Genomic DNA, 115,343 nt, shown 5'->3' on the forward strand with positions numbered 1-115,343 from the left:
AAAGGAAATTGGGTTTATTACGGACTAATGCACGGACCAATAAAAAATCGGAAATCCGTTCGACGGTTCGCTGCAATTTTTCGGGCAGATTTTCGACCCTGATCGGATTCAGGCCAACGGTTTTCCGAACCAGGGGCAAAATGATTGCTGCCAGATTTTCCCGAAAAATCTTATCGTAATCCTGTGGCATGAACGCACGGTTTCAAGACGATTTCTTCTTAGACGGGAAAGGATGCGGAAAGTAATGCGGGAATAGGCGATGATTGAAAACCTGGCCGGAGTAGAAGTAGGTGGTAAATCAACTTTTCAAACTAACTTTGCGTTCCCCTGATAGAGTTACGGTTAATTCTACTACTCATTAACATTCCGCAAATTATGGCATCACAATATGATGTAATTGTTCTTGGCAGCGGCCCCGGAGGCTACGTAGCTGCTATTCGTGCGTCACAATTAGGTATGAAAACCGCCATTGTCGAACGCGAAAGTCTGGGTGGAATCTGCCTGAACTGGGGCTGTATCCCAACCAAAGCCCTGCTGAAAAGCGCGCAGGTTTTTGAATACATCAAACATTCTGAAAATTACGGTATTACCATCAGTGGTGAAGCAAAACCGGACTTTGGCGCGGTGATCAAACGCAGCCGGGGTGTGGCCGACTCGATGAGCAAGGGCGTTACCTTCCTGATGAAGAAAAATAAAATCGATGTTCTGTTCGGAAACGGTAAAGTAAAACCGGGTAAGAAAATCGATGTAACCGATAAAGACGGTAAAACCGCTGAATACGAAGCCAAACACATTATCATTGCCACCGGTGGCCGCGCTCGCGCCCTGCCCGCCGTCCCGATCGATGGAGAAAAAGTGATCGAATACCGCAAGGCAATGTCGCTGACAAAACAACCCGAATCGATGCTGGTGATTGGTTCCGGGGCCATTGGCGTCGAATTTGCGTATGTGTATGCGTCAATGGGCACGAAAGTGACCATTGTCGAATTCCTGCCGCGCATTGTGCCGGTCGAAGACGAAGAAATCTCGAAAGAACTCGCCAAGCAGTACAAAAAGCTGGGCGTCGATATTTATACGAGTTCGGAAGTAACTAAAGTCGATACAAGCGGAAAACTTAGCAAAGTGTACGTCAAGACGCCGGATGGCGAAAAGACGTTCGATGTGGAAGTGGTGCTGTCGGCGGCTGGCGTAGTGGCCAACATCGAAAATATCGGTCTGGAAGAAACCGGGATCAAAACCGAACGGGGTAAAATTACCACGGACGACTTTTACCGCACCAATGTGGACGGATATTACGCTATCGGTGATTGTACCAAAGGCCAGGCGCTGGCCCACGTGGCCTCGGCCGAAGGCATTATCTGTGTGGAAAAAATCGCCGGTCTGGACCACGTCGAGCCGATGAACTACAACAACATTCCCGGCTGTACATACTGTACACCGGAAATTGCGTCGGTTGGCTACACGGAGGCTGCGGCCAAGGAAGCCGGTTATGACATTCTGGTGGGTAAATTCCCCTTGTCAGCATCAGGAAAAGCCAAAGCCGCTGGTGCACCGGAAGGCTTCGTGAAAGTGATTTTCGACAAAAAATACGGCGAGTGGTTAGGTGCTCACTTCATCGGGTACAATGTTACGGAAATCATTGCCGAGGTGGTGGCTGCCCGCCGGTTGGAAACCACGGGTCATGAAATCCTGAAAGCCGTTCACCCCCACCCGACCATCTCGGAATCCATCAAGGATGCGACGGAAGCCGCTTATGGCGAGGCAATTCACCTCTAAGTCAGGAGAATAGACTTTTCGTTTTTACAGAAATGCCGCCGGGAACGTTATCCCGGCGGCATTTCTGTTTTTACGATTCAGTTAGCAAAATGTGCAGTTGAACGGGCTGAACTTCCGTTTGCTGATTCGTTTGCTTTCGGCCTGTCCCCGCCTGCCTATCTTTGTCGAACGGTTTTAAAACCGGTATACCAACAACAAATACCGCTAAACACTCATGAAAAAACCAGTACTGTTCTGGTTGGCAGCCACCTTTTGCGTCGCGGCCAATGCCCAAGACCCCATGACCGGCCCGCTTTCCGGCGTATCCACCCAGTTGAAACCCGTCAAAACGGGAAATGCACAGTTCATTCAGAAAATCGAAGCGTCGCAACCCAACTACCGGGCGACTTTTTCCGTGACCAAAACCAGCGATAAAGGCAAAGGCGATGAAAATACGTATTTTCTAAATTTATCGGATCTGGATGTCTCAACGGTAACGTATAAGGTTGAACGAGACGTGATTGCGGTTTTGGCCGATACCAAACAACACCGCAAGTTCGTCCGCTACAGCGAGAACGGCGAGTTGAAGAGCCTGACCGACCGCGTTAAACTCTACGCCGATAATCCGGACATTGCCAAAGCACTCGTTGAGTCGTTGAAAAAAGTGATTCTGGCCGCCGAAAAAGCCTACAAACCCGCCCGTACGCCCGAGACGCTGGACGATTTGCGCCAGTGGCTGAAAGCCAACATTGGCAACGAAGCCATCGGGTCTGACAAATACGAACAGGCGCTCACCTTCGATTTTGATAACCCGTTGCGGGCGGTTTTCCGCCGGAGTGAAGTGGGCGCGAAAGGATCAGCCTCTTCTGAAACGTTCTCGTTTAACCTCGGTGATCTGGGTCTGGAAGGTTTACAGGTGGAAACCAAAGGCAAACGGTTTGAGTTGTCGCTGGTGGTTCAGCAAAAGCAGAAGCTGATGGGCTATGCGAAGGACGGAAAACTGGATAATGTCGTTCAGACGTTTGAAATCATCAGTGGTGATGCCGACAAAATCCGGGATGTGGCTGCCGCCTGGCGCAAGCTGATTCCGCTGGCGGTCAAGCAACTGGAGTCCAAAAAGCCGGTTTTTGCCGCGATGCCCGCTGCGCAGAAATACCTGGAATCGAGCATCCAACCGGCCAAAACCAACGACCGCACGATTGAGCAGAGCCTGAAACCGGATTGTATCTGTACGTACACCCGGCGTGAAACCTACAATAAAAACAATACCGAAGAAGTCTATGAGTTCAATCTGGCCGATCTGGCGGAGAAAGGGGCCAAACTGGGTGTCGATAAAGAACTCTACACCATCGATCTGAAAACGCGTGATAACCGCCGGTTTATCGGATATACGAAGAACGGAGTCCGTCAGAATTACGTATCCGAAATCGAACTGGCTTCCGACAATCTGGAGAACGTCCGATACATGTCACAGGCGTTTGAGAAAGCCGTTCAGGCGTGTGTGCAATCCCGGAAAAGCCCCGTGCCAACGACTGGTCAACAAGCCCGGCTGGACTGGATTTCGCAGCAGCTTCCCAAAGAATCCGGTGAAAAAGAGCCGGTTACTTATACGCTGGCGGCCGAAAATGGCACCTGTGATCTCAAGCTGACGGTAGCACAAGGTGGCCGGAAAGTATCGGAGCTCGTCTATGACCTGGCCTTGAAAGATATGAATGCGGATGCCACCAGCTTCGATGTCGACGGCAAAAATGTCTACGTCAGCCTGGTGACCAAAGGCAAAGAAAAACTGGTGAAAACCTTCAAAGACGGAAAACCTTCCGACTACGTCCACACGGTAAAGATTCAACTGGGCGATATTGAAAAAGGCCGCTACGTAGCTGAAGCCTTCAGGCAGTTGATTCGGAACTGCGTATCGAATTAACAAAATCCACACCGCCTGTTTAGGGTTTGGCATGAACGGTTTTCGGACGGTCGTTCATGCCAAACTTTTTTGTTTTTCAAGCTACAGGAAAGTGCGCCATCCTGCCCTAACCGTCAGGCCGGAATGATTTCAACCGGTAGTTCACCCGTCAGGTTTTTGACCAGGTCCGCTACGTGGATGACAACGGCTTTCATGTCCTCTGCTGAGGGCGCATCAACATGCGGTATGGTTTCGAAGGTTGCCGTAAGATGATCTTTTTCTGCCGCTAAAAGGAAGCGAAAATCCGGCAGTTCTACCTCGACTTTTTCGTCGGGAGTCATCTCTACCGACTGAATGATCCGGTGCCCGGGATTCAGTTCAAATTCATCATTCCAGAGCTGCCGGACGCGTTTATACACTTTTTCAATCGTTGTATCCATGATTGGGAATTGAAATTTACAGTGCAATATAAGCAGCAGCACCGTTTTTTTTCACGCAAAAGCGATGGATTGGTATGCAAAAACCAGATGATGAGCCGTTTATATGAAATACGACGGGCTCTATGAAAAGGTATCTACTTCTGATCTTCTGGGCATTGCTGAATCTGGCAGCGGTTTCGGATGCGCTGGCCACCCACGTTCGGGCGGGCGAAATTACGACCCGGCGGGTGTCGTCTACGTCGCTGACCTACGAAATTACCTTAACGGTTTATTATGACGTCACACGCGGCCCCGGCGGGGGCTATGATGCGGCCCTTGCTCAGCGGGATGTCAATTTCTGTTTCGGCGTCGGGCAGCAAATGCGCCGGGTGCCCCGGGTCGATGCTGAAACCCGAAACATCAATGCCAATACCACCATCAACATCTACCGGACCACCTATACCTATTCGGGGCCCGGTGTCTACGACATCAGTTGCACCATCGTCAACCGGAACGAAGGAACCCGTAATATTCCCGTTTCGATCAATACCAGCTTTAAACTGCGGACAACCATCGTGGTGAATGCCAATCTGGGGCTCAACAGCACCCCGGTTTTGTTAAACCCCCCGTTGGATTCGGCCCGCGTGGGCCAGAAATGGTGCCACAACCCGGCGGCTTTCGATGCTGATGGCGATAGTCTGGCCTACCGGCTTTACACGCCTTCCGGGAAAATAAACGAGACCGACGATGCTTCCTGCGACCTGGGTTTTGTGGCCGGTTATTCGGACCCCACGACGATTGGTCTCAATCGGGTCAATGAAGCCAATACCGGCCCGGCGACCCTGACGGTCAACGCCCTGACCGGTGATGTCTGCTGGGACGCCCCCGCCGAAGTAGGCCAATATAACATTGCGTTCATTGTGGAAGAATGGCGGGATGGTGTCAAAATCGGCGAAATTGTCCGCGATATTCAAATTATAGTGACGCCTTCCATCAACAAACGTCCGGAACTGAAGGTGCCGGAAGATCTCTGTGTGGAGGCCGGAACGCTCATCAACCAGACCATTACGGCCACCGATCCCGACGGAAACCGTCTCGAATTGACCGGCTACGGCGGCCCGTTCAACAAAGGTCCCAATAATGCTACCGTTCAACTGGTGGCTCCGCCTGCCGCTACGCTGACGCCAGCGGGCGTTCAGAACAGTCCCGCAACGTCGACTTTTCGCTGGCAAACCAACTGCGCCCACGTCCGGGCCGAACCGTACGATGTCATTTTCCGTGTTGTCGATTTCCCGCAAAGAGCGGGTCAGACTCAACTGGCAACACTTGAATCGTTCCGAATCAGGATTTATGCCCCCAAACCCCAGAATCTCACCGCCCGCCCGACCACGGACCCGGCCGGACGCGCCATCATTCTCAATTGGGCTGCCTATGCCTGCGGGGTTTCGACACTGCCGTCGGGCACGCAAATGGCTATTTATCGCAAGGAAGGCTGTGAGAACCTCACCCTCGACCCCTGCACCGAGGCCGGTTTATTGGCTTCGACCGGCTACGTGAAAGTTGGCGAGGTGCCGATTGACCAAACCACGTTTACGGATAACAATTCCAGTCAGGGACTACCGCGGGGTGTGCAGTACAGCTACCGGATTGTGGTCATTCTACCCCGTCCTAACAACGGCCAAAGTGCGGTTTCTGAGCAGGTTTGTGTGACGCTGCCCCAACAGGTACCGCTGATTACCCACGTCACCGTCGATAGTACCTACGATACCCGGGGCGTTGTCACGGTTCGCTGGACCCGCCCGCCCGGTGTCGACCCCAACGACGGTACCGGCCCGTTCCAATACCGCCTGTTCCGGGCTACCGGTCTCACGGGCACCAACTTTACCCAAATTGCGGCCATCAGCACCACGTTGCAGCCTGGTGTTGCAGATACGGTGTATACCGACCGTGGATTGAATACCGTGGCAAATGCCTATCGCTACCGCATTGAATTCTATTTCACCGACCCGGCTTCCGGCCAGTTGCAGCGGCTCGATGCGACCGAAAATGCCAGTTCGGTCCGGCTGACGGCAACTCCCGGAACGCGACGCGTTCAGCTTGCCTGGGAAGCCAGCGTGCCCTGGAGCAACGACAACCAGCAACATCGCGTATATCGCAGCAAAACCGGTCCCAACGGGCCGTTCAACCTGGTGGCGGTGGTTCCGGTCACTACGGCAAATAGCTACACGTATACCGATCAGGGAGCCGATACCTACGCGGCCGATGGCGTTCAGCCCGTGACCATGTCGGTCGATAGCAGTTATTGTTACCGGGTGGAAACCGTAGGGCGGTATTCGGCTCCGCTGACGACGATGTTGCTGAACAATTTCTCGCAGGGCGTGTGTGCAATGCCCATTGACACGACCAGACCGTGCCCCCCACAGTTGGCCATCGATACGCTCCATTGCGCCAGTCTGACACCCGAAGCGTTCTGCAATCAGACAACCTTCGCCAACACGTTAACGTGGCAAAGGCCGACAACGGGCGAGTGTGACCAAAACGTAGTCAAATACAATATTTATTATGCGCCCTGCGAAGGACAGGAGCTGGTTTTGCTGGCGTCGGTGAACGCGCCCACGATGACCTATCGGCACGAAAATCTGACTTCCTTCGCGGGGTGTTACGAAGTCCGGGCGGTGAATCGGAGTGGTCAGGAAAGTGTGGCTTCCAACCGGGTTTGTAAGGATAATTGCCCGTATCTGATGATGCCAAATGTATTTACGCCCAACGGCGATGGCAAAAATGACGAGTTTCAGCCCATGCAATGTCCCCGGTTTGTGGAGTCGGCCGAATTGATCATTGTCAACCGGTGGGGTGGGCAAGTCTATCAGAACAACAGTGTCGATGGCGCGCTGACCTGGAATGGTACCAACAGCCGCGGTCAGGAATTGCCGGGCGGTTTATATTACTACCAGATTCGGGTGAAATTCACGCGGCTGAATTGCGCTGCACCGGAGGAAATCTACAAGGGCTGGGTGGAGATTCTGAGAGAATCCGGCGGAACGAATTAATGAAGCGATTCCGATTTTTAATGAACCTGAATTTTAAATGTAAAATGATGAATATCGAATGTAAAAGTTTTTGAAGAGCGCCTGGCTACTTTTACATTCGATATTCATCATTTTACATTTAAAATTCCCTTTTATTTAATATGCGCCCGCAGCATCCAGGCAATTTTCTCGTGTTTTTCCATCAAACCGGTGATGTAATCACTCGTTCCGGCATCTTTGTGGGCGTCGGCAAATTCGTCAATATTGCCCCGGATAAACGCAATGATGCTTTCGTGGTCGGCCAGCAGTTTTTTGATCAGGCTGCGGCTGTCGTTTCCACCGGCATCGTGCTCGGTTAAGTGCGTCAGTTCCAGGAAGCTTTTCAGCGTAGCGGGCGCATAATGACCCAATTGGCGAATCCGTTCCGCGACCTCGTCCACAATCTCCGCCGATTGCGTGTATAACTCCTCAAAATACAGGTGTACAGAATGGAAATCCATACCTTCCAGATTCCAGTGGGCATTGAGGGTTTTTGTGTATAATACAAATTCATCGGCCAGCAATTTGGCCAGTTGGTGAGCGACAACCTCCCGGTTTTCGGCTGAAATACCAATACTTGTTTTCATCTGTTGTGTGTGTTAAAATGGGAACTGTGGGCTTGAAAGGCAATGTAGACAAAACGCTGTTAAATCCGTTCGGCCAGGTGGGCGGCCACTTCGGCCAGGCGGTTTGAGAAACCCCATTCGTTGTCGTACCAGGCGGCTACCGACAGCAGATTCCCTTCTTTCGCTGTCAGTGGCAGATCGATAATGGACGAATGCGGGTCGGCCACAATCCGCGACGAGGCCCACTCCTGCTCCAGCACATCCAACACCCCTTTCAAGGGACCTTCCGAGGCCGCTTTGCGGAACGCGTCATTAACTTCCTGTACGGTGCAGTCTTTTTCAGTAATCAGGTTTAACTCGGCGATGCTGCCGGTGCGCGTCGGAACACGGTAGGCTTTCCCGGTGATTTTGAGGTCTTTCCAGATAAATTGCAAGGCGCGGGCGGCTCCCGACGACGACGGAATGATGTTTTCGGCCGCAGCCCACGAATCCCGCCGGTCTTTCATCGGCTGATCCGTCAATGATTGAGTATTCGTATACGAGTGAACCGTCGAAAATAAACCGTATTGAATGCCGAAATTCTCCCGAATCACTTTCACCACGGCCGCCAGCGCATTGGTCGTGCAACTTCCCATGCTGATGATGTGGTGGTTTTCAGGATCGAACGTGTCGAGGTTGATGCCTTTCAGCAATACGGCATCGCAATCGGCCAGGGATTTGCTGGGCGCACTGATGAGCACGTATTTAGCGCCCCGGTCCAAATGGACTTGCGCTCCGGCGCGGGTGGTGGCCCGGCCCGTACAGTCGACCACCAGATCGACGCCCAGCGCCTTCCAGTCGGGGACTTCCTTGGCGGAGTTGATATACGGAATGGTTCGGTCGCCAATGGTCAACTGGCCTTCGCTGCCCGAAACGGGCTCCGGCCAGCGGCCGTAGTTGGTATCGACCGCAAACAGAGCCGCCAGGGTGGACTCATCACGGATGTCGGAAATCGAAACGGGAACAAAGAGGTTGTTGCTCAAGCCAACACGCAGAAACTGCCGCCCAATGCGACCGAATCCATACAATGCAATAGTTGCCATACGAAGGATGATTTGTTGAACAAACGGGGAATTTGGCGTCAATCCGCGCTAAAACGGCACGGCTGACTTTTCTATGCCCTTACAAAATGATAAGGGATAGGAGCCTTTAAAAAGTTCAGTGAACCTTAATAAATATACGAACCGGGAAATGATCCTGACAAGGCGGTTCAACCAGCGCGGAAGCCATTACACCGGGTTTAATTGGATTCCTGAAAAACCTGCTCATTGGCATCGATCACCCAATTCCGTAAAGATGACCGATCGAATGCCCTGAACGCGTATTTCCTGAAAATCAATAAACCGGCCTTTTTGAACTTCCAGCCCGGCTTTTCAACTATTTTTAGAAAAAAAAGGATTAAAATCGATATGACTCGGCATTAGTAATTAAACGGACATGGTTTTGGGCAGATAAATCCTACCATTGTTCAACTATTCCTAACCCGACCTTTTATCACTGTGCCGACTTATCATCCCCCTATGGATTTGTGGTATGCCTTCCGCCAGGGGGATGAAGCGGCTTTTCAACAGATTTACCGGTTGTATGCGCGCGACCTGCTCAATTATGGTTACAAAGTAACCAACGATGTGCCGCTCATCGAAGACAGCATTCACGACCTGTTCATCGAACTGTGGCAAAGCCGGGCCAACCTGAGCGACACGGATTCGATCCGGTTTTACCTGTTCCGGTCGTTGCGCAACAAGATCAACAAAACCCGCCACCGCGATCCGTTCTTTCAGGCTTCCGATATTGACACCGTCCATACGGCAGACGACTTTATCATTGAAAATACCCTCATCGAGCACGAACAACGGGAACAGGTACAGCGGCAACTTCGCAAAAGCTACGATCTGCTGACGCCCCGCCAGCAGGAAGCCCTGAATCTTCGCTTTTACCAGCACTTCAGCAACGAGGAAATTGCCCGGATTATGGGCGTCAACTACCAGTCGGCCTGCCGGTTTATTTACTCCGCGCTGAAAACACTCCGGGAAGCCGTCCGGATTTTTTCCTGGGGACTTTTGTGGATTGGGCTGGAAGGATTCTTAACGCATATACAACCATGAATTATTATCAATTCAGCACGGAGGATCTGGCGGCTGACGACTACTTCAAGGAGTGGGTCAGCTCGCCGAGTCCCGAAACGGAAGCCTTCTGGACGGAATTCCTGCGGGAGTATCCGGAAAGGTATTACCAGGTGGCCGAAGCCCGGCAACTGGTGGCTGGTTTGCGGGACATTCAGCACCAGCCCGCGTTAACGCAGAAAGTAGATATTATCTGGAACCGAATCGAAGATACGCTCGAAAGTGCCCGTCCGCTGCCGGTGGAACGTTGGCTTACCGGACTGCGGGTTTGGAAAGTAGCGGCAGCGGTTTTGCTGATGCTGGGCGTCGGCTGGTTCGGTTGGCAGCAACTGGACAAAGCCGGTTTTTCGCCGGCAGAACGATCTCTGACCGGGAATGAATGGGTGGAAACGCTCAATGAAGCCAGTCAGATCATGCACATTCAACTGGCGGATGGCAGCCGGGTCGACCTGCAAAAAGGTGGCCGACTGCGTTACCGGAACGAACTGGCAGGAACCCAACGGGAAGTTTTTCTGACCGGCGAAGCTTTTTTTGATGTAAAAAAGAATCCTAAAAAACCGTTTGTCGTGTATGCCAATGGGTTGGTAACGAAGGTGTTGGGGACCAGTTTTTGGATCAAAGCCCCGGCGGATGCACCGACGGTGACGGTGGATGTCAAAACCGGTCGGGTATCGGTTTATCCCAACCAGCCGAGCCGCGTTCACGACCCGGAGTCAAAAGGAATGGTGTTGACGCCCAACCAGAAAGTCGTTTTTCAGCGCGAGGCTGAGACCCTCAACAAACTGCTGGTGGAAAAACCGCTCCCGTTGATTCCCAAAAAAGAAATGCAGCGGTTTGTATTTGAAGATGCGTCGGTAGACCGGGTTTTTACGGCCATCGAGCGGGCTTACGGGATCGATATTATTTTCGATGAGGAAGTGATGCAGTATTGTACGCTGACGATGAGCATCGATAATGAAGATCTTTTTCAGAAGCTGGATGTCATTTGCAAAGTGCTCGACGCCCGGTACAAATTGCTCAATGCGCAGATCGTAATCTATAGCAAAGGCTGTCCTAAACCCTTGTAATAAACCCCTGCCGGTATGCCAATCCAATAAGCTTTTACCCAAAAAAACATCAGTGATGCTCGTAACACCACTGATGCCGATTCCCCCTCGATGCGCTGGTTTTGCCGTCGTCCTTTTCAGGATGAAGAGGGTTGTTTTGTCCAAAAATTTAACAAAACCTTTAAAGCTAATGAAAAAACCAATACCAATCCAAACCCTGCTGTTACTCATGAAACTCTCGCTGGCCCAGGTCATTCTGGCCATGATTTGTACGGGTGTTTCGCTGGCCTATGATGCCACCGCCCAGGAAGTATTGAATAAGCGGGTAAGCTTTCGGTTTGAAAATCAGGGCTTACGCAAGGTGCTGAAAGAAATCGAAAACCAGACCAACATTCGGTTTGCGTTTCGGCCCCGGGAGATTCCCTTCGATCGAAAAACGACCCTCATTGTGTCCAACGAATCGCTGGGGGCCGTTTTGGATAAAGTGGTAAAACCGCTTCGGCTCCGCTACGAAGTCGTTGGAAGGCAGATTGTTATCTCACCGATTTCGGAACCTTCCAAACCCGAGTCTTCCCTGCCGGTAGTTAATGAAAACACGGCTTTTATGGGATCGGTCGAGCAAACCGTCAGCGGAACCGTGCGGGATGAAGCCGGGCTGGCCCTTCCGGGGGTGAGTGTGGTGGTGAAAGGCACGACCAAGGGAACGTCCACCGATGCCGAAGGCGCTTTTCGCCTTTCGGTGCCGGATACCAAATCGGTGCTGGTGTTTTCCTACGTTGGTTTTGTGAATCAGGAAGTTCCGGTCAACAGCCAGACCACGTTTATGATCACGCTGAAATCCGACGACAAAACGCTGAGTGAAGTGGTCGTCGTGGGATACGGTACGCAGAAAAAAGCCGACCTGACGGGCGCCATTGCAACCATTTCGGCGGATAAGTTCAAGAACAAGGCAGCGGTTTCGTACGGCGAAGCGCTGGTGGGCCAGATGGCGGGGGTGCAGGTGCAGCAGATCAACGGCGCTCCCGGTGGCGAAGGGCTGTCGGTTCGGGTGCGGGGAACGGGATCGATTACGGCGGGGAATACGCCCCTCTACGTGATCGACGGGTACCCGATTGAAGGCAGTGCGTTTTCACTGGTGAACCCTTCCGATATTGAAAGCATTCAGGTGTTGAAAGATGCCTCTTCCACCGCCATTTACGGGTCGCGGGGTTCCAACGGCGTTATTATTGTTACCACGAAAAAAGGGAGCATCGGCGCTCCAACCATCTCTTACAACGCATTTTACGGGATTCAGCAGGTTGCCAGAAAAATGGACGTGATGAACACCCGCGAATACATTGAGTTTTTTAAAGACGGCCACAACCAGGCCTGGCTGGATCGGGCACCGATGCCCGGCAATGCCCCGCATACCATCAATGATCCCAATTCCGTCCGCGAAAAATATACCAACTCCAGCTTTTACGTCATTCCCGAACGTTTCAATGATCCGAGCCAGTTTGCGGACATCAACTGGCAGGACCAAATCTTCCGGATTGCCCCAACGCAGCGGCACGAGCTTTCCGTAACCGGGGGCGTCGAAAAAACCCGGTATGCGATTTCCGCAGGGTATACGAATCAGGAAGGTATTCAGATTAAAACCGACTTCAAACGGTACAATTTGCGGGCGAACATTACGTCGAACATCAGCAAAAAGCTGGAAATCGGTACCACGATCAGCGCGTATTATTCGGAGAACAACAACGTCGATGATGGCAAAGACAGCCCGCTGGCCTATGCCGTTTACCTGCCCCCGATTTATCCGCTCAGAAATGCCGATGGTACCTACGGTTCGCAGGTTCGGAACCCCGAAATCTGGGCGGGTGACGTTGCCAACCCGGTCGGGATTGCCGAAAACATAACCAATTTTACGACCAGAAACGGACTCATTGCCTCGGTCTACGGCCAGTATGAAATCATCGAAGGCCTGAAATACCGGATCAGCCTGAACGGTTCGCTGGAAAATAAACGGTTGAAATACTACCGCCCTTCGTTTGTCGATACCGACGGTTCGCGCGCGCCCAAAACCGCCGATGCCCGGAATGAAACCTGGCTGGACCGCAACTGGCTGATCGAACATACGTTGAATTACAATAAAACGCTGTTCAACAAGCACGCCATTGGCCTGTTAGCCGGGTATACGGCCCAAAAAACCTTCGGTGAGTACACGCAGGTGATGGCCCAGAATTTCCCCAACGACGTGATCCGGACCCTGAATGCCGGGCAGATTGTGGGCGGAACCAACACGGAATTCCGCAATTCGCTGATTTCGTATTTAGGCCGGTTTACGTACGCATACGATGAAAAATACCTACTGACGGCCAGCATCCGGACCGACGGTTCATCCAAGTTCGGGGCCAACAACAAATGGGGGACGTTTCCTTCGCTTTCCGTCGGCTGGCGGGTGAGCAGCGAACCGTTCATGCAGGACATCCGGCAAATTACGGACCTGAAACTGCGGGCGAGCTGGGGTCTGGTCGGCAATAACCGCATCGGAAATTACGACGCCATTGCCCGCACCAGTTCCAATTATTACATCCTGAACAACAGCCTGGTCAATTCCGTCAATCCGATCAACTACCCGAACCCCGATCTGGGCTGGGAGAAAACCCGCCAATGGAACCTTGGTTTTGACCTGGGCTTACTGAACGGGCGGATTCAGGTGGAAGCGGATTTCTACAACAGCCGGTCGGTCGATCTGCTGCTGAACGTGCCGGTTCCGACGCTGACCGGTTATGCCACGCAGCTTCAGAACATCGGGCAGGTGGAAAACAAAGGCATGGAATACCTGGTGCGAACCCGCAACCTGATCGGTAAATTGAAATGGTCGACGGATTTCAACATTTCCTTCAACAGAAACAAAGTGCTGGCGCTGGGGCCGGATCGACTGCCGATTTATGCGGGCGCGCCCAATGCCAACAATACGTTTATCACGACGATTGGCCAGCCCATTGCCACGTTCTACGGCTACCAGTATGACGGTGTCTTCAAAAATCAGTCGGAACTGGATGCTGCGCCCCATTTGGCAAACGACCACCCCGGCGATCCGCGCTACATCGATATCAACAAAGACGGCGTGATCAGTGCGGCTGACAAAACCTATCTGGGCAACAACCAACCCAAATTTATGTACGGTTTCAGCAACGATTTTTCGTATAACCGCTTCGATCTGAATGTGCAGTTGACCGGTTCGCAGGGGGCTAAACTGTTTAGTTTTTTCAACCGGATGGTCGGTATTTACCACGGTGACCGGAACGGACGGACCAAGCTGATCAATCGCTGGCGGTCGGAAAGTGACCCGGGATCGGGCGACATTCTGCGGGCCAACCGCGATCCGAAAGGCTTACAAAAAGAGCCTTCCAGCTATTGGGTGGAAGACGGCTCTTTCCTGCGCATCCGGAATGTTTCGCTGGGCTACAATTTTGCACCGGCCCTCACCCAGCGCCTGCACGTCAAGGGCTTACGGGTTTACGTGACGGGGCAAAACCTATACACCTTCACAAAATATCCGGGCTTCGATCCGGAAACGAGCAGCCAGGGCGACGGGTTATCGCGGGGCGGTGATTACTTGGGCTACCCGGCCGCCCGCACCATCATCGCTGGGCTTAATGTAAGTTTTTAATTACCTGATCGTCAAACTTCTGGAACATGAAACGAATTCTTATACTCGTCTTGCTCATTGCGGTTTCTTTCTCCTGCAAGGAGGAATTTATCGACCTCCAGCCCATTTCGGACATGAATGCGGGCGTATTTTACAAAACCGAACAGGATATGAATCAGGCGGTTATGTCGCCTTATGCGTCGCTGCGGAATGTCTACAACCAGCTTTTTATCTACATGGGCGAGGTTCGTTCCGACAACACGACCTTTTCCTGGGTGCCGGGTGACTCTAAAAACATGACGTCCATCGACAATTTCGGGGATGTGATGCTGTCTGACAATACGTTTGTTCTGAACTTCTGGAACAACGTTTACAACACCATTCTGCGGTGCAACATCGTGCTGGATAAAATTGACGCCGTGCCGTTCAAAGATCCAAAACTGAAAGAGCAGTATAAGGCGGAGGCCAAATTCGTTCGGGCGCTGATGTATTTCTGGCTGGTTCGCGTCTACGGCGATGTGCCGAAAGTCGACAAGCAGTTGTCCGTCTCGGAAGCCTACGCCGTCGGGCGCACATCGACCCAGGAAATCTATGACTTTATCGTCGAGGATCTGAAATTCGCCGAAGCCAATCTGCCGGTTTCGTACGCTACGGTCGACAAAGGACGTGTTACGGTGGGCGGTGCCAAAGGGCTGCTGGCGAAAGTGTACATGACCATGGCCGGTTTTCCCCTGAAAAAAGGCGCAACGCACTACGCCCTGGCGGAAGCCAAAGCCCTGGAAGTGATCAGCATTCCGACCTATTCGCTGGTGCCGGATTACAAGGCGCTGTTCGATGTGAAAAACGAAAACACGGCCGAATCCTTGTTTGAAATTCAATACAAAAAAGGCGGAACCACGACGGGCAGCCCCTGGAACAATGATTTTGCGCCCCGGTTTTCGAACCGGGAAGTGGTTCTGATCGGTGACAAAAGCGGTTTTAATGCGCCAACGCCGTCGATGTCGGCTGCCTACGAAACCGGTGATCCGCGGAAAACCATATCCATGAGCGATAACTACGTGGCGGTGCCGGGTGGCAACACGGTGAACGAGAAATACGTCCGGAAATACTACGACGTCTCGTTTGCGGGCTCCGATAACGATAACAACTGGATTGAACTCCGGCTGGCGGATGTCTATTTGCTTTACGCCGAAGCGCTGGTGCGTCAGGGAAAGCAGCCCGAAACGGCCCTCGTTTATCTCAATAAAATTCGCCAGCGCGCCCGGAACAGCACCGGCGGTTCGGCAAGTATACTGGCTGATTATCCGCCTTTTACTTCCAGTGAAGCGTTTTTACTGGCGATCGAAAAAGAGCGTCGGGTCGAGCTGGCTTTTGAAAATCACCGGTGGTTCGACCTGGTCAGAACGGAGCGGGCCAAAACCGTGATGTCGCAGGAGCAGAAAGAACAGAATGGATTCAACCCGGCTTCGTGGAGCGACAACATGCTGCTGTTTCCGATTCCGTTGTCGGTTATTCAATCGAATCCGGATAAAATCAAGCAAAACCCCGGCTATTGAGACGCATGAAAACACGGACGATACTAGGACTTTTAGGCATTTTGACGCTCGGAATGCTACTGCCAACGACGGTTTTTTCCCAGAAGGCTAATACCTTGACTGCAAAAGAGAAAAAGGACGGCTGGGTTTTGCTGTTCGATGGCACCAGTTCGGCGGGTTGGAAAACGCCTTCGGGAAAGCCGGTTCCGGCGGGGTGGGAAATCAAAGATGGAACGCTGACGGCTAAAAAAGGAGGCAAAGGCGGGGATATTATCAGCGAAAACCAGTATTCGAATTTTGATCTAACGTTTGACTATACCATCGAACCGACGGGCAACAGTGGCGTCAAGTATTTTTACACGAAGTACGAAAAAGGCGGCAATCTGGGCATGGAATACCAGCTTCTGGATGATAAACGGGCGGAAGACAACAAGAAAGAAAACCACCTGACGGGCTCGTTTTATGATGTGATACCGCCCAATGCGGCCCTGAAAAAGGCCCATGAACCGGGTCAGTGGAATACCGTGCGAATCGTTTCCAAAGACAAAAAAGTGGAACATTGGCTGAACGGCGTGAAGATTCTGGAATTTACACGCGGCAGTCAGGCCTTCACGGATGCGGTTGCGCTGAGTAAGTTCAACAAAGCGGAACCTGCTTTTGGGACGGTTGAAAAAGGCCATATTCTGTTGCAGGAGCATGGCGGTGAGGTTTCGTTTAAAAACATCAAAATCAAAGAGTTATAAGACCTGCGCATGGAAAAAAGACGTGAGTTTATCAAGAAAATAGCCGCCGGTTCGGCCAGCCTGGCTGTCGGTGGAACAGCCTTCGGATTCAGTGCCAAGAGTTATAACCGCATCATCGGTGCCAATGAACTGGTTCGGGTGGCTACGATTGGCGTCAACAGCCGGGGAAACAGCATGGGCGGCACCATTGCCGGCCAGAAAAATGCCGAGGTAGCTACGGTTTGCGACGTAGACGAGCGCACCATTCCGAAGGCCATCGCCACCATCAAAAAGGTCAAATCGACGGCCAGCCCGAAATCCGAAAAAGACTGCCGGAAAGTGATGGAAGACAAGTCGATTGACGCAATCTACATCGCGACGCCCGATCACTGGCACGCTCCGCTAACGATCATGGGTTGTCAGGCCGGAAAACACGTGTACGTTGAAAAACCGCTCAGCCACAATCCGCACGAGGGCGAGTTGGCGATTGCAGCCGCCCGGAAATACAATAAGGTGGTTCAGATGGGCGCCCAACGGCGGTCGGCACCGGTTTTGACAGAAGGCATTCAACAGTTGCACAAGGGCATTATCGGACGCGTGTATCTGGCGAAAGCCTGGTACACAAACAAACGCAAAGCTACGGTTTTGAAACCGGGTACGGTTCCGTCCTGGCTGGATTATGAACTGTGGCAGGGTCCGGCTCCGCGCATGCCGTACAAAGAAGGCTTGATTCATTACGACTGGCACTGGTTCTGGCACTGGGGAACCGGCGAAGCACTGAACAACGGCACCCACGAAGTGGATGTAGCCCGCTGGGGATTGAACGTCGATTTTCCGACGCGCGTCACCTCCGTAGGTGGTCGCTACGAGTTCAAAGACGATTGGGAAACGCCCGATACGCAGGTTATTACGATGGATTATCCCGGTCGCGTGTCGCTGATGTGGGAGTCCCGAAGCTCGAACGGCCGGAAAATCGAAGGACTGGATCGGGGTATTATTTTCTACGGCGAAAACGGCAGTCTGGATACCGGTGGCGATAGTTACAAGGTCTACGATCTGGATGGCAAGCTGGTGAAGGAAATAAAATCCGTCGGTGATGGCGAAGGCGATGTGCAGGGACGGAACACGGCCAGCCCGAGTTTGGGCATGGACAATCTCCACGTTGCCGACTTTCTGGACGCAATCAAGAACAACCACCGTCCGAACTGCGATGTGGAACTGGGGTATAAAAGTGTGGTGGCGATGCAGTTGGGCAACATCGCCTGGCGCGTGGGCCGGGATTTGAAAATCGACCCCAAAAACGGCCATATCATTGGTGACAAAGAAGCGCAAAAGCTCTGGAGCCGCGATTACGAAAAGGGCTGGGAGCCGAAAGTGTAAAACAACATCGCAGGTAGTCATCCGGGAAATGAAAGAACGCCCCGATCAGAAAACTACCTGATCGGGGCGTTCTTCTGAGTTTACTATAATTGTGTGTGCATCTAACAGTGTTAGGTTAATTGAATTTTCTGTATTTCATTAGAGCCCAGTGCCGCTCCTTGTATTTAAAACAAAGGCTAATCGCGGGATTGGTAAAAGCTTACTATCTAACAGTGTTAGCTGATAATGAGATAGTTACTATTTTTTCGGATTGGTATACTTAAAACGAAACGGATTGGATGAAACTCTCCTTTATTGGTGCCGGAAATTTGGCCTGGCATTTGGCAATGGCATTCGAAAATGCCGGTAATGTTATTGGTGAGGTGTATAGCCGCGATGAAAAAAATGCCCGGCGACTCATTTCGATGCTGTATGACGCCCGGTTAAATCCTGATCTGAACTTTGCCGAAAGTGAGTCCGAACTATTTGTTCTGGCCATACCGGACGATGCTTTGGAAGAAGTGACCCCCCAGTTGGTGTTGCCCGAAAATGCGCTGGTGGTTCATACATCCGGCAGCAAATCCCTGGAAAGTCTGCGTCAACTGATGGACATTTACAGCGACGTACCGGTTCGGACGGGCGTTTTCTACCCGCTTCAAACGTTTAGCAAAGGCATTAACCCCCTCCCTTTTGAAACCATTCCGCTCTGCATCGAAGCCAGTGACAAGAGCACCGAAAAACAACTCATTGCGCTGGGGCAGGAACTGAGCCAGATTGTGTATCTGGTCAATTCACACGAGCGAAAGGTGCTGCACATAGCCGCAGTATTTGCCTGCAATTTCACCAATTACCTCTTCGGCATTGCCAAAGACCTGACCGATTCCGAAAACCTGGAGTTTGATTTATTGAAACCGCTGATTGAGGAAACCGTTCAAAAAGCACTCGATGCCCGTCATCCGGCCGAGGTGCAAACCGGCCCCGCCCGGCGCGGTGATGTGAATACGCTGAGCCTGCATCGGGCTTATTTGTCGGACAGGCCGGAGCTGTTGCAACTCTACCGGGTGCTGTCGGATGGGATTCAAGCCCGGCGTTGAAACCAACTTAGCGCAACGGGCGACCCAGCCGGGTTTCCATGCGGGGTTTGTCCGTAAGCGCGGCACTTTGTTCTAGCGCCCGCCAGGTTTCGTACAAGCCTTTGACGAGGTGATAACACCCTTTTTCGGGGGTGGCTTTCACCGTCGACACCGGCTCCCCTTTCCGGTCAAGGACGCCGAACCATTCCTTGTTTGCTTTGTCCGGGAAATGTAACCAGGTGTAATCGTGTATCTTCCGAAACCACTTCAGGCAATCGTTTTGCCGCGTGCGGACGTAACCTCTCGAAAAAACCGCCAGCGCTTCGGAGTGAATCCACCATAGCTTCCGGTCCCATTCACTGTATACGCTGGATCGTTCTTTCAAGTCGGCATACTGGAAAAAACCGCCAGCCGGTTCATCCCAGCAAATATCCGCCAGATGAAGCGCCATCTGCATGGCTTGCTGCGCCAATCGCCGGTTGCCGGTCAGATCGGCGGCATCCAGCAGGTAATTCGCAGTTTCAAACCCGTAGCCGCCGTGGAGCCGTCGACCGGTTACACTGTCACAAAAGGAACCGCCCGGCAACACATGTTCCCGCAAAATCGTGATGCGTTTGTCAAAAAACTCGTTCTGAATTTCGCTCAAAACGGTTTCGTACGCCTGTTTATACAAATCCGGGTCCAGTAAAGCACGGGTTTCCAGCAAGGCTTTCAGGAGTAACATCGGTTCGCCGAGGTGTTTAAATTCCCGAAAACCGCCCAGTTGACTTTCCCATTGTTCACGTTGCTTCAGACGGTAATTGACCACAGAGAGCATGGTTTGCCGGGCGAGGCTCGCAAATTTCGGTTCATTCGTAGCCGTATACAGTTGGGCAAAAGCCATCGCGGCCGAGCAATCCGATTCGATGGTCGCGGCTGGTGATACGGCTCTCCCCCGCCGATCGACCACGCCCAGCCAGCGGTTTTCGTGCTGTCCGTAATTCAGCAAAAAATCGGCCCCATGGCGCGCCAGATCGAGCCACAGCGGAATGGCATCGACTTCGTTGTATAAAAAGGCAAAGGCCCAGATTTGCTGCGCCTGAAGTTTAATGACTTTGTCGGTATCGAAGGCTTCTCCCTGATCGGTAAGCGCATTAAAATACCCACCGCAGAGGGTGTCGCGGCTGTGTTTCGTCCAAAATGGAATGATCGTTCGGAAAAGGCTTTCCTGGTACTGAGCAGCCAGTTTACTGAAATCCATTCAATTATCTGCATTCATTGGCATTCCCGAAACTATAAGAAAATCGGAGTAAATGGAAATTAAACCGATTGAACGCGTACTTTCGTCCGTTTTGATGGGAATACGGATTCAACGGATGGAACAGATTTGCGCGGATTAAAATACGTTCGATCCGCCTGATCCGTGTTCCTGTCAAAATTCATTAATTCAAACCGGTATGGATGCTTTACAAGAACGATTTAAACAAATAACTACCTTTATTTTCGACGTCGACGGTGTCATGACGGATGGCAGTGTGAACGCCCTGGAGTCGGGCGAACAATTCCGGACGTTCAATGTCCGCGATGGGTACGCCATCGAGCGGGCGGTTCATTCGGGCTACCGGTTGGCTGTCCTTTCTGCCGGAAGCCAGTTGGGTGTTCGCAAGCGGCTGGAATTCCTGAAAATCAAGGACATCTTCATGGGCGGTCCCACGGAGCAGAAAATTTATGCCTATCTGGGGTATTTAAATCGCGACCAGATCAACGAAGCCGAAGTGTTGTATATGGGCGACGACATTCCGGATTTTCAGGTGCTTTCACGTCCTACGCTGCTGAGCACCTGCCCGGCCGATGCCGCCGATGAAATCAAAGCGGTCTGTGACTACATCTCGCCCGTGGCGGGTGGCCGTGGAGCGGTTCGCGATGTGATCGAACAGGTGATGAAAGCGCAGGGTAAATGGCTGTCGTGGCTGACGGATGTGGAACCGTTCAAACTGCACAACGAGCGGTAATCAGGACGACAGTACGACGGCACCTGACCGGTGTCGTCGTACTGTCACCAATTCCCGATCAGTTCGTTAAATTCCTCCAGCAAAAACAACGTCCGTTTGCCCGGTTTTCCGTCGGCAATTGTCAACTCGCCAATCTGAACGATGGGCAATACTCTCTTGGTCGAACTGGTTGTAAAGGCTTCGTCAGCGTCGTAGAGATCGGAGAGTAAAACCGGGCGCTCTTCCACCTGAAAATCGTTCTGCGCCAGGTTCATGACGGTTCGGCGGGTGATTCCGTGCAGAATATGCCGGTTGGGCGTAATGAGTCGATCGCCTTTGAAAATGAAGAAGTTGCTGCGGCTCAGTTCGCTAATTTCGCCGTTTTTGTGGTACAACACATCCGACGCCCGCGCCGACCGGATGGCCTGGGCGAGCAGAATGACGCGCTTGTAATCCGTACTTTTGACCTCGGCCATCTCGCGGACGTAGTCGTCCAGAATCACCTTGATGCCCTCTTCAAACTGGCTGAGTGGAGTCGGATGGATTTCCTCCGTGATCATCACCAAGTTGGGATTGACCACGCTGATGCTGTCGGGGCTGTAACCGCCCGTCATTACGAAGCGTATAGCAACATCCGGCAGACTACTTTTATCGACCAACTCCATCACAACCCGGTAGGCTTCCTCTTTTTGAATCGGAACCGGCAAGTGCATTTTGGTGGCCGAGTTCGCAAACCGTTCCCAATACCAGTCCCACTGAAACGGCCGACCGTTGTAGGTTCGGAAATAATCGAACAGCCCGAAGCCGCGCAGCAGTCCGAGGTCGGTGATGCCGAAAGCGATTTGCTCGACGGGGAGAATCGTGCCGTTGAAATAGCCGTAGAGGGCCATAATGATCTAAAAAAGTGATTAGGTGATAAAGCTTTGATAGGAACACGGATTGAAGGGATGTAACCGGTTTTACTCTGTGCTAATCCATTATATCCGTGTTCCTATCAAAATTTTCAAACCAGTTTTTTATACTTAATCCGCTTCGGTGTGGCATCACCGCCCAGCCGCTTTTTGCGGTTTTCTTCGTATTCGGAGAAATTGCCTTCAAACCAGTAGACCTGCGAATCGCCCTCAAACGCGAGGATGTGCGTGGCCACACGGTCGAGGAACCAGCGGTCGTGGGAAATAACGACGGCGCAACCGGCGAAGTTTTCCAGCCCTTCTTCCAGCGCCCGCAGTGTGTTGATGTCCAGGTCGTTGGTCGGCTCATCGAGCAGCAGCAGATTGGCGCCTTCTTTCAGCATCATGGCCAGGTGAACGCGGTTGCGCTCCCCGCCCGACAGGTTGGCAATTTTCTTTTCCTGATCGGAACCCGTAAAGTTGAACCGGCTGACGTAGGCGCGGGCATTCACTTGCTTGCCGCCCAGAATCACCCATTCATTGCCGCCGGCGATGGTCTGAAAAACCGTCTTGTCGCCTTCCAGCCCGTCGTGTTCCTGGTCGACATACGCCCACTTCACGGTTTCACCTACTTCGAACGTGCCGTTTTGAGGTTGTTCTTTTCCGGTGATGAGTTTAAACAGGGTCGTTTTACCGGCACCGTTCGGGCCAATAATACCGACAATACCGCCTTGTGGCAACTGAAAATCAAGGTGTTCGAACAGGAGCCGGTCGCCGAATGCCTTGGCAACGTCGTGCGCTTCAATGACCTTGGACCCCAGTCGTGGTCCCGCCGGAATAAAGATTTCCAATTTGTCTTCTTTCTGGCGGTTGTCTTCACTCAGCAGCTTTTCGTAGGCACCCAATCGCGCTTTCGACTTGGCCTGACGGGCTTTGGGTGCCATCCGGACCCATTCCAGTTCGCGCTGCAACGTCTTTTGCCGCTTTGATTCCTGCTTTTCTTCTTTGGCTAAGCGGGTTTGCTTCTGATCGAGCCAGGATGAGTAATTTCCTTTCCAGGGAATGCCTTCGCCCCGGTCCAGCTCCAGAATCCAGCCCGCGACGTTATCCAGAAAATACCGGTCGTGCGTTACGGCGATGACGGTTCCGGCATACTGGCGTAAGTGTTCTTCGAGCCATAGCACGGATTCGGCGTCGAGGTGGTTGGTCGGCTCATCCAGCAGCAAGACATCGGGTTGTTGGAGCAACAGGCGGCAGAGGGCCACCCGGCGTTTTTCCCCGCCCGATAAATTCGCCACTTTCGCATCCGAAGGCGGGCAACGAAGGGCGTCCATGGCTTTTTCGAGCCGGTTATCCAGTTCCCAGGCATTCAGGTGGTCGAGTTTCTCCTGTACCTCGCCCTGTCTGGCAATTAGTTTATCAAAATCAGCGTCGGGATCGCCGAACGCTTCATTAATCTGATCGAATTCTTTCAGCAGATCCACCGTTTCCTGCACGCCTTCTTCGACGATTTCCTTCACGGTTTTGGTTGGATCGAGCTTCGGTTCCTGCTCCAGCATGCCCACCGAATAACCCGGCGAAAACACAACGTCGCCCTGAAAGTTCTTGTCAATACCGGCAATGATGCGCAATAGCGTCGATTTACCGGAACCGTTCAAGCCTAAAACACCAATTTTTGCACCGTAAAAAAAGGAAAGGTAGATATTCTTTAGGATTTGTCGGTTTGGCGGAATAATTTTACTGACACCCGCCATGGAAAAAATGATCGTTTCCTGACTCATTGGTTTGATTACTTTTTTAGGTGGCAAATATCAACAATTAAACCCATAGCTTAGTCTTAAAGAGTAAAATAATGGAACAAGCTCAATTGGTAGACGAATACGGTTACGTCAAAGACGGAAAGGTATTCTTATCGAGCTACCTCAGCTATCCGGACCGACAAATCGGTGAAGTGAAACGCACAGAACAGGAAGCGCTCGATTATTTCAAAAATAGGTTTACAATTGCCGAAAACAAAGTAAACCAGTTAGAGCAGGAAGTTGAGGAGGCCCAGAACAAAGGGTCGTACCTGACGAAACTCGTTCAACTGCGGAAAAAATTACTGAGTTTCGACGCGATTGGAAATTTCATTCCGCTGCTGAACCGGCTCGACGAACAGGAACAGGTTCTGGTCGAACTGATTCGGACGAACCAGCTCAAAAATCTCGAAATCAAGCACGCTTTGCTGGCAGAAGCCGAACAGGTTGCCGACAGCACTGAATGGCGTGAAACGGCCGAGAAGTTACAGGAGATCAAGCTAAAATGGATAAAAACCGGGCCGGTTGATAAAGAACTGGACGAAACCATCGAGACGCGTTTTAGCGATACCCTCGATGGCTTTTTTCAGCGTCGGCGCGAATTCTTCAATGAGCAAAACAAGGTGATTCAGGAGCGCATGGATCGCTATGATAACCTGATCTGGCAGGCCGAACGGGCCGTTCGGAGCATTTACGAAGCCGACCGCAGTCGCCCCTTCAAGCGCGACGGCCTGGAAGGCGAAGCGCTCGAACGGGCTAATGTCGCCGAAGAACGGTACATGAAAGTGCTGACAGAAGCCTATCACCTCGTTCGGAATCTGAACAACGACTGGAAAGAGGTGGGCGAAGTGCCGATCAAAAAATCCGGAAAAATTCTCAAAAAATACCGCCGGGCCACCAAAACCATCTTCGACCGCTACAACCTGGCGCGCGGAATCCAGCCGAAAGTTCGCATCGACCCACGCGTGGAGCAGCAAATGAAAATGGCCGACGAAGCCGAAAAACTGGCGAAACAGTCGAACATTCCGGCGGCTGCCGACCGGGCCAAAGAATTGCTGAACCAGTGGAAGGAAATCAAGATTCCGTTCAAACTGGTCGATAAAGCGGTTTCGGAGCGTTTCCGGTCGTCGTGTGACAAGATTTTCGAATTGAATTATCTGGAACGCGTCATTAGCCGCAAGTACCCGGCCTTCGAATTAAAAAGCCGCTCCGAGCAGATACGTACGAAAGTTCGGGAACTGGAGTATCTGGTTCGTCGCGAAAAAAGCGATCTGGCCATGTCGATGAGCAGCATGGATACCATGGGACGTCCCGGCAACGAAGATGCGGACAAAATGATGATGAGCAAAATGAATACGCAAAAACGGAAAATTGCGATGAAGGAACAGATACTGAGTGAGTTCAACAAAGAACTGAGTCAATACTAAGATAGAATAAAGAGAAAAGACAAGAGAGTAAAGAATTCCATTCCGGGTTTCTTTACTCTCTTGTCTTTTAAGTATAGATCAGTCTTTACTCTCTTGTCTTTCTCTAACTTCTCAATCACGGTTTTCGGCGTTTTAGCGCCAGATCATGAGCGGTGTCGTAATAGGAACGCAGGTTGGTCCAGTCGAAGACTTCGGCGATGTTTTCAACGCGGTTGCGCTGGGTAATCCGGTCGCGTTGTGAAAGACGGACGAAGCGGAACATGATGTTGGCGAGTTGATCGGCGGCTTCGTTGAAGGTTTGCGTTTTCCGGTTCACGACGTAAATGCCCCGGTTTTCGTAATCCCGCATGATTTGCATGATGAAATCGCCAAAACCGGACAGGTCGCTGGTGACAGTCGGAATGCCCCGAACAACGCATTCCAGGGGCGTGTAGCCCCACGGTTCGTAGTAGCTCGGGAAAACGCCGAGGTGACAACCCCGCACAAACTGGCCGTAATCGAGCCCGAACAACGGATTGGTCGAGGAAATGAAATCGGGATGGTAAACGACTTTCACCCGGTCGTGGGCATTGTTGATCAGTTGAACCTGCCGGATGAACCGCACCATGTCGTCTTCTTCAACCAGATCGTGGGTCACAAACGGCGGCAGTTGCTTGGTCTTGAAGCTCTGAATGGTTCGCCGGAGCCGGAGCCGCCAGTATTCATCCACAAACTGATTCAAGTCGGGCAAATTGATGTCTTCGCCGGAAGCCGCATTCAAAAATAACTTATCACCGAGTTGATTTTCAATGGCTTTACAAGTTTCCTGAATCTCGTCCAACAGCGCGCGGCTGTGCAACACGTCGGGGTTGATAGACTTGAAGGGCTGCTTGGTAATCATGAACATAACGACGGTCATGTCCATATTGGCCTCGCGCATTTTCCAGTTCAGCCGGGCGAGTGCTTCGAGCGTTATGTCATAGCCTTTGTTGCTGAACTCAAACCGGCCTGAGGTGAAAAAATACAGGGTCTTTTCCAGATCGAATGAATAACTCTGGAAGAAGTGACCCATGATAAACTCATGAATCCGCTCCTTGAACTTGACGTGCAGATTCTGGAATTCGTGAACTGCCGTAAACCGAACGATATTTAACCCGTTGGGCAGAATCAGGTCGGGAACGCGGCCCAGAAACACTTCACATTCGCGGGCCGTAACATCGCTGACGGTTGTGAAAACGTGGGAAAGCTGGGCCGAAAGCCGCTCGATGGTTGCCTGAGCCTCGATGTTATAGTGTTTGGCTTCGCGCTGCCAGTCGAAAAACGGCAGTTTGCCGTAAAAACCGGATTCATTCTGCGCCAGATAACGGCCGAGCATGGTAGCATGGGTGGTGAAAACCGTTGCGACCTTCACATTGTCTTTCCGCAAATCGGGCAAACCACTGCTGGCCATCCACTCGTGAAAGTGAACCACAATATCGACGTGCTTAGCACTTTCGGCGGCCAGTTCGGTCAGGAAAATGCGGACCAGCTCGCCAAAGCCAACCACCTGATTGACCAGCTCTTCCACGCCCAGCGTCGAAATCTGGTGGCGCTCCCAAAGCTGGAATTTCACTTGGTCGATGGCCGTTCCAAGGCTTGCAATACCGAAAAGAACCACGCGCGGTTTGCCCGTAATAAGCCAGTGACCATATTGAACATCCAGCCCCCGCGAGCGCATGTTCAGTACAACGCGGCCAATTTCGGTGCCGTCGTCGTGCATAATCGGTTCAAATTCAACGGCGGCCCGTTGTGGAAAATACGGGCCCAGCAGGATGTAGTCATTATCCCATTTCTCGACCATCGAAGGCACCTTCGACCGGATGACGGTATAAATACCGCCGACCTGGTTACAAACTTCCCAGGCCACTTCAATCAGTAATTTTCGCTTAGATGCAGAGAACATCGATTCCAATGCCATACAATTTGTTAGGGTGGCTAGCCTGCCTTATTCAGTCGGGAAAGGCGATTCGCGAGGTGATTTTACTACTTTTACACTAACTTTCAAATTATCAATTCGTTCATGTCAATCGAAACACGTCACATTCTGTTAATGGACGGCCCCGATAGCACGGGACTCATTCACCGCGTCACCGGCGTACTGGCGCATTACAATCTGAATATCATCCGAAACGATGAATATGTAAGCCCTGACCGGCAGTTTTTCATGCGTACCGAGTTCGAAGGTAATTATGATTCATCTGCTTTGTCTGATAACTTACAACAAACGTTACCACCGGGCATCAATCTCCGTATTAATCCCAAAAAAAAGAAAAATATTATTGTTTTTGTTACAAAAGAGCACCATTGTTTGGCAGAACTGCTGATTCGGTATGCTTTTAATGAACTTGATGCCGATATTCTGGCGGTGGTCAGCAACTACAATACCCTCCAGCCGCTGGTGAGTAAGTTCGGTATTCCGTTTCATTATGTTACGCACGAGCACAAAACCCGGGAAGAACACGAAGAGGCCATTACCCGGACCTTGTCGATTTATGAACCGGAATACATCGTGCTGGCCAAATACATGCGGGTGTTGACACCAACATTTGTGAAAAAGTTTCCGAACCGCATTGTCAACATTCACCACTCGTTTTTGCCGGCCTTCATGGGCGCTAACCCGTATCGGCAGGCCTATGAACGGGGCGTCAAAATTATCGGAGCCACCGCTCACTTTGTAAATAATGATCTGGACGAAGGCCCGATTATTGCCCAAAACATCAAGGAGGTCGATCACCGGCACACGGCGGCCGATATGTCTACGGAAGGAAAGGACGTGGAAAAAATCGTGTTGTCGCAGGCGCTGAAACTGGTTTTCAACGACCGCGTTTTCATTCACCAGAATCGGACGATCATTCTGTAGGGTCGAACAGTGTGCCGCCGATGGGTGTTTAGTTAAAACCGGCCATTTTGCCGGATTCGATTGCTCAACGATCTGTCTGTAAAAGCATGGCGAGGTTTTCTCACTGGATAAAAATAGGTGCCGCTCTGGCTGGCGTTCTGCTGGTGGTGGGCTTGCTGATTCCGCTTTTGCTGACAACCGTTTACAAAGAAAAAGTCATTCTGTCCGTTCGCAATGAATTTGCCAGCCATTCCGAACAGCGTCTGGCCGATTTCGGCGTAAATTTTTCGTTGCTCAGCCATTTCCCGAATCTGGCCATTCAGCTTAACGATGTGTCGATCCACGATAACCAGGGGCCCAAACCGATGGAAATTGTGGGCGTCGATCAGGCCAATCTGGTGATCCGGCTCACCGATATTTTCCGGGAAAGCCGAACCGTACAGAAGATCCTGCTGAAAGGCGTTCGGTATCACCAGCGGGTTGACTCGACCGGACAAAAAACCGGGCTGGTCTGGAAAGCCGAAACCCGGTCGGACACCAGCCATACGCATTCGATTGCTATTCCCGAAATTCGGATCGAAGACGCCACGGTGATCGTTGAAAATGAATACAAAAAGAATGCGTTTTCGATGACCATCCGAAATGCCGATCTACGTGGCCACCTCAACCATCCGACGCTGCAACTACAGGGGACCGTCGAGGGAGCCATCGACTTCATTAAAAACCGGAACCTGCTGCTGTTTCGGGCGCAGGCTTTCACGGCCAATGTCCGGTATGAATACAACCCGACGACCAAAACCGGCATGTTCAGCCAAAGCCAGCTTGTGGTCAACGGGTCGCCCATTCATCTGACGGGCAGCCACCGGAAACTCCCCGAAAACCAGGGCATGGAGCTGAACATCGGTCTGAATGGCCTGCAACCGGCTCACGAGTTTCTGGCGGCTTTGTTGCCTGACTCGCTCAAACGGTATGCCGGAGATGCCGACATGAAGGGAAAAGTCGCTTTCCGGTTTCGAATGAGCGGACAGAGCAGCGCAACGGTGCGGCCCCACAACGACATCAGCTTTCAGCTTCAGGCCCAAAATTACCACTGGCCCAGAACGCCGGTGGTTTTTCAAACCGTGCAGGTACGGGGAAACTGGAACAACGGCGCCCGAAACGCCCGTGAAACCACCAAACTGACGCTTCAGCAGTTTCGGGTTCAGTCGGGCGATGATACGCTGGTGGTGCGCGGTACACTGGCCAATCTGGTGTCGCCGGTTGCCGATGCCACCATTCAGGGGAACCTGTCGCTGCAACAACTGGCCCAACTGATGAACTGGCCCGGCGACTCGCTCTATTCCGGAACAGCCGCCATCGATCTGGCCGTTCGCAGCCCGCTGCTGTATTCGAATGTACTCAAACCCTCTCCCAATGAACCGTTCTGGAAAGGAACGCTTCGCGTGAAAGAGGGTTGCCTTCATTTTCCAAAACCGTCGGGTCGGTGTACGGCGCTCAATGCGGATATTCATTTTATCCCGGAAAACAACATGCTTCGGATTCGGGAAGTGGTGGGGAAACTGGATGGGCGGTTTTTCAAAATCAACGGCGAAGTGACCAATCTGCTTCGGTATGCCCTGGGCGGCAATCGGGCTACTTACCCGGTTCGGACCAAACTGGCTGCGCATTGGCAGGAACTGGATTTCTCAAAACCGCTCCCCCCGTCGACCCGGCGGTCGGCTCCTCCCAAAATACCGACTTCAACCGATAGTTTGCTGGCCGGGCTGCTGTTTGGCACCGAGTATTCCGCCGTCATTCGGATTGACCGCATTCGGCTGCCGTCCCGGGAAGATTTGAGCGATATGTCGTTTGTGGTTCACAAAAAAGGAGAACGGGTTCGGGTTCCGCAGCTTCGTTGCCGGACTACTTTAGGCGGCTCAATCGCCGGGTTAGGCCATTTTCAGTTGACCCCGGATGGCATTCAGGCACCCTATGCGGCCTTGAGCCTGTCGTATGAACGGCTGGATCTGCAACGGCTGGTGGGTTTATTGTCCGGATTGAACAGCATGCAGGCTACTTACAAAAGACCGGTTTCGCAGCAAAAAAAATCCGCGTTGAATGATTACCAGTTCGATGTGGAAGTGAAAGCCCGCAAGCTGGACTACCAAACGCTGAAAGGTGATGACTTTGGTCTGAAAACCGTCATCAAAGACGAAACCGCGCAACTGGAACGGCTCACGATGAATGTTTTTGGCGGGCGGCTGGGTTCCCACGGCTTGATGAAACTGGGTCGTCCGGAAGGATTTCCGGTAACGCTCAATGTAACGCTCCAGAAAATGGATCTGCACCAGCTTTTTCGGGCGGCTGAGGAGATGAGAATCGATGTGTTGAAGAGCGAAAACATCCGGGGTAATGTGGATTGCGCCATGTCGCTGCGGACGGAATTAAACAACGATTTTTTGCCGGACATCAGGAAAATAACGGCTTATACCAGGGCTTCGATCCGGCAAATGGAACTCATCGAAGTTCAACCCATTCAGCAAGCCCTGCGATTTTTACCGAAAGCCAAGACGAGTCACATCTATTTTGAAGATGTAGACGCTCAGTTTTTACTCCACGACAACCGGATTCTGATGCCGGATCTGAATCTGTCCAGCAACCTGTCGTATCTGCATTTGAACGGCGATTACACGCTCAACAAGAAAGCGGCTTTTCTGGTGGAAATCAGTCTGACGGATTTAATTTTTGGCAATAATAAACGACGCATTCGGCAAATTCAGGAACCGGATTCGACCCGAACCTCCCGGGGCCTGAAAAACCACTTGCTGTTGCAGCGCGATCTTGGAAAATATCGGATGAAAATGTTTGGCCGAAGAGATTTTGAAGCCCAAAAGCAAACCCTCCGTTCGGAATGGCAAGAAGAATTGAGCCGCCACAAAATTGACACTACCTTTTCCCGATGAAGCGAACTCTGGAGGGTAATCGTGGGTTTGTCTGCGCTATAAACCGGGCGTTTTCTTTCGCTTTTCCGGTTGTCTGTCTGGTATGCGGGACGGTTTTGCCAGGACTGGCCCAAAGCCTCCTGGGCCGTGGGCTGGACTCAACGTATGTAAAGACGTTCCCCGGAAAACTGACGGGGCGGCTGTACCTTTCCCAAAAATACACCTCGTTTGTTCTGTCAACGCCGGTTATTCCGAGTCCGGCGCTGCGTTTCAAGCCCAATTCGTCGCTGGATCTGGGCATCGGTGCCACCTTCAACGCCCTGACGCTGAACCTGGCCTACGGGCTTTCGTTTCTGAACAACAACGGGAAAGGCAAAACCCGCGACATTGACCTCCAAACGCACCTTTACATGCGGAAATGGGTCGTCGACGGATTTGGGCAATTTTATGAAGGGTACTACCTCGCTCCCCGGGGCAACGCGTCGCCCAATCCCGATCAATACTATCAGCGCCCCGATTTGGGCATTTACCTGCTGGGCGCATCGATTCGGCGGGTATTTAACTTTCGGCGGTTTTCGTTTCGGGCGGCTTTGGTGCAAAATGAGTGGCAGAAAAAATCAGCAGGCACGTTTCTGGCGGGCTTTCAATTCTATTACGGCATTGTACGGGGCGATAGTGCGCTGTTTCCTTCCGTTCTGCGGCCGGTTTTTCCGGAAACCGACGTGCGCCGGATGCGGTTTGTGAAATTTGGCCCCGGTGGGGGGTATGCCTACACGTACGTCTACCGGCAACACTGGTTTGTCACGGGTTCGCTGACGACCAATTTGAACGCCACCTTCAGCAAAGAGATCGTTGGGGCCGGCAAACTAACCTACAGCACGCTGCGTCCGGATCTCCTTTTCAGGATCGTTGCGGGCTACAATAGCAATCTGTGGTGTGTAACGCTGGGCTGGGTCAACGGCTCGGTGTCGGTCATAACACCCGTTTATGACTACACCATCCATACCGGGAATTACCGGTTAACCGTTGCCCATCGCTTCAAAGCAAATCCCCGGTTGCGGAAAATCGTGCCGGAGACCATCAAAATCTGATTATTCTGGCGAATATCGCTTTACAACAATAATCTACGCGGGAGACGAAGATTGGCAAGAATATGTTCTGTAAATTATTATCTTTCGAGTCATAATAATCCTAAGCTTATTTCTTCCCCGCTTATAGTTGCCGTCATGCAAAAATTACAGACTCTCGATTACGTTGTTTTCTTCATTTATTTCATCATTGTAGCGTCGTACGGCTACTGGATTTACCAACGAAAAAAGACCAAAGAAACCTCCTCTACCGATTTTTTCCTGGCCGAAGGATCACTCACCTGGTGGGCCATCGGGTCGTCACTGATTGCCTCCAACATTTCGGCGGAGCAGTTTATCGGCGCGTCCGGTGACGGTTTTGCGATGGGGCTGGCCATTGCCACCTACGAATGGATGGCTGCCGCTACGCTGATTGTGGTCGCCGTCTTTTTTATGCCGATCTACCTCAAGAACCGGATCTTTACGATGCCGCAGTTCCTGACCAAACGGTATAACAACACCGTTGCGATGATCATGGCCATTTTCTGGCTGTTTCTTTACATCCTGGTCAACCTGACGTCAATTCTGTTTTTGGGCGCATTGGCGGTTTCCACCATTTCGGGACTCAATTTTACATTCTGTATGTTCGCGCTGGCCGTTTTTGCGGTCATCATTACCCTGGGCGGCATGAAAGTGATTGGTTATACGGACGTGATTCAGGTGTTTTTTCTCATTCTGGGCGGGCTGGCCACCACCTATCTGGCGGTCAATCTGGTCTCGTCGGAAAACGGTACCACCGGCATCCTCAACGGCTTCAACCACATGCTGGCGAAATCCGAAGACCATTTTCACATGATCTTTCCGAAGGGGCACCCGCATTACGCGTCGCTACCCGGTCTGACGGTACTGATCGGCGGGATGTGGATTGTGAACCTGAACTACTGGGGCTGTAACCAGTACATCACGCAACGGGCGCTGGGTGCCGATTTGAAAACCGCCCGGGAAGGCATTCTGTTCGCGGCATTTCTGAAACTCCTGATGCCGATCATCGTGGTTTTGCCGGGGATTGCTGCCTACACGTTGTATCAGCAGGGCTTGTTTCAACAGGAAATGCTCGATGCAACGGGAGAAGTGAATAAAGATCATGCCTATCCGGTTTTGCTCAATTTGCTGCCCGCCGGTCTGAAAGGTCTTTCGTTTGCCGCCCTGACGGCTGCGGTCGTGGCATCGCTGGCCGGTAAAGCCAACTCGATTTCGACCATTTTTACGCTCGATATTTTCAAGAAATACATTGCACCGGATGCCAGTGAGAAGAAACTGGTGCGGGTGGGTCGAATTGCCATCTGGGTGTCGATGCTGATGGCCATTTTCATCTCACCATTTATGGGAATCGACAAAAAAGGCGGTTTTCAGTTTATCCAGGAAATGACGGGACTGGTGTCGCCGGGCGTTTTTGCCGCCTTTATCATGGGTTTCTTCTGGAAAAAAACCAACTCGTCCGGGGCCTTGTTCGCCATTGTTGGCGGGTTCCTGTTGTCGCTGTTTTTCAAATACATGCTGCCCGGTCTGGTGGATCTGCAATTTCTGGCCCCAACCGGTTTTGCCGTCCCGAACCCGGATGGCATCTACACCATTCCGTTTCTCGACACGATGGGCTTTGTCTTCCTGATCTGTGTTGCGGTGATGGTGGTGCTGGGACTTCAGAAACCCAGCGACAAAGGGCTGGAGATTGACAGCAGCATGTTCAAAACGTCCTCCAGCTTTGCCATCGGAGCCGCCGTTGTGCTGGCGATTATTGTGCTTTTGTACGGGTATTTCTGGTAAAAAAGAGAAGTTATTACACAGAGTTGATCAGAGATTATCAGAGTTAAACAGAGTATTTCTCTGATAATCTCTGATCAACTCTGTGTAATAACTCAAACCGCGTCGACCACCGCCCTGACTACTTCACTGCTCGTACTGAGCCATTCGTATTCGCTCATTGCTACCGAAGCCATAGGCACCTTGAGGTTGCGGTATTCCATGCCGCTGTTCATTACCTTTTTTCCAGTCAGGTGGAGCGCGTGAACGCCCGTGGCAGCCAGGCGCGCGGCATTGGCGGCCGTTACGCCCGCACCGGCCATAATCTCAATCCGATCATTCGCCTGTTTAACCAGCTTCGTCAGGAGTGGAATGCCGGCTTCCGCGCTGGCTTGCTGCCCCGAAGTCAGAATGCGTTTGGCCCCCGTTCGGATCACGGCTTCCAGGGCTTCTTCCGGATCGCGCGTCAGGTCAAACGCCCGGTGAAACGTAACCGCCAACGGGTGGGCTAACTGAATGAGTTCGGCGGTTTTTTCTTCATCGACGGTTCCATCGGCTTTTAACAGGCCCAGCACCACGCCGTTGGCACCGGCTTGCTTCGCGGCTTCAATGTCCCGGCGCATCACCGCCAGTTCAGTGTCGTTGTATAAGAAATCGCCCCCACGGGGACGTATCATAACGTAAAGGTCAATCGTTACCTGCTGGCGGGCCAGTTCGATCAGGCCGTAGCTCGGCGTGGTGCCGCCCTCCCCTGCTCCCCCGCACAACTCGATCCGGGTGGCACCGTTGGCCTGTGCAATCAGGCAGGACTCCAGGGAAAACGCGCAAATTTCAATGTTCATTGATTAATAGACGGTTAGAAAAAGAAGAAGTTTGACGAAAGAATACAAACATTTTCAACCGGGATTCGGTTAAATGGCCTGAACGGCATCCGTACCGTTTCTGAAAGAATTTTCAGCGACATGTATAGGATATTCATATTTTTTTACTTTTGCACAATTTTACGACAATCAGTCGTCATATTTTAGCAGCAACGCGTATGTATTGGACACTCGAATTGGCATCCTATCTGGAAGATGCCCCCTGGCCGGCTACCAAAGATGAGTTGATCGATTACTCGATCCGCTCTGGCGCTCCCTTAGAAGTAGTTGAAAACCTGCAGGAGTTGGAGGACGACGGTCAGCCCTACGAGAGTATCGAGGAAATATGGCCTGATTACCCAACCAAGGACGATTTCTTCTTCAACGAAGACGAGTATTAGCCGGTTGTTTCCCTGAATTTGGCCCATAAAGGTACAGCGCGAACGTTGTGACTTTATGGGTTTTGCCATTTGCGGGAAATCAGCGATTCCGGTATTTCTTCGGTGCATACAAAAAACCGAATGCCTCGGCTCCCTGGCGCTTGTGAACCTTGTGGTGAATGTAATGCGCCCGAATGATTCGTTTCAGGTATGAATTTCGGGTGTTGAACCGGATTTTGATCCGCCGGTGGACAATGACATCGTGGAAAATAAAATAAAAAATACCGTATAAGGTCACGCCGATGCCGATCGGTGCTAGAAACCAGAGTGAGTCGACTTCAAAACCCACCACCACCGTTCCGACAGCGGCCAGACTGAAAATGACGCTGAACAGATCATTTCGCTCCAGAAAACCGGCATGGTGGTTATGGTGCGAATGATGCCAGCGCCACATGAAACCGTGCATGATGTATTTGTGTGTCCACCAGGCCACCCCTTCCATTCCCACAAACGTAACCAGGACGATAACAACGTTTACCAGCATTTTTTCGTTACTAGATCAGATCCTACCCAAAGGTAAAACCGCTAACTAGTTTAAATGGTTAATACTGAGAACAACGGACAAAATTACGGCAATTTCCGGTAAAATAGTTGTTCAACCTTTTGGTTCGTATGGGTTAAAACGGTTATATTTAAAAGCAAGGGAGGGGCTGACATCCTTCCTGATACCTACACAGCCGACTGACGGATGGACTACAGGGCGCTCAAGGAACTGGTTAGACAGGGTGAGGGAACGCATCTCGAATTCAAATTAAAGTCCAATCACCCCGAACGGATTATTCGCGAAATTGTGGCGTTTGCCAACACTGAGGGCGGGAAACTGCTCATTGGCATCGGCGACGACAAAAGTATCCAGGGCCTTAAACACGTCGACGAAGACGAATACCTGCTGGAACGCGCCATCGAACGGTATTGTACGCCCACCATCACCTATTCCATGGAACGCGTACTACTCGCCAACGAGCGGGAAGTGCTGGTGATTACGGTTCCGGAGAGTGAGCGAAAACCGCATTACGTCGACGATCCGATCAACGATTTCCGGCGGGCCTACATTCGGGTTGACGACAAGGCCGTTCAGGCCAGCAAGGAGGTTCGCGAGATTATGAAGGGCGAAACCGCCGAACGCGCGGTGCGGTTTACGTATGGCGACAAGGAGCAGACGCTGATGCAGCATCTGGATCGCAACCAGAGCATTACGGTCGATCTCTTCGCCAACATCGCCAACATTCCCCGAAAAATGGCCTCCCGAACCCTGGTCTTGCTGGTGCTGGCCAATGTGCTGGAAATACATCCCAATGAAACCGTGGATCGTTTTACGACGCGGATGGGGTGAAAAGGTTCTAATAACGAATGTTGAACAACGAATAGCGAATAATGAAGTAAAGGCTAGGGTTTCGGTTTTTAACTTCGTTATTTGTTATTCAACATTCAGTATTCGATATTCCTGCCTGCCACTTGAGATCAACCCGCCTTTGTCGGATGACTATCCGATGTTTTCCACTACCTTTGCATATTGTGACCAATGGTTGCAGCCGGTTGCAATAGAGACTGTGCCTGACACGTTTGAACAGGAGAGCCCGGTGGGCATTCAGAGTCGTTCAATTCATTTAAGTAACTCATACAGATGCACTATCTGGTAAAACCCAATTGGCGGAAATGGCTGGTTGCCGGTATCGGTTGCCTGATGGTGTGGAGCATCACACCCGCTGAGGCACAACGCAAATCCAGGGAAAAAGACCAGCAGAAGCCGAAAGAGGGCGTTCGGGGCGTGGAAGAATCCCTGTTTACGGAAGGAATGAAGTTCATGATGATGGACGAACCGGCCAAAGCGGTACCGCAATTCCAGAAAGTCATCCAGCTTGATCCCGAAAACCCGGCGGCCAACTACGCAGCCGCAACGGCCCTGATGAAACTGAGCAAACCGGAAGAGGCCCTTCCGTTCGCCCAGAAGGCCGTTCAGTTGGATAAAGGCACCAATAAATATTATGTGCTGCAACTGGCCGAACTGCTGGTGAAGCAGAAACGCTATACCGACGCCGAAAATCTGTATGAAGAGCTGATCAAGAAAAGCCCCGAAAACATCGAATACGGCGTTGAACTGGCGGCCATTTACCTGTTCGACGAAAAGCCGGACAAGGCCCTCGACATGTACGACAAGGTGGAGAAGGCCACCGGCATGAACGAAGAAATCATTCGGCAGAAACAGCGGATTTACCTGAAGCAGAATAAGGTGGAAAAAGCCATTCAGGAAGCTGAAAAGCTGGTGGCTTCCGAACCCGGCGAAACCGATTACCTGCTCGAAGGGGCAGAATTGCTGATTGCCAACGACCGGAACGATCAGGCAGTGGACTGGCTCCAGCGGGCGTTGAAAGTCAACACGGATTTACCCCAGGCCCACGTCATGCTGGCCGATCTGTACCGCAAGCAGGGTGATTTGGAAAAATGCAGCCAGGAGCTTGACAAAGTCTTTTCAAATCCGAACCTGGAAGCCGACATTAAAGCCCGGATTTTATCAAGTTACATCGGCGTGGTTGGTAAAGACGAAAAAGCCAGGCAGAGTGCCGTGAAACTGGCCAAAGAGCTGGCAACGGCTCATCCCAAAGACGCCCGTTCGCAGGCGATTTATGCCGACTTGCTGGTGCAGCAGGGTAAAAAAGCCGAGGCCCGGGATTACTATGTCAAAGCCGCCCGTCTGGACAAAGCCACCTACGAAGTCTGGGGGGCCATTCTACAACTCGACGGCGAACTGAATCAGATGGACAGCATGCTGGTTCACTCCGAGCAGGCACTGGAATTGTTCCCGAACCAGGGCGTCATCTGGGCGTTCAACGGATCGGCCAATTATTTCAAGAAGCGGTATAAGGAAGCCATTGAAGCCTACGAGGAAACCCGGCGGCTGTCGGCCACCAACGCCGAGCTGATGAAGAGCGTGAACGCACAGTTGGGCGACGTCTACAACGGCATGGGCGACCACCAGAAGTCGGACGAAGCCTACGAACTGGTGCTGAAAGAAGACCCGGACAACGATCACGTTTTGAATAACTACAGCTATTTTTTGTCCCTGCGGAAAGAAAAATTGCCGTTGGCGCTGCAAATGTCGGAGCGACTGGTTGAAAAAAACCAGAACAACGCAACCTATCTGGACACCTACGCCTGGGTTTTGTACGTCATGAAGGACTATGCCAAAGCCCGGATTTTCCTCGAAAAAGCCATTCAAGCCGATCAGAACGTGAGTGGGACAATCATCGAACACTATGGTGATGTGTTGTACCAGCTTGGCGAGCACGACAAGGCAATTGAACAGTGGAAACGGGCCAAACTAAAAGGCGAAACGACCGAGCGGTTGGACAAGAAAATTGCAACCGGAAAAATCTATGAGTAAATACCTTATTGGACTTTTGTGCGTCATCATGCTGTGTACATCGGAAGGATGTCGTCGGCGGAGACTGTTCCGCAACGCCCCTCCTTCGCCCACAGCCGATACGGTTTCCGTACAAGCCCAAACCCCAATCCGGACCGATACGATTGCCACCGCCCCGGTCGTATCTTCCGTCGACCCCAAGGCCACCGTCGACCAAGTTGACTTTGCTTACCTGACGGCCAAATCGAAGGTTTCGTTCAAAAGCAAAGACCAGGATATCAACAACGCAAACGTAAACCTTCGGATCGATAAAGACAGCCTGATCTGGTTGTCGGTATCGGGCGTCGGGGTTGAAGTGGCACGGGCGCTAATTACGAAAGATTCCGTGGTGATTATGGATCGCATTCACCGCGAATATTCCGTGTATGATTACGCGTCATTGAGTCAGCGGTTTAATTTCAACCTGACTTTCGGGCTGATCCAGTCGCTGCTGATCGGGAATCTGCCGCTGCCCCAGGAACCGGCTCAACGGGTTAAAAACGAGAAGGATTATCTCCTGTTGCGGCAGCGCGAAGGCAAGGTGATGGTCGACAACTACATTGGAGAAGAAAACCGGAAACTGAAAAAACTGCTGGTGGTGGAGCAACCTACTCGCAATTCGCTGACGCTGGATTATGAAGACTTTACGGTATTGAATAATTTCCTGTTTCCGTATACCAGTCTGGTAACCGTCGATTACAAATCCAAAAACGACGGTCAACCTTACCAGACCGTCTTACGAATAAGACATAATAAAGTAGAGCTTACCGATAAAAATCCGGGCTTTCCGTTCAGCATTCCGCCAAAATACCAGCGGAGACCGTAACTGCCCCGGTATTGCAAGATGCTTATGAAGTACAGAGTGGTTCGGGCTACCGATTGGAGGGAATTGATCCTTATGCTTACCCTATGCTGGCTGGCGGGCGGGAGCGTAATGGCCCAGCAGCGGAGTCGTCAGCAGTTAGAAAAAGAGAAAAAGCAGAACATCGAAAAGGTCTCGCAGATCCGGACGATTCTGAAAAAAACTTCTTCGCAGAAACAGGCGACCCTCGGCCAACTGAAAGCGCTGAATCAGGAAATTGCGGCCCAATCCAAACAGATCAACCTGCTGACGGAAGATGTCAAGCTGATGACGTCCGAAATTCAGGAACTGCGCCGGACTTCCAACCAGTTGCAGAACAACCTGGAAAAACTCAAAAAGGAATACGGTGAAATGATTTATGCCGCCGACAAACGCCGGCAGCAGGTCAATCCCCTGGGCTTCCTGTTTTCGGCCGAGAATTTCAACCAGTTGGTCGCGCGGTACAAATACCTCCAGCAATATTCTGAAGCCCGGCAGGGACAGGTACGGCAGATGGAGAAAGTGCGGCAGGAGATGCTCACAAAGCAGCAGGACGTCGAGCGTAAAAAGAAACAGCAGCAGGGAACACTGGCCGTGCAGGTCAACGAATCGAAACGCCTGGAAGGGCTGAAGGATGAGAAAAACCGGGTTGCCGAGGAACTGAGCGAGAAAGAACAGGACTTGCGGACTGAACTGGCTGAAAGTCGCAAGGCCGTCAATCGGCTGGAATCGGCCATTACGGAAATGATTCGCCGGGAAATTCGAGAACGGGAAGAGCGGGAACGTCTGGCCAGGCTGGCCCGATTGAAAGCCGAACGTGAGCGGATCGCCCGTGAAAAAGCCGCTGCAGCTGCCGCTGCTAAAGCCAAAGCTGAACGGGCCGCTGCCGCAGCAGAATCGGACGAACCGGAGACGGCAGAACCGAAAGCTGTTGAACCCAAGGCCACCGAATCGGCCGCAGAAGCGTCGGAACGAACCACACGCCAGCCCGATGAGCGCCGAAATAATTTGCTGAATGACGAAGAAGCGGCTCTGGCGTCTTCTTTTGCTTCTTCCAAAAACCGTCTGCCCTGGCCCGTCACGCGGGGCTTCATTTCGGATCATTACGGCGTAAAACCGCACCCGGTTTTGAAAGGCGTCATGCAGGATAACCCCGGCATCGATATTCAGACCACGCCCGGCGAGGTGGTGAGGGCGGTTTATGACGGAGTTGTTCAGTATACGACCTACGTAACCGGGATGCATAACATCGTGGCTGTTCAGCACGGGGATTATTACACGGTTTACGCCAAACTAAAAAGCGTATCGGTGCAGGTGGGGCAGCGCGTCAAAGCCCGCGAAGTGATTGGCGTGGTGGCCACCGATAAGGATGGCGTGGCGGAAGTGCAGTTCCAGGTCTGGAAAAGTACCAGCCGGATGAACCCCGAATCCTGGCTGATCGACCGTTGATTTTAACACAAACCGCAAACCGTTCACCTTCAACAGAATCATTTTGCCACCATCGTGGTTTTATTAGCTACGAATACCCGTAGATTGCCTGCTAAAACCTGCTCACTGACTATTTAAAACGGTTTACCTAAGGAATGTCTGTTCATAACCCCGACATCAAACGGATCACTACCCATGTTATTCAGGAATTGAAAAGCAAGGGAGAGAAAATTTCGGCATTGACTGCCTATGACTATTCACTGGCGCGGTTGGTCGATGCCGCCGGTGTCGAAATCATCCTGGTGGGCGATTCGGCCTCCAACGTGATGGCTGGCCACGAAACCACCCTGCCGATCACCCTGGACCAGATGATTTACCACGCTACCTCGGTTGTTCGGGCTGTGAAGCGGGCGCTGGTTGTGGTCGATTTGCCGTTTGGTTCCTACCAGGGAAATTCGTCCGAAGCCCTGCGGTCGGCCATCCGGATCATGAAAGAATCTGGTGCGCATTCGGTGAAAATGGAAGGCGGTCTGGAGGTCCGGGAGTCGATTATCCGGGTTCTGAGCGCGGGCGTTCCCGTGATGGGCCACCTGGGTTTGACTCCCCAGTCGATCTATAAATTCGGGACGTATGCCGTTCGGGCGAAGGAAGAAACCGAAGCCCAAAAGCTGTTGGAAGACGCGAAAATGCTGGAAGACATTGGCTGCTTTGCCGTTGTTCTGGAAAAAATTCCGGCCGCATTAACCAAACAAGTCTCTGAAAGTCTGACGATTCCGACGATCGGTATTGGAGCCGGACCGGATGCGGATGGCCAGATTCTGGTGTTGCACGACCTGCTGGGTATTAATAAAGAGTTCAAACCGCGTTTCCTGCGTCGGTATGCCGATTTGCACGGTGTGATTACACAGGCCATCGGGCATTATGTTGACGATGTGAAAGACCGCGAGTTTCCGAGTAAAGAAGAAGCATATTAGCCGAACGAACGGTCGGTGCATGGAGCCCGGCTTATCAGGAAGGCACAAAAGACGGTTTGAAAAACCGTTCCAAACGAATGAAACAGAAATACGTCGTTGTCTACGAAGACAACCACCTGATTGTTGTCAATAAAGAGCCGGGGGTGTTGGTGCAGGCGGATAAAACCCGTGATGTGCCACTGCTTGATATGATAAAAAGTTACATCAAGAAAAAATACGATAAACCCGGCGATGTGTTTTTGGGAACCGTTCACCGGCTTGACCGACCCGTGAGCGGGCTGGTGGTGTTTGCCCGGACGTCGAAGGCGCTGGAACGAATGAACGAAATCTTCCGGAAACGGCAGGTTCAGAAAACCTATTGGGCTGTGGTGGGGCGAAAACCCCGGGAGGAGAAAGGCCGGCTGACCCATTTTCTGCTCAAAGATGAAGCGACGAATACCGTCAAAGCCTACGATGACGAAGTGCCGGGTTCGCAAAAGGCCGAATTGACGTACCGTTTACTCGGAAAAATCAACGATCATTATTTATTGGAAGTCAATCCGATTACGGGTCGGCCGCACCAGATTCGGGTGCAATTGGCGAGTATGGGCTGTCCGATTCGGGGAGATATCAAGTACGGCTTCCCGCGACCGAATCAAGACAGCAGTATCAATTTACATGCCAGACGGCTTTATTTTATTCATCCCATAAAAAAAGAACCCCTGATCTGTAAAGCCGGGGTTCCAAACAGTCCATTTTGGGAAGAGTTTTTAGCGCTTGATCCGGAAGATTACAAGGATAAAAACCTGGATTTCATTTATTGATCACTTCCGTCAGCGAAAGGCCAACGTAGAATCATCCTACAATTCGTTAAAATGGCGTAGCTATTGGGGCGAAGAGAAACCGGTCTTCGAACCGGAAAATGAGGGATACAAACCGCTTACTTTACGGTGGGTGCTACATCAGACCAAAACTGGTTGAGCACTTTGTCTGCCATCTGAATCGCTCCCTGAAAAGCGCCAAAAATCATACATAAAGGCAGAATAATGGGGAAGAAAACGACCCAGTGCAAAATCATGTTCAATTTGACCTTCTTCATCTCGGTATTTGGGTAAAAGGGTGCCACTTTTAACGGAACGCAAGGTATTAAAACCCCTGTGGGTATTGTACTGGATTCAAAGAAAGAAACGTTTGGTTTCTGCTTATATTCAAAATTACTCTTGAATTATTTCTATAACAAACATTCAAAAAAAAAGATTTACTAAATTACAAAAGCTGGTCTGATTGCTTTTCGCTATGTCGTGGAAAAATAGTAATTTGTTCTTCCATTAAGGATTTGAAATAGTAGATAAATACAAAATGTTGAATATTATTCAACTGTTACCGGATTCAATTGCCAATCAGATTGCGGCAGGGGAAGTGGTGCAACGCCCGGCATCAGTGGTCAAAGAATTACTGGAAAACTCAGTAGATGCCCAAGCAAAAACCGTACAAATTATTATTCGGGATGCCGGGAAAACACTGATTCAGATTATAGATGATGGCATTGGCATGTCGGAAACCGATGCCCGGATGAGTTTTGAACGACACGCGACCTCAAAAATCCGTTCGTCCGACGATCTGTTTCGCATCCGAACGATGGGTTTTCGGGGCGAAGCCCTGGCATCCATTGCCGCCATTGCCCAGGTTGAACTGCGCACCCGCCGGTCCGACGCATCCCGCACCAACGACGAGTTGGGAACGCTCATCCGGATGGAAGGCTCCGAACTGAAAACCCAGGAGACGGTTTCGTGTTTGCCGGGAACGAATATTCTGGTAAAAAACTTATTCTTTAATGTGCCGGCCCGGCGCAATTTCCTGAAAACAAACTCGGTAGAAATGCGCCATATACTGGATGAGTTTCAGCGTGTCGCGCTGGCACATCCGGAAGTGGCTTTTTCGCTCTACCACAACGATTCGGAAGTCTACAACCTGCAGGCCGGAAAGCTGAGCCGCCGGATTGTCGATTTGTTTGGAAAGCAATACCGCGAACAACTGGCTTTCTGCGAAGAAGAAACGCCGTATGTGAACGTCCGGGGGTATATCGGCAAGCCCGAATTTGCCCGTAAAACGCGCGGAGAACAGTTTTTCTTTGTCAATTCGCGCTTCGTCAAGCACAATTATTTGCATCATGCCGTCGTAGGTGCCTATGAAGGAACGATTCAGGACGGTTTTCATCCTTTCTACGTCCTGTTTATCGAAATTGACCCGTCGCACATCGACATCAACATCCATCCTACCAAAACCGAAATCAAGTTCGACGATGAACGCTCTGTGTATGCCATCGTCATGGCGGCTGTTCGGAAGGCCGTTGGCGTCTATAATTTGACCCCTTCGCTCGATTTTGATTCCAATGTGAACTTCCTGCCTGTGACCCCGCCCCCCCGTCGTACGTCTGAAGTACAAGTGGGAAACGGAAGTGGTCAATCGGATGCAACAAGCCGGTCGCCCCTGCGACCGATGTCACCCGCCTGGTCGGCCGAACCAGCGGAACACAAAGCGGCCACTAGTTTTGACTTTCCGCGCAAGTCGGCGGCTAATTGGCAGGCGTTGTTTGAAGGGCTGGAAACCCATGAAACCCCGGCGACGGAAGCACAGAATCTATTTGAAAGCAGCGTTTCCGCCGATTCACAGGCCGAAATCGAGTCGGTGACACTGGGAAGCCGGGTGAACAAACTCATCACGTCAGCGGTTGCTCTGGAAGGGGCTGGTCCCATTCTTCAGGTGCATAACCGCTACCTGGTAACGTCCGTTCAGGCCGGTATGCTGGTGATCGACCAGCGAAGGGCCTACGAACGGGTGTTGTATGATCAATACCAGGCCGCACTGACCAAGCGCAATGGCGTGTCACAGCAACTGCTGTTTCCGAAAACGGTGACGGTGATGCCGGTCGATTACAACCTGGCCCTCGAACTGCGCGACGATTTGACCAGTCTGGGATTTCTGTTCGATGAAATTGGGCAGAATGCCTTTATGATCCGGGGCGTTCCGGCGCTTTCGGTAGGCGAGAATGAAGAAGAACTGTTTGCCAACCTGCTGGCGCAACTCCGCGAAGATACGGGGCGGCTGAAACTGGAGCGGGCCGAAGTGCTCGCCCGTTCGCTGGCCCGGCGGTCGGCTGCGCGGCACCAGAAGCAACTGGCCGAACCGGAGCAACGGGCTTTGGTCGACCAATTAATTGCGTCATCAAACCCATCCTATACGCCCGGTGGTGAACCGATTACAACCCTATTGGCGTTGGATAAATTAGCGGGATTATTTCGGTCCTGATATGGTTATTATGCAAGAAAACGTTACAACTTTATGAATCTTACGCCGGTCGTCAGGACGCTGTTGCTTATTAATGTTGGTTTATTTATTGTAAAAGCGTTGGGAATCGATCTGATCAGTACGTTTGGACTCTATTCGTTTCTCTCACCGGCCTTTGCACCCCACCAATTTGTAACCTACATGTTTCTGCATGCTGATTTTGGTCACATTTTCAGTAATATGCTGGGTTTATTTTTCTTTGGCCCGATGCTTGAGCAGGTTTGGGGGAGCAAACGGTTTACGATTTTTTACTTTATTACCGGCGTTGGAGCCGGATTATTATTTCTGGGCATAAACTATTTTGAAGCCAGTCAGTTACGAGATGCAGTGGCTGTTTTTCAAAGCAACCCAACGCCCGAGTCGCTGGAGTTATTTTTGTCGGATCGGGGCCTGTTGAGTCAGGGGGATAATTTTTTACGCGTGTTTGAAGACAACCCAACGGACCCGGCGTATCGAAGAGGGGCTGTGCAACTGATTCAAACGTATTATGAGCAGCAATTGGCGGTACCGATGGTTGGGGCGTCGGGAGCGATTTTTGGAATCTTGATGGCATTTGGATTATTATTCCCAAATACCGAACTTTTCCTTTTATTTCCACCGATCCCCATCAAGGCGAAATACCTGGTGGCGTTTTACGGTGCGTATGAATTGTACTCGGGCATTTATCGGGCACAGTCCGACAATGTGGCGCATTTTGCTCATATTGGCGGTATGCTGTTTGCTTTTATATTGGTGAAATATTGGGGGAAGCAACGAAATAATTTTTATTGAGTAATGAGTGGACTGTTAGATGACTTCCGGAGCGAATTCAACAAGCCCAACAATACGTTGGTGCAGTTGATTCTTGTTAATACCATTGTCTTTCTGCTGCTGTTGATTCTGAAAGTCATTCTGACGCTGGCAGAAATGTCGGGAGTCTACAATCTGATTGTCGATCAACTGCGGTTACCGGCTGCCCTGGGAACCTTCATCACGAAGCCGTGGACGATGATCACGTACTTCTTTACCCACGAAGACGTCTTTCACATTCTGTTCAACATGCTCTTCCTGTACTGGTTTGGCCGGTTGATCGACGAATACCTGGGAAATCGCCGACTGGTGGCACTCTATATGCTGGGCGGTTTGGCGGGTGGTCTGGCCTACATGGCCATCTACAATCTCCTCCCCTATTTTCAGGAACAGGTGGGTGATTCCCGGATGCTGGGCGCGTCGGCTGCGGCTTTTTCCGTGGCAGTCGGAGCGTCGACGCTGCTACCCAACTACACGTTTCATCTGCTGTTTTTTGGTCCGGTTCGGATCAAATACATTGCCTTTTTCTACATTGTTCTGTCACTGGCCCGGTCCATTGGTCCGAATGCCGGGGGCGATCTTTCCCATTTGGGGGGCGCTTTGGTCGGGTTTCTGTTCATCAAAATGCTTCAGAATGGAACGGATTTGGGGCAGCCCATTTATTGGGTGATGGACGGCTGGCAAAGCCTGTTTCGGAAAAAACCGCCGGTCAAAGTGTCTTACCGTCAGCGCAGTAGTGCCAGCCTGAGCACCGGAGCCTACGCGGCTCCGTCGTCTCCTTCGGCGGTTGCGATGCCGGATCAGGACGAAATTGACGCGATTCTGGATAAAATATCCCGTTCCGGTTATGAAAGCCTGACCCGTGAAGAGAAACAGAAACTTTTCCGGGCGAGCCAGCGTGGATAGAATCTAAATTGTATTTTTCTCGCGAAATTTCGGTGACGGTTTTTAGAGGGAAAGAATGCATACTGTTCGATAAACTTTAGTTGAAAGCACGCTGGAACCCGATTTTAGCGTGCTTTTTGACCCTGTATCAATTCTGTAAGCCAATTGTCCGGAATCTGGGCAATAACTGTGCAGTTTGTATTTTTTTTGTACTTTTGCCTGATACTCATTTCATGAATGAACGCTGTGAAACAGTTTGTTACCACACGTAGTTTATGAAAAACATTCTATAGCATCCAACCTACTATGTTGATCACACCCGGCAGGCTACTCGCCAAGATTGACAGTCCGGACGACCTCCGTAATCTGAATCAAACCGATCTTCCACAAGTCTGTGCCGAACTACGGCAGTTCATTGTCGATAACGTATCGGTTTATGGGGGGCATTTCGGGGCCAGCCTGGGCGTTGTCGAATTGACAGTGGCCCTGCATTACGTTTTCAACACACCGGATGATCAATTGGTCTGGGACGTCGGGCATCAGGCGTATGGCCATAAAATTCTAACCGGACGACGGGATACTTTTCATACCAATCGGTTTTATAAAGGACTTTCCGGTTTTCCGAAACGGAAGGAAAGTCCATATGATTCTTTTGGCGTTGGTCACTCTTCAACCTCGATTTCGGCGGCCCTGGGTATGGCGGTTGCCTCCCAGCTACAAAACCATCCCAAACGGCATCACATCGCCGTCATTGGTGACGGTGCGATGACGGCCGGGCTGGCCTTTGAAGGCATGAACCACGCCGGTGCAACCGAAGCTGACCTGCTTATTGTGCTGAATGACAACTGCATGTCCATCGACCCCAACGTGGGCGCCTTGCGCGAATACCTAACGGACATTACCACTTCGCCGACCTACAACAAAATGAAAGACGAAGTCTGGAATTTGTTGGGCAAGATGAGCAATTTCGGAAAAAGCGCGCAGGACATTGTTTCTAAAATTGAAACCGGACTGAAAGCGTCGCTGCTTCACCAGAGCAACCTGTTCGAATCGCTGAACCTGCGGTATTTTGGCCCCATCGACGGCCACGACATTGATCATCTGGTGAGCGTAATGAACGACCTGAAAGACATTCCCGGCCCCAAACTGCTGCACTGTCTGACGGTAAAAGGCAAAGGGTACGGCCCCGCCGAAAAAGACCAGACCAAATGGCACGCGCCGGGTTTGTTCGACAAGGTGACGGGCGAAATCAAAAAGAAAGTCTACGATAAGCCGCAACCGCCTAAATACCAGGATGTTTTCGGAAATACGTTGGTCGAACTGGCTGAAGCAAACGAGAAAATCGTGGGTGTAACGCCCGCCATGCCGTCGGGATCGTCGATGAACATCATGATGAAAGCCATACCGGACCGGGCTTTCGATGTCGGCATTGCCGAACAACATGCCGTTACGTTTTCGGCGGGAATGGCCACACAGGGGCAGGTTGTTTTCTGTAACATCTACTCTACGTTCATGCAACGGGCCTACGATCAGGTGATCCATGACGTCTGTATTCAGGAACTGCCGGTTATTTTCTGCCTCGACCGGGCCGGTTTTGCCGGTGCCGATGGTCCAACGCACCACGGAGCCTACGATTTGTCTTTCATGCGCTGCATTCCGAACATGATCGTGGCCAGCCCGATGAACGAGCAGGAACTCCGCAACCTGATGTTTACGGCTCAGTCGGACACCATTCAGCAGGGGAAACAGGCTTTTACCATCCGCTACCCCCGGGGCGAAGGCGTAATGCCCAACTGGCGGACTCCCCTCGAGCAGATCGAAGTGGGGAAAGGCCGCAAGATCCGGGACGGAAAAGGCGTCGCCATTTTGACGATTGGACCCATCGGTAACTACGTCACAACCGCCTGTGACCTCCTCGAAACCGAGATGATTCACCCGGCACACTACGACATGCGGTTTGTAAAACCGCTCGACGAAGCGATGCTGCACGAAATATTTCAGCGGTATGATAAAGTAGTGACCGTTGAAGATGGCTGCGTGATGGGCGGTTTTGGCAGTGCGGTGATCGAATTCATGACCGACCACGGCTACGTGGCCCGCGTGAAGCGGCTGGGCATCCCGGACGCGGTGATCGAACACGGCGAGCAGATCGACCTTCACCGCGAATGTGGTTTCGATCCGAAAGGAATTGCTGATGCCGTCCGGGAACTAACCTATGCCGAGCGCATCATTACTGCTTAAACGATAACCCTTACTCAGCAACGTGGCCGGGTTACCAGTGTGATTGAACCGATGGATGGGTGCGGAAACGACCGACTTCCTCTCTTCAATCGCAGCGGTAATCCGGCCACGTTCGTATTCATTTCTACTTTCTGACAATGCAGGTATTTAAATTCGGCGGGGCATCGGTGAAAGATGCGCAGGGAATTCGCAACGTGGCCGGAATCATTCAACAGCAGCCACCGAAGCAACTGGTGGTGGTGGTGTCGGCAATGGGTGAAACCACGAATGAGCTGGAAAAGTTGACCTGGGCCTATCTCGGTCGGGAAGCGGCCAAAGACACGATCTGGCAGCACATCCGGGCGCGTCACGAACAAGTGATCGATAATTTGGCTGGTGATAACCGGGAACCATTTGAGGGTGTCTACGAGCTGTTTTCCGACCTAGAAACCCTGCTTGCCGAGGAGCCGGAACCCAATGCGGATAAAGTATACGACCAACTGGTTTCATTTGGTGAACTGCTGTCGACGCGCATTCTCAATGCCCACCTGAACCAATCCGGTTTGGACTCCTACTGGGTGGATGCCCGGCGGTTAATTCGAACGGACGATACCTACCGCGAAGGCAAGGTAGACTGGGATCGAACCGGTGAACACATTACGGACACCCTCGCCGATCTGATCGAAACCAGCGTCGTGATCACGCAGGGGTTTATTGGCAACACAGGCGAAGGCTACACCACGACTTTGGGCCGGGACGGTTCGGATTATACGGCAGCAATTTTTGCCTATTGCCTGAATGCTGAGCGCGTTACGATCTGGAAAGATGTGCCGGGCGTTTTAAACGCCGATCCGAAATGGTTCGATGAAACCGTTAAAATCGACCAGTTGACTTATCAGGACGCTATCGAACTGGCCTATTACGGCGCTACGGTTATTCATCCGAAAACCATCAAACCGTTACAGAATAAGAATATTCCATTGTACGTCCGGTCGTTTCTGCAACCGCAGGAGCCCGGAACGGTGATCGGGCATTTTGAGAAACACCTCCCCGTTCCGTCGTTCATTTTCAAGATGAACCAGACGCTGATTTCATTGCATCCGAAAGACTTCTCGTTTATTGCGGAAGAAAATCTGAGCAAGATTTTCGGACATTTTGCGGAATATGGCGTGAAAATCAACCTGATGCAAAATACCGCCATCAGCTTTTCCGTCGTGGTCGATCACCGGCCGGAGCGGTTGGCTCGTTTGATGCCCCATTTGCAGGAAAACTTTCGGATTACTTACAACGAGGGTCTGGAACTCATCACCATTCGCCACTACGACGAAAAAACCATCGACCGGGTTTTGGTCCATAAAAAGCTGCTGCTGGAGCAGAAAAGCCGGTATACCGTGCAACTGGTGGTGAAAGACGAAGCCAGTAGCCAAGGGCCGGAACTTACGCCAGAATAGGTTTCACCACCTTTCCGGCCACATCGGTCAGTCGGAACGGGCGGCCCTGGAACTGGTACGTGAGTTTTTCGTGATTGAACCCCAGCAAATGCAGAATCGTCGCCTGTAAATCGTGGACGTGTACCTGATCCTTCACGCCGTAATAGCCGATGTCATCGGTTTCGCCGAATGAAAAACCGCGTTTGACGCCACCACCCGCCATCCAGACCGTGAATGCATCCAAATGGTGATCGCGGCCCATGAACGGCAGCGTCTGACCATCGCGGTTTTCCTGCATGGGCGTCCGGCCAAATTCGCCCCCCCAGACTACGAGCGTATCGTCCAGCAAACCGCGTTGCTTCAGATCCTGGAGCAAAGCCGCCACGGCCTGATCCGATTGCCGGCATTTTTCGTGCAGTCCCAGATCAATAGCCGTGCTCGTGTCCGTACCGTGAGAATCCCAGCCCCAGTCAAACAACTGCACAAAACGCACCCCGCGCTCCACCAGCCGCCGGGCCAGTAAGCAATTCCGGGCAAATGAACCTTTGTTGGGGTCAACGCCGTACAGATCAAGCATATACTGCGGTTCGCCTTTGATATCCATCGCATCCGGCACCGACATCTGCATCCGGAACGCCAGCTCATACTGGGCAATTCGCGTCAGAATTTCCGGATCTTTGACGTCGTTGTACTGTTGTTGATTGATTTCCGAAATGGCATCGATGGTGTTTTTACGCATGTCCCGTGACATCCCATCCGGATTGGAAACGTACAAAACCGGGTCGCCTTCCGTCCGGCACTGAACGCCCTGATACACCGACGGCAGAAAACCGCTCCCCCAGACCGACTTGCCGGCATCTGGCTGTTTGCCGCCCGACGCCAGCACGATGTAACCGGGCAGATTATCATTTTCCGTTCCCAGACCGTAGGTCACCCACGAACCCATACTGGGCCGTCCCAGCCGGGCGGCTCCCGTATGCATCAGCAGCTGCGCCGGAGCGTGGTTGAACTGGTCGGTGTGCATGGCTTTCAGAAACGTGATTTCGTCCACCACACCCTGCAAATGCGGCAGATAATCCGAAACCCAGGCTCCCGACTGACCGTGTTGCGCAAACTTTCCCTGCGGACCCAGCATTTTGGGAACGCCCCGAATGAAGGCAAATTTCTTCCCCGTCAGCAATTCCTGCGGACAGTCTTTGCCGTTGTATTTCGCCAGTTCGGGCTTGTAATCAAACAATTCCAGTTGCGACGGCGACCCGGCCATGTGGATGTAAATCACCCGCTTGGCTTTGCCCGCAAACTGCGCCGGACGCACCGCCGTCGGGGATCGGTCGTCATTGCCCAGCGGCTGTGCGCTCGTGACGGAGGAGTTTTTATCGTCGGATTTCCCCAAAAAATCACAGCTAGCCAGAACGGAACCCAGTGCCATGGCACCCAACCCGGTGGAACACGTATGCAAAAAATGCCGTCGGGTTTCGCGCTGGGCAGCCGCCTGTTGTAATTCGTTGATGAGCTTTTTCATGTTATTCTTTGGTAATCACTTCATCCAGATTGAGCATCGTATTGGCGGTAATCGTCAAAGCCGCCAACTGCGGAGTGGCATCTTGCCGGGCCAGTAACTTCTGCGCATCGGTCGGATGCTGTTGGTAATACATCTCCGCTTTTTGATACAGCTTCACCAGCACGGCCAGTTTCTGAGGGGCCGGATTTCGCTGCATGACCTGCCGAAAACCAGCCTGAATTTGTTGGTCGGCGGTTTTTCCGTGTTTCTGCATGATAGCCGCCAGCGTTTGTGCCGATTCGACAAAAACCGGATCATTTAGGGTAACGAGAGCCTGCAAAGGCGTGTTCGTCCGAATGCGCCGAACCTGGCAAAACTCCCGGCTTGGGCTGTCGAAGGTGATCATGGACGGATACGGTGACGTGCGTTTCCAGTAGGTATACAACGCCCGGCGATATTTGTCTTCGCCCTCGCTCAGTTTCCAGCTCTCGCCGTTGTAGGGCGATTGCCAGATGCCATCGGGCTGCGACGGTTTCACACTCGGACCAAATCGTTTCGAACTCAATAAACCGCTGGTTGCCAGCGCCTGGTCGCGAACCTGCTCGGCCGTCAGCCGCACGCGGGGACCGCGCGCCAGCCAGCGGTTAAACGGATCTTTCGCGACCAAGTCTGCCGAAGCTTCCGAACGCTGGCGGTAAGTGGCTGACAGAACCATCCGTTTCAGCAGGCGTTTCACCGACCACTGATCGGTTTCCATGAATTCGGTGGCCAGATAATCCAGCAATTCCCGGTGGGTGGGCGGAATGCCCTGCGTTCCCAGATCTTCCACCGTTTCGGCCAGACCGGTTCCGAAAAGTTGCTCCCAGAAGCGGTTGACGGCTACCCGGGCGGTCAGCGGATGATCGCGGTTGACCATCCACAATGCGAGTCCCAGTCGGTTTCGGGGAACCGGTTTTCCGGTTGAATCAGTAGGCAAGGGTGGCAGCGATTTGGGAACATCGGCTTGCACCGGTTTTCCTTTCACGAGCCAGTTGCCCCGGTCGAACACATGCGTTTTCCGGGCAAAATCGCCCTTTCCTTCATACAGAACCGGCGTCGATTCCGGTTTGGCGTTCAACACAGCCTGGAGTTTAAAATCCATTTCGCCCAAAACTGCAGTGGAGGTCCCCGGTAAGGCGGGGCGAAACGACACCCATTTAATCATCGTCCAATCCTTCGGTTGCTTCGGGCTGTCCATCGTCAGGTACAGATGATGACGCCCCGAAACCGTCGGTAGTGCATAAATCATCACGGTATCCCGCCACTGGCTCCCGGTTTTGGGTACAGGAATGGTCAACAGCGTCGGGCCGGTCGGGCTGTCCTGGTGGAGTGTCAAAACCGCTTTTTCGGCATTCGTTCCGATCGCCATAATCAGGCGATTCGTTCCGTTCAGGTTGACGCTTTTGATTCGCGCCGATCCGCCGTGCTGCGCCCCGAAAAACTTGGCATCCAGCAGCGACGCGTTGACGTACTGATCAAAATCGTGCGAGTTGATTTTAGGCTCCGTCAGCCGGATAAAATTCACCAGTTCCTGCAACGGCTGGGGTTGCTTGGTATGCGATGCCACCCAGTTTTTCAACTCGGCCACCTTCACCGAGTCCTGATCTTTGAAGAACCGCAAGGTCGGCGTATCGGTCTGGACGTCCTCGTCACGGGTGTTGTTAAAAAAGGCTAGATACTTGTAATATTCATCGTGAACAAACGGGTCGTAGGGGTGGCTGTGACACTGCACACAGGCAAACGTCGTTCCCTGAAACACGTCCCAGGTCGTGTTGACTCGATCCAGCACCGCGGCAACCCGGAATTCCTCATCCTGCGTACCGCCCTCATCGTTGGTCATCGTGTTGCGGTGAAAACCGGTCGCAATGAACTGGTCGTCCGTTGGCGGTCCGCCGTCGCGGTTGGTCAACAAATCGCCCGCCAGTTGTTCGATGGTGAACTGGTTGTAGGGCATATCCTGATTGAAAGCCTTGATGACCCAGTCGCGGTACCGCCAGATTTTTCGTTCGGTATCTTTTTCGTAGCCTTTCGAATCGGCATACCGGGCCAGATCAAGCCAGAGCGCCGTCCAGCGTTCGCCGTACGCCGGTGAGGCCAGAAGCCGATCCACTACCTTTTCGTAGGCATTCGGCGATTGATCCTTCACAAAATCAGCCACTTCCTGCTGCGTGGGTGGCAAACCGGTCAGGTCGAGGGTAACGCGCCGGATGAGTGTGGCGCGGTCGGTTTCCGGCGAGGGTTTCAGCGATTGGCCCCGGAGTTTTTCGAGCACAAACGGATCGATCTCGTTTTTAACCCAGTCGGTTTCGTCATTTTTAGCCATTCCCGGAATGGATATTCCCAACCGGCTCCAGAACGTACCCACTTTCGGAATTTCCGGTTTTTCGATGCGGGTATACGCCCAGTGATCACCCCATTCAGCGCCCTGATCAATCCAGTTGCGGAGGGTTTCAATTTCTTCCGGTTTCAGGGGGGGCGCATCCAGCGGCATCCGGTCGTCATGATCGGTCAGCGTCAACCGGCGGATCATCTCGCTGGCGTCGGCATCACCGGGTATGATGGCGGGTTTGCCCGATTTGGTGGGTGCGACGGCTTCGTGCCGGAACAACACGGAAAATCCCCCGGCCTTTTTGACGCCCCCGTGGCAGGCAATGCAGTTTTTATTCAGCAGCGGTTTGACCTGGGTATTGAAGTCGACGCGCTCCTCGAACCAGCCCAGGAAGGAAGAGAGCAGCAAGCCCACACCTACCACGGCTCCACTGACTCCGATTACTTTTGTGTTCATACGCGGCCCAAATGGGCGGTATTGGTTCTACACAAATTTAGTCAGTCATAATCCTAATCGGAATGGAGCAAATTTTGCTTTTCATGGATAATTTTACGGTATTGGTAACCTGTTACAGCGTTTTCACACCACCATCCATGACGAGTTCGGAACCGACCATATATTTCGAAGCGTCGGAGGCTAAATAGAGAAATCCTTCCGCAACTTTCTCAACCGTGCCCAACCGTTTCGCGGGGATAATGCTGGCCATATATTCTTTTGTGCCATCGACTTCCGCTTGCGAAGCACCACCCCTACCGAAAAATGGGGTATCAATTGCACCGGGCGACAAAACATTGACCCTGATATTTCGGTCCATCAATTCGGTCGAAAAGCTTCGGGCCAACGAACGGACGGCGGCTTTTGTTGCCGAATAAGCCGCCCCATTGCTGAACCCTTTTTCGTTTACGGCGCTGGAAGTCAGGATAATGGAAGCGCCATCATTTAAATACGGCAACGTGCGCTGCACCGAAAAAAAGGCCCCTTTGAAATTGATGCGGTAAAATGGAAAGTATTGATCATCGTATCGCTAAGCAGCGGCCACAAGCGCTACCGGGAAATTGCCAAAAGCATCCCGAATATTACGTTCAGGATGCTTTCAAAAGAGTTGAAGGAATTGGAAATGAATAAGTTGGTAACCAGAACGGCACATGATGAAACGCCCGTCCTCATCGAATATGAAATCACGGACTATTGCAAAACGCTCTGGCCAATGCTGGGCGAAGCACCATAGAACCGTGATCTAGTTCTTCCGGGGACGAAAAACCTGCAACGCGCCTTTGTTGGCAGAAACCATAATCAGCCGTTGGGCCGGACTGTTGAGTCCAACGATGAATTTGCAATCGCCATCCGCCAGAAAACCGCTTTGCGGAAACAGGATCGGCTGAAAACCGCCTTTCCCGTCGCCTTTCAGCACCAGCCCCGTCATGGCATCATATTGCCCCGCCACCGATTCGGCATCGTACGCATTTCCGACCGCCAGCACGTCCAGATGACCGTCCTGGTCGATATCTTCCACCAGCAAACTCTGAATGGGGGCCCACTGGGCCAGCGCGGGTAGCGGTTTGATGCGGAAACTGCCGCCGGTATTTTCGAGAACTACACTTTGTTGCCAGCAAGCCAGCAAAACCGTGCTGATTTTCTGTCGTTCAGGCGTCAGCAGGTCGGTGACTTTGGCTTTGGCGTAGAGGGCGTAATTCGTAAACTGCTTTTTGATGAGGGGCAACTGCCTGCCCAGCTCGTCGCGGGACGCAATCGGGTATTCAATCCCGTCCAGATAATACGTAGCAATGGCGTCGAGCCGACCGTTATTGTCGTAATCACCCGCGTAAACGCGCATCGGCTGGCTGGGCGACACCCGGTAGCGGCTGTTCAGCCCCAGGTTTCCGATTACAAAATCAACATCGCCGTCGTGGTCGAAATCACCCGAACGAATGCAGTTCCAGAACCCTTCCGAACCCTTTAGCGCGTCGAAAGACACCTGGGCAAACTTCCCCCGGTTATTTTTGAAAACCGTAATCGGCATCATTTCGCCCACCACCACCAGATCCGGCCACGAATCGCGGTCGATGTCGGCCCAAACCGCATCGGTTACCATGCCGACGTTCCGCAGGTTGGGTGCCAGCTCATCCGTCGCATCCCGAAAGCGTCCGCCGTCATTAATCAATAAATAGCTTTCGCCGGGTAATGGATATTGCAACGCCTTCAGTCGCCCACCCCGGAACAGGTCCAGGTCGCCGTCTTTGTCCACATCAACCGCCAGCACACACGAACCGCTGTGCCGGATGGCCGGTAATCGGTCGGTTGCTGCCGTAAATTTGCCTTTTCCGTCGTTCAAATACAGCCGGTCCTGATAATACTCGGAACCATCGTAATACTCGTTGGAGCCACTGACAATGTACAAGTCCTTGTCGCCATCGCCATCCGCATCGAACAGCAGCGCCCCGACATCTTCTTCATCTTTGGACTGGGATTCATCGGTATACGGTTTTTCGATGAACCGCCCCGCCGACGTCTGGATCAGCAATTTTCCGTAATGCCGGAACGAACCGCCCACGAACAGATCTTCCAGACCGTCGCCGTTGACATCGCCTGCCGCCAGTTTCGGGCCTTGTTGCGAGAGCTTGTGCGGCAAAAGCGGTTCCTGGTTGTAATCCAGATAGGATTCTTCCTGATGGGTAAACTGAATCCCGGATGTTTGGGTGATATCGGTTAGAAGCGTAGCCGGGCGGTTTTTAGATTGCTGAACGGTTTTGGTAGCGTGCTGGTAATCCAATGACAACAGCCGGTCGATACCCGGTTTTTTCAGCGTTTGTGATTTGCCATCCGGCCAGACAAGCCGCAGGGAATCAACGGTTTTATTGGCACCCAATCCAAAGTGAATGATGTAATCGACCGACGATTGATAGCCCCGCGTAACGGTCTGGTGATGCGCTTGCGGCAACCCGTTGCTGTAGAGTGTCACCTCAGCACCCAGACCGAACGGATTCTGTTTCGGGCCTTGTAGCTTCACTTGCAGGTAATGGGTGTTGGCAGTATTGTTTTGCAGGATGTAGGCGTCCTGATTGATGTTGTTGACAATCAAATCCAGATCACCGTCGCGGTCCAGATCGGCATAGGCTGAACCATTCGACAGGGAGGTTTCCGCGCCGAACCAGGTGGCGGTCATATCATCAAAGGTCAGATCATGACGGTTTCGGAAAAACCGGTTGGCCTTTTTGATGCTCGGCATTTTGGGTGCGCCCTGCCGCAGATACGCATTGATTTCTTCGGGCGTGCGGTTTCCCTGCGCAAACGAATCGTTGAACGACACAAAATCCAGGTCGGTAATGTCACGGAGGTAGCCGTTGGTGATGACCAGATCCCGCCAGCCGTCGTTGTCCAGATCGGCCAGCAAAGGCGACCAGCTCCAGTCGGTGGCCGACACACCGGCAAACTGCCCGATTTCGGAGAAAACCATCCGGCCGTCGGCGGCTTTTCCTCCGTTCACCTGCAACATATTCCGCATAAACTGCGGGTGATAGCCCTGCCGGGTGATGCTTTCAAACTGCTGATAGTTAGCCGGTCCTGCCATTTTTTTGCGCTGCTCGTTGTCGGCGGGCAGCATGTCGGCTACGACCAGATCCGGTAAGCCGTCGTTGTTGATGTCGGCGGCATCGCAGCCCATCGAAAACTGGCTGTGGTGCTTGAAATACGATTTACTGACTTCGCTGAATGTCCCGTTCTGGTTGTTGACGTACAGAAAATCATTGGCCAGAAAATCGTTGGCGACGTAAATATCTTCCCAACCATCCTGATTGAAATCCGACACCGTCAGACCCAGTCCAAAACCGTCGTGCAGGATACCGGCCGCTTTGGTCACGTCCGTAAACCGGGGTCCCGACGCATCCGAATCGTTGCGAAACAGTTTGTCGTTGGCCAGCCCGGAACCGTCGGCAATGACCGGCGTTACCTGATTTGGATTGCGAACCAGATTCGTACTGGTTAGCAAAAAAACGTCCAGATCACCGTCCTTGTCATAGTCAAAAAACGTAGCCTGGTTGGTGTAGCTGGTATCGGCCAGACCGTAGCGTTCGGCGCTTTCTTCAAACTGAAAATTGCCTTTGTTGATGTACAACTGGTTTTTCCGGCGGCTTCCTTCGTAATTTCCGGATTTGCAGACGTAAATATCCAGGCGTCCGTCGGCATTCACATCGGCCATCGTGACCCCCGTCGACCAGCCGCCTTTCTGAATACCGGCTTTGTCCGTCACGTCCTCAAAGGTGGGCGAATCCGAACCGGGTTTGGTGGTATTCAGATACATCCGGTCACCCACCTGATTGCCGGTGAAATACAGATCGGGCAGGTTATCATTGTTCAAATCACCAACCGCGACGCCCCCGCCGTTGTAGACGTAATAATAATCGACCAGGTTAAAGGAGTCGTTTTCGGTAACGGTATTCTGAAAATGGACGCCGGTTTGCGAAGCGGGCAAGGTGGTAAACAGCGTCTTCGGCTTTTGTTCGCAAGCCAGGATACACAGGAAAACCGGCAGCAGGAATAGGTACTTCATACAGGCAAGGTCGCTAAAAAACAGAAATCAAAAAAGGGCTCGTGAAAGCCCTTTTTTGATTGATCTTTATTACTGCCACACCGGGTTTTGCGTTACGTTGGGATTGCCCTGCATCTCTTTCAGTGGGAGTGGAAGCACATAATCGCGCGGTTTGAGGGTTCGGCCCACTTTGTATTTCGTGATGTAGTGGTTGATTCGCGCACCCAGGTAATCCGGCTGTCCGCCCGGTTTGCTTTTGCGACGCAGTTCCGGATACATCACCTGTTCGAACACAAACTCCTGCTCGCGCTCTTTGATGATCGCATCCCGCAACGCCGACTGGCTCAAACCGCTCAGGGCCGTCAGACCGGCACGGGCACGTACCTTGTTGATTCCCATAAACTTGTCGCCCGTATTGCTTTCGTTGCAGGCTTCGGAATGACCCAGCAGGATGTCGGCCAGACGAATGTAGATGGTGTTCTTTTCGGTATTGTTATAGTTGATCCCCAGTTCCACGAGCTTGCCCGCCCAGGCTTTGCCGAAAACCAGTTGATTGGGATCGGCCGGATTCGCATCCGCTTTAACGATCCCGCCGAACCGGGAGAGGTTGAAATCCGCCGTCGGGCTCCATTTCACAATGGGATACTGCCCATTGACTTTGCCCAGGCGGCCCGTTGGATATGATTCGATGAACGTGGCATCGATGCGTTTGTCCTTGCTGTCGTACGAAGCCCGGAATTCCTGCGTGGCACTCAACCAGCTCCAGCCCGCACCACCCAGTTCGCTCGGATAATCTTCGGGGTTAAAGTGGGCCGAGTGTACATTCCACTCGCTGGCGTTGGCGGCTGCCGAAACCTGGCCTTCAAAAATCCGTTCGCCCTGGTTTTCGTGCGCCAGATCGAAGTTGTACCCGAAGTTTTCGTACAACTGTAAACCGCTGTTGTTGATAATGTCTTCGGCGGTGGTTTTGGCATCGGCCCATTTTTCATCCCAAAGCTGGGCTTTCATCAGGATCGATTTGGCGGCCCATTTCGTCGCCCGTCCGGCATTGGCACCGGTATAGGCTGCGGGCAATGCCTCGGCAGCGGCTTTGGCATCGGCGTAAATCTGGTCGATCACGGCGCGTTTTCCGCCCGCGTTCGACGGCAGTTCGCTGATTCCCTTGGTCGATTTGGTCGTCAGCGGAGGATTGTCGAAATAACTCAGCAAACCGTAGTAATAGAACGCCCGCAGAAACTGGGCTTCACCCTTCAGGCGTTTCACCAGGGCGTCGTTGGCCGGGTCGTTCATGGCATCGGCAATTTCAATCACGGCATTCGCGCGGTTGATGGAGCGATAACTGATTGACCAGTAAGCCTCAATGTACTCATCGGCCGAGCTGACGTTACCCAGGTTGTATTGCAGCGGGCCTTTTTCCCAGCCGATCTGGTCGCCTGTCAAACACTCAAATACGTAGCGGTCGTAGAAATAGCCGGAATAGCCGGAGTTCAGATCGTCGTAAATACCGTTGACGCCCAGTTCCAGTTCCGTAGCCGATTTATAAAAGGTATCGGGATTGATAAAGTCGGGGTTTTCCTTAAGATCCGAGCAACCGAGGCCCGTGGCCAGGACCGATAGCATCAGCAGGGATTTGACTTTGGAAGAAATAATCAGGTTCATGTCTCTTTAAAGATTGTAGGGTTAGCGAATTACAGACCAAGATTGACTCCCACCGTAAACATCCGGGCGCGGGGATAGGCGTCGTAGTCATCACCCCGGTTCAGGTTGTTCTGGCCCTGGTTGTTCACTTCCGGATCGAATCCTTTGTATTTCGTGATCAGGAACAGGTTCTGTCCGCTGGCGTAGATCCGGGCCGACCGGATGTATTTGGTATGCAACGGCAGGTTATACCCCAGCGCCAGGTTTTGCAACCGGACAAAAGAACCGTCCTGAATGAAGAACGAAGACCGGCGGAAGGAGATGAAATCCCGGCGACCATCGATCACGGGGCGGCTGGCACCGGTATTGGTCGGCGTCCACGAATCCGTCAGGATGTCGCCAATCTGGTTGATTTTCTGAACACCGTCACCCATTTCCGATTGCTGCAGGTTCCGCACATCGTTGCCGTGAACACCCCGGAAGAAAATCGAAAGATCGAAGTTTTTAAACTTGACACTGGAATTCAGTCCCCAGGTGAATTTCGGGTTCGGATTGCCCATCACCACGTAATCGTCGGCGGTGTATTTTCCATCGCCGTTCACGTCTTCGTATTTCGGATAGCCCGCGCGGGCGGCAAAGGTCTGGGCTTCGTCGTCGGTCTGGAACAGGCCAACGTATTTGTACCCTTTCCAGACGCCGATCGGATTCCCGGCTTCCACCCAGCTACCAAAAACCCCAAGGTGGCCGCTGGTGCTGTTGGCGAAGAACGGCGTGCTCTGGCCCAAATCGGTGATCTCGTTCCGCAACACCGAAATATTACCGCTCACATCCCATTTGAAGGCGGCATTGTTGAAGATTTTGTAGTTGGTGGAAAACTCAATACCCTTGTTGGTCAGCGCTCCGGAGTTCAGCATGATGGTGCTGAAACCCGTGCTTTGCGGGATGGACACATCCAGCAGCAGGTCCGTGGTTTTGTTGCTGAACACGTCGAAGGTCATCGACAGGCGGTTGTTGAGCAGGGCCAGATCCAGACCGAGGTTCAGCATCGCCGTACTTTCCCATTTCAGGTTGGGGTTCGCAATCCGGTTAGGACCATAACCCGCAGCCAGGCCGCCACCAAACACATAATTGTAGGTCGACAAACCGCCCAGCGACCGGTAAACCGGGATTTGTGAATTACCCGTCAAACCGTAGCTGGCCCGGATTTTAACGTCGTCAAACACATTTTTCAGGGCCGAATTCTGGAAGAAATCTTCGTTTACCAGACGCCAGCCGACGGCTGCAGAAGGGAACGTAGCCCATTTATTGCTCGGGCCAAACCGCGACGAACCATCACGCCGGAACGTGACCGTAAACAGGTAGCGGTCTTTCAGGTTGTAATTCACCCGGCCCAGCAACGATTGCAACGTCCAGTCCTGACGCCCGGAATTGGGAATCTGCGGTTTGCTACCGTTCTGCATGTTAACCGACTCCGGATCATCCGAAGGCAGTCCGCGCGTCGACGCCGAGTTGAACAGGTTGCTTTCCTGCTGGTAGGTATATCCCAGCGTTACGTCCAGGTTGTGGCCCGGCCGGATTTGTTTGTTGTAGCTCAGGATGTTTTCGTTCAGGATGCTGCTGACGTTGCGGTTGGCCCGTTCCAGTTGCCGGCCATATTGCCGCCCGGTGAAGGTGTAGTTGTTGTAAAACGTGTTGCGGGTGGCATTCACGACATCGGCGCCCAGACTGGTTCGGAATTTCAGTCCTTCGATGATGTTGACCGTCAGGGCCGTCGTCCCGAATAACCGGTTGATGTTATCCCGGTCGTAGCCTTCTACTGCTTCTGCCAGCGGGTTGATGTTGAAGCGCTGATCGTAGCTCGGGTAATTGTAGTTGCCATTCTGGTCATACACCGCAACGGTCGGGTCCAGGCCCAGGGCTGTAATGATGATCCCGCCCGGACCGCCCCGATCCGTGGCCACGTTGCTGCTCCCCGTCCGGTTATACGACCAGCTATTGCTGAGCGTGGCCCGGCCATTGAGGAAATCGTTGTCGAGGTTCAGCCGAAAACCGTACCGTTTGAAAAATGTATTCTTGACAATTCCCTTGTTATCCAAGTAGTTGGCGACAAAGGCATACCGCATCGCCTTGTTTCCTCCGGTAAACGAAAGCTGGTGGTTCGACAGCGCGCCGGTTTGCGTGATTGCATTCAGCCAGTTGGTGCCCTCGCCGATCTGGCTGATTTGAGCATCGGTAAACCGCGGACTGCCGCCCTGACTGCGTTCCAGAATGTTCAGATACCGGGCGTAGTCACTGCCGTTCAACACTTCAATGGGCCTTGCAATTTGCTGGAACGAGTACGATCCTTCATAATCGACCCGGCTCTGGCCTTCTTTCCCGCGTTTGGTCGTAATCAGAACCACCCCGTTCGAACCCCGCGACCCGTAAATCGAGGTGGCGGAGGCATCTTTCAGGATTTCAATGGATTCAATTTCGTTGGGGTTGATGGTGGCCATCGCGTTGCTCGATTGCCGGTTCCCTGCGGTTCCCATGGCACCATTGTCGGGATACATCGGAAAACCGTCGATGACGTACAGCGGCTCACTTCCGCTGTTGATGGAGTTGGCACCCCGCACACGGATGGAAATTCCACCGCCCGGAGCCGCCGAACTCTGGGTCACCTGAACGCCCGGTGCCCGCGACTGAATGGCCTGATCGACCGAAACCACCGGCATTTCTTTGATGGCGTCGGCTTTGATGGTCGAAACCGAACCGGTGAGGTCACTCTTTTTCACCGTACCGTAGCCCACCACCACCACTTCTTCCAGGCTGCGGGTGTCGGTCAGCATTTTGATGGTCAGGCTGGTGCGGTTGCCAACGACGGCTTCCTGGGTCACGTAGCCCACGTAGCTGAATACGAGCGTTTCGTTCGGGCTGGCATTCAGTTGAAACCCACCGGAAGCATCGGTTGTGGTGCCCCGGGTCGTGCCCTTTATGGTAATCGTAGCACCCGGTATGCCATCGTTTTGCTCGCCAACCACCTTGCCCGTAATCAGACTCTGGGCAAAAGTGGTCAGTGTAAGGCAAACCAATACCAGGGTTGTTTGCAGACACCGTATAGAATGATTCATACGTAAGAAAGGATTAAGGGTTTAGTTGATTAGTCAGAATCAGCCGATTGAATTGATGGTAGGCACAATAAAATCCAAATGATTATTTGCTAAATTCCATAACTACAAAGATTAGAGCCTTCAGCTCCTAAATCAATAGAGAGAATTTCGATTAAGATGGATAATCTTATGAAATCAATGTGCGATGAAGGTATCTTCCAGTTCTTCCAGCGTTTTTCCTTTCGTTTCGCGCACATTCCGGCGGACAAACCAGAATCCGACGAGGCAGATTACCGCGTAAAGCCCGAAAGGTCCGTACGTACCCAGTTGTTCGGCGAGGATCGGAAACGTGAAAACCAGAATGAAATAAGCCCCCCACAACGCCAGAATCGCGACCGACGACGCCAGCCCACGGACCCGGTTTGGAAAAATCTCCGAGATCAAAACCCAGGTGATGGGTGCCAGCGAAGTTGCGTAAACGCTGATCGCCAGCAGCACGAAGACCGACAGCAAACCCGACGACGCACCGGTTTTCAGCAACACCGCAATCACCACATACAGCACCGCCAGCCCCAGCGTTCCGATGAGCATCAGCGGCTTTCGGCCCAGTTTGTCCACCTGCCACATGGCCACCAGTGTGAACACCAGATTGACAATTCCGATGGCTACGGTTTCGAACAACTGCCGGTCGAGATTGGCGCCCACGGTCTCAAAAATTGTGGAGGTATAATTGAAAACCACATTGATTCCGCACAACTGTTGCAGCACCGCCAGGCCAATGCCGACAATCACCGCCGGGCGAACGCCCTTCTCCAGCAGCATGGACAACGACGGTTTTTCGGCGCCTTCCATCGAGCGGTTGATGGCAGTAACCGTCTGTTTTACAAAAGCTTCGCCACCAATCCGGCGCAAAATCGTTTCGCCTTCCTGCACCCTGCCTTTCTGCACCAGCCACCGCGGACTCTCGGGTAACCAGAACACGCCCAGCAGAAAACCGGCGGAAGGCACGGCCCCCAGCCCGAACATCCAGCGCCAGGCATCGGGGCCGTTATCGGCCAATGCATAGTTCACCAGATTGGTGATCAGAATCCCGATTACAATGGTCAACTGGTTGATGGACACATTCCGGCCCCGGACTTCGGCGGGCGAAATTTCGGCAATGTAGAGGGGGCTCAGCGTCGACGCCATCCCAACGCCGATCCCGGCCACAAAGCGCATGGTGATGAAAACCGGTAAGGTGGAGGAGAAGGCCATGCCCAGTGAAGAGAGTGCAAAAATGAGGGCCGCCACCATCAGGCCGGGCTTGCGTCCGTAGCGGTCGGCGAGGTTGCCGGCCAGCACGCAGCCCAGCATACAGCCTAGTGCCAGCGAACCGGTCAGAAATCCCTCCCACCAGGCCGTGAGCCCAAAATAGCCCCGCAGAAATGGCAGCGCTCCCGAAATCACGGCAAAATCAAAGCCAAACAGATACCCGCCCAGGGCCGAAATGAAGGCGATTCCAAAAATATAGTTGGCGTTAAGCCCGGTTTTTGCCATGGTGGTTTTGTTAAAGTATTCGGGTAATTTTTAGAAAAAAAGCGGTATGGATGCGTACTTTTACAAACCGTTCCGAACCCATACCTAGATAATATTGCGACATGATCAAAAAGAAAGAAGGCTTTGCCGGACAGCGCAGTTATGTGTTGCCGGGCGAGTTAAAGAAACTGATCGCCGTTCATCCGCTTTGTGAGTCGTTGTACATCACCGATATTGGGTATTATCCGAAAGCCGCTTTTCATGACCGCGAACGCCGGAAAGGAAGCCCGCAACACATTCTGATCTATTGCGTTCAGGGGGAAGGTTGGTACGTTCTCAACGACCGTAAATACCTTGTCAAACCCAACCAGGCCTTTATTCTGCCCGCTGACCTCGCCCATCGCTACGGAACCGACGCCCAAAATCCCTGGACCATCTACTGGCTGCATTTTACCGGTTCCAACGCGCATCATTTTTTGCAGTTTTTAAAGCAGGATACCGATCCGTCCCCGGTAACCGTGTCGCCCCAGCCCGAACGGTTTCAACTCTTCGACGACATTCTGTCGCACGTTGAAATGTCGTATAACATGGACAATATTGTGTATGCCAACAGCAGTCTGTCGCGGTTTCTGGCCACGTTCAACAATGCGGTTTATAACCCCAACCAGTTTGCCCAACCCGAAAATGACCCGATCAGCCGAACCATCGCGTTCATGAAAGAGAACCTGAGCAAGAACCTGACGCTGGAAGATCTGGCTCAGATTGCGGGCATGTCGGCGTCGCATTATTCGGCGGTTTTCCGGACCAAGGTCCAAAGTGCGCCCATCAATTTCTTTACCTTTTTAAAGATTCAGGAATCCTGTCGTTTGCTCGAAAACACGCAATTGCGCATCAAGGAAGTCGCCTATCAGATCGGGTACAGCGACCCGTACCACTTCAGCCGGGTTTTTGCCCACGTCATGGGCGTGTCTCCGCGCGACTTCCGCAAACTCCGGAAATCTTAACCCGACACTTCCTGCGCCGTTAGAAAATCGACCATTTTCCGGTGCAAAGCTGCGCCCTGGTGGTTGCGGTCGCTAGCCAGTACGCCATCAAAACAGGCTAGCGCTTGTTCAACATGACCGTTTCCTAGGCCCAGATGACCTAAGCCCATCAGATAGAGACAACTGATGCGGTTTCGCTCGTTCAGATCGGCGTCAAACACCAGCAGATCGGGAAGCGATACCGCGAAATAGTCGATCTTGATGGCGTCGTTCAGGTGCGTTTCTCCGTACTGAATCAGCGTCTTGAAGAGCTTTTCGGCCCTTTCATGCTGCCCCAGTTTTTTCCGGGCCAGTCCCTGATAAAACAGTTTATCCGGTTGCTGATCGTTGTAGAAAACCGCCTGCACCGGTGCATCCAGACCGACTGATGCCCGCTCAAAATACGACCGGGCGGTTTGCGTTTCGCCCAGCGCTTCGCAGGCCAAGCCTTTCAAATAGAAAATATCAGGCTCCTGCACGCCATACAGTTTGCCTTCGCCCAGATTGACCGGATAGGTTTCAGCGGCCGTCAGTAAAGTCAGGGCCTCCGAATAATCCGCATTTTGCAACGCCTGTTTCGCCAGTTCGATGTGGCAAATCAGGTACTGACTCACCACTTTGCCTTCGCCCCCCTCCCACGGATGGAATTGCCGGGCGGCCAGCAGGTCGCGGGCCTTTTCATACGCGCCGAGTTGGTTATACAGCGTGATTCTCTCTAAAGACAAATCATCGCGCTCTTCGGTTGTATCAAGATGTTTTTCCAGTAGTGCCAGCCGCTCTTCGTGCGGCTCATTCAGCTTTTTATACAACTGATCCAACTCCATCAGTACCCGCGCGTCGGCAGTATCCAGTGCAAAGGCGGTTTCCAGTGCCACCCGTGCTTTGTCGGCCTGTTGCTGTTTGTTGTAATACGCCAAAGAGAGATTCCGGTGAACGGTGGGAAAGGTATCATCGAGACTCACGGACCGCTCCCAGGCGTCGATGGCTTCGTCATATTGCCGGTTGCCATACCAGAAATTACCCAGAAAATACCAGGCATGGGCGTGATTAATCGGCTGATCATCCGGTTTTTGCAAAACCGCCCATTGCAAAACCGTCAATTCTTCCAGCCGGTTGGGGAAGACAAAATCCGGGCTGGCTTCCGTAGCTTTTTTGAGATGATCGTGAGCGGTTTCGGGCTGTCCCAACTGCGCATGAAAATAAGCTAGAAAGTAATACACCATCGGATAAACCGCTTTTCCGGTTTTCAACAATTCCGAGAGCAATTGAATCGCTTCGTCGTACAAACCGGCCCGGCTGTAATCCAGCGCGTAGTCCAGGTAGGTATGGACGTTGTACCGCATCAGGTCGTTAAGCTGGCTCCGCGTCTGGGCCGCAGCCGTTGCGTCGCTGGTTTGCTCGATAAGCGATTTTTCAAATAGACAGCCGAAGTGAAACCGGTCGATCGCCAGGGTGTCGCCGATGAGCTGCAAAGCCTCGCGGGTTCGCCTGGTTTTCCGCAGCAAAGCGACTTTCAAATGCCGCGCCGAATGGCCGTGCCAGTTTCGCGCCAGCGACCGCTCGACCAGTTCGAGGGCCTGGGTGTAGGTTTTTCGCCGGGTGGCAATGCGAGCCAGTTCCAGAAAGCTGGTGTCCTGCCAGGCGGCATTCCAGGTGGCTTTGAAAAACGCGTCGAAAGCTTCGTCATACCGCCCCAACCCCTGCAAACACAGGCCGAGATTGTAATACGGTTCGCCGTCGTACGGATTCGGATTTCGCTGGATCAGCGTCTGAATGGCTTGCCTGAAATACGGTTCCGCTTTGGCGAACTGACCGCGTTTCATATGCCAAAGCCCCAGGGCGTTGTTGCAGCGCACATCCTTCGGATCACGGCGCAGCGCTTCTTCGTAATAATTGGTGGCGATATAGGTTGCGTGGCGGTATTGCTCGATGTGCAAACCCGTCAGATACAACTGTTCATTGTTTTCCACCTCGGCGGGGTCCAGGGCGGCTTGGGCCGGTTCCGGAATGGTAGTCTCCGTAGGCTCGTCGGGCTGGTAAGCGACCAATTCCAGGCCGTCAGTGGTTTCGACGCTCAGGCGGAGTTGCGTGGGGTTTTGAATTTCCAGCGGTATTTCATGCAGAAACGGTTGTTCCGGCGAAAGCTCAATCCGTTGTTCAAAAACCACGTCTCCATTTTTTGTCAATCGAATGACGGCTCCGGCGTACACGGCGGTGGCATACGCACTGATCTGAACGGTTTTGTCGGTAAGTTCCAGATTGACAGCGGCTTCCTTCGTGGCGTTTTTAACGATGCCGATTTCGCTGTAGGGCATGAAATACTGCACAAACGTCCGCTCCTCGTTGGGCATGATCCACGAAAAATCGGGTTGGTTGTCCGTGAAAACGCCGGTCATCAGTTCGATGTACGGCCCGTCTTCGTCAGTCAGGTTGCGATCCCAGGCGTAGCCGAACTCGCCGTTGCCCCAGGTCCACTGCTTTTTGCCCGGCGACAGGTGGTGGCTGGCCACGTGCAGCAAACCGCCCCGGCTGTCGTGTTCATAACCGCCCATGAAATCATACTTCGATGCCACGGCCATGTAGGACGTCGGCACCGGAATGTTCTTATACCGGGAAATGTCCGTCCCCGGCGAATAATCCACTTTGTAATACGTCCCGGTGGCAATCGGAAACGACGAAACATCTCGTTTTCCGTGATCGAAAACCGCATACACATCCGGCGGAAAAACCGACTGGTAGTAATCGTTTACTTTGACGGCCGGATTCGTCCACCACAAAAAAGTCTGGGGAACGGGCGTACGGTTGTACAGCACGCCCTGAATTTCGAGGTAGGCTTTGTCGGGATACAGCCGAAAACCGGCCATGCCTTTGGTGTGAAACATCCGTTCCACCTCGCTGACCCACACGGTTTTGGAACCGTCGGGATGCGCTTCGGTCGTATAATCCACCGGCTCAAAGGTGCTGGGGCGGTGGTGTTGTGGCCAGTTAAACTCAATTCCGCCCGAAATCCACGGCCCCGTCAGCCCGACCAGTGCCGGTTTGATGACCTGGTTATAATAGACGAAATGACGGTTTTTAATTTTATCGTAGGCCATCTGAATCCGCCCGCCCAACTGGGGCAACACCATGATTTTCAGGTAGCGGTTTTCCAGAAAAACCGCCTGATACGTCCGGTCCTCCTTGTGATCGTCGATCTTTTCGATCACGGCGTGCGGATACACCACCCCGCTACTGCCCTGATACACCCGTTTTTCCAGAAACATCGGATTTTTTTCGGGTGCGCCGACACCATAGGTGGGAATCACAACCGATTCTTCCCACACAGTTACTTCCTGCAAAGCCATAAATAGAGGTCTTTCAAAATAGTTTTAGTCGTTTTTAGCGGGCGTAAGCAGAGACGTTTCGGCCTGAAACAACTGGTTTACCTGATCGAGTGCCAGCTCGTTCGCGGGTTTAAACTGGCCGCTGTTCATGTAGTTCAGCAGGCTGTATTTCAACTGCCGGGCGGCCGGGCGTTTGGCCAGATCACTTTCCAGATCGATGCTGCATATCAGCAATTTTCCCTTGCCAACCCGGCCTTCAAACGCCAGCGACAACCGGCGGTTTTCAAACCAGGTATCAATCGGCTGAATCAGCGGACGGAGGTTTTTCGGAAAATCGTTCAGAATGACGGTTTGGGAATGGCTGACCAGATCCTGCCACTGGTAGTTGCTGCTGGCTTCGGTCGGGAAGCTGGCAAACAGCGGGTGAGCCGGATTGCAAACCAGACCAAGCGTGTGTGGAGCCTGCCCCTTGGTCCAGGATGTGTTCCAGAAAACACTCGAAAATCCAATCTCCACTTCGGCCCCTTTGCCTTTTTTGACGTGTCCGTAGGGCAGCAACAGAACGTTCGCACCGTTCTGCAATTGATTGACGACATCGGGCGTCAAGGTGTGGGCAACGATGACTTTCCCCGTAGCCGCATCGGCGTTAACACCCGCCGGATAGACCCAGAAATTCCAGGAATTCGTACTCTCAGCCCCTTTCAACGCGACTTTCAGCGTAAGCATCTCCGGTTTTTTGAATCCCGCGAGCGGCAATTGAATGGTCCCGACCGACTGGAGGTTGTCAATCGCTATTTTATCTTTGGTTAACGAACCACTCCGTTTCACTTTTCCGGCTGCATCCAGCACCTGCCAGAGCACGGTTTGGTTGGTCAATTCGCCCGCGCCAAAGTGAGCGATTTCCACAGCCGCCTGAAGTGTTTCATTGTTTTCATACACGAGCTTTTCCATGCGTGCCAGCAAAACCGTCGGGCTGCAAAACGTGCGGTATTCCTCGGGAGTCGTGTAGCCTTTGGATTCCCAGAAAACATCCAGCGCGCCCACCAGCGCGGTGCCCTGTCCCGGAAAATCGTGCAAGCCCAGCAACTGAAAACCGGCAAAACCGGGCGTTCGCAGAGCCGCTTCGATGTCGGCTTTGTAGCAGAGCGTCTGCAAGCGACCCGACGAGTGCAGAAACGCTTCGGCCTGATCGCCCATGCCGTTGGCTTCGAGCGTTTCTCTGAAGATTTCAAAATTTTTCGCCCGCACCACGCCGGTGTATTTGGCAATCTCCTTGAAATTCGGATAAACGCACCATTGCCCGATTTCGTGGCTGACGTAGGGAGCCGTAGCGGTTTTGGTAATCTCGCGCCAGTCGTAGCTGGTTTTGGGCGTTCCCGCGTTGATGATGCTTTTCACACCCTCGCCCCACCGCTGAATCCGGGCGTCGGAATGGATATGAAACTGGCTTTCAGGAATCATCGGCCAGCCCGCGCCACTGGTGTAGAGTCGGCGGTTGTCTTTCTGTTTGAAGTGATCGACCCAGCGACCCAGAAACTCGTTCTGCTCGGGTCCGGCCGGTTCATTGCCGTACGACATCATGCAGAACGACGGGTGATTGCCGTACGCTTTCAGCATGCGTTCCGATTCCTGGTAAATGAAATCGTCGATCACGCCACCGGTTCCGACGGCGCTGCTCTGGTTGGCCCAAAGCGGACTTTCTACGTACAGATACACGCCAAGCCGGTCGGCCACGTCGAAAGCCGCTTCGGGCGGGCACCACGAGTGGAAGCGCAGGTGATTCAGGCCGTAACTTTTGGCGGTTTTCATGATTTTTTCCCAATACGGTTCCGTGGTTGGCGGATAGCCCGTCAGCGGAAACGTAGCGCATTCGACGTCGCCCCGCAGAAAAATCGGACGACCGTTGATGGCCAGCCGCGTTCCGCTCGTACCCATTTCGCGCATTCCGAACGTCACCTCCCGTTCCGATAGCAACTCGCCCTGATCGCTGACCAGCCGAACCTGCAGTTTGTACAGGTTGGGGTTGAACTCGTCCCAAAGCTGTGGATTGGGTATGGCATACGACGGAGTCAACGTGGTTTCTTCGCTGTTGAACCGAACGGGCTGCGTGAATTCCGGCAAAGCCGCGCCATTTTTTTGCAAATTCCGGGCCTGTAGAATCAGCTTCCCCTGAAATTCCTGGTGCCGGGGCTGGCGAAGCGCCAGCGACACGTTGATCGATTGAGTCGCCAGATTTGGAAAGGCCTGAACGTTTTCAATATACGTTGGGGCTTCAGTGGTTAACGACAAATCACCGACCAGCCCATTCCAGTTGGTTTGCGTATGATCAGCAACGCTGTGAGAATTGGGGCCAATGTGCAGTTTATACCGGTTATCGACCCGAATGGCGATGGTATTGTTGCCCGGTCGCAGGTGTTTGGTCAGGTCGAACTGGTGGGGAGCCACGAGGGAGTTGCGTGTGCCGCAGAACTGGCCATTAACGTATACCATCGTTTCCCAATGGCAGCGTTCCAGATTCAGCGTGATGCGTTTTTTGGCCCAGTTGGCGGGAATTTCGATTTGGCGTCGATACCAGGCCGGGCCGGCGTAATACTTGACGGACTGGAGCCAGAACGGTATTTTGATGGGGTTTTCCCGGTATTTTTTGTAGCTGTCCGCGAAAAAATACGTGCTATCGATGACATCGCCCACCCAGGGTGTTTGCAGGGTAATGTCATTTCCTTTTCCGTTTTCCGTTAAAGAACCCGGCAGTTTCACCCGATCGGGGTAGGTTCCTTGCCACCAGTGTTCCCGCAAACCCAGATCGGCGGGGTCTAAACGAAGTTGCCACTCTCCGGCGAGCGAAAGTTTGGGTTGACTGACGGCTTGTGTAGAATTGGCAAGCCAGCTTCCGATTGAAAGGATAAAAATGAATAGTCCCCTTTTTTGCATTGTGAACCCGATCTGGCGGTTTATGATCACCCGTGATCTACCTAATCGTCATGCAAAAAAGACAAATTCATATAAAATAAACCATAGAGTTTATTTGGGAAAAGATGGATAATTTAACGGAAATGCCGGCCACCCTCAACCAGAGGGTGGCCGGCATTTCACGAAACAAAGCGATTAGAATTTCGGGCAGGAAAGCTGCTTGCGAGCTTTGCGGTTTTTCGGTTTGCCCGAAGGAAAATTCTCGAAGGTATACGACAGCGAAATTTCATGAGCACCCCCGCTGCCTGGTCCGAGCGAGGAGATGGTGGCATCGTAGCTATAGCCAATCGAAAAATTGTCCTGACGAAAACCGGCCAACACAATCAGTGATTCGCGGTTGGTGACGCTCGGAGCATATTTTTTCAATGGCAAACCACGGTACCACAGCCCGACCACCATCGGCGAATAGGTCATGTAAACGCCCAGATCCAGTTGGTCGTACTTGCCCTGATACCGGTAGTTGATCGCGGGGGATATCGTTTTTTCACGATCCCATTCGTCGCCCAGGCCGGTGAAACCCGCGAAGGGAATCCGCAGCCCGGCGTGGACGCTCCCTTTCATCGGAAGACGGCTTTCGTCGCTCAGGACAAAAACGCCCTGATTGGGTCGCCCGAGGTGGTGAGCCGCCACACCGATCCAATACCAGTCGGAATACAGCAAACCGCCGGTTGAAAAATCCAGATAAGAAAGCGTTGGTGAGCCGTTGGAAACCACGGGGTCGGTGGTGGGATTGCCGGTAAAGCCGCCGTTGTTATACTGGTCGCCAAAGGTGAGGCCAAACCAGTTGATCGAGCGGTTTACGTAGGAGCCCTGAACGCCCAGCCGCACGAACGTCTGTTCGGCCAATTGAATCTGGTAGGAATATTGTAATCCAATGTCGGTGGAACGGATGCGCCCCTGACCCTGGTTATCGCTTTGCAGCATCAGGCCGACCCCGCTGTTGTAGCGGTCGAAATAGTGATCGACACTCACCATGGAGGTCACGTAATTGGTCACGGCGGGCCATTGGTTCCGGTAGTTGACCGTTACCCGTGGCGCCAGGGCCGAACCGGCAAAAGCCGGGTTTAAGTACATGGGAGCCGCATAGAACTGCGAAAACTGCGGATCCTGCGCCCAAACCGTTCCGGCGATCAGCAAGCCAAAGAGGAGAAGAAGGTAACGTTTTAACATAACTGTATCTTTAGTGCAAACAACTTGCCAAACTGGTTCCGGGAAAACACTAAAACATAAACGTTTTTTTACCGTAAAATTGCACTTGACCGCCTAGATAAAGGTAGTAGTAACGGATGAAACGGATGAATGGAGTCCTATAAAATTTTTATAGCTGCCGTTTCGTTTACAATAACGTACTGCCGACCTTCACTGTTATGTTCACAGCCACTGGGAAAACCGGCAACCTACTTGATTTTATTAGCAGCGAATGACAACCTATACAGGAATGGTACGGCGGTTGGGATGGATGCTTCTGTGTTGGGGGCTGTTTGCCGGTATGGCCCGGGCGCAGTCGGGCATTAAGGTGAGCGGCAAGCTTTGCATTCCGGATCCATCTTGCGAGAATGGCCCCGCCGTGATGTTTGAAGATACCGTGCCGAATGTACGCTCCCGAACGTGGGATTTTGGTGACCCTTCTACTGCTGCGGATACGTCCACGGCGGCAAAACCGAGTTATGCCTATAAAAACCCCGGAGACTATACGGTTTCGGTGACCCGAACACTGCAGAATGGGTCAACACTGCGCACGGATACGACGATCACAATCGGCGTCCCGCCTACCCAGTTTCAGAACTGGCGGACGGACACCATGCTTTGTAACGGTCAGAAAATCACGCTCGATCCATATCCCAACGGCGCTCCGGCGGGTGCCAGTTTTCTCTGGTATCCCAAAGGCGACACGACGCAGACCATTCAGGTCGACAGCGCGGGCTGTTATTCGGTGGAAGTCTGGATTGGTACACAGGCGGATAAACAGAAAGTCTGCTCGGTGGAAGACCGGATCAATGTGCAGGTCTGCGGACAGCGGCCGGAACAGCAAGGGGCCAAGTGGTATTTCGGAAACAATGCCGGGATCGACTTCTCCGGCGGCAGTCCCACACCGCTCGACGACGGAAAACTCAACACCATCGAAGGTTCGTCGTCAATCTCCAACACCAAAGGACAACTTCTGTTTTATACCGGCGGGGTGCTCATTTACGACAAAAACGGCAATCTGATGAAACCGCTCAACCCGGCAGATACCGCCCAGTTGCAGGGGAGTCAGACCTCGACGCAGTCGGCCCTGATTGTGCCGCAACCCACCTGTAAAGGCTGTGAATACCTCTACCGGGTGTATACAACCTCCGAAATCAACGGCAAAAAAATCCTGAGTGTCAGCGTGGTCGACATGCGGTATAACCAGGGAACGGGTGCCATTATTGAAAAAAATACGCTGGTCGATTCGCTGACGACGGAACGACTGGCTTCGGTGCGGAACGACCGCGATACAACCTACTGGGTCATTTCCCACGATTATGGCAATAACAAATTTCAGGTCTACCATGTGACGAAAGCCGGAGTTGAAGGACCGGAAGAATATGCCCTCGGAATGCCCCACGACACCACGACGAAGGGCGAAGGTTACATGAAAATTGGTCCGGCAGATACGACCGGCAACGGAAACCGCCCCATCGCGGTGGTGGTGCCCGGCCCACCCACCAACTACGTCGAAGTGTTTACCTTTAACGATTCGACCGGAGTCATGACGGCTGGGCCAGCCATCAACATTGGTCCCGCCCCGCCCAAAGCCTACGGGGTCGAGTTTTCGCCGGATGGGTCGAAACTCTACGTTTCGTTACAGGGCGATACGGCCAATGCGTCCCAGATTCTGATTTATGACCTCACGAATCCGGACCCTGCCGCCATTGAAGCGTCCAAAACCGTGCTCGACAGTACCCGAAGCCGACAATACGGGGCCTTACAAATTGGCTCCGACGGAAAAATTTACGTGGCCATCAAGGATGGAACCAGTCTGGGCGTGATCGACAACCCGAACGATGAACTGCTGGCCCCCGCCACCTTCGACCCGAATGGACTCAATCTGAACGGCCCCACCAGCCAGTTGGGTTTGCCCAACATGGTCGCCAACTTCAACGAACCGTCCAGTTCTCCCGGTTTTTCGTACGCCGACACCTGCGCCGGTTCGCCCACGCAGTTTACGGTGACGCCCATGTGTCCGCCGTTGAAGGACAATTATACCTGGAATTGGGGCGACAACAGTGCACCCTTTAGTTCGACGGCCACGCAGGCTACGCACACCTACAACGAACCGGGGGTGTATTCGGTCAGTCTGCGTATCGTGACCATGCGGTCGGATGGGGGAATCTGTAAGGACACGGTTATCACACAGGATGTTACCATTGTTCGGACGCCTGACCCGATTAATCTGGGGCCAGACATTGACAGTTGCAAGAATATGGTGACGCTGGATGCCAAAGTGGAGGCCAGTGTCTACATCTGGATCCGAAACGGGCGATTGATACGAGGGTATAATGAACGAACGTTGCCCGTGACCGTGCCCGGATCGCCGGGTTATAACGGCATAACATCCGGAACTTTCGTTGTCATTGCGGCCAATGGCGGTTGTTTTTCAAGTGATACGATTCGAGTTTCATTGCGCCGTCCGCCCAATTTCACGCTGGGTCCCGACACCACGCTCTGTCTGAACAGTTCCCTGACGCTGACCGCCCGGGGCAGTGGCTGGAACAGCTTCCAGTGGAGCAACGGTTCGACCGAGCGGGAAACCACGATTACCCAAGCCGGAACGTATTCGGTCATTGTTCGGGATGTGAACGGCTGCGAGAATACCGACACCGTGGCGGTGGTTGCTTTACCCAAACCGGTCGTTACGGCTTTCATGACTCCTCCCACGGGTTGTACGACGACGGACGGAAGCATCCGGCTCAGCGTTGGATCGGCCACGGTTCGGCGGTTTGAGTGGAGTTCTGGCGGGCAACCGCTCAGTGATACGACCGCGCTGTTGCAGGGTATCCGCGATGGTGAGTATACCGTTCGGATCATCAGCGACAACGCCTGTACGGTCGACACGACCTTGACGCTGCGATCCAACAACAGCATTGAGGTTCAGGCCGATCCGCAGACGGCATTGTGTACGGTTCCGCAGAGCGGCTCGATTCAACTCACGATTGTGCGGGGACGACCGACGGAGTTTATCTGGCGGGACGCCAATGGTGTTGTGGTGGGCAACGGTTCCGGTCTGACGGGCATCAACGGTGGCGTTTATAGCCTTGAAGCCCGCGATACGGGGGGCTGTCTGGATACGCTGAACAACATCCGGGTTCCGGTCGATACCACCGGTTTTGTTTCCCTGGGGCCTGATCGGGGCAAATGCATTGGCGATACGGTCCAATTGTCGACGCTGGTGCAAACGCCAGGCGATGTTTACCTCTGGAACAGCGGTCAGACTACCCCTTCGATCAATGTAACGACGGCTGGCCCTTACCGCCTGACGGTTCGCAACTCGATTACGGGTTGCCAGGGGTCTGACGAAGTAGTGGTTACTTTCAACGCCAAACCGGTTGTGGAAGCCGGGCTTCCGCAGGAAATATGCGCCAATTCGCCCAGTTTTACACTCAGTGGTGCGACACCCCTGGGGGGATTCTGGACGGGCCGGGGCGTCGACAGTACGGGGCGTTTCACTCCCGCCGATAGTCTGGCCGGGCCGAACCCCATTGTGCTAACCTATTCAGCTTCTCAGGGCGGTTGTGTCGCTTTCGACCGTAAGATTGTCTTTGTTCAGGTTCCGCCGACGGTGAGCCTGGGTCCCGATACGACGCTTTGCCCATCGCCAACGCTCCGACTGGAAGTAACGGCATCACCGGGGGCAACGTATCGGTGGTCGACGGGAGCCACCACGTCGTCGATTCAACCCACCACATCCGGTAGTTATTCCGTGGTAGCCACATCCGGGGCCTGTACGGCGACCGATGAAGTGAATCTGACCTTTCTGCCGCTCCCGTCTTTCGATCTGACGCGTGAGGTTCCGTTGTGTGTCGGCGATCAGGGCCGGGCGGTTTTGCAGGTATCGGGAAACAGTACGCAGACGTATTTCTGGCCCCATTCCGGTGACACAACGCCCCGAATAACCGTTCTTGAGGTAGGCCGTTATGCCGTTCGGGTGACAGGTGCTAATGGCTGTGCGGCTCTGGATACGGCGGTGGTGGTAGACAAGTGCGAGCCCCGGGTCGTGATCCCCGATGCCTTTACGCCGAACGGCGACGGCAACAATGATTTACTGGATGTTTTTACGTCTTACGTAACGGATTTTGAGCTTCGGGTCTTTAATCGCTGGGGTGAAGTGATTTTCGTTTCCAATGATCCGGAACAAAAATGGGATGGCAATTACCGGGGACAGGCCTATCCGTCGATGGTGTATGCCTATACGGTAAACTTCAAAAGTCTCTATTATCCGGAGCGGCCAAAAGTGCTGAAACGCGGTTCGATTCTGCTGGTTCGATAGTGCAAATATGCCCGAAATTCTGTATATTTGAATGAAAACAACGCTTGGATAAGTACTTGAAAAACAGGCTTATTTTAAGTATAAACAACAAATACGTCCATTCAAATACCGATGCGGAAAGACATTTTGAAAGGTACCAACGAAGGGATGACGGCGACCGAAAAGGAGATTGAACGCGCTTTGCGGCCGCTGTCATTCGAAGACTTTACGGGTCAGGCCAAAATACTCGAAAACCTGCGGATTTTTGTACAGGCCGCTCTCCAGCGTGGCGAAGCGCTCGACCACGTGCTGCTCCACGGCCCTCCGGGTTTGGGCAAAACCACCCTCTCGCACATCGTTGCCAATGAACTGAATGCCAGCATCAAGATGACCTCCGGCCCGGTGCTCGACAAGCCGAGCGACCTCGCCGGTTTGCTGACCAATTTGCAGGAAAACGATGTGCTGTTTATCGACGAGATTCACCGGCTCAACCCCGTGGTGGAAGAATACCTGTACTCGGCGATGGAAGATTACAAAATCGACATCATGCTCGATTCCGGCCCGAACGCGCGAACCGTTCAGATCAAACTGAACCCGTTTACGCTGATCGGAGCCACCACCCGCGCCGGGTTGCTGACGTCGCCGTTGCGGGCGCGGTTTGGGATCAATGCCCGGCTGGAATATTACGATGCGGCTTTGCTGACCACGATTGTAAACCGGTCGGCGGCTATTCTGGGAACGCCTATTGAGGCCGATGGGGCTTACGAAATTGCCCGCCGGAGTCGCGGAACGCCCCGGATTGCCAACAACCTGCTTCGCCGGACGCGCGATTTTGCGCAGGTGAAAGGCAAAGGCATCATTACGGTTGCGATTGCCGAAATGGCTCTGCGGGCGCTCGATGTGGACCAGAATGGTCTGGATGAGATGGACAACCGGATTCTGACGACGATCATTGATAAATTCAAAGGTGGGCCGGTCGGGCTGTCGACCATTGCGACGGCCTGTGGCGATGAGGCCGAAACGATCGAGGAAGTATACGAACCGTTTTTAATTCAGGAAGGCTATCTGAAACGAACGTCGCGGGGGAGGGAAGCGACTGAAAAGGCGTATAAACACCTGGGCATTGTGCCCGCATATCGGGACGGGGAGTTGTTCTCCTGAAAAACAAAAAAGGGAAGCGATACTGCTTCCCTTTTTTGTTACGCCAGAATTTTACTGCGGTAAATGCAATCGATAATTTCGGCTATCGAATTGTCTACCAGAAAGTAGTAAATGTTTTTGCCACTTCGCCGGATTTCAAGAATTCCTTTGTCGCGCATATTAATGAGATGGTGTGAGATCAACGACTGTTCTGCGTTCAGGTTCTTATAGATCGTTGATACGTTTAATTCCTTGTGCTCATTCAACATCTGGATGATCTTGATGCGCAGCGGATGAGCGACGGCCTTCAATACATAAGCGGCCCGCTCAATCTTTTTTTCGTCGTTAACTACGGTTTCCTTTGTCATGATTCTGTGTGCAATTTAGGTGCGTAAAGTAACTGAAATTTAGTTATTTATACACGATAAGCAAAAAAATATGCCGGTAACATTGATATGTTAATCTATTTAAAAAGGGTCTAAAACTAGTTAAGCAGGGCAACGTAATTAGCAGACAAATTCGGTTGGGTGTCCGGTTATTTGCGGCCTTTCCAGCCAATCAGAAAGACGCCGAGCAATACCAGTAATGTACCGAAAAGCTGGGAAATCGAGATGGTTTCGTCTAAAAGCGTAGTGGCCAGAACGATGGTGAAAATAGGGCCGATGCTGGCGACAATGGAGGCATTGCCGGAACCGATGCGTTTGATGCCCTCGGCGATCATAAACGTCGGAATCACGGTGACCAAAACCGCCATCAGCAGGGCCAGCCCGTACACCGGAGCGGCAAACCGGAACAAATCCAGGCCGTTGGCGATCAGACAATGGAGAACGATGGCCAGGGTGGCTGCAATCATGGCGTAGCAGGTATACCGCTGGGCGCCCACGCGGGCAATCATGGTATCGCTGCCCACCAGATAAACGGCGTAGACCAGTCCACTTAGAATGACCCAGAACGCTCCCAGAAATACGTCTTTCTGCTGCCCGGAGTTGATGTTAGGGGCAAACGCTACCATGATCCCGGCATATGTCAGCAGCACCGCCAGAATCTGCAACCGGTTGACTTTACGGCCATACACCACGCTGCCGAGCAGCAGGACGAATGTGGGATAGACAAACAGCAGAATCCGCTCCAGACTGGCTGTAATATAGACCAGACCCAGGAAATTCAGGAAACTAGCGATGTAGTAGCCCGTCAGGCCGAGCATACCCAGTTTTAACCAGCTCTGGGCGGATAAATGAACCGGCGGTAGCCGCCGGGAAAGATTCAGGGCAATGGCCACGTAGAACGGCAACGCAAAAACCATCCGCAGCGTCAGCAGCGAAATCGCGTCGATCGGATACTGGTAGGCTATTTTGATTAAAATGCCCTTTAAGGCAAAACAAAACGCTGCCAGAAAAACCAGCAGCGCTCCAATCCAATACCGTGTCCGAGTTGATGCCGTTGTCTGCGGACCCCTCATTTTTGCCGGAAAAATATTGTTATCGGTGCTCCGTCGAACCCGAAGTGATCGCGGAGTTTGTTTTCCAGATACCGGGTATACGGTTCCTTGATGTACTGCGGCAGGTTACAGAAAAACACAAACGTGGGCGACGGCGTCGGTAACTGAATCATATATTTGATTTTGATCAGCTTTCCTTTCGTTGCCGGGGGCGGGTAGTTCATGATTTCCTGTTGCATGGCCTCGTTGAGTTTCGAGGTCGAAATTTTCTTGTGCTTGTTTTCGTAGACCTCCATCGCCTTTTCCATGACCTGGAAAATCCGCTGTTTTTCTACGACCGAAGCGAAAATAACGGGCAGGTAATCGATCGGTGCCATGCGCTGCACGATTTCCTTTTTCCACGTATCGGCGGTTTTGGTATCTTTTTCGATGGCGTCCCATTTGTTCACCATCAGCAGAACCCCCTTTTTGGCCCGAACGGCCTGTCCGATAATGTTCATATCCTGCGCTTCCAGACCGCGTGTGGCGTCCAGCATCACAATCACCACATCCGACTCTTCCAGGGCCTTTAGCGAGCGCATAACCGAGTAAAACTCGATGTTGTCCTTCACTTTGGCTTTGCGCCGGATCCCGGCGGTATCGGTCAGGATAAAATCCTTGCCAAAAGCTTTGTAACGGGTATCGATGGCGTCGCGGGTGGTGCCGGCAATGTCGGTCACAATACTGCGTTCTTCGCCGATCAGGACGTTCAGAAACGACGACTTTCCAACATTCGGACGGCCCAGGATGGCGATACGGGGGATGCCCGCATTCGGATCTTCGACACCATCGGAGGGAAAATGCTTCACGACTTCGTCCAGCAAATCGCCCGTACCGGTCCCGGTCAGGGACGAAATCGGGAATGGATCTCCCAGACCCAGCGCGTAAAATTCGCCGACGGAGTTCTGGCGCAGCACGGTTTCGGATTTGTTGGCAACCACGATGACCGGTTTTTTCGACCGGCGCAGCACGTCGGCAAAATCCTTGTCCATGTCGGTCAATCCGGCCATGGTATCGACCATGAATAAAATAACGGATGCTTCGTCGATGGCGATCTGAACCTGTTCCCGAATGGACTCTTCAAAAACGTCATCCGATCCGACCACATAACCGCCGGTATCGATGACGGTAAAATACTTCTCGGTCCAGTCGGCATACCCGTAATGACGGTCGCGGGTTACGCCCGGCTGGTTATCCATGATGGCCTGGCGCTGTTCTACCAATTTATTAAACAGCGTCGATTTACCGACATTCGGTCGGCCCACAATTGCTACAATATTTGCCATGATTCACTTTAGAGGAAAGAAGGAGCGCGTTGGCTGGCCTTCGGTTATTCTTCGTACCCAAACCTCTTCAGCGACCGTTCTTTGGTACGCCAATCGGGTTCAACTTTTACGTATTGTTCAAGGAACACCTTCTTGCCGAAGAAGCGTTCCAGTTCCTCACGGGCCATAATACCCGTTTTTTTAATCATTTTACCCCCTTCGCCCAGCAAAATCGCCCGCTGAGTAGCCCGCTCAACCAGGATTTCCGACTGGACAACGATGATGTCGTCTTTTTCTTTAAAGCCCGTGATGATCACTTCACAACTGTAGGGAACCTCTTTTTTGTAGTTCAGGAAAATCTTCTCGCGAATGATTTCTGAGGCAAAAAAGCGCTCGGGCCGGTCGGTCAATTCGTCTTTCGGGAAATAAGGCGGATGAACCGGCAGGCGGCTTACAATGGCTTTAAAGACATGCTTGATGTTGATGTCGGTGAGGGCGGAAATCGGAATGATGGCTTCGGATTTGAAGTTCTCCTTCCAGTACTGAATTTTCTCCTCCACCTGTTCGGGGGTCGCCAGATCGATTTTGTTGATGAGCAACAAAACCGGGGTCTGCGTTTTCTGCAACCGTTCGATCACGTCATTTTCGTCGTATTTCTCGAAAATGTCGGTCACGAACAAAATCACATCCGCGTCTTCCAGCGAACCGCGCACAAAACTCATCATCGATTCATGCAACCGGTATTGCGGCTTGATAATACCGGGCGTATCCGAATAGACCAACTGAAACTCCTGCCCGTCGTGCACCCCGTTGAGGATGCCCATGATGCGGTGGCGGGTGGTTTGCGCTTTTGACGTGATGATCGAAAGCCGCTCGCCCACCAATTGATTCATCAGCGTCGATTTGCCGACATTGGGCTTACCGATGATGCTGACATAGCCGGCTTTATGATCCGGGCCGTACGTTTCATTTGAAATATCCATGTAATTGACAACCAATGACTACAGAAAAAAACTCCCCTCCAACTAAAAAAAATAGCGGGAGGGGGCAGATTTTTTCACAAAGGTAATTGTTTTTTATGAAAAACGCCTTACCTTTGCAGTCCCAACATCGCGGGATGGAGCAGTTGGTAGCTCGTTGGGCTCATAACCCAAAGGTCGCTGGTTCGAGTCCAGCTCCCGCTACAAAGAAAAGGTCACACAATCGTGTGGCCTTTTTCTGTTTTCAAGCAGGCTATTTTAAAAAAATACCGGATCAAGTCCCTTAGAACTACCATGAGCCGGCGGTGATTTTCAACAGCGATACGCTTAAACCGTTATTTAATATCCTCCATAAAAATCGGCCGATTGGGCCGAAAGCCAACGGACTGAATACCGGGCCAATATTGTGTACCTTTGCGTTTTGAGATAAAAACGTACCACTATTCATTCATCATTCCACTTGCATGAAGTCACTTAAGTTTCTCACAACGGTTCTTGCCATTTCTCTGACGGTGAGCGCAACCGCTCAGGCCCAGCTGAAAATACCAGCCGCCAGCCCCGCTCAACTCACTAAACAAAGTTTTGCCCTGGGCGACATTACCCTGGAATACTCCCGACCAGCCGTGAAAGGACGGACAATCTTTGGGGATCTGGTTCCCTATGACAAGGTGTGGCGGACCGGTGCCAATGCTACTTCTAAAATCACCTTTTCGTCGGATGTCAAACTCGAAGGCAAAGACGTGAAAGCAGGTACGTATGGATTATTCACCATTCCCGGTAAAACCACCTGGCAAGTCATGCTTTCCAAAGACCTCAACCTGGGGGCTAACGTGGGCGATTACAAACAGGAAAACGAAGTACTCCGGGTGTCGGTAAAACCGACTACATTGCCTAACAAAGTAGAAAACTTTACCATCAATATCGCCGATATATTACCCAGTTCGGCGGTTTTGGAAATCATTTGGGATAAAACCCGTGTTCCCGTAGCCATTACAGCCGATGTTGACCAGATCATTGTCAAGAACATCGAGACTTCGTTGGCTTCTGATAAGCCGGCCTATTTTGAGGCTGCCAGCTATTATTATGATACCAATCGGGATTTGAAACAGGCGCTTACCTGGGTAACCAAGGCTACTGAACAAAACCCCAAGGCGTTTTGGGTGATGTTACTCAAGGCTCGCATTCAACTGAAATTAAACGAAAAAGCCAATGCCATTGCCAGCGCTGAGAAAACCGTTGCCCTGGCAAGCGAAGCTAAAAACGCGGATTACGTAAAAATGGCCAACGATCTGATTGCTTCCGCTAAGAAGTAAGTAGATGCAGGCAAAGTGAATCAGAAACATAAAAAAGTTGGCTACCGGCAGAGATCATCCTGCGATAGCCAACTTTTTTATGTTATCCCCGACGGAAAAATTTCAGACCAAAACCGTTACGGTTTGTTGCTGTCCACCACCAGTTTATTCTCGCGGTTCACAATTTCCCAGGCAGTATAAAACACCAGCCGGGCGGATTTTTCGGCCAGCGTGAAGTTGATCTTCTCGACGTCGTCGCCGGGGCGGTGGTAGTCGGCGTGGAGGCCGTTGAAGTAAAAAATAATGGGGATTTTGTGCTTGGCAAAATTGTAGTGGTCGGAGCGGTAGTAAATCCGTTGCGGATCGCTGGGCTCGTTGTACTTGTAATCCAGCTCCATCATGGTGTATTTCCGGTTCGCATCTTCGCTGATCTGGTGCAATTCAGACGATAATTTGTCGGAACCGATGACATAAATATAGTTGTCGGATTTGCCTTCGTGCAGATCGTCGACGCGGCCCACCATGTCGATGTTCAGATCACAGACGGTTTTTTCCAGCGGCAAAACCGGACTCATGTCCGTGTAATATTCTGATCCGAGCAATCCTTTTTCTTCGCCCGAAACCGTCAGGAACAGCATGCTCCGGCGCGGGCCGTGCCCTTCGGCTTTGGCTTTGGCGAAGGCCTGCGCAATTTCAATCACCGAAACCGTTCCCGAACCGTCGTCGTTGGCGCCGTTGTTCACTTGCCCGTCCGGATTGACGCCAATGTGGTCGTAATGCGACGAAATCACCACAATTTCGTCCTTTTTGTCGGAGCCTTCCAGAAATCCGAGCACGTTGCTGCTTTCCAACTGCACATCTTTCCGCTCCGCTTTCAGGCTGATTTTACCTTTCAACGCGCCGGAATTGGTCTTGCCGGTTTTGTTGATTTTGGCCACCGCGCTCTGCAATTTGGCCGTTGTCGTATTAAGAACAGCTGCGGCCATGTCCTGCGTGATCAGGAACGTTCCGACGGCTCCGATCTTTTCCATGGCCGGTCGGAGGCTCAGGCGATTGAACCGGCCCATGAGCGCACTCCGTTCGGCCACCAACCGGCGGTAGGCTTCCGGCGATTCGGCCGAAACGATGAAGATTTGCTCGGCACCCTTGTCCTTGGCAATCGTAACTTTTTTCCGCAGACTCTCGTCATTGCTCCAGTCCGAGGCTTTGTCCGAATTGGAAATCACATAATTCCCGTTCGCCTTTTTGGGTTCACCTTCCAGAATGACGACGGCTTTTCCCTGAATATTGATTTTCGCGTAGTCGTTGTATTTGTCGGTCAGGATGCCGTAGCCCGCAAACACGGTTTCTACCGACGCTTCCTGCATCACGCCAAACAAGCCGTTGACAATGAAATCTTTGGGGTAGGTATACGTTTTTCTGTCGGCCTTGACGTAAAAATCGCCCCAGGTTTTCTGGTACAGCTTGAATGGCTGAAAATAGCCGGTTTTCCCGTCGTCGGTTTTGACGATCGCTTGCAGATTTTCAGCCGCAAACTGTTTGGCAATGTAATCGGCGGCTTTCCGCTGTCCTTCGGTACCGGTTTCGCGGCCCTGCATATCGTCGGCAGCCAGCACGCGCAGGTGTTTTTCGAGATCAGCCGCCGAAATGGTGTTGGCATAATCGGTGGCGGTTTGGGCCGTCGCTAAGTGCGTAATCAGCAGCAAACCGGCACTATACTTCAAATATTTCATCGGGTTGTTGTGAAGAAAATGACAAATCAAAAAAGCAGGAACAGACAATCGCCATCCCTGCTTGTGCAAAGATAAAACGAAATTACGGGTTAATTATGTTAACGTCGGTTCGCTGTTCATATCCGATTCGTCAGGCTGCCTTCCCTCGGTTTTTGGCCAGAATAAACGGAACGATCAGGAAACTCAGGCTGCTCAAAACGAGATTGATTCCGAAGCCCACGGCGTGCAGAAACGTGGCGACAACGGCTCCCTCGGCGGACGAAAAACCGTAGAGCACCAGCACCCGGCTGACCAGAAAATGGTAGGTTCCGATGCCGCCCTGGGTAGGCACCGCCAGTCCGCCGAGCGAGCTAACCACCAGGATCGTCAGGGCTGCGGTGGGCGGTAGAGACCGGGTGCTGTCCAGCGCCATCAGGAGCCAATAGGTGCTCAGCCAGGAAAAAAACTGACTTAACACTGTTAGAAGTACAAACAAATAAACATTTGGGAGCTGCCGAATGGCGATAAAACCCTTCCAGAGTCCCTTAACACTGTTAGCTATTTTGAGGGCAACCGGATGTTGTTTTATGTTGAAAATCAGTAACATACGCCAGAGGACGACGCCTGCCAAAACCAGAAAGGCCAACAGGACGCCCGCCAGAAACCAGGCGGATTTGTCCGGTATGCGGAACGACAGGCCGGACACATAGCTCCTGGCGCGGTTTATTTCGAGCAGAAAGGTCAGCACCAGCACCAGCCCCAGCATCATTAAGTCGATGATTCGCTCGGCCACGACCGAGCCAACGCCCTGCGAAAACGGCACATTGTCGGTTCGTTGGAGTGTGACGCAGCGGGTTAGTTCGCCGGAGCCCGGCACGATCATGCTGGCAATGACACCCGCCAGTGTGGCGACCGTGGCCCGGAATGCCGTCGGAAAATACCCGAGCGCCAGCAACGGCTGCTGCCAGCGTTTTCCCCGCACCAGGTAGATCAAAACCGTGAGCAGCGCCACCAGCGCAATCCAGCCATAGTGAGCCTGCCGGAACTGCCGCCCGATGTCGGCGAATGAAATGTCCTTCAGCGCATACGCCAGCAGGGAAATGGCCAGAACAAAGGGCAGGGTGGTTTTGAGAAGTGGCTTCATTCAGTTTGACTAATCGGCTGTAAGATAGGGAAACATCGGATAATTTATGGCACATAATTTGACCCAAATCGTGCGTCCTGCTACCTTTGAAAATCGCGTAGCGGATTCCGGCTATAACTCGTCCAACGTTCTGCCTAAGAAAGAAAATGAAGTCACTTCGGGTGCTGGTGGTGGTTCCGTGCTACAACGAGCAGCGTTCGGTCGCTGCGGTTGTGAATGATATTCACTGGGTGAAAACCCGGTTTGGCTTGTCGCTGGATACGCTGGTGGTCAATGATTGTTCAACCGATAACACGATGGCCGTTGTCCGCACGCTGGACTGTCTGCACCTCGACCTGCCCGTGAACCTCGGCATTGGTGGCTGCATGCAGGCCGGTTACAAGTATGCGTACCGAAAGGGGTATGACATCGCGGTTCAGATCGATGGCGACGGGCAGCATCCCGCCGAAGGGCTGATAAAGCTGCTGCGACCGCTGTTCGACGATCAGGCTGATGTGGTCATTGGTTCCCGGTTTTTAGAACGCCAGGGGTTTCAGTCGTCGTTTGTCCGGCGCATCGGGATTCGGTATTTTCGCTGGCTCAACCAATTGCTGATTCGTAAAACCGTCCACGACAGTACATCGGGTTTCCGGGCGTTCAACCGCAAAACGATTGAAATTGTCAACCGCTATTATCCCGACGAATACCCGGAACCGGAAGCCATTGTGCAGTTTGGATTGCATAAACTACGGCTGCTGGAAGTGCCGGTTTTGATGGAAGAACGGCAGGGGGGAACCTCGTCCATTGGATGGATTCAATCGGTCTATTATCTGTTTAAAGTGACGTTGGGTACCCTGTTTGTTTACATTCGTTTACGAAAAATTTAGCTCATGCAATCGCTGCCCATCACCATCCAGCTTTTTAGTATAGTTGGCACCCTGATTTTCATGGCCTTCATTGCCCGGCTTATTGTTAGAGGAAAACTCCGGGAAGAATATTCCTTTGTGTGGATTGTTTGCGCAATCATTTTGCTCGTTTTTTCGGTCTGGCGTGATGGATTGACGCAGATCTCCCGGCTGTTGGGTGTTTTTTATCCCCCATCGCTCATTTTTTTAATGGCTATTTTTGCTATTATCTGTTTCCTGGTGCATTTGTCGGTAGTCAATTCTAAATTACAGCATTCGATCAAGGAATTGACCCACGAAATAGCGATTTTGAAGAAGGAAGTAACGGATATGCAGGCCCCTGATAATTTTGTGGTAGAGAATAAAAAAAAAACCAGTGCAACGTGAGCTTTGGTCCGTTTAACCCCATCAATCGAAGAGAACCAGCAGCTTTATAAAACCATACCTTGCGGATATGTCTAAAAAGAAGAAAATACCGGCCACCTCACAACCCAACCTGACCCGAAGCGTTCCCAATCATCAACCGATCGATTCCTCAGCAAGCCGATCGGTGGTTTCACCTGAAACAACAACCGTCGGTATTACCAGTCGCAAAAGCTTTGAACTGATTGCCTTCGATAAGCGTCTAAAACGGTTTATTGGCATTTGTGTCGGTTTTTTTCTACTGCTAACGCTGGCAAAAATCCATTATTCATCCATTCCATACTGGAATCAGGTCATTCCGGACGGGTCAGATCCCCGGCGGGGGCTGATTTCCGGCAAACCCCTCCCCATCCGCATTGATGAGTGGGGCGTCTCAACCCCGTTCATCCTATCCCAGATTCAGAATGGTTTTCCGTTGGAGAATCCGGCCATCGGCGGGGAGCGACCTGCATTGGTAGGCTATTACCCGGTGAAACATTTCGTGACTATCTTCCGCCCGGATTACTGGGGATTTTTTCTGCTGAGTCCCGAACAGGGCTTTGCCTGGTGGTGGCAGTTCAAAGTGATCGGCTCGCTGGTGGCTTTGACATTACTGCTGCTGCTGCTGACCCGCAACAACTTCTGGCTTTCGGTTTTTGGCGCGTTCTGGCTGGTTTTTTCCAGCGGAATTGCCCGGTGGTCGTTCTATCTGCTGCCCAACCTGTTGCCGGGTGCATTGCTGGTGGTTGCTTCGATTTATCTGTTTTATGGTCGGTCGGTCAAAACCCTGCTGGTGAGTGGATTCCTATTCGTCTGGGCTTTTGCGGCCTTTGCCTTGGCGTTGTATCCGCCTTACCAGGTTCCGCTGGGGTATTTGCTGGTATTTCTGCTGGTGGGGTACGTCTGGCGCGAATTTCATAAAGAATGGCTATTTGATAAGTTACCAGCCAAACTCCTTACGTTTGGGACCGCTTTTGCGCTTTTGGGCGTCATTTTGTACACGTATTACGGAGACGCCAAATCATCCATCGATGCGATGAGCCATACCGTGTATCCCGGCCAACGAAGCGAAACGGGAGGGACAGGTTTCATTGCCAACTGGTTTTCAGAATATTATAGCTGGTTGGTCGACGATGCCCGTTTCCCAAAAGAATGGTTGAATATCTGCGAACTATCTCATTTTATCACCTTTGCACCGGTTATTTTTCTTTCTCTCCTGCTGCTGTTCGTTTACTCACGCAAAGTCGATCCGCTGCTGATGGCGGTCTCGTTGTTCGTTCTCATTTTCTGGGCCTGGATCGAAGTGGGCTTTCCGGATTGGCTGGCCAAAATTACCCTGCTCAACACGAGCCCTACCCGCCGGGCTCAGGTACCTTTCGGGGTGGGCAATGTCTTTCTGACGCTCTTGTATCTTGATTACGTCCGTAAACACCCGATCAAGGTTAGTGGCCTGGTATCGGCACTGTCCATCGGGGGCGTTGTTGCGCTGATGGTTTATGCCGCAGTGTTGAATCTCAACGATTCAAACGGTTTCTTTAAAGCGCATCAGATCTTTCTTCCGACGCTCTTTTTTGCCGCACTTTCGGTGCTGTTGCTGCCTTTCTGGCGATTTTCTTACCAAACCGTCATTTTCTGTAGTGCCATTTTTCTTTTCGTGTTACCGGGTCTCAAAGCCAATCCTGTTTCCAAAGGACTCGCCCCCCTGACTGATCATTTGCTGTATAAAAACATTCGTGAGCTGCATGAACAGGATACCAAAGCCCGCTGGGTGGTCATTGGAAGCCAGTACATTACCTACCTGGTGTCGGCAACCGGCGTCAATCAGTTGAGTGGCGTAAAGAATCTGCCGGATTTTAAAACGATGCGGGTGCTGGACCCCACGGCCAAACGGGATTCGGCGTATAACCGGTATGCCCATACAGTGTATTACACCTACATCGACGGCCGGGATTCGACGGTGATCAATAACACATTTGAGGACAGTTATGCAGTAGGTGTTGACCCCTGCTCACCCAAGCTCAAAAAGTTGAACGTCAAGTATTTTGTCTTTGACCGCGCACCTCAGCCCGCCGAAATCCGTTGTCTGCGTCAGGTTCGGAAGTTGGGCAGTATCGAGATTTACCGAATCAATGACTGAGCAAATCGTTGGGCTGAATACCTGGATTATCATCGTCACCTACAATCACCGGGCGTATCTGCCAGCGTTGTTTGAGTCGCTGGCCCAACTGACGCATCCGCGTTTTCATATTCTGGTTATCGACAACGGTTCCAGCGACGAGACCCCGGCTTTTCTGCGGGGTCTTTCCCGATCCGTAGAGGTCATTTACCAGGAAAATAATACCGGTTTTTGTGATGCCAATAACCGGGGAATAGCCCAGGCCTTTGCCGACGGAGCCGACGTGTGTCTGCTGCTCAATCCGGATACGGAAGTGACGCCGGATTTTCTGAGTCTGCTTGAGACAAGTTATCAGGAACAGCTCCAAAAAGGCGTACAGGTGGGTTTGCTACAACCCGTTATTCTGCATCGTCGGCAGCCTGATTTGCTGAATACGGCGGGGAATGCCATGCATTACCTCGGTTTTGGCTGGTGCAAAGACAACCTGATTCCAAAACCGGTGTATGACCACGACCCGGAAATCGGCAGCGTGAGTGGTGCCTGCCTGTATATGCCCAAGCCGTATTACCAGCAGGTCGGCGGTTTCAATTCGATTTTTTTTGCTTATTCAGAAGACCAGGATGTAAGCTGGCGGGGGCTTCTTCAAAACTACCGGCATTTTTGCGCTTCAAAAGCAGTTATTTACCATGATTACCATTTCTCCAAAAGCACCGCCAAATGGTACCACGCGGAGAAAAACCGGCTGATGGTTGTCCTGCAAAATTATGAATTCAGAACCCTCCTGGTGTTAGGACCGGCACTGGTTGGTATTGAACTACTCATCCTCCTGTATTCAATAGCCGGGGGCTTTTTCACCAAAAAACTAAAGGGCTATCGTTTTTTAGTCCAACACCGAAAGCACATCCAGCGAGTCCGAAACCAGGTTCAAGCCAAACGAACGGTTTCCGATGCTGCCATCTGGAACCGGTTTAGCGATGAACTGGTTTTTTCCGAGATCCAGAATCCCCTCCTTACCTGGATCGTAAACCCGGTTTTAAAGGGCTACTTCGCCCTGATCCGCCGGTTGCTTTAAGCGTTATTTTTTGCGAAAAATACACTCATAATTCATCGTAAACTCGCGTTTCCGGTCGAGCGGATCGAGCAGGAAAAAGAGCAAAGCGATGAGAAAATTGAGGGGGAAAAAGGCAACTACGGCAAACAGAAAACCGGGTTGCCCGAATGTGTTTTTAAACAAAGTCGGCAGGCTCCACGCCAGAAAAAAGCCGATCACCAGAAACCGCCCGCCCTGGGGCCGGATTTCCACTACGTCAAAACCGTGGTCATCGGCGTAGGCCCGTAGCGCAAATTGCGTAAACCGGTGGAAATCGTACGGTTGCTCGTGTTCTTCCCAGCTTTGGGGCACCGTCAAAAACAACAAACCGCCCGGTTTTAAAACCCGCCCCAGTTCCTGAATGACTTTCTCCGGATAGCGAACGTGTTCCAGAACCTGCGTACAGAGCACAAAATCAACCTGTTCATTAGCAAGCGGTAATTCATCGGCAGGGCAGATGTAGTCGATACCGGCCGAATACCGATGGTGGTCGGTCGTTCCGCACCAGTCGGTACTGAGGTAGCGGGCGTGTGAAAAAAACGGCTTATACTGGCATTCGCCCGCGCCGACATCCAGCAGCGTCGTACCGGCGGGCACCAGTTGGGCCACGCGCCGGATGTAGCGACGAATCGACCAGACGGCGTAATTCATGACAGGGTTAAAAAAGACCAGCCGGACCAGTGGATTCATGATTTGGATAAAAGTTTCTTGATGGTGGGATTGATCGTATGGTAAAACGAATGAAAGTGATTGTAAATAAACTGTTCGATGGTGAAGAACAGGCGGTAAGGCAAACTGGCATACGTTTTATAAACCAGTTCGTGCATCACGTAAAAATCAGGCGAAAAACGCGGAAAAAAGCTGAATCTCTGATCGTAAAGCTCTTTTTTGATGACTAAAAACAGGTTTTGGCGATACCACCACGCCACTTCCTGATGAGGCATCAACTGCCACCGGATGCCGTCCGTAAAAACATACCCCTCAGTCTCGAATTTTTCGGCCCAGTAAGCGGGCCACTGCTCATTGATGTGTTTAAAACCACCCTGTTGGGGAACGGCGGCACTAAAAACAATCACATCGGACAGGCCGGTAAGCGATTGGACAATCGTGGTCGCCGAAGCCGGTTTCAGGTGTTCGACTACTTCCATACAGGTAACCAGGTCGTATCGCCGGGCGGAATTGAAAGGGGTATTCAGGTCATATTCAAGAAAATTCCGGGAAGGAATCAATAGGCGGGAAACATCCTGCCCCCCGCCGTCGACGCCTAAAATCTGGCTTATGCCCTGTCGTTGCCATTCGGCCAGCCACGTACCCCGGCCGCATCCAATGTCGGCAACCGACTGGGGTTGAAATAGCTTGATTAACAGCTGAATAATCGTTTCGGCTGACCGGCGGGCGTTCGTTTCAATTTCGGTATGATAGGCTTGGTTGTAGTCAGACATAAGAAGACGGGATGAGCCGTAAGATCAAATCGTTTTTTTGAAAACAGGATGAAAACGCAGCAGCCATTTCTCGGGCAAAAAAGAGACGGCCAGATACTGCGCCAAGACGATCAGGCGGGCTGATAAGGACGGTTTTGTAACGGGGTATTGAGCGATTTCCCGCCGAATCTGGAAGTATTCCAACACTTTCTTTTTAATGCCGGATTGGGTGGAACTCTGACCGGAAACGCGGTACGAAAGTAAAATTTCCGGAACATTGGCCAGCTTTTTACCCTGTTTAATGAGCTTTAATTGGGTGTAATAATCGTTGTACCAGGTATATTTTGTTTCGTAAAACGGCCCCGAAGACGGCTCGTTTCGGAAGAAAAAGGTTGGGTGCATGATGGCGTTTTTCCAGTACAGGTTTCGGCAAATCTGCGCATGATCCAGGTCCGGCTTCCACGTCCGGAAAACCGTTCCGGTTGCGTCGATATAATTGGCCCAGGTACCACACAGAAATACGTCCTGATGCGCTTCCAGAAAGGCAAGCTGTCGCTCCAGCCGGTTGGGCCGGGCCACATCATCGGCATCCATAATGGCAATGTAGGCACCTTTTGCCCGTTGTATTCCCATTTCTTTGGCTAAATCGCCCGCTTTCCCAAGCGGTTTTTTATTGGTGATGGCTTGAATGCGGGGGTCCTGCTCCTGATATCGGGCGATGATCTGTCCTGTTCCGTCGGTAGAGCCATCATTGATCAGGATCATTTCAAAATCCGTTGTGGTTTGGTTCAGGATGCTTTCAATAGCCTCTGCCAGAAATCGTTCGCCATTATAGACCGGCATGACGACCGATATTTTTGGATGTACAGACATGATAAAAATTTCTTTTTACTCCCGAAAATTTAATAATTACAGGATAAAATCAAATCGTGGCCGGATTCGTCGGTGGGAACCAATCGGGTTCATTTATTCTTTGTATTTTTGTATTTATGTCATTGCTTTCGGCAACCGCAATTTAACCCGGTTATCTCAATCGCTTTCAATCACACTTCACTGGTAATGAAGCTCGACCTACACTATCAGGAACGTTTCGAAGACCGTCACAACGGCTCGGATGTTTCACAAACGAATGCCATTTTGAAAACCATCGGAGTCGATTCGGTGGACGAACTCATCGACCAAACGGTTCCGGCCCTGATCCGGCTCGAAAAACCGCTCGATCTGCCCGAAGCCAAATCCGAATACCAGTTTCTGGCCGATTTTAAAAAGCTCGCTCAGCTTAACAAACTGAATAAATCCTACATCGGCACGGGCTACTACGATACCATTACGCCGAACGTCATTCTGCGCAATATACTGGAAAATCCGGCCTGGTATACTGCCTACACACCGTATCAGGCCGAAATTGCCCAGGGTCGGCTGGAAGCCCTGCTGAATTTCCAAACCGTCGTCATCGATTTGACCGGGATGGAAATCGCCAATGCATCCCTTCTTGATGAGGCCACGGCTGCGGCCGAAGCCATGCACGTGCTGTATGCCCAGCGTCCGGGGGCCAAAAAGAATGCCACGACGTTTTTCGTGTCGGAAAACTGCCATCCGCAGACCATTGACGTCATCAAAACCCGTGCCACGCCCCTGAACATCGCCGTTCAGGTGGGCGACCACCGGCAGGTTAACATCACGGCCGACGATCTATTCGGAATGTTGCTGCAATATCCGGCGTCCGACGGCGAGGTGTTTGATTATACCGATCTCATTACAGCGGCTCATGAGCAGAATATTTTTGTGGCTGTTGCCGCTGATTTGCTAAGCCTTACCCTATTGACTCCTCCGGGTGAAATGGGGGCGGATATTGTGGTGGGTTCTTCACAACGGTTTGGCGTTCCGATGGGCTACGGTGGCCCGCACGCGGCCTTTTTCGCGACCAAAGAAGCGTTCAAACGCCAGATTCCGGGCCGGATTATCGGCGTTTCCATCGATGCCGAAGGAAATCCAGCCCTGCGGATGGCGCTGCAAACCCGCGAACAACACATTCGCCGGGAAAAAGCGACGTCCAATATCTGTACGGCACAAGTGCTGCTGGCGGTTATGGCGGGCAGTTACGCGGTTTACCACGGTCCGCAACGGCTTCGGGCCATTGCCGAACGCATCCACGGCATGACCAAGCTGTTTGTGACGGTTTTACGCTGGAACGGCTATAAGATTCAGACGCAGAATTACTTCGATACCGTTACGGTCGAGGTGGACGATGTGGAATCGTTGCGGAAGTCGGCCCGGACGGCTGGAATCAACCTGCGGTATCTGGACGACGAACGGGTTTGCGTTTCGTTCGATGAAGTAAAAACCGTCGAGGATGTGGTTCAGTTGCTGGATGTTTTCGGGATCTGTGCCGACATGGATGCCGCCATCGAAACCCTGGCGATCAACTGGCCGGAGCGACTGATCCGTCAATCGGCGTATCTGACGCATCCGGTGTTCAATACACACCATACCGAGCACCAAATGCTGCGGTATTTGAAATCACTGGAAGAAAAAGACCTTTCGCTGGTGCATTCGATGATTTCGCTCGGCAGTTGCACGATGAAACTGAATGCAACCGCTGAAATGATTCCGGTAACTTGGCCCGAATTTGGTGGCTTACACCCGTTTGCGCCGAAAGATCAGGTGATGGGCTACCAAAAACTGGTCGATGATCTGAGTAAATGGCTGAGCGAAATTACCGGTTTTGCCGGCATGTCGCTGCAACCGAACTCCGGGGCGCAGGGCGAATACGCGGGTCTGATGGTGATTCGTGCCTACCACGAAAGCCGCAACGACGGCCACCGGAATGTGTCGCTGATTCCATCGTCGGCCCACGGCACGAACCCCGCCAGCGCGGTGATGGCCGGGATGAAAGTCGTAATTGTGAAGTGTGATGAACGCGGCAACATCGACGTGGCCGATCTGCGGGCAAAAGCCGAGCAGTACAGCAACGACCTGTCATGTCTGATGGTGACCTATCCATCCACACACGGTGTTTTTGAAGAAACGATCAAGGAAATCTGTGATATTATCCACGAGCACGGCGGTCAGGTATACATGGACGGTGCGAACATGAACGCGCAGGTGGGTCTGACGAGTCCGGCGACCATCGGGGCCGATGTTTGTCACCTGAACCTGCACAAGACGTTCTGCATTCCGCACGGCGGTGGTGGACCGGGCATGGGGCCGATTGGGGTGGTTGAACATTTGATGCCTTTCCTGCCGGGTCATGCCGTGGTGGAAACGGGCGGCAAGCAGGCGATTCACGCGGTTTCGGCGGCTCCGTACGGTTCGGCCAGCATCCTGACGATTTCCTACGCGTACATTGCCATGATGGGCGGAGAAGGGTTGACGAATGCGACCAAAACCGCCATTCTGAACGCCAATTACCTGAAAGCGAAGCTGGAAGAACATTATCCGATTCTGTATACCGGTAAAAACGGTCGTTGCGCGCACGAAATGATCGTCGACTGCCGGCCGTTCAAAGCTGCGGGGGTCGAGGTGGAAGATATTGCGAAGCGACTGATGGACTACGGTTTTCACGCGCCAACGGTTTCGTTTCCGGTGCCGGGCACGATGATGATTGAGCCGACGGAATCCGAATCGAAAGACGAACTCGACCGGTTTTGTGAAGCCCTGATCAGCATCCGGGCCGAAATCCGGGAGGTGGAAGAAGGCAAAGCCGACAAAGCCAACAACGTTCTCAAAAACGCCCCGCATACCGTCAACGTGTTCATCGCCGATGATTGGAACCGCCCGTACAGCCGCGAAAAAGCTGCCTTCCCGTTGCCGTACGTGAAAGCCCGCAAATTCTGGCCGAGTGTCAGCCGGATCGACAACGCGTATGGTGACCGGAATCTGGTCTGTGCGTGTTTGCCGGTGGAAGAATATGCACAGGAAGCGGTGGAAACAGAAACGGCGTCGTAAGTTTTTAAATTAAAGAAATGGAAAAGCCCTCGTCTGGTGTCAGGCGGGGGCTTTTTTTGTTGGTTTAGATTTTGATCGTACCTGTAATGGAGTTGCAAAGCCGGTGTCGTGCGGTCATAAGAAATGTTAAAAAGGAAATTCCTTACAACCTTTCAGGAGGGGGCTTCCTCTTTCGTAAATAAATCATATTAATCTATTTACGAACATCTATGAAAGCGCTACTCTATGTCTCCCTTTTGGCCGTTGCCACGCCAACGCTCGTGTTTGGCCAGGGCCGGTTTTCTGTATCGGCGATAATCTCACCCACGCAACGAAAGCTGGATGTAATCTCTAAATTTTACGATAGTACACCCGATGTCAGCAGTGCCAGGGTAATCGCCAACGACAAAGGCGGAACCGTGGGGCTGACGGCGAACTACCAGTTTCATCGCAACTGGTCGGTTTCGTCGGGATTATGGTATAACCGCTCGACTGGACACATGGATTTTCAGGCCTTTAAAAACGAAATTGCTTATGACCCAGAACCGACCCGCCGAACGATATACAACAATTTGCAACTACCGGTTTTAATTAATTTTTCGCCTTCCAAACCCCGCTTATCACCCTATTTATCAACGGGTTTGGTCTTCAATATGAATTATCGGAGTGCCATTGGCCCTTACCCAAATGCGAATGACCTCACCGTAGCGCGTTCAAACGAAGTAACCACGAATGTTCTGGTAGGATTGGGAGCGCAGTATCGAATCAATTCGAGATGGTCTGTGATTGTTCAGCCAACGGCTTTGTACCGGTTGCAAAAGCTCAAATCAAAATCCAATGGCTACCTAATGCGGCATGAGTATGGCCATTACCGGGACTGGCAGGTAGGCGTGCAGGCTCAGGTGAAGTACACGTTCTAAAACTTGAGTTTCAAAAAAACCGCCCGGTTCCATGAGAGCCGGGCGGTTTTTGAATTCATTTCGAAAATAGGATTTTCTAGGCTTCAGCCATATGCAAAGGAAAGACTACAAATCCGCCACCACCGTCACCCCGCCTTTCGTCTTCTCGCCAATCTTTACTTTGACCTCCGCATCCAGCGGCAGGAACAAATCGACGCGGGAACCGAACTTGATGAACCCGAGCTCGTGGCCCTGCTCAACCTGCTGCCCTTCTTTGGCGTACCAGACAATCCGCCGGGCCAAGGCCCCGGCAATCTGGCGGAGGAGAATTTCGGCTCCGTTTTTCGCCTTGATGACGACCGAGGTCCGCTCATTTTCGGTGCTCGATTTCGGATGCCAGGCAACTAAATATTTCCCGGGGTAATATTTGACGTATTTGACGGTGCCGGTGACGGGGTGAAAATTGATGTGTACATTCAACGGCGACATGAAAATGGAGACCTGCCGACGCTGTCCTTTAAAGTATTCCGGCTCGTTCACCTCCTCGATCACCACCACCGTGCCGTCGCAGGGCGAAATGACGTGCTTGTCGTTCAGGGGTGTGGTTCGGCGTGGTTTCCGGAAAAACTGCAATACCAGGAAAAACAACACCAGACTGACAATGAGAATGAGTGTGCTGGCGGTTTGGTTGCCGGTAAACAAGTAGAAGATGGATAAAATGTTGACTCCTAACAGAATCAGGGCTGTCCAGAACAAAATTTGATATCCTTCCTTGTGGATGGTCATACGATTGGAAAATCAGTTGCGTCTAAAAAGATGGGCTAGAGCGGTGAAGGTACGAAACAAACCGCATTGGCTCCAATTTGTTGGCCACATTCAATCCATATACCAATACGGTTTTCAGACTACATTTGAAGGGATTGGAGGCCGCCACCAAACGTAATCCGAAAACCGTATCTGCCTGCCAATCAATAGCCGCCCCGGAATTTGTAGGTGCTGGCTACCTTGTCGATAGCGACAATGTAAGCCGCCAGCCGCATCGACACCTTGTACTTCTGCGACGTTTCAAACACGCGGTCGAAGGCGTCTTTCATGTTGCGGTCGGCCCGGCGGTTGATCCGGTCGAGCGTCCATTTGTAGCCGATGCGGTTTTGCACCCACTCAAAATACGAAACCGTTACTCCCCCGGCGTTGGCCAGAATGTCGGGCACCACCATGATGCCTTTTTCGTTGATGATGTCGTCGGCACTCGCTGAGGTCGGTCCGTTGGCGCCTTCCACAATCATTTTTGCCTGGATGGAATCCGCGTTTTCGGCCGTAATGACGTCTTCCTTGGCCGCCGGTACCAGCACATCGACCGGCAACGCCAGCAGTTCTTCGTTCGTGATGCGTTCGGCACCGTTGAACCCTTCAAGCGTGCCCTTGTTGGCGTTGCGGTAGGCGAGGGCCGCGCTGATGTCGATGCCCCGGTTGTTATAGTAACCACCCGTCACATCGCTGATTGCCATCACCGTCACACCCCGTTCGTGCAGCAACTCAGCCGCAAACGAGCCGACGTTGCCAAAACCCTGAATGGCCGCCGAAGACCGGTAGGGGTTCATCCGGAGTTTGTCCATCGCTGACAGGGCGGCTACGGTCACCCCGCGTCCGGTAGCTTCCGTTCGGCCCAGCGACCCGCCCAGCACGAGCGGTTTTCCGGTAACGACGGCGTTGACAGTCATGCCGCGTGATTTCGAATATTCGTCCATGAGCCACGCCATTTCGCGCGGACCGGTGCCCATGTCGGGGGCCGGAATGTCGCGGTCGGGTCCGAAAACATCGAGCATGGCGACGGTATAGGCCCGGATCAATCGCTCGATTTCACCCGCCGACATTTCGCGCGGGTTGCAGGCAATACCGCCTTTGGCGCCACCGTAGGGAATGTCGACCACGGCGCATTTCCAGGTCATCCAGGCTGCCAGGGCACGCACTTCATCGAGCGTGACGCCCGGATCGAGCCGAATACCGCCTTTCGACGGGCCGAGGATGGTGGAGTGAATGACGCGGTGACCTTCAAAAACCTTGATCGATCCGTTGTCCATCGTAATGGGTAAACCCACCATGACCTGACGCGCCGGAACCTTCAGGATGTAGTACATTTCTTCCGTAATACCCAGCATTTGCGCTGCGGCATCGAACCGCGACATCATGGATTCGAGCGGGTTTTCTTTATCTTTTATGGGGGCTGGTTCTATGTAAGCCATATTCCTATTTTTTTAGTTGGCAATTCTGATGTGGTGCCACAGCAAACTTACCAAAAAAGATAACGATGCATCTTAAGAACTATTTTTTCGTGATTTAATCTAATTTTCCGTTTCAAAATCATGTATTACGCCACCTGTTTTATACCAAACATCGTCATAAACAAGCCGTTCGATAACCAAATATTACTTGGTGTTTCCGGGTATTTGCCGATGACTATTTTTTGAACTTTTTTTTAAACGGTAGGCTCTAGTGATTGAAAAGAATCAATAGAGTTGTAATTTTGTTATTTCATCGACGGAGAAATTTTCACCCACTTAACTAGCTGATCAGTACTATGGTTCAGGAAGACAAGAAAAGGTACTCGGAGGAGGAGCTAAAAGAGTTTGAGGTGCTGATTAGCCAGAAGTTAGAAGCATCCCGAAACGAGCTGAATTACATTAAGGAAACGCTTAGTAAACGCAACGACAGTGGTACGGATAATACATCGGGTACATCCAAATTACTGGAAGACGGTGCGGATACCAGTGAGCGCGAAAACCTGAGCCAACTGGCGGCCCGTCAGCAGAAATTTATTCAGCAACTGGAATCGGCTTTGGTGCGGATCAAAAACGGAACCTATGGCATTTGCATCGATACCGGCCGGCTAATTCCGAAAGAACGGCTGCGCGCCGTTCCACACACCCAGCAGACGATTGAAGCCAAACTGAAACGGACGTAGTTCTGCTCAACATACGTCAGGACAGAACTCCTCATACATCACCCGCTTCACGAATGAAGCGGGATTTTTTTTGGTAGCGCATGATGACCATTTCGTATTTTTTCGTCCAACAAACAGACACTACCTAAAAAACCGGTTCTGCCAGAAAAAAATCCAAACAAAATAGGCTATAATTGGTAACTACTAGAGCAGTCATTACTACCAAACCGCCATGTTAGAGAAATTAGAAGAAATCAGGGAAGGCATCTTTAAATACCTGGAAGCGCGGATTGAGCTATTCAAACTGGAAACGCGCAACCAGGTTGAAAACATTGCCCTGAAAGCGGTACACGGAATTGTACTGGGTTTTTTAGCGACCATTACGACCATCTTTCTATTCTCCCTATTAGCGGCTTATCTCAATGAAGTACTGGATAGTCGCTATCAGGGATTTCTGATCGTGGCCGGTTTTTTTCTGCTGCTGACGCTGATCTGGGCCTTTGCCAAGGGACCGGTAGAGGGGATGCTGCGGAAGATGACCTACAACATGCTTAAAAATGCCCAGGAGAAAAAAGCGGAGGAACGGGCCGAAACCATCCAGGATTTGATGGATCAAACGCGGGAATCGCTCAACGAGAGCGGCCCGATAAAGGAATAAAACGTTTATTTGCCCTCGAATACTAACTAAGTAGTGAGCTTTATCATAAGTCAATCCATTTTTTTACTAATTTTAGAACGCTCTTTTTTATGGATACGAATGTGCCCTTTTCAGATACCTCGGCCCGTCGGGCTGAGTTGATGGAAGCCACCGAGCAGTATAAAAGTTCGATTGAGTCCAACGTCAAGGCACTAAAAGAGGATGCCGCAGAAGTCGGCAAAACCGTGGCGTTGGTGGCTGGAGTTTGTCTGGCCGTCTATGTGGTTGCCAGCATTGTGTTGCCAAAGTCTGATAAACCGGATCTGGAATACGATGACGACGACTACGAGGAGGCCGATGACTATGCCGGTGGCAGCACCCGGGCGCATGTGCGACGGGCCGCTAAAGCCGCAGAGGAAGCTCCTGCCCGATCGGCAATCGGTGGTGCTATTACCGGGATTGTAACGTCTATTCTGACGAATCTCGCCCGGCAGCAGGTTACTGATTTTATTTCGCGTTTACGTCAGAATAATGCAACCACACAACCAGAACCAGGCCAGTACCCGTAACGTATTGAACACCCTGTACAACCGCAAGGAAACAGGGCAAAAGTCATTTGCCGTCTTGCTCGACCCGGATAAGATCGAGCAAGATTCGTTTAAGGACCTGCTGATTCGGAGTGTTGAAAACCGGGTTGACTTCTTTTTTGTGGGCGGTAGTCTGATTACCAACTTCATTCTGCGCGAAGTCATTGAAACCATTCGAACGTATACCAATATTCCGGCGATTCTCTTCCCCGGTAACAGCCTTCATATTGAACCCAGCGCGGATGCTATTCTGCTGCTTTCGCTGATTTCGGGCCGAAATCCGGAGTTTTTGATCGGCCAGCACGTCATTGCGGCTCCTCTTTTAAAAAGAAGCGGTTTGGAAATCCTGCCCACGGGCTATATGCTGGTTGACAGCGGGGTGCAAACCACGGTGTCGTACATCAGTAACACCACGCCTTTGCCGCATGACAAACCGGGGGTTGCGGCCTGTACCGCGATGGCGGGCGAAATGCTCGGCCTGAAATTAATTTACATGGATGCGGGCAGTGGCGCCCGTCGCCCGGTTTCACCGGAAATGATTGCCGCCGTACGCAGTTGTGTCGATACGCCCATTGTCGTCGGGGGAGGCATCAACTCCGTAGAACGGGCTCAGGCGGCCCTGCAAGCCGGTGCGGACGTCATTGTGGTGGGCAACGGTATTGAGAAAAACCCGGACTTGCTACCGGAAATCGCGGCCGCGGTTCAGGATGTAAACCGGCAGTTGGCCTAACAAATACTAAAAAAGGGGGCGCAAGGGCTGGAAGGAATCAACTCCGTCAGCCTTTGCGCCCCCCTTTTTAGTATTTCGTCTATTCGTTACACATTCATCAGCGACTCCCGACGGCGCATCTTACCGGCCGGAATGCCGAACATCATCTTGAACCGGCGGCAGAAATAGGCCGTGTCTTTGTAACCCACTTCGGCGCCGATGGCCCGGATGCTTTTCTTTGACGTCCGGAGCAACCCGACAGCGGCTTCCATCCGTTGGTATTCGATATAATCCTGCGGATTGATCCCGGTCAGCATTTTGAAATACTGTCCGACGTAATCTTCCGACACGTTGGCGACGTTGGCCAGCACCTTGTTTGACAAATCACCGCCCAAATTGTCTTTGATGTAGGCGAAGATGTCGATCAGGCGTGGATCTTTGAAATAGGTGCTGTTGGTCACCAACTGCTCGACGAACAGGCGGTTTTTCAGAATATACCGAATCACTTCGATAACGATTTCTTCCGTCTTGATCTTGATGATCCGGCCTTTACCGGCGGTATCCAGCATTTCTTCGGCCAGAATCTGGTTGATCGTCTGAACCAGCGCGTCTTCCCGTTTGATGATAAACGGTGGCACGTCCAGCGAGTTGAAGAAGTTCACCGAGTCGAACACTTTGGCTTCGAACGATACGTAGCCGAAGGAGTTTGGCATGTTGGCGATTTTCTGCGGATCGCGGTTGGCTTCAAAATACAACTCCCGATGAATCATAAATTCTTCGTTAGAGACGGTTTTGGGCTGCGAAGCGTCGCCGTAGGTCACGGTAATGTGTTTACCGCCCGGAATAAACAGCATGTCGCCGGTTTCCACCTTCACTTTTTCTTCGCCGAACGATACCTCGCCGTTGTACAGAACGGTCAACGTATTTTCAACATCGTAATAGTTTTTGATGGTTATGGGCTGTAAAATGCGGATGTTTCGGGCCTTGATGAACTTCACACCCAGCGATTCGATAATTTTATTATAGTCTTCCATATGGGGAAAGTGATGTATCTACATGATAATAATTGCAAAGTTGCACAAAACTAATAAATTGTACAAATCTAATACAACATTCGTTCTTGCGAAAAGATAAAAAAAATAGCGCGATACCAATAAAGTAGCGCGCGTGTTTTTTAAAAAAATTGTGCTAACGGTAAAAAAGTTCTATTTAACCAGCTCCCGGGCGATTACTAATTTTTGGATTTCGGACGTACCTTCATAAATCTGGGTGATCTTGGCGTCTCGCATCAGCCGCTCCACGTGATACTCTTTTACGTAGCCATAGCCACCGTGAATCTGGACGGCTTCGGTGGTGGCCCACATCGCAACATCCGACGCAAACAGTTTGGCCATCGCGGCTGCCTGCACATAATCCTTGTGTTCGTCCTTCAGGCGGGCGGCTTTGTAGACCAGCAAGCGGGCGGCTTCAATTTTCGTCGCCATTTCGGCGAGTTTAAACTGAATGGCCTGATGCTCAAAAATTTTCTTTCCAAACGACTGTCGTTCCTGCGAATACTTCAACGCCAGCTCATAGGCACCGGACGCAATGCCGAGGGCCTGGGCCGCAATGCCGATTCGGCCGCCGTTCAGGGTTGACATGGCAAATTTGAAGCCAAAACCGTCGTCGCCAATCCGGTTTTCTTTCGGAACGTTCACATCCGTAAACATCAGCGAGTGCGTGTCTGACGCCCGGATACCCATTTTATCTTCTTTTTTGCCGATGACGAACCCTGCCTGGCCTTTTTCGACAAGCAGACAGTTGATGCCCCGGTGCTTTTTTTCCACATCGGTTTGTGCCATCACCAGGTAAGCACCCGCCGAACCACCGTTGGTAATCCAGTTTTTAGTACCGTTCAGAATATAATGATCACCGTGGTCGATGGCGGTGGTGTGTTGCGAGGTTGCATCCGAACCTGCTTCCGGCTCCGAAAGGCAAAATGCCCCGATGATTTCGCCCGTAGCCAGCCGCGTTAGGTATTTCTGTTTTTGTTCTTCCGTGCCGAAGGCTTCCAGGCCCCAGCAAACCAGCGAGTTATTGACCGACATCACGACGGAACAGGAAGCATCGACTTTCGAAATTTCTTCCATCGCAATCACGTACGAAACCGTATCCATCCCGCCACCACCGTAGTCCGGCGACACCATCATGCCCAGAAATCCCAGTTCGCCCATGCGCCGAACCTGCTCGGTGGGGAATTTGGCGGCCGTGTCGCGCTCGATGACGCCGGGCAGCAGTTCGGTTTGTGCAAAATCCCGCGCGGCTTCCTGCACGGCCAGGTGTTCTTCAGTCAGGTTAAAATTCAGTCCGGATAGGTCGAGTGTGGAGGATGACATGTTGTGAAGTGTTTGAATTGGGAATGGAATAAGCAAAAATAGCGGGTCAGGGCGTAATGACTAATTTCCCCATCACCTGGCGGTTCATCATTTCGGTCAGCGCCTGTGGTACTTTTTCGAATGGATATTCCGCCTGGATGTGCGGTTTCATCTGCCCCTGTTCATAAAACGTCAATAACTCCCGAACATTTTTAAAATTGTCTTTCGGTTGTTTTTCGGCAAACGCGCCCCAGAACACGCCAACTACCGAACAGCCTTTCAGCAGCGGCAAATTGAACGGAATCGCCGGAATCTGACCAGCCGCAAAGCCCACGACCAGATACCGCCCGCGCCAACTGACGGAGCGCAAAGCCGCTTCGGTGAGGCTACCGCCAACGGGATCATACACCACATCGACACCCTGCCCGCCGGTAATTTCCTTAAGTCGTTCGCGGAGGTCTTCCTGGCTGTAATTAATCGTATCACTGGCCCCGGTTTGTCGGCAGAGTTCCAGCTTTTCGTCGGTCGAAGCGGCCGCAATGACTTTCGCGCCCATGATCCGGCCCAGTTCAACGGCGGCCAGCCCAACGCCCCCGGCGGCTCCCAGCACCAGCAGGGTTTCGCCGGGTTGGAGGTTGGCCCGGTCTTTCAACGCGTGGTACGACGTGCCGTAGGTGTACATGAGGGAAGCCGCCGTGACGAAATCCATGCCGGGCGGAATTGGAAAAGTCTTGAAACCGTCGGCCAGCACCTCTTCGGCAAAACCGCCCCAACCGGTGAGGGCAAAACCGTGATCTCCCGGTTTCAGGTGCGTGATGCCTTCGCCCACTTCTTTGACCACGCCGGCCACCTCGCCACCGGGCGAGAACGGAAACGGCGGCCTGAACTGGTATTTCCCCTGAATCATCAGCGTGTCGGGAAAATTCACCCCGCAGGCTTTCACCTGAATCACCAGTTTGCCCGGGGCTGCTTTCGGCGACGCGGTTTCTTCCACGGTTAGGGTTTCGGGCGGGCCATACTGATGGCAGAGGACGGCTTTCATGGGTTAAATCATTTTATCGTATTCAATGGATTGCGTGCCTTTTCGGGCCAGCGCCCGAACACCCGCCAGCAAGCCGGCAAACCGGCGGTCCTGGGTCAGTCCTTTCTGGTAGCGGGTATAAATCTGCTGCATCACCACCGAGTTTTTAAATAACCCAAATATATAATAGTACAGAATGCCTGACAAGTCGCGGCCACTGCCTGCGGCATAGCGATCGGCAAATTCCTGACGGGTCAGATTGCCGGGCAACCACGTCAGATTGAACGATTTCTCAAACGGACCGTCGTTGCTTTCGGCCCAGTAGGAGAGGGCGGTTCCGACATCCATGAGCGGGTCGCCCACCGTACACATTTCCCAATCCAAAACCGCCCGAAGGTCGGTCAGGTCGTCCGGATTCAGAACGACGTTGTCATATTTGTAATCATTGTGCAGCAAGGTCGGCGGATTTTCGGGCGGCAGATGATTCGTGAGCCAGCGGGCTAAAGCGTCCATGTCGGGCAAATCATCGGTTTGGGAATTTACGTAGCGACGGTGCCAGCCTTCCACCTGCCGACGAACGTAGCCTTCCGGTTTTCCCAACTGAATCAGACCGGTTTTCTGAATATCCAATGTGTGCAGTTGAACCAGGTTATCGACCAGCGATTCGGATGTACGACGCCATATTTCGGGCGGCAGGTTTAGTTTTGGAACGCTATGCGCCCGCAAAATGATACCGGAAACCCGCTTCATGACGTAAAACGGGCAACCCAGAACCGATTCATCGTCGCAGAATACCACCGGTTCCGGAATTTTCGGGTAACCCGCCGACTGGAGCAGCGACAAAACCCGAAACTCCCGACCCATATCGTGACCGCCTTTGATCGTTGCGCCAAATGGCGGTCGACGGAGGACATACTCCTGCGGGTCGGTTTTGAGCAGATACGTCAGGTTGGAATACCCGCCGGGGAATTGTTCATAAACCGTAATGCTTCCGAAACCGGGAACCGTATCGTTTAAATAAGCCGTTATCGCGGCCAGATCGAGTTCTTCACCGGGGCGGATGCGGGTGGCGGAGTCGGGGTTGAGATCAGCCATTTTTCTTTTTCGTGTCCAAACCGTAGTCTTTCAAAATGCTCCGCGCCAGAGCGGATTTATGCACTTCGTCGGCACCGTCGTAAATCCGCGCCCCGCGTTCGTGCCGGTAATACCAGGCCAGCAAAAGATCGTCCGTAATGCCCATGGCCCCAAACGTCTGAATGGCCCGGTCGACCACTTTCAGCATGGTGTTGGCGACAAAAAACTTGATGGCCGAAATCTCGTTGCGCACACTCGCGGCTCCGAAACGGTCGATGTTGTGGGCCGTTCTTAACACCATCAGCCGGGCGGCATCGATTTCGGCGCGGCTTTCGGCAATGAATCCCTGAATAAACTGTTTTTCGCCCAGCCGGACGCCCGGTTCGATTTCGCGCGTGGCGGCCCGGCGGCACATCAGATCGAAACAGCGTTCACTGATGCCGATCCAGCGCATGCAGTGGTGAATCCGGCCCGGCCCCAGCCGTTCCTGCGCCAGCACAAAACCCAGTCCTTCGTCCCCGATGCGGTTTTCGACCGGCACCCGCACGTTTTCGTAAACCACTTCCGAATGACTGCCCCAGTGGTCGCCCGAATCGCCCATGATGGAAATGTTGCGGACGAGCCGAAAACCGGGTGCGTCGGTGGGCACCAGAATCATACTGGCCCGGCGGTGGGGCGCGGCATCGGGCGTTGTGACGGCCATGACGATGGCAAAAGCCGCGCCGTCGGCGGAGGACGTAAACCATTTGTGACCGTTGATGACATACGCGTTGCCGTCCAGGATAGCGGTTGTTCCGAGTTGCGTGGGGTTGGAGCCAGCAAATTCCGGTTCGGTCATCGAAAAACAGGAACGAATCCGGCCTTCCCGGAGCGGTTCCAGAAACCGTTGTTTCAGTTCGTCCGACGCGTGTTTATGCAGTAACTCCATGTTCCCAATGTCCGGAGCCTGGCAATTGAAGGTATAATGCCCGAACGGACTGGTGGCCAGTACCTCGCTGATTTGCCCGAATTCACACAGCGTCAGGCCCAAACCGCCTTCATCCACATCGTGTTGCAAGCCCCACAAACCGGCTTTTTTGACCAGATCCCGTTTTTGATCCAGAACCGTAGCGACTTTGGAAAAAGGCCCGGTCAGGTGCCCGGCGGTTTCGAGCGGGATGATTTCGGTTTCAATAAAGGCCCGGATGCGGGGTACGAGGTCGCGGGTTCGGTCGGTGGCGAAAAGATCTTCCATGCTTTTAGTTAAAAACGACAATCAAAACCGCGCCGGTTACCATAATAACCGCGCCGATGAGCTTCTGGACGATGTTCTGTTCTTTAAAAAACTGATAACCGAACAGGACGTTGAGCAGGGCCGAGGTTTGGAACAAGGCGAGTACATACCCCACCTGCATACCGCCAAAGGCCGTATTGGTCGAAAACTGCATCAATCCCGTTGTTACAAAAAGCGCGGCATAGGTCCCTTTGTGGGTAGAAAAGATCCGGATCTGGTCTTTCCAGCGACTGCGCAGCGTCAGCAATACCCAACTGAAGGAAAACAGAAAACCCAGCACGCACCAGAGCACAAAGGTGGTCATGGGTGTGGACAAGAGCATGGCGCGTTTGATGAAAATCGCTTCGATGGCCGAGCAAACCAGCGCGATCAGGCGAAACTGAATTTCCGGTTTTTTCAGAATGTCCAGCGAGAAACCCCGTCCGCGCTGGCCGGAACCCAAAACCACGTAACTCCCGGCGACAATCAGCAGGACGCCCACCACACCCATCCAACTGGGTATTTCGTTGAGCAGCAGAATGCCCAGCACCAGACTGACGACGGATTTGTAGGCATTGACCGGGCCGAGAACGGACAATTCGCCGGTTCGGATGGCTTTGATCAGGAGGACATTTCCCAGGACGCCGATCAAATTGAAAACAAGCACATCCCACCAGAAGGCCGGGGGCAGGTTTTCCAGATCCAGTTCAGACCAGAACGGGATTGTTAATATGCATAAAAAGCCATAGGTTGCGGAGGAGACAAACAGGGGCTCGGCAGCGCGTTGGGTGAGTTGTTTCTGGAAAACATTCGATAAGGGGCTCGATACAATGCGAACAAGAATGGCAACGGTAGTTAGGGTAAGGGCGAATAACAACATCATAATCGGGTCTACAAATCAGGCTTTCAGGCTGCGATTCCGGCTTTTTATCGGTTTTTGGTTATTGACTTCCCACCTCTGGGCGCAGAAAAAAATTGTGATCACCGTCGATGATCTGCCGGGTGTTACCAGTTATTACCAAACCCCCGACGGTCGGCTGATCATGAATCAAAAACTGGTCCGGCATTTTCAGACGCACCGCGTTCCGGCCATCGGGTTTGTGGTTTCACAGTGGTTATACCGTGATGGTGCTCCTGATCCAAATCAGGTCAATGTACTAAAATTGTGGCTCGATGCCGGGCTGGAACTGGGAAATCATACGTTTTCGCACAAAGACTATACGGTTATTACGATCCCGGACTACCTGGACGAAGTAATGGGCGGGGAGAAAATCGTCAAAACCCTGGTGGAACAACGCGGCAAACCCTTCCGGTTTTTCCGGCATCCGTTCCTCCGCAAGGGAGAAACGCCCGCTAAAAAAGATTCTCTGGAGCGGTTCCTCATGCGACATAATTACCGTGAGGCACCTGTGACGGTCGATAATTATGATTTTCTGTTTTCCCACGCTTACGACAACGCACTGCTGAAAGGTGATACCGCGTCGGCGGCCGAGGTTGGTCGGCAGTATCTGGACTACATGACGGCCTACGTTCGCTACTATGAAGCGCAGTCGGATTCGCTTTTTGGCCGACTCATTCCGCAGACGTTGTTGACGCACGCCAACACGATCAACGCGGCTTACATGGGCGAGTTGTTAACCCGGCTTGCGAAAAGCGGTTACACCTTTATTCCGCTGGATGAAGCCCTGAACGACGAAGCCTACCGCTCGAAGGATGGTTACATTGGCAAAGGCGGTATTTCGTGGATGCACCGCTGGGCGCTGACGCAGGGCAAAAAAGGCGCATTTTTCAAAGGCGAACCGGAAGTTCCGGCGATGGTGACCAAACTGGCCGACGGAAAGTAGCTGGAACAATTCATGTCCCATCCGTTCCGATTCATCCGGACATCCTGACTTTTCCGTCGAAACGGCTTTGGTTTGCTGGCGGCTTTCCACCACCTTTGAACCACCATGCGTACCCTGATCCGCTACCTCCGCGAACACCTGAAAGCCGACTTTCGCGCCGACTTATATGCCGCAGCCGCCGTGTTTCTGGCGGTTTGCATCAGCATCAATTATTACCTTGATTTTGAGGATAGTTACATCGACGCGTATCGGGGCGAAAACATCCGGATCCTCTTCTATTTTCTGCTGTATGCTTTTGCCTATTATTCCGGGGTGTGGTTATGGACGCACTTTCACCAGCGGCTGGACATCTGGCGACGGCGGGATTTCTGGGTGTATAGCCTGGCGGGTCTGGCGATTTACAGTTGGTACGCCGGTTTTTACGGATTCAATGACTGGAGTCACGCGGTTTTTGACGGACAGATTTACCAGTTTGCGTTTTATTGCCTCCGCAACTGGCAGTCGCTGCTGACGGTTTTGCTGCCGTTGCTGCTCTTTTACGGGTTCGTCGAAAAAGAATCAAACGGTTTTTACGGCCTGCGTCCGAAGTGGAAAGGGCTGCAAATTTATTTTATTCTGCTGCTGTGCATGGTGCCGTTGATTACCTACGCGTCTTTCCAGCCGTCTTTTCTGGAATCGTATCCAACCTACCGCGACACCAACGCCGACGAGTTTTTCAACGTGCCGGAATGGGTAACGGCTTTGGTGTATGAACTGGCCTACGGCTGGGACTTTGTGCCGACGGAGTTGATGTTTCGCGGTTTTCTGGTGATCGGCATGGCGCGGATTCTGGGCCGGGGCACGGTTTTTCCGATGGTGATCACCTATGCTTTCATTCACTTCGGAAAACCGCCCGGCGAAACGATCAGCTCCATTTTTGGGGGTTACATTCTGGGCGTCATTGCGCTCCAGACCCGCAGCATCTGGGGCGGCATCATCATTCACCTCGGCGTGGCCTGGCTCATGGAACTGACGGCGTTTTTGCAGTTGGGGTTGGGGAAATAACCGTATGATTAGGCCTGTTTCCATAAAATTGCAGTCCATGAAATACCTTGTCCTGTTTCTGTCTCTCCTCTCATATCCGCTCTACAGCCAGTCGAATGGGGTCGGATTGGGGCCGTTTCGAATTGGGATCACTACACCGGATTCTTTGCACCAGCCCGGTTTTCAGGAACAGGAGCTGGTGGTTGTCAAAGGAACGCTCGCCTTGGCCTGCACGAATATGCGCGTTTTTAAAGCCGATGCTGTTGAATTGCAGGGAATTACGATTGCTGCGTTATTTCTGGTCTTTCACGAGAACCGCCTGTATCGGATTACCTGCGAGTTCGATGAGCCGTTGCAAACGGCTTTCGTTGCCCAACATGGCAAAGGCCAAAAGAGACCGGCCAAGCGCCTTGCCTTGTGTGACCAGAGCAATGCGAAGCGCCTGGTTCTGGAGAGCGAAAGCTGGCAACTGGGTGATTGCGTAGCCCTGGCGATTCGTGCCGTGGGGACCAATGCCCGTTGTGAGCCGGAGCAAACGTCCCGACTGACCATCGCGAGTCCGTCAGTCGCTTCCATCACGTCGGAATGTGATCTGGATCATCTGGACCCTTATTTTGAGGGAATTGGGGTGAAGCGGTAGGCAAAGTTTTTCAACACGGTTGAAGAAACGGCTGTCGGGGATTTTGCGTTAAAAAGGCATTTCAGTCAGTTGCATAATTTAGGACAACCACTCAGAGACCTCGCTATGGATAGCATTGCCAAATTTGTAAGTATCGAAAAGGACGCAGCTTATCTGATCGGTTTTGACAAAAAAGAAGAAAAGCTGGTTGCCAGCCTTTTAAAGAAACTCGATTACAGTCTTGAACAAATAAAACTGTGAGATTATTGACCCCGGAGGGGTCTGATGTTAATAGCAAATCGGTATTTTAAGAGCTTCAGGCGTGCCGGAGGTACGCAACTAAGCCTATATTGCGTACCTCCGGCACGCCTAGAGTTCTTAAAATACCGATTTGCTATTAACATTACGTGCCGCTGGCACTTAAACAATTGTCAGGTATGAGCATCATCTCATAGTTGGCGTTCTTTTTACTATTTACAAGCTTCCGGTAGTGTTGAATTTCTTCAGTTTCAACTATTTCCCCTCCCCCGACAGCGGCACCAGTTTCGCCGACAAATCCGGGGTTTTCATGGCCGCATCGAAGGGATACATTGGTCGTTTGATCCGTTTGTACGGTAAGCGCGCTAAATCCTGATCGACACCGCCCGGCGTCAGTGCCATAATCCAGTCGGCCTGCATGGCATAGAGTTCCGGTTCGAGATAGCCGATTTTGACGACCACAATATCCGATTGGCGGGGATTCAGGCCCAAGCGGGTGAAGTCGATTTCCTTGTGATACGGTTTTCGTTTTTGGGTAACGATGACATGCACGCTGCCCACTTTTACGACCACCTCAACTTCTGCGTTGATATCGCCTTTGACAATGGCTTCGACCGTGCCCTTCAGCGGAACCGGCGGAGCAAACCGGGCATCGACCCGCGCACCCGCAACGCCTTCCACCTGTCCACCAATGCCCGCAGCCATCGCCTTTTTCACCAATTCCGGATCGGGAATCGACGCGTAGATCAGTGACGGGCCATCCGCCCGCTGAAATTCCGGACGCTTCAGAATCTGCGTAAGCGTCCAGGTGACGTCACCTGCACCACCCGCCGTCGGGTTGTCGCCGGTATCGCTGATAAAAAAAGGATGCTTCTGGCTGACCAGGGCTTTGGCCAGAACGTCTTCCAGTTTACCCGTCGGGGCAACAAAATCGAATTGGTTTCGGACCTTCCAGAACGCCTGCGCCAGTTTTTCGGCCGTTTGAATGACCTTGGCTTTGTCATCACCGACCGCCATCACCACGGCATGGTTGCGGGGTTCGTCCGCCCAGGCGTAACCAATCCAGATGGCCGCATCGACAATGCCAGCCTGGTGGTCGGCCAGGGGAGCCACCTGTTGATACAGACTTTTGCCGGGTTCGATGCGCGTACTTGTTTTTTCGCCCGGCAACAGAATCGGGATCGGTATCCAGGCTTTGTAGGCCGGTTTTCCCTTGCCGCTTTTGATGCGCTCCAGCAGGTTGACGACGGCCCGTTCTTTGGTTTGCATGGCATCCTCGTGCGGAGCCATCCGGTAACAGGTCATCAGGTCGGTGTTCTGGGCCAGCCGCCACGACACGTTGCCGTGCAAATCCATCGACGTGGAAATGAGGGTTTTATAACCGATTACTTTGCGGATTCGGGTAATGAAATCGCCTTCCGGATCGTCCAGCCCCTTGACGCTCATGGCGCCGTGAATGTCGAAATACAACCCATCGTAGGGACCGTATTTTTTGAGTGAATCCAGCGTTTTGCTGACGAGCGATTCGTAGGCTTCCCGCGTGACGGCTCCGCCCGGCAGCGATTTGCCGACGATGGTGGGCACCCAGGCTGCTTGTTTGCGCAGGGGCGAAACCGGCATCATAAACGGGTAGGCGTTGTAGATCTCCCCGCCATACCGGGCATGAAAGGCTTCTTCGTGCGTAACGGCCGGGGAAAACGTGCTGGATTCGATGCCTAGTCCGGCGATGGCGATGCGGGGTAACTTCGGCGCACCAGTGCTGCTGGTCGATTGGGCAAACGCGGCCTGAGCCACCGAAAGCCAAAGTGCCACGAAGAAGAGTTGTTTCATAGTTACAAGTTAAAGCATTTCGCCCATCTTTAAAATTTCTGGCTGAATCTGCCTTTTAGCTGCTATAAATTCAACCTGTCGTTCAATTTTCTGGTACGATATGAGCCGTTTTTTACTATTTTTAGAAGGTAGCTGACTGCGATAAACCGACGATCATGGCAAAAAATAAAACAACGGAAACCGAGCACAGTGTATCCGCTTATCTGAATGCGATTGCGAATGAGAAACGACGCAGCGATTGCACGGAACTGGTTGCCTTAATCACTGCACAAACCGGGCTTGAACCTAAAATGTGGGGTACAGGCATTGTCGGCTTCGGCAGATACCATTACAAATATGAGAGCGGACATGAAGGTGACGCCCCGCTGATTGGGCTCGCTTCCCGTGCCAATGCCATTACCCTGTACATGGCTTCCGATCTCGAAGAGAAAGCGTTATTGTTACAACAGTTTGGCAAGCACAAAACCGGGAAAGGCTGCATTTACATCCAAAAACTGGAAGACATTAACACGGATGTCCTGGGCCAAATGGTGCAGAATTCGGTGAAATACCTGAAAGGTCGGTATCAAACCACCTGATCGTTTTCGCTTTTTGGTAATGAACTGACCCGTTGGTAAAACGGAATACAGCCTTCAATCACTTAAACGCCGGTTTTCTCCGCAGGAAAACAAAACCGGCTTCCTCCCGGATGATTTCCAGATTCGGATGATAACGATACTGGTCGATATTGATGTTGCGGGTGACGAAAAAAGCCGGTTTATCGACCGGGCCGTTGATCAGCCATTCTTCGCTGTAGCTTTTGGGATTGGTCTGCGGTTGTTTCCGGAAATAAAACAGGTGGGCGTAGCTTTTATAGCCGATGGGTTCGATGTACACCTCCTGCCCCTGTTTGGCTTCGTAAAAATCAATGACCGCACCCTGCGTATATCGCTCGATTTTGGGAACAATCGCCGGTAACACAAACCACAGCAAAACCGGTGTGGCCAGAAACAACGTCACCACACTGCCGACGGGCCGTTTTTGCCGAAGCACTAGCAGGCTCAGAATGACCAGCCCATACGCCGTCCCGATGATCCATTCCCAGCCCTGCCATTCGACGGGGGCGGTCAGGTTGGCGGCTGCAAACCGGTCTTTGATGTACGGGATCAGTTCGACGGCATTCATTCCGACCAGCGGCAAGGCTGTAATCAGGAGGGCCAAAACGCCACCAATCACGGCAATGCCGATGGTAAGCCAGCGGTTCCATTTTAATGCGCCATTCAGATAGCTATACAAAACCGTAGCGGCCAGGTAAGAAACCGGAAACCAGGCCATCGAAGAATAATGGACGATTTTGGTTTTGACGATGGAAAATAAGATCATCACGACCCAAAACAGAATAATCATCCAGCGCCGGAACGAAACCGCTCGTCCGGATTGCAAATCCACAACAGACGTAC

General features: G+C 52.3%; 86 protein-coding genes, 1 tRNA gene and 1 pseudogene (1 of these 88 running past the window's edge). 49 read left to right on the forward strand and 39 right to left on the reverse strand.

From position 1 onward, the window contains the following. Window positions 1–190: pseudogene (locus FH871_RS18290) on the reverse strand (hypothetical protein); the annotation flags it as partial. A 185-nt stretch (window positions 191–375) separates the two neighbouring features. On the opposite strand from FH871_RS18290, the gene lpdA reads away from it, so the two are divergent. After that, a complete protein-coding gene (gene lpdA, locus FH871_RS18295) occupies window positions 376–1,776 on the forward strand; it encodes a dihydrolipoyl dehydrogenase (protein WP_138992861.1) in 1,401 nt (466 codons plus the stop codon). A 214-nt stretch (window positions 1,777–1,990) separates the two neighbouring features. After that, window positions 1,991–3,676: a hypothetical protein gene (locus tag FH871_RS18300; RefSeq protein WP_138992862.1), complete on the forward strand. Its 1,686-nt coding sequence runs from the start codon at window positions 1,991–1,993 to the stop codon at window positions 3,674–3,676. Window positions 3,677–3,789: 113 nt separating this feature from the next. Here FH871_RS18300 and FH871_RS18305 read toward each other — a convergent pair whose 3' ends face one another. After that, on the reverse strand, window positions 3,790–4,095 hold the full coding sequence (locus FH871_RS18305) for a hypothetical protein (protein ID WP_138992863.1): 306 nt from the start codon (window positions 4,093–4,095) through the stop codon (window positions 3,790–3,792). Window positions 4,096–4,217: 122 nt separating this feature from the next. Here FH871_RS18305 and FH871_RS18310 point away from each other — a divergent pair, with 122 nt between their 5' ends. Beyond that, window positions 4,218–7,124, forward strand: coding sequence for a gliding motility-associated C-terminal domain-containing protein (locus FH871_RS18310; RefSeq protein WP_138992864.1), 2,907 nt, complete (start codon window positions 4,218–4,220; stop codon window positions 7,122–7,124). Between the two features lie 131 nt (window positions 7,125–7,255). Here the strand turns inward: FH871_RS18310 and FH871_RS18315 are convergent, their stop codons facing one another. Together FH871_RS18315 and FH871_RS18320 are read right to left on the reverse strand one after the other, a co-directional pair. Continuing rightward, window positions 7,256–7,729: a Dps family protein gene (locus FH871_RS18315; RefSeq protein WP_138992865.1), complete on the reverse strand. Its 474-nt coding sequence runs from the start codon at window positions 7,727–7,729 to the stop codon at window positions 7,256–7,258. A 59-nt stretch (window positions 7,730–7,788) separates the two neighbouring features. Continuing rightward, complete coding sequence (locus FH871_RS18320) at window positions 7,789–8,790, reverse strand: type I glyceraldehyde-3-phosphate dehydrogenase (RefSeq protein WP_138992866.1); 1,002 nt, start codon at window positions 8,788–8,790, stop codon at window positions 7,789–7,791. Between the two features lie 477 nt (window positions 8,791–9,267). On the opposite strand from FH871_RS18320, the gene FH871_RS18325 reads away from it, so the two are divergent. The 7 genes from FH871_RS18325 (at window position 9,268) to FH871_RS18355 (ending at window position 19,263) form a co-directional block, all read left to right on the forward strand. After that, on the forward strand, window positions 9,268–9,852 hold the full coding sequence (locus FH871_RS18325) for an RNA polymerase sigma factor (protein ID WP_138992867.1): 585 nt from the start codon (window positions 9,268–9,270) through the stop codon (window positions 9,850–9,852). Then, on the forward strand, window positions 9,849–10,937 hold the full coding sequence (locus tag FH871_RS18330) for a FecR family protein (RefSeq protein WP_138992868.1): 1,089 nt from the start codon (window positions 9,849–9,851) through the stop codon (window positions 10,935–10,937). Before FH871_RS18325 ends, FH871_RS18330 begins: the two co-directional genes overlap by 4 nt. A gap of 169 nt (window positions 10,938–11,106) precedes the next feature. After that, a complete protein-coding gene (locus FH871_RS18335; protein ID WP_138992869.1) occupies window positions 11,107–14,574 on the forward strand; it encodes a TonB-dependent receptor in 3,468 nt (1,155 codons plus the stop codon). Window positions 14,575–14,600: 26 nt separating this feature from the next. Next, on the forward strand, window positions 14,601–16,109 hold the full coding sequence (locus FH871_RS18340) for a RagB/SusD family nutrient uptake outer membrane protein (protein ID WP_138992870.1): 1,509 nt from the start codon (window positions 14,601–14,603) through the stop codon (window positions 16,107–16,109). Window positions 16,110–16,114: 5 nt separating this feature from the next. After that, entirely contained in the window at window positions 16,115–16,831 is a 717-nt protein-coding gene (locus FH871_RS18345) for a DUF1080 domain-containing protein (protein WP_138992871.1), read from the forward strand. Window positions 16,832–16,840: 9 nt separating this feature from the next. Next, window positions 16,841–18,190 carry a Gfo/Idh/MocA family protein gene (locus FH871_RS18350; RefSeq protein ID WP_138992872.1) on the forward strand — a complete coding sequence of 450 codons (1,350 nt, stop codon included), beginning with the start codon at window positions 16,841–16,843 and terminating at the stop codon, window positions 18,188–18,190. Window positions 18,191–18,468: 278 nt separating this feature from the next. Then, window positions 18,469–19,263, forward strand: coding sequence for a Rossmann-like and DUF2520 domain-containing protein (locus FH871_RS18355; RefSeq protein WP_138992873.1), 795 nt, complete (start codon window positions 18,469–18,471; stop codon window positions 19,261–19,263). A 7-nt stretch (window positions 19,264–19,270) separates the two neighbouring features. On the opposite strand, the gene FH871_RS18360 is transcribed toward FH871_RS18355, so the two are convergent. Next, window positions 19,271–20,482 (reverse strand): AGE family epimerase/isomerase, encoded by a 1,212-nt coding sequence (locus FH871_RS18360; protein WP_138992874.1) that lies wholly within the window; start codon window positions 20,480–20,482, stop codon window positions 19,271–19,273. A 196-nt stretch (window positions 20,483–20,678) separates the two neighbouring features. On the opposite strand from FH871_RS18360, the gene FH871_RS18365 reads away from it, so the two are divergent. Then, entirely contained in the window at window positions 20,679–21,233 is a 555-nt protein-coding gene (locus FH871_RS18365) for an HAD family hydrolase (protein WP_138992875.1), read from the forward strand. 44 nt (window positions 21,234–21,277) lie between these two features. On the opposite strand, the gene FH871_RS18370 is transcribed toward FH871_RS18365, so the two are convergent. Both FH871_RS18370 and ettA read right to left on the reverse strand, forming a co-directional pair. Then, window positions 21,278–22,102, reverse strand: a complete 825-nt coding sequence (locus tag FH871_RS18370) for an aminotransferase class IV (RefSeq protein WP_138992876.1) — start codon at window positions 22,100–22,102, stop codon at window positions 21,278–21,280. A 113-nt stretch (window positions 22,103–22,215) separates the two neighbouring features. After that, on the reverse strand, window positions 22,216–23,883 hold the full coding sequence (gene ettA / locus FH871_RS18375) for an energy-dependent translational throttle protein EttA (protein WP_138992877.1): 1,668 nt from the start codon (window positions 23,881–23,883) through the stop codon (window positions 22,216–22,218). Window positions 23,884–23,954: 71 nt separating this feature from the next. Between ettA and FH871_RS18380 the strand changes: the two genes are divergently transcribed. Then, entirely contained in the window at window positions 23,955–25,325 is a 1,371-nt protein-coding gene (locus FH871_RS18380) for a DUF349 domain-containing protein (protein WP_138992878.1), read from the forward strand. 115 nt (window positions 25,326–25,440) lie between these two features. Here FH871_RS18380 and FH871_RS18385 read toward each other — a convergent pair whose 3' ends face one another. Continuing rightward, window positions 25,441–27,246 (reverse strand): glycosyltransferase, encoded by a 1,806-nt coding sequence (locus tag FH871_RS18385; RefSeq protein WP_229317377.1) that lies wholly within the window; start codon window positions 27,244–27,246, stop codon window positions 25,441–25,443. A 117-nt stretch (window positions 27,247–27,363) separates the two neighbouring features. Here FH871_RS18385 and purU point away from each other — a divergent pair, with 117 nt between their 5' ends. From purU to FH871_RS18405, 4 genes are all read left to right on the forward strand, one after another. Beyond that, a complete protein-coding gene (gene purU, locus FH871_RS18390; protein WP_138992879.1) occupies window positions 27,364–28,203 on the forward strand; it encodes a formyltetrahydrofolate deformylase in 840 nt (279 codons plus the stop codon). 86 nt (window positions 28,204–28,289) lie between these two features. Then, window positions 28,290–31,124 carry an AsmA-like C-terminal region-containing protein gene (locus tag FH871_RS18395; protein WP_138992880.1) on the forward strand — a complete coding sequence of 945 codons (2,835 nt, stop codon included), beginning with the start codon at window positions 28,290–28,292 and terminating at the stop codon, window positions 31,122–31,124. Next, window positions 31,121–32,194, forward strand: coding sequence for a DUF4421 domain-containing protein (locus FH871_RS18400; RefSeq protein ID WP_138992881.1), 1,074 nt, complete (start codon window positions 31,121–31,123; stop codon window positions 32,192–32,194). The genes FH871_RS18395 and FH871_RS18400 overlap by 4 nt, the downstream gene beginning before the upstream one ends. Window positions 32,195–32,329: 135 nt before the next feature. After that, complete coding sequence (locus tag FH871_RS18405; protein ID WP_138992882.1) at window positions 32,330–33,994, forward strand: sodium/sugar symporter; 1,665 nt, start codon at window positions 32,330–32,332, stop codon at window positions 33,992–33,994. 92 nt (window positions 33,995–34,086) lie between these two features. Here the strand turns inward: FH871_RS18405 and FH871_RS18410 are convergent, their stop codons facing one another. Beyond that, on the reverse strand, window positions 34,087–34,812 hold the full coding sequence (locus FH871_RS18410; protein WP_138992883.1) for a copper homeostasis protein CutC: 726 nt from the start codon (window positions 34,810–34,812) through the stop codon (window positions 34,087–34,089). A 197-nt stretch (window positions 34,813–35,009) separates the two neighbouring features. Between FH871_RS18410 and FH871_RS18415 the strand changes: the two genes are divergently transcribed. After that, on the forward strand, window positions 35,010–35,231 hold the full coding sequence (locus FH871_RS18415; RefSeq protein WP_009284883.1) for a DUF2795 domain-containing protein: 222 nt from the start codon (window positions 35,010–35,012) through the stop codon (window positions 35,229–35,231). Window positions 35,232–35,310: 79 nt separating this feature from the next. On the opposite strand, the gene FH871_RS18420 is transcribed toward FH871_RS18415, so the two are convergent. Then, complete coding sequence (locus FH871_RS18420; RefSeq protein ID WP_138992884.1) at window positions 35,311–35,754, reverse strand: sterol desaturase family protein; 444 nt, start codon at window positions 35,752–35,754, stop codon at window positions 35,311–35,313. A 204-nt stretch (window positions 35,755–35,958) separates the two neighbouring features. Between FH871_RS18420 and FH871_RS18425 the strand changes: the two genes are divergently transcribed. From FH871_RS18425 to FH871_RS18475, 11 genes are all read left to right on the forward strand, one after another. After that, window positions 35,959–36,603: a helix-turn-helix domain-containing protein gene (locus FH871_RS18425; RefSeq protein WP_138992885.1), complete on the forward strand. Its 645-nt coding sequence runs from the start codon at window positions 35,959–35,961 to the stop codon at window positions 36,601–36,603. A 291-nt stretch (window positions 36,604–36,894) separates the two neighbouring features. Continuing rightward, a complete protein-coding gene (locus tag FH871_RS18430) occupies window positions 36,895–38,652 on the forward strand; it encodes a tetratricopeptide repeat protein (protein ID WP_138992886.1) in 1,758 nt (585 codons plus the stop codon). Further along, window positions 38,645–39,496 carry a DUF4292 domain-containing protein gene (locus FH871_RS18435; protein WP_138992887.1) on the forward strand — a complete coding sequence of 284 codons (852 nt, stop codon included), beginning with the start codon at window positions 38,645–38,647 and terminating at the stop codon, window positions 39,494–39,496. The genes FH871_RS18430 and FH871_RS18435 overlap by 8 nt, the downstream gene beginning before the upstream one ends. Window positions 39,497–39,568: 72 nt before the next feature. Further along, window positions 39,569–40,960: a murein hydrolase activator EnvC gene (locus FH871_RS18440; RefSeq protein WP_229317378.1), complete on the forward strand. Its 1,392-nt coding sequence runs from the start codon at window positions 39,569–39,571 to the stop codon at window positions 40,958–40,960. A 134-nt stretch (window positions 40,961–41,094) separates the two neighbouring features. Further along, entirely contained in the window at window positions 41,095–41,913 is an 819-nt protein-coding gene (gene panB / locus FH871_RS18445) for a 3-methyl-2-oxobutanoate hydroxymethyltransferase (protein WP_138992889.1), read from the forward strand. Between the two features lie 77 nt (window positions 41,914–41,990). After that, window positions 41,991–42,716, forward strand: coding sequence for an RluA family pseudouridine synthase (locus FH871_RS18450; protein WP_138992890.1), 726 nt, complete (start codon window positions 41,991–41,993; stop codon window positions 42,714–42,716). Window positions 42,717–43,251: 535 nt separating this feature from the next. Beyond that, a complete protein-coding gene (gene mutL / locus FH871_RS18455) occupies window positions 43,252–45,201 on the forward strand; it encodes a DNA mismatch repair endonuclease MutL (protein WP_138992891.1) in 1,950 nt (649 codons plus the stop codon). Between the two features lie 33 nt (window positions 45,202–45,234). Beyond that, window positions 45,235–46,011, forward strand: coding sequence for a rhomboid family intramembrane serine protease (locus FH871_RS18460; protein ID WP_114407558.1), 777 nt, complete (start codon window positions 45,235–45,237; stop codon window positions 46,009–46,011). A 3-nt stretch (window positions 46,012–46,014) separates the two neighbouring features. Beyond that, window positions 46,015–46,935: a rhomboid family intramembrane serine protease gene (locus FH871_RS18465; protein WP_114407557.1), complete on the forward strand. Its 921-nt coding sequence runs from the start codon at window positions 46,015–46,017 to the stop codon at window positions 46,933–46,935. 285 nt (window positions 46,936–47,220) lie between these two features. Next, the gene (gene dxs / locus FH871_RS18470) at window positions 47,221–49,155 is read left to right on the forward strand and encodes a 1-deoxy-D-xylulose-5-phosphate synthase (RefSeq protein ID WP_138992892.1); all 1,935 of its coding nucleotides are present in this window, start codon (window positions 47,221–47,223) and stop codon (window positions 49,153–49,155) included. Window positions 49,156–49,292: 137 nt separating this feature from the next. Further along, window positions 49,293–50,585, forward strand: a complete 1,293-nt coding sequence (locus FH871_RS18475) for an aspartate kinase (protein WP_138992893.1) — start codon at window positions 49,293–49,295, stop codon at window positions 50,583–50,585. On the opposite strand, the gene FH871_RS18480 is transcribed toward FH871_RS18475, so the two are convergent. The 3 genes from FH871_RS18480 to FH871_RS18490 all read right to left on the reverse strand — a co-directional run bounded on the left by FH871_RS18480 (window position 50,572) and on the right by FH871_RS18490 (window position 55,397). After that, window positions 50,572–52,086, reverse strand: a complete 1,515-nt coding sequence (locus FH871_RS18480; protein WP_138992894.1) for a DUF1501 domain-containing protein — start codon at window positions 52,084–52,086, stop codon at window positions 50,572–50,574. The two genes, FH871_RS18475 and FH871_RS18480, sit on opposite strands and share 14 nt — an antisense overlap. 1 nt (window position 52,087) lies before the next feature. Then, window positions 52,088–54,889, reverse strand: coding sequence for a DUF1553 domain-containing protein (locus tag FH871_RS18485; RefSeq protein WP_138992895.1), 2,802 nt, complete (start codon window positions 54,887–54,889; stop codon window positions 52,088–52,090). 112 nt (window positions 54,890–55,001) lie between these two features. Then, window positions 55,002–55,397: an SDR family oxidoreductase gene (locus FH871_RS18490; RefSeq protein WP_212768247.1), complete on the reverse strand. Its 396-nt coding sequence runs from the start codon at window positions 55,395–55,397 to the stop codon at window positions 55,002–55,004. A gap of 45 nt (window positions 55,398–55,442) precedes the next feature. Between FH871_RS18490 and FH871_RS18495 the strand changes: the two genes are divergently transcribed. Then, window positions 55,443–55,661, forward strand: a complete 219-nt coding sequence (locus tag FH871_RS18495; RefSeq protein ID WP_229317379.1) for a helix-turn-helix domain-containing protein — start codon at window positions 55,443–55,445, stop codon at window positions 55,659–55,661. Window positions 55,662–55,670: 9 nt separating this feature from the next. On the opposite strand, the gene FH871_RS18500 is transcribed toward FH871_RS18495, so the two are convergent. From FH871_RS18500 to FH871_RS18515, 4 genes are all read right to left on the reverse strand, one after another. Continuing rightward, window positions 55,671–58,979 carry a VCBS repeat-containing protein gene (locus FH871_RS18500; RefSeq protein WP_138992898.1) on the reverse strand — a complete coding sequence of 1,103 codons (3,309 nt, stop codon included), beginning with the start codon at window positions 58,977–58,979 and terminating at the stop codon, window positions 55,671–55,673. 69 nt (window positions 58,980–59,048) lie between these two features. Beyond that, window positions 59,049–60,617: a RagB/SusD family nutrient uptake outer membrane protein gene (locus FH871_RS18505; protein WP_138992899.1), complete on the reverse strand. Its 1,569-nt coding sequence runs from the start codon at window positions 60,615–60,617 to the stop codon at window positions 59,049–59,051. 29 nt (window positions 60,618–60,646) lie between these two features. Then, on the reverse strand, window positions 60,647–63,706 hold the full coding sequence (locus tag FH871_RS18510) for a TonB-dependent receptor (protein ID WP_138992900.1): 3,060 nt from the start codon (window positions 63,704–63,706) through the stop codon (window positions 60,647–60,649). Window positions 63,707–63,880: 174 nt separating this feature from the next. Continuing rightward, window positions 63,881–65,221, reverse strand: a complete 1,341-nt coding sequence (locus FH871_RS18515; protein WP_138992901.1) for a sugar porter family MFS transporter — start codon at window positions 65,219–65,221, stop codon at window positions 63,881–63,883. A 101-nt stretch (window positions 65,222–65,322) separates the two neighbouring features. On the opposite strand from FH871_RS18515, the gene FH871_RS18520 reads away from it, so the two are divergent. Continuing rightward, window positions 65,323–66,204 carry an AraC family transcriptional regulator gene (locus FH871_RS18520; protein WP_138992902.1) on the forward strand — a complete coding sequence of 294 codons (882 nt, stop codon included), beginning with the start codon at window positions 65,323–65,325 and terminating at the stop codon, window positions 66,202–66,204. Here the strand turns inward: FH871_RS18520 and FH871_RS18525 are convergent. The 3 genes from FH871_RS18525 to FH871_RS18535 form a co-directional block, all read right to left on the reverse strand. Continuing rightward, window positions 66,201–69,566 carry a DUF5107 domain-containing protein gene (locus FH871_RS18525; RefSeq protein WP_138992903.1) on the reverse strand — a complete coding sequence of 1,122 codons (3,366 nt, stop codon included), beginning with the start codon at window positions 69,564–69,566 and terminating at the stop codon, window positions 66,201–66,203. The genes FH871_RS18520 and FH871_RS18525 overlap by 4 nt on opposite strands. Window positions 69,567–69,590: 24 nt before the next feature. Continuing rightward, on the reverse strand, window positions 69,591–72,476 hold the full coding sequence (locus tag FH871_RS18530) for a sugar-binding domain-containing protein (protein ID WP_138992904.1): 2,886 nt from the start codon (window positions 72,474–72,476) through the stop codon (window positions 69,591–69,593). A 174-nt stretch (window positions 72,477–72,650) separates the two neighbouring features. Further along, on the reverse strand, window positions 72,651–73,685 hold the full coding sequence (locus FH871_RS18535) for a type IX secretion system membrane protein PorP/SprF (RefSeq protein WP_138992905.1): 1,035 nt from the start codon (window positions 73,683–73,685) through the stop codon (window positions 72,651–72,653). A gap of 250 nt (window positions 73,686–73,935) precedes the next feature. On the opposite strand from FH871_RS18535, the gene FH871_RS18540 reads away from it, so the two are divergent. Next, window positions 73,936–78,027: a PKD domain-containing protein gene (locus FH871_RS18540; RefSeq protein ID WP_138992906.1), complete on the forward strand. Its 4,092-nt coding sequence runs from the start codon at window positions 73,936–73,938 to the stop codon at window positions 78,025–78,027. A 111-nt stretch (window positions 78,028–78,138) separates the two neighbouring features. Then, entirely contained in the window at window positions 78,139–79,167 is a 1,029-nt protein-coding gene (gene ruvB, locus FH871_RS18545) for a Holliday junction branch migration DNA helicase RuvB (protein ID WP_138992907.1), read from the forward strand. 38 nt (window positions 79,168–79,205) lie between these two features. On the opposite strand, the gene FH871_RS18550 is transcribed toward ruvB, so the two are convergent. From FH871_RS18550 to era, 4 genes are all read right to left on the reverse strand, one after another. After that, a complete protein-coding gene (locus FH871_RS18550; protein ID WP_138992908.1) occupies window positions 79,206–79,514 on the reverse strand; it encodes a helix-turn-helix transcriptional regulator in 309 nt (102 codons plus the stop codon). A gap of 167 nt (window positions 79,515–79,681) precedes the next feature. Beyond that, window positions 79,682–80,605, reverse strand: a complete 924-nt coding sequence (locus FH871_RS18555; RefSeq protein WP_138992909.1) for a DMT family transporter — start codon at window positions 80,603–80,605, stop codon at window positions 79,682–79,684. After that, window positions 80,602–81,909: a ribosome biogenesis GTPase Der gene (der, locus tag FH871_RS18560; protein ID WP_138992910.1), complete on the reverse strand. Its 1,308-nt coding sequence runs from the start codon at window positions 81,907–81,909 to the stop codon at window positions 80,602–80,604. The genes FH871_RS18555 and der overlap by 4 nt, the downstream gene beginning before the upstream one ends. A 44-nt stretch (window positions 81,910–81,953) precedes the next feature. Then, a complete protein-coding gene (gene era / locus FH871_RS18565; protein WP_114407539.1) occupies window positions 81,954–82,871 on the reverse strand; it encodes a GTPase Era in 918 nt (305 codons plus the stop codon). Window positions 82,872–82,999: 128 nt separating this feature from the next. Between era and FH871_RS18570 the strand changes: the two genes are divergently transcribed. Continuing rightward, window positions 83,000–83,072: transfer RNA gene (locus tag FH871_RS18570), tRNA-Met, on the forward strand. Window positions 83,073–83,332: 260 nt separating this feature from the next. Further along, the gene (locus tag FH871_RS18575) at window positions 83,333–84,181 is read left to right on the forward strand and encodes a DUF2911 domain-containing protein (RefSeq protein WP_138992911.1); all 849 of its coding nucleotides are present in this window, start codon (window positions 83,333–83,335) and stop codon (window positions 84,179–84,181) included. 116 nt (window positions 84,182–84,297) lie between these two features. Here FH871_RS18575 and FH871_RS18580 read toward each other — a convergent pair whose 3' ends face one another. Continuing rightward, window positions 84,298–85,893, reverse strand: a complete 1,596-nt coding sequence (locus tag FH871_RS18580) for a M28 family peptidase (protein WP_138992912.1) — start codon at window positions 85,891–85,893, stop codon at window positions 84,298–84,300. 130 nt (window positions 85,894–86,023) lie between these two features. Continuing rightward, window positions 86,024–87,016 carry a lysylphosphatidylglycerol synthase transmembrane domain-containing protein gene (locus FH871_RS18585; RefSeq protein WP_138992913.1) on the reverse strand — a complete coding sequence of 331 codons (993 nt, stop codon included), beginning with the start codon at window positions 87,014–87,016 and terminating at the stop codon, window positions 86,024–86,026. Window positions 87,017–87,162: 146 nt separating this feature from the next. Here FH871_RS18585 and FH871_RS18590 point away from each other — a divergent pair, with 146 nt between their 5' ends. The 4 genes from FH871_RS18590 to FH871_RS18605 all read left to right on the forward strand — a co-directional run bounded on the left by FH871_RS18590 (window position 87,163) and on the right by FH871_RS18605 (window position 91,490). After that, on the forward strand, window positions 87,163–87,882 hold the full coding sequence (locus FH871_RS18590; RefSeq protein WP_138992914.1) for a glycosyltransferase family 2 protein: 720 nt from the start codon (window positions 87,163–87,165) through the stop codon (window positions 87,880–87,882). Window positions 87,883–87,885: 3 nt separating this feature from the next. Then, window positions 87,886–88,287, forward strand: a complete 402-nt coding sequence (locus FH871_RS18595) for a DUF2304 domain-containing protein (protein WP_138992915.1) — start codon at window positions 87,886–87,888, stop codon at window positions 88,285–88,287. Window positions 88,288–88,354: 67 nt separating this feature from the next. After that, on the forward strand, window positions 88,355–90,439 hold the full coding sequence (locus tag FH871_RS18600; protein ID WP_138992916.1) for a hypothetical protein: 2,085 nt from the start codon (window positions 88,355–88,357) through the stop codon (window positions 90,437–90,439). Beyond that, on the forward strand, window positions 90,432–91,490 hold the full coding sequence (locus FH871_RS18605; protein ID WP_138992917.1) for a glycosyltransferase family 2 protein: 1,059 nt from the start codon (window positions 90,432–90,434) through the stop codon (window positions 91,488–91,490). Before FH871_RS18600 ends, FH871_RS18605 begins: the two co-directional genes overlap by 8 nt. Window positions 91,491–91,493: 3 nt before the next feature. On the opposite strand, the gene FH871_RS18610 is transcribed toward FH871_RS18605, so the two are convergent. Genes FH871_RS18610 through FH871_RS18620 form a run of 3 tightly spaced genes read right to left on the reverse strand, consistent with a single transcriptional unit; the run spans window position 91,494 to window position 93,802 of the window. Next, complete coding sequence (locus FH871_RS18610) at window positions 91,494–92,198, reverse strand: bifunctional 2-polyprenyl-6-hydroxyphenol methylase/3-demethylubiquinol 3-O-methyltransferase UbiG (RefSeq protein ID WP_138992918.1); 705 nt, start codon at window positions 92,196–92,198, stop codon at window positions 91,494–91,496. Continuing rightward, a complete protein-coding gene (locus tag FH871_RS18615) occupies window positions 92,195–92,950 on the reverse strand; it encodes a bifunctional 2-polyprenyl-6-hydroxyphenol methylase/3-demethylubiquinol 3-O-methyltransferase UbiG (protein WP_138992919.1) in 756 nt (251 codons plus the stop codon). Before FH871_RS18615 ends, FH871_RS18610 begins: the two co-directional genes overlap by 4 nt. 24 nt (window positions 92,951–92,974) lie before the next feature. Beyond that, the gene (locus FH871_RS18620; RefSeq protein WP_138992920.1) at window positions 92,975–93,802 is read right to left on the reverse strand and encodes a glycosyltransferase family 2 protein; all 828 of its coding nucleotides are present in this window, start codon (window positions 93,800–93,802) and stop codon (window positions 92,975–92,977) included. A gap of 186 nt (window positions 93,803–93,988) precedes the next feature. Here FH871_RS18620 and gcvP point away from each other — a divergent pair, with 186 nt between their 5' ends. Together gcvP and FH871_RS18630 are read left to right on the forward strand one after the other, a co-directional pair. Next, window positions 93,989–96,877, forward strand: a complete 2,889-nt coding sequence (gcvP, locus tag FH871_RS18625; protein WP_138992921.1) for an aminomethyl-transferring glycine dehydrogenase — start codon at window positions 93,989–93,991, stop codon at window positions 96,875–96,877. A gap of 209 nt (window positions 96,878–97,086) precedes the next feature. Further along, a complete protein-coding gene (locus FH871_RS18630; RefSeq protein WP_138992922.1) occupies window positions 97,087–97,776 on the forward strand; it encodes an outer membrane beta-barrel protein in 690 nt (229 codons plus the stop codon). A gap of 105 nt (window positions 97,777–97,881) precedes the next feature. Here FH871_RS18630 and FH871_RS18635 read toward each other — a convergent pair whose 3' ends face one another. Beyond that, window positions 97,882–98,541 carry a phosphatidylserine decarboxylase family protein gene (locus FH871_RS18635; protein ID WP_138992923.1) on the reverse strand — a complete coding sequence of 220 codons (660 nt, stop codon included), beginning with the start codon at window positions 98,539–98,541 and terminating at the stop codon, window positions 97,882–97,884. A 182-nt stretch (window positions 98,542–98,723) separates the two neighbouring features. After that, window positions 98,724–99,998: a Glu/Leu/Phe/Val dehydrogenase gene (locus FH871_RS18640; RefSeq protein WP_170315702.1), complete on the reverse strand. Its 1,275-nt coding sequence runs from the start codon at window positions 99,996–99,998 to the stop codon at window positions 98,724–98,726. 335 nt (window positions 99,999–100,333) lie between these two features. Here FH871_RS18640 and FH871_RS18645 point away from each other — a divergent pair, with 335 nt between their 5' ends. The 4 genes from FH871_RS18645 to FH871_RS18660 all read left to right on the forward strand — a co-directional run bounded on the left by FH871_RS18645 (window position 100,334) and on the right by FH871_RS18660 (window position 102,650). Further along, window positions 100,334–100,717 (forward strand): TraR/DksA C4-type zinc finger protein, encoded by a 384-nt coding sequence (locus FH871_RS18645; RefSeq protein WP_114407523.1) that lies wholly within the window; start codon window positions 100,334–100,336, stop codon window positions 100,715–100,717. A gap of 211 nt (window positions 100,718–100,928) precedes the next feature. Continuing rightward, window positions 100,929–101,354 (forward strand): phage holin family protein, encoded by a 426-nt coding sequence (locus tag FH871_RS18650; RefSeq protein ID WP_138992924.1) that lies wholly within the window; start codon window positions 100,929–100,931, stop codon window positions 101,352–101,354. A gap of 89 nt (window positions 101,355–101,443) precedes the next feature. Next, on the forward strand, window positions 101,444–101,902 hold the full coding sequence (locus tag FH871_RS18655) for a hypothetical protein (RefSeq protein WP_114407521.1): 459 nt from the start codon (window positions 101,444–101,446) through the stop codon (window positions 101,900–101,902). Next, a complete protein-coding gene (locus tag FH871_RS18660; protein WP_138992925.1) occupies window positions 101,865–102,650 on the forward strand; it encodes a geranylgeranylglyceryl/heptaprenylglyceryl phosphate synthase in 786 nt (261 codons plus the stop codon). The genes FH871_RS18655 and FH871_RS18660 overlap by 38 nt, the downstream gene beginning before the upstream one ends. 86 nt (window positions 102,651–102,736) lie before the next feature. Here the strand turns inward: FH871_RS18660 and FH871_RS18665 are convergent, their stop codons facing one another. From FH871_RS18665 to FH871_RS18690, 6 genes are all read right to left on the reverse strand, one after another. After that, entirely contained in the window at window positions 102,737–103,663 is a 927-nt protein-coding gene (locus FH871_RS18665; RefSeq protein WP_114407519.1) for an AraC family transcriptional regulator, read from the reverse strand. A 171-nt stretch (window positions 103,664–103,834) separates the two neighbouring features. Then, window positions 103,835–105,004 carry an acyl-CoA dehydrogenase gene (locus FH871_RS18670; RefSeq protein ID WP_138992926.1) on the reverse strand — a complete coding sequence of 390 codons (1,170 nt, stop codon included), beginning with the start codon at window positions 105,002–105,004 and terminating at the stop codon, window positions 103,835–103,837. Window positions 105,005–105,050: 46 nt separating this feature from the next. Beyond that, a complete protein-coding gene (locus FH871_RS18675) occupies window positions 105,051–106,025 on the reverse strand; it encodes an NADPH:quinone oxidoreductase family protein (protein ID WP_138992927.1) in 975 nt (324 codons plus the stop codon). A gap of 3 nt (window positions 106,026–106,028) precedes the next feature. After that, window positions 106,029–107,099 (reverse strand): phosphotransferase family protein, encoded by a 1,071-nt coding sequence (locus FH871_RS18680; protein WP_138992928.1) that lies wholly within the window; start codon window positions 107,097–107,099, stop codon window positions 106,029–106,031. Continuing rightward, complete coding sequence (locus FH871_RS18685) at window positions 107,092–108,312, reverse strand: acyl-CoA dehydrogenase family protein (protein WP_138992929.1); 1,221 nt, start codon at window positions 108,310–108,312, stop codon at window positions 107,092–107,094. The genes FH871_RS18680 and FH871_RS18685 overlap by 8 nt, the downstream gene beginning before the upstream one ends. Before the next feature lie 4 nt (window positions 108,313–108,316). Beyond that, complete coding sequence (locus FH871_RS18690; RefSeq protein WP_229317381.1) at window positions 108,317–109,213, reverse strand: DMT family transporter; 897 nt, start codon at window positions 109,211–109,213, stop codon at window positions 108,317–108,319. A 61-nt stretch (window positions 109,214–109,274) separates the two neighbouring features. On the opposite strand from FH871_RS18690, the gene FH871_RS18695 reads away from it, so the two are divergent. The 4 genes from FH871_RS18695 to FH871_RS34005 all read left to right on the forward strand — a co-directional run bounded on the left by FH871_RS18695 (window position 109,275) and on the right by FH871_RS34005 (window position 112,077). After that, window positions 109,275–110,174, forward strand: a complete 900-nt coding sequence (locus FH871_RS18695; RefSeq protein WP_229317382.1) for a polysaccharide deacetylase family protein — start codon at window positions 109,275–109,277, stop codon at window positions 110,172–110,174. Window positions 110,175–110,279: 105 nt separating this feature from the next. After that, window positions 110,280–111,218, forward strand: a complete 939-nt coding sequence (locus FH871_RS18700; RefSeq protein ID WP_138992931.1) for a CPBP family intramembrane glutamic endopeptidase — start codon at window positions 110,280–110,282, stop codon at window positions 111,216–111,218. A 37-nt stretch (window positions 111,219–111,255) separates the two neighbouring features. Continuing rightward, window positions 111,256–111,837, forward strand: coding sequence for a hypothetical protein (locus FH871_RS18705; protein ID WP_138992932.1), 582 nt, complete (start codon window positions 111,256–111,258; stop codon window positions 111,835–111,837). A gap of 105 nt (window positions 111,838–111,942) precedes the next feature. Next, on the forward strand, window positions 111,943–112,077 hold the full coding sequence (locus FH871_RS34005; protein WP_255516935.1) for a hypothetical protein: 135 nt from the start codon (window positions 111,943–111,945) through the stop codon (window positions 112,075–112,077). A 252-nt stretch (window positions 112,078–112,329) separates the two neighbouring features. Here FH871_RS34005 and FH871_RS18710 read toward each other — a convergent pair whose 3' ends face one another. Beyond that, window positions 112,330–113,904 carry a M81 family metallopeptidase gene (locus tag FH871_RS18710; protein ID WP_138992933.1) on the reverse strand — a complete coding sequence of 525 codons (1,575 nt, stop codon included), beginning with the start codon at window positions 113,902–113,904 and terminating at the stop codon, window positions 112,330–112,332. Between the two features lie 155 nt (window positions 113,905–114,059). On the opposite strand from FH871_RS18710, the gene FH871_RS18715 reads away from it, so the two are divergent. Next, a complete protein-coding gene (locus FH871_RS18715) occupies window positions 114,060–114,482 on the forward strand; it encodes a DUF1801 domain-containing protein (RefSeq protein ID WP_138992934.1) in 423 nt (140 codons plus the stop codon). A gap of 58 nt (window positions 114,483–114,540) precedes the next feature. Here the strand turns inward: FH871_RS18715 and FH871_RS18720 are convergent, their stop codons facing one another. Beyond that, on the reverse strand, window positions 114,541–115,343 hold the final stretch of the coding sequence (locus FH871_RS18720) for a glycosyltransferase family 39 protein (protein ID WP_138992935.1). It continues 904 nt past the right edge of the window; 803 of the gene's 1,707 nt are visible here — the last part of the coding sequence; its start codon lies off the right edge, out of view; it ends in the stop codon at window positions 114,541–114,543.

It is taken from the genome of Larkinella sp. C7 (genome assembly GCF_006149005.1).
Lineage (GTDB): Bacteria > Bacteroidota > Bacteroidia > Cytophagales > Spirosomataceae > Larkinella.

Excerpts from the sequence above, each read along its gene's own strand:
- lpdA (WP_138992861.1), top strand. The coding sequence starts at position 376 with ATGGCATCACAATATGATGTAATTGTTCTTGGCAGCGGCCCCGGAGGC.
- FH871_RS18300 (WP_138992862.1), top strand. The coding sequence starts at position 1,991 with ATGAAAAAACCAGTACTGTTCTGGTTGGCAGCCACCTTTTGCGTCGCG.
- FH871_RS18305 (WP_138992863.1), bottom strand. The coding sequence starts at position 4,095 with ATGGATACAACGATTGAAAAAGTGTATAAACGCGTCCGGCAGCTCTGG.
- FH871_RS18310 (WP_138992864.1), top strand. The coding sequence starts at position 4,218 with ATGAAAAGGTATCTACTTCTGATCTTCTGGGCATTGCTGAATCTGGCA.
- FH871_RS18315 (WP_138992865.1), bottom strand. The coding sequence starts at position 7,729 with ATGAAAACAAGTATTGGTATTTCAGCCGAAAACCGGGAGGTTGTCGCT.
- FH871_RS18320 (WP_138992866.1), bottom strand. The coding sequence starts at position 8,790 with ATGGCAACTATTGCATTGTATGGATTCGGTCGCATTGGGCGGCAGTTT.
- FH871_RS18325 (WP_138992867.1), top strand. The coding sequence starts at position 9,268 with ATGGATTTGTGGTATGCCTTCCGCCAGGGGGATGAAGCGGCTTTTCAA.
- FH871_RS18330 (WP_138992868.1), top strand. The coding sequence starts at position 9,849 with ATGAATTATTATCAATTCAGCACGGAGGATCTGGCGGCTGACGACTAC.
- FH871_RS18335 (WP_138992869.1), top strand. The coding sequence starts at position 11,107 with ATGAAAAAACCAATACCAATCCAAACCCTGCTGTTACTCATGAAACTC.
- FH871_RS18340 (WP_138992870.1), top strand. The coding sequence starts at position 14,601 with ATGAAACGAATTCTTATACTCGTCTTGCTCATTGCGGTTTCTTTCTCC.
- FH871_RS18345 (WP_138992871.1), top strand. The coding sequence starts at position 16,115 with ATGAAAACACGGACGATACTAGGACTTTTAGGCATTTTGACGCTCGGA.
- FH871_RS18350 (WP_138992872.1), top strand. The coding sequence starts at position 16,841 with ATGGAAAAAAGACGTGAGTTTATCAAGAAAATAGCCGCCGGTTCGGCC.
- FH871_RS18355 (WP_138992873.1), top strand. The coding sequence starts at position 18,469 with ATGAAACTCTCCTTTATTGGTGCCGGAAATTTGGCCTGGCATTTGGCA.
- FH871_RS18360 (WP_138992874.1), bottom strand. The coding sequence starts at position 20,482 with ATGGATTTCAGTAAACTGGCTGCTCAGTACCAGGAAAGCCTTTTCCGA.
- FH871_RS18365 (WP_138992875.1), top strand. The coding sequence starts at position 20,679 with ATGGATGCTTTACAAGAACGATTTAAACAAATAACTACCTTTATTTTC.
- FH871_RS18370 (WP_138992876.1), bottom strand. The coding sequence starts at position 22,102 with ATGGCCCTCTACGGCTATTTCAACGGCACGATTCTCCCCGTCGAGCAA.
- ettA (WP_138992877.1), bottom strand. The coding sequence starts at position 23,883 with ATGAGTCAGGAAACGATCATTTTTTCCATGGCGGGTGTCAGTAAAATT.
- FH871_RS18380 (WP_138992878.1), top strand. The coding sequence starts at position 23,955 with ATGGAACAAGCTCAATTGGTAGACGAATACGGTTACGTCAAAGACGGA.
- FH871_RS18385 (WP_229317377.1), bottom strand. The coding sequence starts at position 27,246 with ATGTTCTCTGCATCTAAGCGAAAATTACTGATTGAAGTGGCCTGGGAA.
- purU (WP_138992879.1), top strand. The coding sequence starts at position 27,364 with ATGTCAATCGAAACACGTCACATTCTGTTAATGGACGGCCCCGATAGC.
- FH871_RS18395 (WP_138992880.1), top strand. The coding sequence starts at position 28,290 with ATGGCGAGGTTTTCTCACTGGATAAAAATAGGTGCCGCTCTGGCTGGC.
- FH871_RS18400 (WP_138992881.1), top strand. The coding sequence starts at position 31,121 with ATGAAGCGAACTCTGGAGGGTAATCGTGGGTTTGTCTGCGCTATAAAC.
- FH871_RS18405 (WP_138992882.1), top strand. The coding sequence starts at position 32,330 with ATGCAAAAATTACAGACTCTCGATTACGTTGTTTTCTTCATTTATTTC.
- FH871_RS18410 (WP_138992883.1), bottom strand. The coding sequence starts at position 34,812 with ATGAACATTGAAATTTGCGCGTTTTCCCTGGAGTCCTGCCTGATTGCA.
- FH871_RS18415 (WP_009284883.1), top strand. The coding sequence starts at position 35,010 with ATGTATTGGACACTCGAATTGGCATCCTATCTGGAAGATGCCCCCTGG.
- FH871_RS18420 (WP_138992884.1), bottom strand. The coding sequence starts at position 35,754 with ATGCTGGTAAACGTTGTTATCGTCCTGGTTACGTTTGTGGGAATGGAA.
- FH871_RS18425 (WP_138992885.1), top strand. The coding sequence starts at position 35,959 with ATGGACTACAGGGCGCTCAAGGAACTGGTTAGACAGGGTGAGGGAACG.
- FH871_RS18430 (WP_138992886.1), top strand. The coding sequence starts at position 36,895 with ATGCACTATCTGGTAAAACCCAATTGGCGGAAATGGCTGGTTGCCGGT.
- FH871_RS18435 (WP_138992887.1), top strand. The coding sequence starts at position 38,645 with ATGAGTAAATACCTTATTGGACTTTTGTGCGTCATCATGCTGTGTACA.
- FH871_RS18440 (WP_229317378.1), top strand. The coding sequence starts at position 39,569 with ATGCTTACCCTATGCTGGCTGGCGGGCGGGAGCGTAATGGCCCAGCAG.
- panB (WP_138992889.1), top strand. The coding sequence starts at position 41,095 with ATGTCTGTTCATAACCCCGACATCAAACGGATCACTACCCATGTTATT.
- FH871_RS18450 (WP_138992890.1), top strand. The coding sequence starts at position 41,991 with ATGAAACAGAAATACGTCGTTGTCTACGAAGACAACCACCTGATTGTT.
- mutL (WP_138992891.1), top strand. The coding sequence starts at position 43,252 with ATGTTGAATATTATTCAACTGTTACCGGATTCAATTGCCAATCAGATT.
- FH871_RS18460 (WP_114407558.1), top strand. The coding sequence starts at position 45,235 with ATGAATCTTACGCCGGTCGTCAGGACGCTGTTGCTTATTAATGTTGGT.
- FH871_RS18465 (WP_114407557.1), top strand. The coding sequence starts at position 46,015 with ATGAGTGGACTGTTAGATGACTTCCGGAGCGAATTCAACAAGCCCAAC.
- dxs (WP_138992892.1), top strand. The coding sequence starts at position 47,221 with ATGTTGATCACACCCGGCAGGCTACTCGCCAAGATTGACAGTCCGGAC.
- FH871_RS18475 (WP_138992893.1), top strand. The coding sequence starts at position 49,293 with ATGCAGGTATTTAAATTCGGCGGGGCATCGGTGAAAGATGCGCAGGGA.
- FH871_RS18480 (WP_138992894.1), bottom strand. The coding sequence starts at position 52,086 with ATGAAAAAGCTCATCAACGAATTACAACAGGCGGCTGCCCAGCGCGAA.
- FH871_RS18485 (WP_138992895.1), bottom strand. The coding sequence starts at position 54,889 with ATGAACACAAAAGTAATCGGAGTCAGTGGAGCCGTGGTAGGTGTGGGC.
- FH871_RS18500 (WP_138992898.1), bottom strand. The coding sequence starts at position 58,979 with ATGAAGTACCTATTCCTGCTGCCGGTTTTCCTGTGTATCCTGGCTTGC.
- FH871_RS18505 (WP_138992899.1), bottom strand. The coding sequence starts at position 60,617 with ATGAACCTGATTATTTCTTCCAAAGTCAAATCCCTGCTGATGCTATCG.
- FH871_RS18510 (WP_138992900.1), bottom strand. The coding sequence starts at position 63,706 with ATGAATCATTCTATACGGTGTCTGCAAACAACCCTGGTATTGGTTTGC.
- FH871_RS18515 (WP_138992901.1), bottom strand. The coding sequence starts at position 65,221 with ATGGCAAAAACCGGGCTTAACGCCAACTATATTTTTGGAATCGCCTTC.
- FH871_RS18520 (WP_138992902.1), top strand. The coding sequence starts at position 65,323 with ATGATCAAAAAGAAAGAAGGCTTTGCCGGACAGCGCAGTTATGTGTTG.
- FH871_RS18525 (WP_138992903.1), bottom strand. The coding sequence starts at position 69,566 with ATGGCTTTGCAGGAAGTAACTGTGTGGGAAGAATCGGTTGTGATTCCC.
- FH871_RS18530 (WP_138992904.1), bottom strand. The coding sequence starts at position 72,476 with ATGCAAAAAAGGGGACTATTCATTTTTATCCTTTCAATCGGAAGCTGG.
- FH871_RS18535 (WP_138992905.1), bottom strand. The coding sequence starts at position 73,685 with ATGTTAAAACGTTACCTTCTTCTCCTCTTTGGCTTGCTGATCGCCGGA.
- FH871_RS18540 (WP_138992906.1), top strand. The coding sequence starts at position 73,936 with ATGACAACCTATACAGGAATGGTACGGCGGTTGGGATGGATGCTTCTG.
- ruvB (WP_138992907.1), top strand. The coding sequence starts at position 78,139 with ATGCGGAAAGACATTTTGAAAGGTACCAACGAAGGGATGACGGCGACC.
- FH871_RS18550 (WP_138992908.1), bottom strand. The coding sequence starts at position 79,514 with ATGACAAAGGAAACCGTAGTTAACGACGAAAAAAAGATTGAGCGGGCC.
- FH871_RS18555 (WP_138992909.1), bottom strand. The coding sequence starts at position 80,605 with ATGAGGGGTCCGCAGACAACGGCATCAACTCGGACACGGTATTGGATT.
- der (WP_138992910.1), bottom strand. The coding sequence starts at position 81,909 with ATGGCAAATATTGTAGCAATTGTGGGCCGACCGAATGTCGGTAAATCG.
- era (WP_114407539.1), bottom strand. The coding sequence starts at position 82,871 with ATGGATATTTCAAATGAAACGTACGGCCCGGATCATAAAGCCGGCTAT.
- FH871_RS18575 (WP_138992911.1), top strand. The coding sequence starts at position 83,333 with ATGAAGTCACTTAAGTTTCTCACAACGGTTCTTGCCATTTCTCTGACG.
- FH871_RS18580 (WP_138992912.1), bottom strand. The coding sequence starts at position 85,893 with ATGAAATATTTGAAGTATAGTGCCGGTTTGCTGCTGATTACGCACTTA.
- FH871_RS18585 (WP_138992913.1), bottom strand. The coding sequence starts at position 87,016 with ATGAAGCCACTTCTCAAAACCACCCTGCCCTTTGTTCTGGCCATTTCC.
- FH871_RS18590 (WP_138992914.1), top strand. The coding sequence starts at position 87,163 with ATGAAGTCACTTCGGGTGCTGGTGGTGGTTCCGTGCTACAACGAGCAG.
- FH871_RS18595 (WP_138992915.1), top strand. The coding sequence starts at position 87,886 with ATGCAATCGCTGCCCATCACCATCCAGCTTTTTAGTATAGTTGGCACC.
- FH871_RS18600 (WP_138992916.1), top strand. The coding sequence starts at position 88,355 with ATGTCTAAAAAGAAGAAAATACCGGCCACCTCACAACCCAACCTGACC.
- FH871_RS18605 (WP_138992917.1), top strand. The coding sequence starts at position 90,432 with ATGACTGAGCAAATCGTTGGGCTGAATACCTGGATTATCATCGTCACC.
- FH871_RS18610 (WP_138992918.1), bottom strand. The coding sequence starts at position 92,198 with ATGAATCCACTGGTCCGGCTGGTCTTTTTTAACCCTGTCATGAATTAC.
- FH871_RS18615 (WP_138992919.1), bottom strand. The coding sequence starts at position 92,950 with ATGTCTGACTACAACCAAGCCTATCATACCGAAATTGAAACGAACGCC.
- FH871_RS18620 (WP_138992920.1), bottom strand. The coding sequence starts at position 93,802 with ATGTCTGTACATCCAAAAATATCGGTCGTCATGCCGGTCTATAATGGC.
- gcvP (WP_138992921.1), top strand. The coding sequence starts at position 93,989 with ATGAAGCTCGACCTACACTATCAGGAACGTTTCGAAGACCGTCACAAC.
- FH871_RS18630 (WP_138992922.1), top strand. The coding sequence starts at position 97,087 with ATGAAAGCGCTACTCTATGTCTCCCTTTTGGCCGTTGCCACGCCAACG.
- FH871_RS18635 (WP_138992923.1), bottom strand. The coding sequence starts at position 98,541 with ATGACCATCCACAAGGAAGGATATCAAATTTTGTTCTGGACAGCCCTG.
- FH871_RS18640 (WP_170315702.1), bottom strand. The coding sequence starts at position 99,998 with ATGGCTTACATAGAACCAGCCCCCATAAAAGATAAAGAAAACCCGCTC.
- FH871_RS18645 (WP_114407523.1), top strand. The coding sequence starts at position 100,334 with ATGGTTCAGGAAGACAAGAAAAGGTACTCGGAGGAGGAGCTAAAAGAG.
- FH871_RS18650 (WP_138992924.1), top strand. The coding sequence starts at position 100,929 with ATGTTAGAGAAATTAGAAGAAATCAGGGAAGGCATCTTTAAATACCTG.
- FH871_RS18655 (WP_114407521.1), top strand. The coding sequence starts at position 101,444 with ATGGATACGAATGTGCCCTTTTCAGATACCTCGGCCCGTCGGGCTGAG.
- FH871_RS18660 (WP_138992925.1), top strand. The coding sequence starts at position 101,865 with ATGCAACCACACAACCAGAACCAGGCCAGTACCCGTAACGTATTGAAC.
- FH871_RS18665 (WP_114407519.1), bottom strand. The coding sequence starts at position 103,663 with ATGGAAGACTATAATAAAATTATCGAATCGCTGGGTGTGAAGTTCATC.
- FH871_RS18670 (WP_138992926.1), bottom strand. The coding sequence starts at position 105,004 with ATGTCATCCTCCACACTCGACCTATCCGGACTGAATTTTAACCTGACT.
- FH871_RS18675 (WP_138992927.1), bottom strand. The coding sequence starts at position 106,025 with ATGAAAGCCGTCCTCTGCCATCAGTATGGCCCGCCCGAAACCCTAACC.
- FH871_RS18680 (WP_138992928.1), bottom strand. The coding sequence starts at position 107,099 with ATGGCTGATCTCAACCCCGACTCCGCCACCCGCATCCGCCCCGGTGAA.
- FH871_RS18685 (WP_138992929.1), bottom strand. The coding sequence starts at position 108,312 with ATGGAAGATCTTTTCGCCACCGACCGAACCCGCGACCTCGTACCCCGC.
- FH871_RS18690 (WP_229317381.1), bottom strand. The coding sequence starts at position 109,213 with ATGATGTTGTTATTCGCCCTTACCCTAACTACCGTTGCCATTCTTGTT.
- FH871_RS18700 (WP_138992931.1), top strand. The coding sequence starts at position 110,280 with ATGCGTACCCTGATCCGCTACCTCCGCGAACACCTGAAAGCCGACTTT.
- FH871_RS18705 (WP_138992932.1), top strand. The coding sequence starts at position 111,256 with ATGAAATACCTTGTCCTGTTTCTGTCTCTCCTCTCATATCCGCTCTAC.
- FH871_RS34005 (WP_255516935.1), top strand. The coding sequence starts at position 111,943 with ATGGATAGCATTGCCAAATTTGTAAGTATCGAAAAGGACGCAGCTTAT.
- FH871_RS18710 (WP_138992933.1), bottom strand. The coding sequence starts at position 113,904 with ATGAAACAACTCTTCTTCGTGGCACTTTGGCTTTCGGTGGCTCAGGCC.
- FH871_RS18715 (WP_138992934.1), top strand. The coding sequence starts at position 114,060 with ATGGCAAAAAATAAAACAACGGAAACCGAGCACAGTGTATCCGCTTAT.